The organism is Gordonia paraffinivorans NBRC 108238 (assembly GCF_000344155.1).
GTDB lineage: Bacteria > Actinomycetota > Actinomycetes > Mycobacteriales > Mycobacteriaceae > Gordonia > Gordonia paraffinivorans.
This window is the reverse complement of the sequence record NZ_BAOQ01000002.1, coordinates 57,315-170,006: the sequence shown is the minus strand read 5'-3', so window position 1 is coordinate 170,006 and position 112,692 is coordinate 57,315. Positions and strand designations below refer to the sequence as shown.

Here is a 112,692-nt window from a genome sequence, read left to right as displayed (position 1 = left end):
TGGTGCAGCTGCTCCTTGTACGCGGCGCCGTTGGCGGCGAACACCTCCGCACCCTCCGGGTCGAGGTCGGTGAAGGCCCGTACCAGGTTGTCGACGTAGATCCCGACGTTCACCGGACTCATCCATGCGTGCGGATTCGGCTTGCCCGCATACGCATCCGCAGTGATGTCGATGGGCTCGACACCCTCACTGGCGACGACGTGTTCGACGTCGAGGTCGTCGACGAACCGTCCGAACCACCCCTCGAGGTTCAGACCGTTGTCGACGACCAGCGACGCCGTCGCGGTGCGCCGGACATCGCCCGGGCTGGGCTCGTAGCCGTGGATCTCCGCACCGGGTCTGGTCAGCGACTCGACCCGGAGACGGTCGCCGGCGACGTTGGACGCGATGTCGGCGAGCACCGTGAACGTCGTCAGGACCACCTTCTCGTCGGGCAGTCGGCTCGACAGCGTGCAACCCGAGACCACGACCAGCGCAGCGAGCAGCGCTGCGATGGGCGCGCACCATCGCGTGGCATGTTTTTCGGGCATACCGACACCCTAGTTTCGGTAGTCCGAACTTTCCAGTGCGGCACGTAAGAACCCGGGCAGGCGCAGGTCCGGTGGTCGCAGGTGTGTTGCGGCGCCACGCGACGTTCGTTCCTGCGGTGCTGCTCCTTCCCGCTCGTTGGATCGAATTTCCGGGAAGGAGGCGGCCGCGCGGGAAACCGCAGCGCGCGAATCCGCCGAGCGGAAACCCGGCGCGCGCGACCCGTCAGATGACCCCGGATGCCCTCAGCTCGTCGATCTCCGCGGCCGACAAGCCGAGCAGGCCGCCGTAGACGGCGTCGTTGTCGCAGCCCGGCGCGGGCGGCCCGGCCCGGCGGATTCCGCCGGGGGTGTCGCTGAACTGGGGGACGACGCCCGGCCCGAGAACGGTGCGATGGGCGCGTTCGTCGTAGTGCTCGGCGATCATGCCCCGGGCCCGCAGGTGCGGGTCGGCGACCACCTCGCGGACCGTGTTGACGGGTCCGACGACGACACCGGCCTCGCTGAGGATCTCGGTGAGCTTGTCCGCGGAGTGCTGGGACGACCATTCGCCGATGAGCGCGTCGAGCTCGTCCTGGTTGCGGCCGCGCGCGGCGTGGTCGGCGAAGCGCTCGTCGGTGGCGAGCTCGGGCTGTCCCATCGCCTGGCACAGGCGGGCGAACACCGAGTCCTGGTTCGCCGCGATGATCACGTGGGTGCCGTCGGCGGTGGGGTAGAGGTTCGACGGTGCGATGCCGTCGAGTCGCGTGCCCGACGGCCCGCGGACGACGCCGCCCACGTCGTAGTCGGGGATTGTCGATTCCTGAACCGCCACACAGGATTCGATGAGCGAGGTGTCGACGACCTGCCCCTTGCCGGTCACTGTCCGCCGGTACAGCGCGGCGAGGGCGCCCTGGGCGGCGAACATGCCGGCGAGGGTGTCGCCGAGCGAGAGCGCCAGCCGCGGCGGGAGCTGGCCCGGGTAGCCGTTGAGGTGCCGCAGGCCGCTGGCGGCCTCGGCGACCGACGCGTATCCGGCGCGGGAGGCGTCGGGTCCGGTCTGTCCGTAGCCCGACACGCGCACGACGATGATCCCCGGGTTGCGCTCGGACAGCTCGTCGGGGCCGATGCCGAGACGCTCGAGGGTTCCGGGGCGGAAGTTCTCGACGATGATGTCGGCCCGCTCGGCGAGTTGCAGGAAGATCTCGCGGCCCCGGTCGCTGCGCAGGTCGAGGGTGATCGCCTTCTTGTTGCGCCCGTGGACCGTCCAGTAGAAGCGGTGACCGTCGACCTCGGCCTGGCCCCACGTGCGGATCGGATCCGGCTTGCCGGGCGGCTCGATCTTGATGACGTCGGCGCCCATGTCGCCGAGGAGGCGGGCAGCATGCGGCCCCGCGATGAGAGTGCCCAGCTCGAGCACGGTGACGCCGTCGAGCGGGCCCGTCGGGGCCGTCGACTCGGCGGACGCCGGCGCAACGGTGTTGTCGGTCATGGTCCAACAGTGTGGCCGGTCACAGCGCGCGCGCCAAGACGGCGGGCCGGAACCGGATGAAACGAATTGCCCCAGACGTTCCATTGGAGTGGGTTTCGGGCTATGGTGTGTGCCGTCGCACACACCACTGGGGAGGTCTGAATGGTAGATCACGCGCCGGGTACGGGGCTGCTGCCCGACATCCGATTGACCGACATGCTCGCGGGGGGTCGCGTCCCTGCGAAAGGACGTCGGTTCCATCCTGCGTGTGCTGCCGGAGATGCTGCCCAAGCCGCCGACCACGAAGATGTCGATCGGCAAGCGGTTCCAGCAGGCGGTCGACAAGTACCCCGACCGCGCCTTCCTGCGGTTCGAGGGCGAGTCGATCACCTACCGGGAGGCCAACGCCCGGGCGAATCGTCTCGCGGACTTCCTCATCCGCGAGGGCATCGGCAAGGGCGACGTGGTCGGGGTGCTGTCGAAGAACCATCCCGACGTCGTGATCGCCATGCTGGGCATCGTCAAGACCGGCGCGATCTGCGGCATGATCAACTTCCACCAGCGCGGCGCCGTCCTCGAGCACAGCCTCGGCCTGATCGGTGCCAAGATCATTCTCTACCAGGAGGATCTGGTGGAGGCCCTGGACTCGGTGCCCGACAGCGCCCGTCCGGCAAAGGAATTCACCTTCGAGGAGCTGCCGAGGCTGACCGCGACCTGCTCGCCGGTCAACCCGGCGACGACCGAGACCGTCGAGCTCGGGTCGACCGCGATCTACATCTTCACCTCCGGCACCACCGGATATCCCAAGGCCAGCAAGCTCAGTCACTATCGCTGGCTGGTGGCGATGAACGGCATCGGCGGTCTCGGCATCCGCCTGCGCAGTGACGACGTGATGTACACGGCGCTGCCCTTCTACCACAACAACGCGCTCACGATCTCGCTGTCGTCGGTGCTGGCGTCGGGAGCCTGCCTGGCCATCGGCAAGCACTTCTCTGCATCGCGGTTCTTCGACGAGCTCATCGAGAACGAGGCCACCGCCTTCAGCTACATCGGCGAGCTCTGCCGGTATCTCCTCGCGCAGCCGCCCAAGCCGACCGACCGCGCGCACAAGATCCGCCTGGCCGTCGGCAACGGTCTGCGCCCGGACATCTGGGACGACTTCACGCAGCGGTTCGGCATCGAACGCATCGTCGAGTTGTATGCGGCCAGTGAGGCCAACATCGGCTTCGTCAACGTCTTCGGGCTGTCGAAGACCGCGGGCTTCTCGCCGCTGCCGTACATGGTCGTCGAGTACGACGAGGAGACCGGCGAGCCGCTGCGCGGGCCTGACGGCCGAGTGCGCAAGGTCGGCAAGGGCGGCACCGGACTGCTTCTGGCGCAGATCAATTCGCGAGTGCCGTTCGACGGCTACACCGATCCCGCGGCCACCGAGAAGAAGATCGTCCGCGACGCGCGCAAGAAGGGCGACGCCTGGTTCAACAGCGGTGACGTGGTGCGCGACCAGGGCTTCTCCCACATCGGGTTCGTCGACCGCATCGGCGACACGTTCCGCTGGAAGGGCGAGAACGTCGCCACCACCGAGGTGGAGGCGGTCCTCGACGCGCACGACTCCGTCGAGGAGGCCGTCGTCTTTGGCGTCCCGATCCCCGGCGTCGACGGGAAGGCCGGCATGGCGGCGGTCAGCCTGAAGGACGGCGAGACCTTCGACCCCGCCGGTTTCGCGGCCCACGTTCGCGACGGCCTGCCCGCCTACGCGGTGCCGCTGTTCGTGCGGCTCGTCGACCACCTCGAGCACACGTCGACGTTCAAGAACATGCGCACCGACCTGCGCAAGCAGGCCTACACCGAGACCGGCGACGACCCGGTGTACGTGCTCTCGGGCGACACCTACGTCGAGTTCTACCCGGAGTTCGTCGAGGAGCTGTCCGGGGTCCGGCGATCGGCGTGAGCGGTGGCCCGACGTGGTGGCGGTGTCAGCCGCTCACCACGTCGTAGACCGCTTCGGCCGGCGCGGCCAGGAGGCGGTCGGCCATCTCCTGCTTGAGATCGGTCAGGCGAGCCTCCTTCTCGGCGGTGCGCTCCGGCTGCCGGGCCAGCGCGATGAACTCGTCGGTCACGAACCCCTCGCGGATCTCCAGCCGGACGTGCCGATCGCGGTACGACAGTTCGAAGACGTAGCGCTCGAGCGTCGCGCCGCGATCGTTGCGCTCCAGCGCAGGGTCGACGGTGAACCGGTTCTCGGTCACCGCGCGGGTGACCATCTCGAAGGTGTCCCGCACACCGGGGCCGGTGTGCGCAGTGGCCACGACGATCTCGCGACGCTCGACCGCGCCGGGTTCGCCCAGCAGGGGCAGAGCCCGTTCGAGCACCTTGAAGGCGTGCGCGACGCCGCCGGGGAAGCCGGGGCCGTGGTACCGGGTCACGTCATCGATGGTGTACGAGAACCGGGTTCCCTGATCGGTGACGGTGAGCGCGTTCATGCGATGGACTCCTTCGTGGTGCGTGCCGCCGGGGACCGGAGGCGTCGGCCAGCGGAGTCTACTTGCGGCGCACAGCGGACAGGCGTTCGCCCACGAAGTCGAGTGCGCTCTTCTGCCAGAGCAGGACGTGGTCGAGCATCGCGTGATCGCCGTCGGGCACGTTGACGAACTCCGCGTCGACGCCGCGGGCCCGGAGTTCGTCGATGCCCTTGCGGGTCCGCGTGGCGAAGGTGCGTTCGTCGGCGTCCCCGTGGATCGCGACGACGCGGGCGCCGGGGTGGATGTGCCGCCAGTCGGCGAACTGCCACCACGGGGCGAGCGCCAGCACCCCGATCACGCGACGGTCGGCGGCGAGCTGCGCGGCGACCCGGCCGCCCATCGAATGCCCGATCGTCACCACGGGCGCCCCGGGATGGCGGCTGCACAGCTCCTCGAGCGCGGCGCGGGCGGGCGCCATCGGGCTGGCGTCGTCCCCGTTCCAGCCGTACACCTCGTACCGCACCTGGTGGACGCGCACGGACCGGCCGTAGCGGGCCTGCAGCGACCAGGTGAACGGGTACATCCGCAGCGCCGACCCCTGGCGCGGGCTGAACGGCCGGCGGCTGTGGTCGGTGCCGCCTGGCAGCACCAGGACGATCAGCCCGGGAGAGGTGCGGCCGGGGGAGAGCAGTCCGGCGACCGGTCTATGCAGGGGCGGAATCGGCATGGTCGGGCAGGCCTCCGGCGGGTCGTGGACGATCGTTTCCACCCTAACGATCCGGGCGGCGTCGATGGAGCGCGCACGACGCCGTCCCCGCCGACGACGGGGATGTTCTCGGTCGGCGAGCGAATTCCGCGCGGAGTGGCAGAATCGGCCACATGGCACATCCGCGCGCCGGTCAACCGGCTCTGCCCGAAGACCTCATCGACGTCGACGCACTCGAGCGTGCCTACTACGAGAACGTCCCCGACCCGTCGAACCCGTTGCAGCAGGTGGTGTTCGGGACCTCGGGGCATCGTGGTTCCAGCCTCGACACCGCGTTCAACGAAGCCCACATCGTCGCGACGACCCAGGCGATCGTCGAGTATCGGCGGAACGCCGGGATCACCGGACCGCTGTTCATCGGGTTCGACACCCATGCGTTGTCGATCCCCGCGTGGCGGTCGGCGCTCGAGGTCCTCGCGGGCAACGAGGTCACGGTCCTCACCGCCGAGGACGACTCCTTCACCCCGACACCGGCGGTCAGTCGCGCGATCCTCACCTTCAACAAGGACAACCCGGGGGTGCAGTCCGACGGCATCGTCGTGACGCCGTCGCACAACCCGCCGCGCGACGGCGGGTTCAAGTACAACCCGCCGTCGGGCGGTCCGGCCGACACCTCGATCACCTCGGTGATCGCCGCACGGGCGAACGAACTGCTCGCGCAGGATCTGCAGGGGGTCAAGCGGATTCCGTTCGAGCAGGCTCGCGCGAGTGAGTACGTGAAGGATTATTCGTTCCTGCGCAACTACATCGACGGTCTCGGCGACGTCGTCGACCTGACGGCCATCCGCGACTCCGGGATCAGCATCGGCGCCGATCCGCTCGGCGGTGCGTCGGTCGGGTACTGGGCGGCCGTCGCCTCGCGTCACGGCCTCGAGCACCTGACGGTCGTCAACCCGGCCGTCGATCCCACGTTCTCTTTCATGACCCTCGACACCGACGGCAAGATCCGGATGGACTGCTCGTCGCCCGATGCGATGGCCTCGCTGATCTCGGCGCGCGACTCCTACGACGTGGCGACCGGCAACGACGCCGACTCCGATCGCCACGGCATCGTCACACCCGACGCCGGGCTGATGAACCCGAACCACTTCCTCGCCGTCGCCATCGACTACCTGTTCACCCACCGGCCGCAGTGGGCCGAGACCGCGGCGGTCGGAAAGACGCTCGTGTCGTCGTCGTTGATCGACCGCGTGGTCGCCGGCCTGGGCCGGCCGCTGCTCGAGGTGCCGGTCGGCTTCAAGTGGTTCGTCGACGGACTGCTGTCGGGGCGGGTGGCCTTCGGCGGCGAGGAGAGCGCCGGGGCGTCGTTCCTGATGTTCGACGGCAGCCCGTGGTCGACCGACAAGGACGGCATCATCATGGCGCTGCTGGCCGCGGAGATCCTCGCGGTGACCGGCAAGACCCCGTCGCAGCGATACGCCGAACTCGCCGACCGATACGGCGAGACGTCCTACGCGCGCATCGACGCGCCGGCCACGCGGGAGCAGAAGGCGGTGCTGTCGAAGCTCTCGCCCGAGCGGGTCGAGGCCACCGAGCTGGCCGGCGAGCCGATCACCGCGATCATGACGAACGCCCCCGGCAACGGGGCGCCGATCGGCGGGCTGAAGGTGACCACCGAGAACGCGTGGTTCGCCGCCCGGCCGTCGGGGACCGAGGACGTCTACAAGATCTACGCCGAGTCCTTCAAGGGCCCGGAGCACCTCGCGCAGGTGCAGCAGGAAGCCCAGCAGGTGGTCGACGCCGCTCTCGGCGGCTGAGCGTCGTGTCGCAACTGTGACCGTCGAGGCGCAGAACGGCGCGTGAAGGGGGCCTTCTCCTCAGCGATTTATCAGTGCGCCGCGGATATTGTCGACGTGTGAGTCAGAAGCGTAAGTCGGGAGCATCGGTGCCCCGAACCACCAAGTCGAAGTATCAGCCCAGTGCGCCGTCGAGCACGATGACCTACGTGCTGGGAGGTGTGGCGCTGCTGGTGGTGGCCGCCCTGGTCATCGGCGGCATCTGGTGGAGCAAGAGGGACAAGGGGGAGGCCGACCAGTCGGCGCTCGCGGCCAGCTCGACGATGATCGTCGGTCCGGAGAACGCGCCGCTGATCGACATCTTCGAGGACCCGATGTGCCCGGTCTGCAAGGTCTTCGAGCAGCAGTCGGGCGCGGCGATCACCGCCGCCGTGAAGGAGGGCAAGCTCCGCGTCCGCTACCACACCCTCAACTTCCTGAACTCGCAGTCGGGCCCGGGCGACTACAGCTCGCGTGCCGCCGGCGCGCTCACGTGCGTTGCGCAGGAGCGCAACACCGACCTGTTCCTGCGGTTCCACAGTGCTCTCTTCGCGGCGCAGCCGCCGGAGGGCAGCGGCAACATCACCAGCCCCGAGCTGGCGCGGATGGCGACCGAACAGGGCGCGACCCCGGCGACCGCCAAGTGCATCACCGACAACGAGAAGGTCGCCGAGGCGGAGGCCAACGCCGAGAAGTCGAGCGAGGAGCTGTCCAAGGCCAACAACGGCCGGGTCGGCACCCCGACGGTCCTCCACGACGGCAAGCCCGTGCAGAACCTCTCCGGCAACGCCTGGCTGGACGAGATCCTGGACGCCAAGAACTGAGATCCGTGGGGAACCGGGCCCACGAAAGGGCCCGGTTCCTGCGGATTTGGTTGCAGGAACCCCGGTGGTGTAACTTTCTCAGTGCCCTTGAGACAGGGCGGAACAAAAGAACACGGGGCTATGGCGCAGCTGGTAGCGCACCACACTGGCAGTGTGGGGGTCAGGGGTTCGAGTCCCCTTAGCTCCACTCGACGACGAAGCCCGTTCCGGATCACCGGAACGGGCTTCGTCGTTCTGTTCCCCGATGGTGCCAATGGATTCCTGATTCACCGCCGGACTTCGATTAGCAATAGCAAACCTAATTTCCATTTGCATAGGCTTGCCTTATTTAGTGTAAGCTCCCCTAACTGTCACGAATGTCCATTTGGGAAGTCGTGGTGGTGGAGAACTGCGCCCCACGTCTCCCGCCCTGTCAGTCCTGGAGAACAGATGAGCCCCCGTCCCCGTCCGTCCACCCCGGCGCATCTGACGCGCCGCGACATGCTGCGCTCGATGGGGGTCGCGGCGCTCGCTCTCGGTGCCCTGGGCGTCACCGCGTGCTCCAACCGCGAAGTGGTGTCCGACGCCGCCGACTCCAGCGCGACGGGTGGTCCGATCACGGTGGTCGACCAGTATCAGAACACCCTCACCTTCGACACCCCGGTCGGGCGCATCGCGTCGACGATCATCCCCGTCCCGTCGATGATCATCGGTTCGGATCAGTCGACCGCCCGGAACGTCGGTGTCAACCAGGTCGCGATCTCGATGGCGTCGAAGGGCATGCTGGGCACGATGTTCCCGGCGTTCCTCGACACCCCGGTGGTCGCCGGAAACGACTTCGTGCCGAACGTCGAACACATCCTGAGCCTGAACCCCGACGTCGTGATCCAGTGGGGCGACAAGGGGGACGACATCGTCGCGCCGCTGCGCAACGCCGGCCTCAAGGTGCTGCTGCTCAAGTACGGCACCCAGGAGGATCTCGAGGCCTGGATCTCGATCTTCGGCGAGCTGCTGGGCAAGAAGGAACAGGCCGACGCCGTTCTCGCGACCATGGCCGCCGACCGCAAGACGGTGGAGAAGGCCGCGGCCGCACACGCTTCCGAGGCCCCGCGGGTCCTGTACATGTACAACGCGCCGGAGATCAAGGTGGGCGCCGACAACAGCTACATGGACTTCTGGATCCGTCTGGGCGGCGGCAAGAACGTCGCATCGGGCGCGGGCAGCGGTTCGAGCTTCGCCGTCACTCGTGAGCAGGTGCTGAACTGGGATCCCGAGATCGTGATCCTCGGCAACTTCGAGCCGACGTCGCCCGAGGACATGTACGCCGATCCCCGGTGGTCGTCGTTGTCGGCGGTGAAGAACAAGCGCGTCTACAAGGCACCGCTCGGCGGCTTCTCCTGGGACCCGCCGTGCTACGAGTCCAATCTGATGTGGCTGTGGGTCAACTCGGTGTTCTTCCCCGATGTCCGCCACGACCTGCGCGGACGAATCCAGGAGACGTACAAGAAGCTGTACGCCTACGACGTGTCCGCCGCCGACATCGATCGCATCCTGCATGTTCCGGCCAACGGGGTCAGCGCGAATTATGACGCCTTCCGTGCGTGACGAGCCGGTCGTCGTCGCCGAGCCGGAGAATGCACACGCCTCCAAGCGCATCCTGGTGGCGCTGGTCCTGACCATCGGGATCGTGGCCGTCGGCCTGATCTCCCTCTCCGTCGGCCGGTACACCGTGCCGGTCAACGAGGTCGCCCGAATCCTCGTCAACGAGGTGATCGAGCTGCCCCGTACGTGGACCGAGGCCGAGTCGAATGTCGTCCTGGGAGTTCGGCTTCCGCGAATCCTGCTGGCGATGCTCGTCGGCGGCGGCCTGGCGCTCGGCGGTGCGGCGCTGCAGGCGGCGTTCCGCAACCCGCTGGTGAGCCCGCAGATCCTCGGGGTGTCGTCGGGTGCGTCCTTCGGCGGCGTGCTGGCGTTGCTGTTCGGTCTCGGCTCGGCATTCCTCGTCGGCGGGGCGTTCCTCTTCGGCCTCGTCGCACTCGGCGTGGTGCTGTTGATCGGACGCACCCGCGCGGGCGGTCCGATCCTGACGATCGTGCTCGGCGGCGTGGTGACCAGTGCCTTCTTCTCCGCGCTGGTCTCGTTCATCACCTATGTCGCCGACCCGTACACGACGCTGCCGTCGATCGTGTTCTGGCTCATGGGATCTCTCGCCACCGCGGACATGGGGAAGGTGCTGCTGGCCGCGATCCCGATCCTGTCCGGGGCGGCGGTGCTCATCGGTCTGCGCTGGCGGATCAACATCCTCTCGCTGGGCGACGAGGACGCGACCGCGCTCGGACTGAAGCCCGGACGGTTGCGGGTGGTGCTGCTGACGATGGTGGCGTTCATGACCGCAGGCGCCGTGGCGGTCTCGGGGGTCATCGGCTGGGTGGGCCTGGTCGTCCCCCACATCGCGAGATTGTGGGTCGGTCCGGACCACCGGATCTCCATGCCGACGACGTTCTTCCTCGGCGCCATCTACCTGACGCTCATCGACACGTTGTCGCGCACGGTCAGCGCCGGCGAGATCCCGCTCGGAATCCTGACCGCCATCATCGGCGCTCCGGTGTTCGTCATCCTCCTGAGTCGATCGCGCAGACAGGCTTTCATCGATGGTTGAGTACACAGGCCTCGAATTGAGGGACGCAGGCTTCCGCTATCCGCGATGCGACTGGGTCTTCCGTCGCGCGAACCTCCGCGTCGACGGCGGGATCACGTCGATCCTGGGTCCCAACGGGCAGGGCAAGACGACGCTGCTGCGGTGCATCGCGGGATTGACCCGACTGTCGGAGGGCACGGTCCATCACGACGCCGCGATCGGGTACGTCCCGCAGGCCAGCGCGTCGAACTTCGCCTACACGGTGTTCGACATGGTCCTCATGGGGCGGGCCAAGAAGGTCTCGGCGTTCTCCACTCCGGGCCGGACCGACATCGCGCGCACCCGCGAGACCCTCGAGCGCGTCGGCATCGCCGACCTGGCCTCGCGCAGCTTCGCCGAATTGTCCGGCGGGCAGCGGCAACTCGTGCTGATCGCCCGCGCGCTGGCCTCCGACTGCAACTTCCTGATCCTCGACGAGCCGGTCTCGGCCCTGGACCTGCGGAACCAGGCCCGGGTGCTGGAACTGCTGCGGAACCTCGCCGCCGACGGGATGGGAATCCTGCTCACCACGCATCACCCCGACCACGTCCTGCACCTGGGCGGACGCGCGGTGGTGATGCGCTCGGTCGACGACATCCGGGTCGGCGCCGTCGAGGAACTCGTCACCGACGCGATGCTCAGCGAGCTGTACGGCATCGACGTGGCCAGCGCCGAGGTCGACGACCGCGGCAACCGGCGCACCGTCCTCTTCACCCGGTATGACACGTTCGCGGACACAGCCCCCGCGGCCTCTCTACAGAAAGTGGTTTGATGACTCCCGATTCGACTGCGCCGCAGTCACTTCCACCGGTCCTGCATCTGACGATGGGATCGAACTTCGGCATGTCCGGTGGCACCGACGTCTCGGGCCGGGTCACGCCGGTCGACCTGTACACGCTCGACGAGCTCGACCTGGGCTCCGTTCGCGGACTGCTGATCAACGGCAATTGCGATCAGATCTTCCTCGAGCGCCGTCGTGAACTGCTCACCGACTTCGTCACCTCGGGCGGTCGCGTGGCGATCATGGGGCATCCGCTCACCGATTTCCTGCCCGGCCTCGGGCGGTGGCGCAAGCTGCAGTACTCCGGACCCAAGGATCTCGCGATTGTCGCAGGCGAACGGCATCCGGTGTGGGAGGGCGTGGATCCGGCCGACGTGAGTTTCCGTCGCGGAGTGTCCGGGTTCTACGCCCGCGGGTACAGCGACAAGTTGCCTGAGGGTGCCATCGTGGCCAACCGGATCGGCCGCCACGAGCTTCCGGTCGATTATGTGTACCCGCTCGGTGCCGGCTGGGTGCTCGTGCACGGCGGGCTCGACCTCGGCGTCTACCAGGAGGACCCGAACACCTCCGCGCGAATCTTCCCCCAGCTGCTCACGTGGCTCGCCCAGCAGGAGGCCTGAACATGACCACGACCACCGATCCCGTCATCGAACCCTTCGCTCGCACCGACCGCGCGCCGCGGTCGCGCAGGCGCCTCGCCTTCGTCCACGGCGGCTCGCACTTCCACCTGCAGACGGTCAACGACCCGGCGGTGATCGCCCACCAGCCGGAGTTCCTCTACCTCGGTGACCTCGCGGACGGCGATCTCGACGCGTTCGACACGGTGGTGCTCGCCGACCGCCTTCACCCCGAGCTCGTCCGGCGGCACGCCGAGCAGTTCCTCGCGGTCCCGCAGCGCGGCGGGACGCTCGTCGTGCTCGGTGAGAACGCTGCCCACACCTGGCTTCCGGGTGTCTCGTGGAGTCCGCGTCCCACCAATTTCTGGTGGTGGCTGGAGGGCGAGGACCCGTTGATCCGCACCCGCAACCCCGAGCACGAGGCGTGGGAGTACCTGTCCACCAAGTCCGTGATCTGGCATCACCACGGGCTGCTGCACACCGACGCCGACGTCGTGCCGCTCGTGGTCTCGGAAGAGCCCGACGAGACCGGCTCCCGCACCGACGTCGGGGCGATCCTGTACGAGGACACCGTCAGCACGCCCGGGCGGATCATCGTCACCACCCTGGATCCGACGTACCACCACGGCAACAACTTCATGCCGGGCTCGACGCGGTTCCTGTACTCGCTGCTGAGGTGGCTGGACAACACCGGCAGCTGACCGGGCCGAGACCTGCGCGCGCCGCGCTGGTCTCCCGAAGCCCAGCGCCACGACGAGAGCCGTGCCGGAGAGACGATCTCCGGCACGGCTCTCGTGGTGTGTGACGGGGATGCCGCCGGTTGTGATCTCGCGTCGGGTCGGGTGCGCACCGGCTCGTGGCCGCCGATGTCGCCGCAGGACTCGGACCTGCCGGAACGCCTGATCGGCGCGCCGCACCGGGCATCGACTCGCCATCGAGGATCATCATCGGCTGCACCCGGAAGGAGATGTCGCCGGCAGATTTCGCGGCCCCACGGGAACGGGGACTCACAGCATCGTCGGCGGGCACGTCGTCGTGTGGATCGTCTCGGCGCACCGCAGTCGGAACGGGGATACCTTCGTCCGCATGAGAACACCGGTGTTGCGGATCGCCGCAGGATTGTCGTTGACCCTGGCCGCCGTCGCGGGATGCTCGACCGGCGGTGAGCCGTCGGCGGAGTCGGCACGCGCCGATTCATCCTGGGTCGCCCGGAGTTCGGAGGCGATGGCCGCGCCCGGGCCGACGACGGAGGCGGACGCGACACCCGCCGGGGCCCCGGTGGGCACCGCGACCATGGAGGTGCAGGGGAGCGGCACGGCGGTCATCCGGTACCGCATCAACGGCGGCCCCGAAGAGGTCGAGAGCAACGCCGCCCTGCCGTGGAAGAAGGAGTACCCGGTCTATCCGAAGATCGAGTCGACCGTCAGTGCGGAGGGCCCCGGAGCCGACGGATGCACGATCACGCTGTCCGGATTGATGGTGAGCTTCAAGGCCGAGGCGAATCCCACCTGTGGCTACTCGCACTACGAGTGACTCGCCGACGTGAAATCGCTGCTCCCACCGACGATGCGTCGATCGTGACGTGTGGAGGGAGCAGCGATTGCGCGTCGGTGCGGGGTGAGGACTACGTGCGCTTGCGGCCCCACACCAGATAGGCCGTCGGCGCGATGCCGGCCGTCGTGCCGAGGGCCAGGCCCACACGCCAGGCCGCCTTGGGGCCGTTGATCTCCTCGGGGGCGCGGCTGGAGAGGTCCCGCAGCGCCCAGACGCGGAGGCCGCCGTCGATGGCGGCGACGCCGATGATGGCTGCCTTTGCGGGCGTGGACAGTTCGCTCCAGCTCTTCTTCGTTTTGCTCATGGGCTCAGATTAGCGAGCACTCGCGCCCGCGCAGGATCATCGGCTTGCCGCGAAATGTGCCGACCTGGATTGGTGTCGGCGCAGTCGGAACCGGGGCGTCCGGGGCCGTGTCTACGGGCCTCCCACCCAGGTGTCGCCACCGCACATGATCGCCTTGCCGGACGGGTCCTGCGCCACCCGGTCGACGGCGAGGTCGCACGGATCGCCGATGTTGTGGACGGATCCGTCGTTCTCTGCGTGCTGTGACCACCGGAAACCACCGCCTGCGCCCATGTAGACGCAGACCAGGCTCGTCCCGTTCGCGGCGGTGGCGAACGACCGGGCCTCGGACTCGTGGCAGGGGCCGCCTTCGACGGGGACGGACCCGGCCTGCTCCGGCGTCGGCGCGGGCGCCGCCGGAGGCGGAGGGGTCGATGGCGGCGCGGGTGGGGTGCTGGTCCTCGTCACCGTGACCGGTTCGGCCTCCGTCCGCGCGAAATCCGGGTAGGCGAGGCCGCGACATACGGAAACGCCCCTCCCGATCAGCGCGGATCGGGAGGGGCGGCCGGCGTGGAATCAGGAAGCGTCCTTGATCCGCTGATGCTGCTTGGCGAACATCTGGGACAGGTTGTTCTCGATCTGGGAGTCGACCGACAGCTTCTCGTCGCTGAAGCTGTTGTATCCGACGCCGAACGAGACGCCGCGTTCCTCTCCGTAGACGTAGGTGCCGATCTGGTAGACCTCCACCTCGTCTCCGGCTGCGTCGATCGAGAACTCGCCGAACATGTTGAACGCCTTGTAGTTGCTGTCGATCGGGAGATCGGCCTTCTCCAACTTGACCGCGACCGGGATGTCGCCGCCGTCGTCCTTGAGGGTCAGCGTGAACGAGGAGCAGGCGGCGAGGACGTCGTCGAAGGTGTCGTAGGTGTCGTCGGCGGGCTTGGTCACCTCGGCGCTGTAGGCGTCGAGGCCGAAGAAGATCTCGCCGGAGCTGGGCGTCTCGGTCAGCTCGCGCTGGGCGTAGTCGCCGCCGGACTGCGAGTCCACCAGGCGCGCGCACTTCTCGTTGTCGACGCTGATGTCGTCGTCATCGCCGGACTGGGCGGTGTCGAGCTCGAATTCGCCGGTGATGTCGGGGAATTCGGACTCCGGGAGCAGCATGTCGACGGCCGACGCGGTCGGCACGTCCGGCTCGTCGTCGCCTCCGCCGAGGGTGAAGGCCAGCACCACGGCCACGACGACGATGAGGATCAGGAGGACGCCACCGCCGCCGATGAACCACCACTTCTTGCCGCCGCCCGACGACGACGGCGGTTGCGGGGGCGGGCCGTATGGCTGCTGGCCATAGGGCTGCTGCCCGTACGGTTGCTGACCCGGCTGCGGCGGGTACTGCTGGCCGTAGGGCTGTTGGGCGTACGGCTGGCCGGGCTGGGCACCGAACCCCGGCCCGCCGGCACCCGGCTGTGGACCGGGCCACCCCGGCTGCTGTCCACCCTGCGGGCCCATCTGCGTGGGCTGGTTGGGGTCGTAGGGACTACCCACGGTTGGCTCCTTCTCTCGGCAGGTCACGCGATCGTCCGGCGACGGTCCTCGACTCGGGGAGAGTACCGCGGGCACAAGAGTCTCCGAGGCCGTCCGGACGATTTCCCGGCACCGCCGGCGCCGAGTCGTCGTAGCAGGTCACACCGCTTTCCGTGATTTTCGGACGAGTAATCGCGACGCCGTTTCCGCTCTGTGGGCGAATACCGTATTTCATGCGCTCGAATGAGGATGCAGGCGATATTCGACCCCGACGAAGAACCCCGACCGGCGTGGTCGCGCACGAGTCGAGAGCACGACGTCTGTGTGCGATCGGGTCGATCCCGTCGACGCCGGTGAGCGGGTTTCGGCCCGAGGATGTCGCGAACGTGCCTAAGCTGCACTCGGATCGTGCCGCGGGTAGACCGGCTCGGCGCCGCCGTACGCGAGCTCACGGGCCGGGGGAGGGAGAGACGATCTGATGGCGAGTACTCCGCGTCGACTACTGGCCGAGTTGTTCGGCACGTTCTGGCTGGTCTTCGGTGGTTGCGGCAGCGCGATTTTCGCGGCGAAGTACGTCGCGAACGCCAGCGAGGACAACGACACCCTGATCCAGCTCGGCATCGGTCTGCTCGGCGTCGCCCTGGCCTTCGGCCTGACGGTGGTGACGATGGCCTACGCGCTCGGTCACGTCTCCGGAGCCCACTTCAACCCGGCGATCACGTGGGCGCGGTGATCAGTGGGCGGCTGCCGGTCAAGGACCTCCCCGGCTACTGGATCGTGCAGGTCGTCGGCGGTCTTCTCGCCGGCACCGTGCTGTACGTGATCGCCAGCGGCAAGCCGGGCTTCGAGGCGACCGGCAACATGGCGGCCAACGGATACGGCGACCACTCGCCGAACAACTACACGATGGCGGCGGTGTTCATCGCCGAGGCGCTGCTGACCGCGTTCTTCCTCATCGTGGTCCTGGGCGCCACCGACGATCGGGCGCCCGCCGGCTTCGGCCCGCTCGCGATCGGTCTCACCCTGACCCTCATCCACCTGATCTCCATCCCGATCAGCAACACCTCGGTCAATCCGGCGCGGTCGACGGCGGTGGCCTTCTTCAACGGCAACGGCGCCCCGGGACAGTTGTGGCTCTTCTGGGTGGCCCCGCTGCTCGGCGGTCTGATCGGCGGCATCCTGTATCCGCTGCTGTTCGAGGACGGAAAGCTCGCGCTGGGTCGGTCGTCGGAGCCGAACGCGGCCTGACCGCCGGGCATCCGGACCGGCAGCGCCGACGCACTCGGGGCGGGCACCTCGACGGTGGCCGCCCCGAGTGGTCATCCGGTCAGACCGCGATCAGCGACGGTGCCTCGCGCACGTCGGCCGGCAGGTCTTCGTCGGGGCTGCCGAGACCGAGGTTCTCGCGCAGGGTGGAGCCCTCGTACTCCGTGCGGAAGAGGCCACGGCGCTGCAGCTCGGGGACCACGTAGTCGACGAAGTCGTTGAAGGTTCCCGGTGCCTGTGCGCTGGAGACGATGAACCCGTCGGCCTCGCCGCCGTTGAACGATTCCTCGATCTGGTCGGCGACGTCGGATGCGGTGCCGACGAACTGCGGCAGCAGGACGCCCTGCGCGTACAGCTTGCCGATGTCGCGCAGGGTCAGGTTGTCGCGCTGCGAGAGCCGTCGGGCGACGTCGAACAGGCCCTGCGTACCGCCGACCCGGACGTCCTCGACCGGCGCGTCGAGGTCGTAGACGGAGAAGTCGTGGTCGGTGTGCACCGAGAGGGTGATCAATCCCGAGATCGGATCGGCGAGTTCGTTGTGGAACGCCTGCTTCTCGCGGGCGATCGCCTCGGTCTCGCCGATGAACGGGATGAACGACGGGAACACCTTGATGTGATCGGGGTTCCGGCCGTGGTTCGACGCCCGCGATTTCACGTCGTCGTAGTAGGCGCGACGCCCTTCGGGGGTCGGGTCGATCTCGAAGATCGCCTCCGCCCACCGGGCCGCGAACTCCTTTCCGGTCTCCGATGATCCGGCCTGGATGAGCACCGGACGGTGCTGAGGAGAGCGCGGCTGGTTGAGCGGGCCGCGGGTTCGGTAGTGGTCGCCGTCGTGGTCGACGGTCCGGATTCTGGACGGATCGGCCCAGACCCCGGACTCCTTGTCGGCGATCACCGCGTCGGGGTCCCAGCTCGACCACAGCTTGACCGCGGTATGGACGAATTCCTCTGCGCGCGCATAGCGTTCCTCGTGCTCGACATGCGAGTCGAAGCCGAAGTTCTGCGCCTCGGCCTGCGACAGCGACGTGACGATGTTCCAGGCGATGCGCCCACGGGTGAGGTGGTCGAGGGAGCCGAAGATCCGCGCGATCTCGTACGGATGGAAGTAGGTGGCCGATTTCGTCACCGCGACACCGAGGTTGGTGGTCACCGCGGCGATGCTCGCGGCGACGAGAGCCGGATCGAGGGTCGCCGCGGCCTGGGTGCCGCGACGGAAGGGCTCGGACTGGTCGCCGCCGAAACGCACCGGTGCCGCCAACAGGTCGGCGAAGAACGCGAAGTCGAACTTGCCGCGTTCCAGGATTCGGCCGACGCGGTGGTAGTGCTCCGGCCCGAAATAGTCGGTCGCCGAGCCCGGATGTCGCCAGGCGGCGTGCGAATGGGTGACGGGGGAGGCGATCAGGAAGCCGCCCAGGTGAAGCTGACGAGACAGGGGAATCCTTCGGGTCGGAAGTTGCGCCGGACGTCGAGGGGGAGGCCCTCGTGGCGGTGATACCGGTGACCAGTGAAGGTTCTCGATGCCGTCGAGGCCAGGATTGCCGTCAATGTGAACGCAAGGCCGCAGTTCGACGATGCCGCCCTTGACATACAACCAATCAGTTGTATGTTGGAGGTGTGTCCGGAACCACTGGCATCACGTCAGACGAGGAGGACAGGACCGACGCCCTGTTCCATGCGCTGGCGGACCGCACTCGGCGCGACATCATGCGCCGAGTGCTGGCCGGTGAGCATTCCGTGTCGGCGCTGGCCGCGAAATACGACATGAGCTTCGCGGCAGTGCAGAAACACGTCGCCGTGCTGGAGAAGGCGGGCCTGCTGACCAAGCGTCGGCAGGGGCGCGAACAACTGGCGAGCGGCGATGTGTCCGCAGTGCGTTCGGTGGCGTCGATGCTCGCCGAACTCGAACAGGTGTGGCGAGGTCGTATCGCCCGCATCGATGACCTGCTGTCAGCCGAGCAGGCAGATTCCGAGGAAGACCGATCATGCCCGTAACCGATGTGAAAACCGATGTCGATGCCCGTACTCTCACCATCACCGCCCGATTCGCGGCCCCGGTGGAACGTGTCTGGCAGGTCTACGCCGATCCGCGCCAGCTCGAGAAGATCTGGGGCCCACCGGGTTTTCCGGCGACCTTCGTCGACCACGAACTCCGTCCCGGTGGTCGGGTCACCTACTACATGACCTCGCCCGAGGGGCAGAAGTTCCCCGGCATGTGGTTCGTGGACTCCGTCGACGAACCGAGGGAGTTCACCTTCCGCGACGTCTTCGCCGACGAGGACTTCAACCCGATCCCCGACATGCCCGAGTCGCGGAACGTGTACTCCTTCACCGCGGACGGCGACGGGACCGTCGCGACCTATCACGGCGTGTACGACTCGGCCGAAGCGCTGCAGAAGGTTCTCGAGATGGGGGTCGTCGAAGGGGCGAGCGCGGCGATCAACCAGATCGACGAACTGTTGGCGGCCGGCTGACGGCCTCAGATGTTCGAGTCCGTCGGCGGGAGGTCCGAGGGCAGTTCGGCAGCCGGCTCGCTGCCGAACCGCCCCGCCTCCAGGTCGAGTCCCTGGGTGTAGGCCGCCATCGAGATCGAACCGGCCGCGTACCCGTCGACGAGCAGGTCGAGGGGCGACTCGGCCGCCAGGCCGGCGATGTAGAGCAGCGGCAGGAAGTGGTCGGGGGTGGGCACCGCGAGGTCGAAATCGGGGTGGGCGTCGAGTCGCAGGACGGCGGTGGGGTCGTCCTGCAGGGTCTGCCGTGCCGCGTCGTCGAAGCGGTGGGCCCAGTCGTATCCTTCGTCGGCCCTGCCGAAGTCGACCGCGCGGAGGTTGTGCACGATGTTGCCGCTGCCGACGATCAGCACGCCCTGCTCACGTAGTGCGCTCAGCTTGCGGCCGAGCTCGAAGTGATGTTCGAAGTCCTTGAAGGCGTTGAGTGACAGCTGCAGAACGGGGATCGACGCGTCGGGGAAGGTGTGCACCAGAACCGACCAGGTGCCGTGGTCGATGCCCCAGCTGTCGATGTCGAGGCCGCACCACGTCGGCTTGACCACTTCGCAGACCAGGTCGGCGATCTCGGGGTCGCCGGGCGCGGGGTACCGGACGTCGAAGAGCTCCTGAGGGAACCCGTAGAAGTCGTGGATGGTGCGCGGGCGAGGCATCGCCGTGACCGCGGTGGCGTTGGTGTACCAGTGCGCGGAGATCACCAGGATGGCCCGCGGCCTGGGCACCGCACGGCCGAGCGCACGCCAGGCCTCGGTGTAGCGGTTGTGCTCCAAGGCGTTCATCGGGTTGCCGTGTCCGATGAACGCGACCGGCATCGTCACCTGCGAACTGGTCATCGAAGCCCTCCGATCACGCTGGATTCCTCGCCGACGACGCTACGCCGTGCCGATGTGCGTCCGACGGCGGATTCGCGATCGCGCGCCCACGGGACTGGAGGCCGCTCGGCACGGTGCCTAGGGTGGGGGCATGGTCGACCGCAGCCCAGACGATGACCTACGGGTCGGGAACCCGGAGCGCGAGCGTGCCGTCGCGCTGCTCAACGACGCCTTCAGCGCCGGCTACCTGGAGATACCCGAGTTCGAGGAACGGTCCGGACTCGTGTACACGGCGAAGACCCGCCGCGAGCTGCGCGCGGTCCTGCACGACCTTCCCAACGGCGCGCTGCTGTTCGGAGACCCGCCGGCGCACGTCGCGTCACCCCCTGCGCCCCCGCAGGAACCGTTGCAACTCGACGCGGAGTGGAAGGAGATCCGCCGCAAGGGCTCCTGGGACGTCCCTCCCGCGATCCACGCCACCGCGTCGGTGGGCACCATCGATCTCGACTTCTCCGGGGCGCGCTTCGCCGGACCGTCCACCGTCCTGCAACTGCAGGTGTCGGTGTCGACGGTGAAGCTGCGCCTCGGCCCGGACCAGGAGATCCGATACCGGGACCTGCACCTGTCCGGCTGGTCGAAGGTGAAAGACAAGGCAGGGCAACCCGATCGGCCGGGAGGGCCGGTCATCGAGGTCACCGGCTCGGCCTCCGGCACGAGTGCGGTGATCATCCGTCGTACCCGACGAGCCGCCGACAGGTGGACTTGAACCCACGCTGACTGCAAGGGTGTCGTCGACCACACCTCGGTTCGTAGCGTCGGGCCCGTGGCCGAGACGACTGTGAACGACGACGTGGCCGGTGCCCGGAGCGCCGTTGAATCTACTTCTGCGGATTCGGGATCCGCTCGCGCGAAGCCGACCAGACCTCGCCTGCACACCGTGTTGCGCGCGCTGTCGCCGGTCGCGGTGCTCGTGCTCTGGCAGGTCGGCAGCGCGCTCGGCATCATCCCGCAGGACCGCCTCCCGGCCCCGTCCCTGATCGCCGAGGCGGGCTGGGAGGTGTTCTCCAACGGGCATCTCCTCGACGCCGTCGCGGCGTCGGCGCAACGCGTGGCCATCGGACTGGCGATCGGTGTCGCGGTCGGCGTGGGCCTCGGGCTCCTCGTCGGGCTGAGCCGCTACGCCGACTCGATCGTCGATCCCAACATGCAGGCGATCCGCGCGCTGCCGCTGTTCGGACTCATCCCGCTGTTCATCCTGTGGTTCGGGATCGGGGAGATGCCCAAGGTGCTGCTCGTGGCGCTCGGCGCCCTGTTCCCGCTGTACCTCAACACGTCGGCGGCGATCCGCCAGATCGACCCGAAACTCGTGGAAACCGCTCGCGTATTGGGGTTTTCGAGGGTCATGACGATCCGGGAACTGATCATTCCGGGTGCGATGCCGCAGATCCTCGTCGGACTGCGCCAGGCGCTGGCGATCGCCTGGCTGAGCCTGATCGTGGCCGAGCAGATCGCGGCCACCTCGGGCCTGGGCTACCTGATCAACAACGCCCGCGACTTCCTGCGCACCGACATCATCTTCTTCGGCCTGATCGTCTACGCCGCACTCGGCTTGATCACCGACGCCATCGTACGAGCCCTCGAGCGCTATACGACTCGATATCAGAACCGTTGACCCGCATGCCCGTTCTCCCGAGCCGGGTTCGTCCGGGCGGTTTCCGCCCGAACGGTCTCCATCCGAACAGTTTTCGTCCGCAGAGTGTCCGACCGAGCAGGAAAGGTCCCGCCATGACCGCCATCGCGACCCGCGACCTCGAGATCACCGCAGGCCCGCCCGAGACCGGACGTGCCGTCGGTCGCCCCGCCGCCGAGGTGCAGAACGCGAGTCTGCGATACGGCGACAACACCGTCCTGCGCGACGTCACCCTGCGTGTCGGCGAGCGCGAGATCGTCGCGCTGATCGGCCGCAGCGGAAGCGGGAAGTCCACGTTGTTGCGGCTGCTCGCCGGCCTGGCCCAGACCGAGACCGGCACCGTCCGCACCGCCGGGTTCCCGGCGGTGTCCTTCCAGGAACCGCGGCTGTTCCCGTGGCGGACGGTGCTCCAGAACGTCGTCCACGGACTCGTCCGCGAGAAGGTCGGCCGGGCCGAGGCCGCCGAACGTGCGCGCCGCACCCTCGAGGAGGTCGGTCTCGCGGACAAGGTCGGGACATGGCCCGGCCGGCTGTCCGGTGGTCAGGCGCAACGCGTCTCACTCGCCCGAGCCCTCGTCGCGCGTCCCCGCCTGCTGCTGCTCGACGAGCCGTTCGGCGCCCTCGACGCGCTCACCCGCCGCACCATGCACGAACTGCTCATCAAGCTGTGGCGCGACAACGGGTTCGGCGCACTTCTGGTGACACACGACGTCGACGAGGCGCTGCGCCTCGCCGATCGCGTCGTCGTCCTCGCCGGCGGACGGATCGTCGAGGACATCGCCGTTCCCGAACCGCGCGCCGGACTCGACGACGCCGTTCCCGAGATCGCCCGTCTGCGAACGCAACTGCTGGCCGCGCTCGGCGTCGCCGACACCGCGAACTGACCCTGTCCACACGCTCGACCCACCGAAAGAGCCTCGATGACGCACACCGACGTGTCCGCACACCCGCACCGACTCCGCCCGCGCCGCAGACGTGTGATGGCGGCCGTGATGGCCGCTGCCGCACTCACATTCGGTCTGGCCGGCTGCGTTCAGCGAGATGACGCCACCGCCGAGATCGCGAACGAGACCGTCGAGGTCGGCTCGCTGTCGGGCCTCACCCTCCGCGTCGGAGATCAGAAGGGCGGCACCGAGGCGCTGCTGCGGACCTCCGGCGAGCTCGAGAAGCTGCCCTTCGAGGTCGAGTTCTCCACCTTCACCTCCGGGCCGCCGCAGATCGAGGCGGCCACCGCGGGAAAGATCGACTTCGCCGTCACCGGCAACACCCCGCCGATCTTCGGCGCGGCGTCGAACGCGAAGGTCAAGGTCGTCTCCGGGTACGCCAACGACGCCGAGGGCGACGCGATCCTGGTCCCGGGTTCCTCGACCCTCTCCTCGGTCGGCGATCTCGCGGGCAAGAAGGTGGCCGTCGCCAAGGGCAGCTCCGCCCACGGCCACCTGCTGCTCCAGCTCGACAGGGCCGGGTTGACCCTCGGCCCGGGCAAGGACGTCGAGCCGGTGTTCCTCCAGCCGGCCGATGCGCTGTCCGCCTTCACCTCCGGAAACGTCGACGCCTGGGCGATCTGGGACCCGTACACGGCGATCGTGCAGCTCGAGAACAAGCCCAGGACCCTGGTGACGGCCTCGGGGGTGTCCAACGGGTACGGCTTCGGCATCGCCTCCGACCAGGCCCTCGCGGACCCGCGCCGCAACACCGCGGTCCGCGAACTCGTGCTCGGTATCGCCCGCGCGGCGACGTGGGCCAGGGCCAACCCCGACGAGTGGGCGCAGAAGTACTCCGCGGAGGTCGGGATCGACCCCGAGGCGGGCAGACTCGCCCAGGGACGGAGCCTGCGTCCGGCCATCGCACTCGACGACTCGGTCGTCGCATCCCAGCAGCAACTCGCCGACGCCTTCAGCAAATCCGGTCAGCTCCAGGGAGATCTGACGTTCGCCGACTTCGTGGACAACCGCTACGACCCGGCCCTCGCGGAGTACTTCGAGCAACCTGCGTCGTGATCGCCGGCGCACGTGCCCCGATCCCGTCCACACCCACACCGACCAACCCGGCCACCGAAGGGAATCGACGACCATGAGCCACTTCCACTGGTTCCTGCCCACAGCGGGTGACAGCCGCGGGATCGTCGGGGCGTCACACGCCTCGGCCACCAAACGGCATCCGCCGGGTTATCGCGCTCCCGAGTTGCCCTACCTGATCGACGTCGCCCGCGCCGCCGACCGGCTCGGTTACGAGAGCGTGCTCACGCCGACCGGGACCTGGTGCGAGGACGCGTGGCTCACCACCGCAGCGGCGATCACCCACACGCGGCAGTTGACGTTCCTCGTCGCATTCCGGCCGGGGTTGATCTCACCCACCCTCGCCGCGCAGCAGGCCGCCACCCTGCAACGGTTCTCCGGCGGGCGCGTGGCGGTCAACATCGTGACCGGCGGCGACGAGGTGGAACAGCGCCGCTTCGGCGACTGGGAGGACCACGATCGCCGCTACGCGCGAACCGCCGAGTTCCTGGAGATCGTCGAACGCCTGTGGGACGGGGAGACCGTCGACTTCGACGGCGAGTTCTACCGGATCGCCGGCGCGTTCCTCGCCGATCCGCCCGAGACGCGTCCGCGGATCTTCTTCGGCGGCTCGTCGGACCCCGCGCTGACCGTCGCCGCGCAGCACGCCGAGGTCTACCTGACGTGGGGTGAGCCGCCGGCGGTGGCGGGCGCGAAGATCGCCGAGGTGGCCCGCCGCGCCGCCGCCGAGGGCCGAACCCTCGAGTACGGCGTGCGCCTGCACGTCATCGCGCGAGAAACGTCCGAGGAGGCGTGGCGGGTCGCCGACGCGCTGCTGGCCGACATCACCGACGACGAGATCGCGACCGCGTTCGCACTGCACTCGCGATCGGACTCCACCGGTCAGCGGCGGATGGCCGAACTGCACGGCGGACGGCGCGACGCACTGGAGATCCACCCCGGCCTGTGGGCCGGCGTCGGACTGATCCGCGGGGGAGCCGGTACCGCACTCGTGGGCAGCCATGCCGAGGTCGCCTCGCTCATCGGTGAATACGAGGCGCAGGGTTTCTCCCATTTCATCCTGTCCGGGTATCCGCACGTCGAGGAGGCGCACTGGTTCGCCGAGGGCGTGCTGCCCGTGCTGCGGGATCGGGTCGGCGCCCTGGCATAGCGCCGAACCCGGCCGGGGGAACCCGGTCGTGCCAGGATGTTGCCCATGCTCCTTGCCGAGGCGGGCGCGGCCGATGTGTCGATGATCGAGTCGCTCTTCTGGATCTCCGCCATCGCCGTCGTCTCCCCGCTGCTGTCGAGGTTGTCGCGCGGTTATGTGCCCGACGCCGTGCTGCTGCTGGCGTTCGGGGTCGTCGTCGGTCCGCATGCCCTCGGATGGGCCGGGCGCGACGGGCTGGACATGCTCAGCGAGCTCGGGCTCGGCATGCTGTTCCTGCTCGCGGGCTACGAACTGGACCCGAAGCTCTTGTCGGGCAGGACCGGTCGCGTCGCGCAGGCGTCCTGGCTGATCGGACTGCTCGTCGCGTGGGCGTCGGTGGCCGCGGCCTTCTCGATGGGGCTCGGTCAGGCGGGGTTCACGGCGCACATCGCCATCGCGATCGCCCTCACGTCGACCGCCCTCGGCACCCTCCTGCCGATCCTCAAGCAGGCGGGTCTCGACCGCAGCGTGCTCGGGCGTGCGGTGATGGCCCACGGCGCCGTCGGCGAGCTCGGTCCGGTGCTCGCGATGTCGTTGCTGCTGACCAGCCGCAGCATCGCCGGCGCGATCGTCGTGCTGGTGCTCTTCGGGGTCGCCGCGCTCCTGGTCGCCATCACCCCGGGCGCCGTCCTCTCCCGTGCGCCGTGGATCGGCACCGCGGTCACCCGGATGTCCGGCGGGACCGTGCAGTTGCCGGTCCGGGTGGTGATGCTGCTGCTCGTGTCCCTGATGACCGTCGCCGCCGTGTTCGACCTCGACGTCGTCCTCGGCTCGTTCGCGGCCGGGCTGATCCTGCGCCGGCTCATCGGCCCCGAGCACCCGGAGATCGGAAGGTCGCTCGAGGTCATCGGGTTCGGTGTCCTGATCCCGATCTTCTTCGTCACCTCCGGCATGAACATCGACGTCTCCGCGGTCGCCGCCATGCCGGGCACCTGGATGGTGCTCGTCCTGGCCATCGCGGTCGCGCGCGGACTTCCCGTGTGGTTCGGCGCGCGCTTCGTCGACGACGGCCACTTCCTGCGGCACCCGCGGGAACGGACTCGGCTCGCGCTGTTCGCGGCGACGGGCCTGCCGATCATCGTCGCGGTCACCGAGGTCGCCGTCGACTCCGGACTCATGGGTCAGTCGCTGGCCTCGACCCTGGTCGCCGCCGGTGCGACCACGGTCCTGCTGTTCCCGCTGATCGCGCGCCTCATCGGGACAGCCAGTCCGACAACCGGTCTGCCGACCAGGTCGTGACGATCCGGTCGGGATCGATGCCGTGCTCGACGACGCGCCGGGCGCCGAGCACCTTGAACTCCAGCTGTCCAGGGGCGTGTGCGTCGGAGTCGACGGCGAACAGGCACCCGGCGTCGAGAGCGATGCGGATCAGGTCGTCGGGCGGGTCGACGCGTTCGGGACGCGAGTTGATCTCCACGGCGGTGTCGTGCGCCGCGCACGCCTCGAAGACGGTGCGGGCGTCGAAGGTCGACGGCGGACGATGCCCGCGTCCGGACAGCACCCGCCGGCCGGTGCAGTGTCCGAGGACGTGCACCCGCGGGTCCGACGCCGCGGTGACGAGCCGCTCCGTCATGGGGGAGTGGGCCATCCGCAGGTTCGAGTGGACCGACGCGGTCACCACGTCGAGGCGGGAGATCATCTCGTCGGACTGATCGAGTGCCCCGTCGTCGAGGATGTCGATCTCTATGCCGCGCAAGAGCCGGAACTCGCCGGTGTGGTCGTCATTCCACGCGTCGATCACCTCGATCTGGGCGGCCAGCCGCTCGGCACTCAGCCCGTTGGCGACCGTGAGGCGCGGTGAATGGTCGGTGATGGCGAGCCACTCGTGCCCGAAGGCCACCGCGGCGTCGGCCATCTCCTCGACGGGCGCCCCGCCGTCGCTGAAGTCCGTGTGCGCGTGGAGATCGCCGATGATCGCCGCGACCATGTCGTCGGCGCCCCCGGGCGGATGGGGAGCGTCCTCGGCCTGCAGCCGCGAAATGTAGTCGGGCAGTTCGCCGGCGAGGGACTGGGAGATCACGGTCGCGGTGGTCTTCCCGATGCCCTTCACGGACGTGAGGGTTCCGGCGGCGGACCTGGCGCGTAGATCGTCCGGTCCCGTCTGCGCGGCCGCCCGGGCGGCCCGCCGGAATGCCTCCACCCGGTAGCTGCTCTCGCGGCGCTGCTCGAGCAGCCACGAGATGCGGGTGAGCGCCTCCACCGGGTCCACCGGGGGAGACAGGGGCGTCAGCGGCCTCACCGCGGGCTGCCGGGCGTCATCGGGCCGATGGGCGGCGGTGCCGGGCGCAGACGCCTGCCGCCCGGCGCAACGAGTGCGGCCGGGCGGCAGGAGAGATCTGTGGTGTCACGCGTCAGTGCGCGGCCTCGAAGGCATCGATGATGCTCTGGGGGATGCGGCCGCGATCGCTGAGCTCGTAGCCCTCGCGGATGGCCCACTCGCGGATCGCCTTGGTGGTCTCCTTGTTGCGGCCGCCCGACGAGGTCGTCGTGGTCGACGCGCGCTTGGTGGTGCGACCGACCTGGCGCGAGACCTCGAGGTACTTCTGCAGCGAATCGCGGAATTGCTGAGCGTGCTTGGCCGAGGTGTCGAACTCGTAATTCTTGCCGTCGAGTGACCAGCGAACGGTTTCGTACTGATCAAGAACCTTGCCATCGAGATCATCGATGACCTGAACGATTTCCTTCTTTGCCATGAAACGCTTTCCCCTCGATTTGTGTCATGCGACCAGCACGGGATGTGTAAGGCCTATCAAACCTTATCCGCCCCGTATTGATCTTTTTCTCGGTACACAGACTAGCCACGAATGTTGAGCAGCTGCTGAGAACCCCCGCCTAGACCATAAAGTACTCAAATGGATGAGGGAAGCGGAGACACGGCAATTCTCAGCGAGTGGGCTCTGTGCTGGTGCTCGTAGGAAGTGTCGGGCGTGTCCGATCGCGGGATGTGGCGTCGGTGGCCCGGGTTGTGGGCGTGATCGGCGTCGCCCCCCGGGTCGAGATATCGGTTTCCTCATCCGAGAGGGGGACGAGATCTTCGGGCGCCCGATCTGCGGAGTAGATGGGCCGATAACCGTCGGGCGTCACCGCGAAACCGGATTTGGAGCGCGATTCGAGGCAGAACAGGCCGACCCTCTCCACCAGGCAGGAGAATCGCGATACGGAAATCGTGTGCCCGTAGTCGACAATCGTGGATCGGTAGAGAACGGGATAGCGATTGGCGCAGGCGCCGCGTTGTGGTCCGTCCGAACTCAGGATCACGTAATCGGAGGCCCACTCACATGCGCCGGAGGTCGCGGTGGGCCGGTTGGCCCGCGAGGAGCGGCCCGCGCCGGCGTCGTCATTGATCCGGCACGCGAGCGCGCCCGTGCCGCTGGTCCCAGTCGAGCAATTGACCGACCGGTCCGGGGTGGAGAAATGGAAGCCCGACGACTCCTGTATCGGCGAATCCGGGGTCACCGCCCCCTGGTGAAAACGGGAATTGTCCACCCGCGGGGCCAGGGCGACGACCCGCCCGATGGTCCAATCCGGGAGATTCTCGGCGCGGTCCTCGCGCGTCGTGCTGCTCGTCGCGGTCGCCGACTCCACCTCGGTGATCGTCGACAACGGGTCGGTCGTCGGGATGACGATTCGCGAAGGCGCGGTGTCGGTGGGCAGGGAACAACCCGCCACGGTCACGAGGGTCGCGGCCGCCACGGTCGCGAACCCGCCGCCGAGAATCCGACCGAAATGGGCAGGCCGCCACGAGCCGGCGGGGAGGGGGAGGCGTACGGGTGGTCTCTGCCGATTTCCGTACCCTTGCATTGTGTCGACCCCCAAGATCGTTCTGTTCTACGTCTTCGTCCCGCTTCCCGATCCAGAAGCCATTCGATTGTGGCAGCAGTCGGTCTGCGAGTCACTAGGGCTGCGGGGCAGGATCATCGTGTCACGGCATGGGATCAATGCCACGGTCGGCGGCGACATCAGGGACGTCAAGCGCTACGTCCGGGCCACCAAGTCGTATCCGGGCTTTGCCGACGCCGACATCAAATGGTCCGACGGCACGGGTGACGATTTCCCCCGATTGAGCGTCCGGACGCGCCCCGAGATCGTCACCTTCGGCGTCCCGGACGAGATCGAGGTCGACGAGAACGGCGTGGTCGGCGGCGGGGTGCGTCTCGCGCCCGACGACGTGCACCGGCTCGTCGAGGAGCGCGGCGACGAGGTCGTCTTCTTCGACGGCCGCAACGAGATCGAGGCCCAGGTCGGACGCTTCGAGGGTGCCGTCGTCACCAAGGCGCGGACCACGCGCGACTTCGTCCCGCTGATCGAGAGCGGGGCCTACGACCATCTCAAGGACCGTCCGGTCGTCACCTACTGCACCGGCGGGGTGCGTTGCGAGGTGCTGACCGCGGTCATGCGCAAGCGGGGCTTCAACGAGGTCTACCAGCTCGACGGCGGCATCGTCCGCTACGGAGAGCGATTCCGGGACAAGGGCCTCTGGCGCGGATCGCTCTTCGTCTTCGACAACCGGATGAGCATGACGTTCTCCGACGAGGCCGAGGACATCGGTACCTGCGTCGAGTGCGGCGCGTCCACCAGCAATGTGGCCAACCACCCCGACCGGGAGGGTCGGGACCTCGCCGTGATCTGCCCGGCATGCCTGGGCTGAGCGGAGCCCGCCCGTCCCGGCCGCCGGTGCCGGTGATCGTGGTCGCCGGCTTCCTCGGATCGGGCAAGACGACCCTGCTCAACCATCTGCTCCGCACGGCCGGCGCATCCGGGACCCGGCTCGGCGTGCTCGTGAACGACTTCGGGGCGGTGAACATCGACGCCCTGCTGGTGTCCGCGCAGGCCGACGGCGCCGTCAGCCTCGGCAACGGGTGCATGTGCTGCACCGTCGACGCCGACGGCCTCGAGGACGCGCTGGTGTCGTTGGTGCGGCCGGGCGCGGGCATCGACGCGATCGTCATCGAGGCGAGCGGCATCGCCGAGCCGAAGGCGCTCATCCGAATGGTGGCCGCCGTCGCCGACCCCCGCCTGCGCTACGGCGGCCTGGTCTACGTCGTCGACGCCGCGAACATCGACGCCGTGCGCGCCGAACACCCCGAGATCGACTCGCACATCGCGATCGCCGACCTGATCCTCGTCAACAAGGCGGACCTGATCGCCGACGACGCGCGACGCCGCGTCGAAGCGCTTGTGGGGCAGCTCAACCCGACCGCCGCCGCGATCCCGACGACGCAGGCGCGGATCGACCCGGCGCTGCTGTTCGACGTCGGCGAGGCGGCACCCGACGAACCGCGCAGCGGGCAGCTCACGCTCGACGAGCTCCTGCTCGAGGAGGCCGCCGAGTCCCATCACGAGCATCTGCACGCCGGATACGAGTCGGTGTCCTTCCACAGCGGCGAGCCGCTTCACCCGCGTCGGCTGGCGCGCTTCCTGGAGCGCCCGCCCGCAGGGTGTTTCCGGATCAAGGGCATCGTCCATTTCGACGTGCCGCGGCACCGGCAGAAGTTCGTGGTCCACGGGGTGGGCGGATTCATCAGGGTCGAACGTGAGTCCTGGGACGGGGCGACTCCCGCCACCGAACTCGTCGCCATCGGGCGGGGGATGGATCGGGACGCCGTCCTCGCCGAACTCGAGGGCGTCGTCACGAGAACGGACGACCCGGCAGACCCCAACGGCATCCTGAGTGTGTTGCGGCACGTGTCCGAACCCCCGGATGTGTCGCAGCTCACGCGACACGCCGACCCTGATGTCACACTTGGCTAACGAAATCCCGTTCTGCCTGGTCGACCATTTCGCATTCTCTGCAACTCCTGTTTCACTGTGAAGTCTGTGACCAGTGTGACCAATGTGTCTAACGGGAGGAGTGAGGCGTACGGTCCCGGCCGGGTCGGCTGAGGCCATCGCCTTGAAACGCGGATGTTCCAGAACGTGATGAAGAAGCGCATGATGACGACCGCCCTCGTCGCGGCTGCGGTGGCGTCGACCGTGGTGGCGTCGAACCTGACCGTGGCGCCGGCGCAGGCCGAGCCTGCCCGCGGTACCGCGCTGGCCGGAAAGACGATCTTCCTCGACCCGGGTCACCAGGGGAGCTCCGCCGGGCACAACCTGAACGAGCAGGTCCCCGACGGCCGCGGCGGCAAGAAGGACTGCCAGACCACCGGCGCGACGGGCGTCAACGGGGCCAAGGAGCACACCATCAACTGGCAGATCAGCCAGCTGGTGAAGGCCGGCCTCGAGAGCCAGGGCGCACGCGTGGTGCTCAGCCGTCCCGATGACACCGGCTGGGGCGGGTGCGTCGACGAGCGTGCCGCAGCCGCGAGCCGTTCCGGGGCCTCCGTCGCGGTGAGCCTGCACGCCGACTCGACCAGTCGGGGCGCGGACGCCGGCAAGAAGGGCTTCCACATGATCGTGCCGTCGCTGCCGATCCCGGACCCGACCGTCAACCGCGTCCAATCGGAGCAGGGGCGCAAGGCGTCGGAGATCATGCGCGACGCGTTCCTCGCCGCCGGATTCCCGCCCGCCAACTACGCCGGGGTGAACAACGGCATCCAGACCCGTTCGGACATCGCCGCGGTCAACCTGACCAAGGTGCCGGCCGTCTTCATCGAGTTGGGCAACCTGTCCAATCCGTCCGAGGCGGCCGCCCTGTCCGGGCGCGAGGGTCAGGTGAAGTACGCGCTGGCGATCACCGACGGAATCCTGAAGTACGTCAACGGCAATGCGGTGACCGGTACCGGACCCGCGCCGGCGCAGCCGCAATACGACGACGCGAGCGGCCTGGCGTCGGTCATCCCGTTCGTCCAGCAGTTGCTCGCCAGCCAGGACTCCGAGGACGTGCTGCAGCTGTTGTCGACACAGGGCCAGGACGTGTCCGCCCAGGTCCTCAAGGCGATGCTGACGATCCTGTACGGGCTCTTCGACGGGAAGCTGCCGATCGGCTGAGCCGGACGGTCGCGGACGGCTAACCTCGGGCTCATGGGTCTTCGAGATCTCCTGGTGATGGACACGCCCGTTCCCTCGCTGCGCGGACGCAAGGTGTTGATCACCGGCGCCGCCAGCGGTATCGGCAAGGCGACCGCCGAGGCGGCCGCGGCGCAGGGGGCCGAGCTCGTGCTCACCGACCTGCACGCGGACCGGCTCGACGCCGTGGTGGACGAGATCACACGCGCCGGCGGCACGGTGCTCTACCACGTCGCCGGCGACGTCTCCGACTATGAGTGGGTGCGCAGCTTCGGCCGCCAGGTCGACGCCGAGGTGGGCGTGATGGACGTGGTGATGAACATCGCCGGGATCTCTGCCTGGGGCACCGTCGAGAACCTCGAGCACCGGCACTGGAAGTCGATGGTCGACGTCAACCTCATGGGGCCGATCCACATCATCGAATGCTTTGTGCCGCAGATGGTGCGGCGCGGTCAGGGCGGGCACATCGTCAACGTGTCGTCGGCTGCGGGCCTGCTCGCGCTCCCGTGGCATGCCGCCTACAGCGCGAGCAAGTTCGGCTTGCGCGGGGTCTCCGAGGTGCTGCGATTCGATCTGCGTCGTCACCGCATCGGGGTGTCGCTGGTGTGTCCCGGCGGAGTGGACACGCCGCTGGTCGACACCGTGCAGATCGTCGGCGTCAACCGCGAGGACCCGCGGGTCAAGTCCGCCATCGACGGCTTCCACAAGATCGCGGTGTCGCCGGAGAAGGCGGCCGCGGCGATCCTCAAGGGCGTGCGCAAGAACCGCTTCATGGTCTACACGTCCTTCGACATCCGCTTCGGGTACTGGTGGGCGCGGAAGTTCGCCCTGCCCTACGAGATCGTGATGCGGGTGGCCAACGACCGGTTCGATCGGCTCGCACGCGTGAGCGGTCCCGCACTCGAGGCGCGCGCCCGCGACGAGCATCCCGCGCAGTGAGTCGCGTCTTCCGGAAGACGCTGCGGGACAGCGGTCCGCCCGGCGGTCATCCGGACTTCTTCGCAGCCGAGGCCGCCGGACTGCGCTGGCTCGCCGCCGCCGGGGCGCCGGTGGTGAGGGTGCTGCGGGTGGGCGTCGACGCCATCGAACTCGAGTTGCTGGACTCCGCCCGGCCCGACCGCCGTGCGGCGCGCGAGTTCGGGGCGGCGCTCGCGCGCACGCACGACGCCGGGGCGCCGCGTTTCGGCTCGCCTCCCGACGGTCATCGCGGCCAGTTGTTCATCGGGCGCCGGACGCTCAGCTCCGTCGAATACGACACCTGGGGCGAGTTCTACGCGCGTGAGCGCGTCGAGCCCTACCTGCGCCCGGCGCTGGACGCCGGGTACCTGACCGCCGCCGACCACGATGCGGTGCGGCAGGCGTGCGAACTCATCGCCTCCGGCGTCTTCGACGACGACGAACCGCCGGCCCGCATCCACGGCGACCTGTGGAACGGCAACGTGCAGTGGACATCGGGTGGAGCAGTGATGATCGATCCGGCCGCGCACGGCGGGCACCGCGAGACCGATCTCGCGATGCTCGCCCTGTTCGGCTGTCCGCTGCTCGGCGACATCCTCGCCGGCTACGAGGACGTCCATCCGCTGGTGGAGGGCTGGCAGGACCGCATCGAGGTTCATCAGCTGCATCCGCTGGCGGTGCACGCCGCCGGACACGGCCCCAGCTACGGCACGGCGCTCGGGCGCGCGGCTCGCGCGGTGCTGGCGCTCGCCCGCGGTTGAGTCGCGCACTCTCCGGTGCCGGCCGGGACCGCGCTCCGTATGGGCGTGGGCGGCGCCGGTGCCCGCGTGCGGCGCGGGCAGGCGATAATCAGCCGGTGACCGGTGAACTGCTGCCCGAGAATGTCCTGATCGCCTCCGCGACGCACGCCGAGGCCCGGCACGTGCCGTCCGGTGCGCGGCTGCTGGTCACCGGGATCGGCAAGGTTCGGGCCACGATGACGCTGAGCCGCGAACTGGCCTCCGGGCCGCCGGTCCGGCAGGTGATCAACATCGGCACCGCGGGAGCGCTGCGCGACGAGGTCGTCGGCGACGGACGGGACCTGTTCGTGCCGTCGGCCGTGCTCGAACACGACATCAGCAGCGCCGAGCTCCGCGCGATGGGCTACGACATGACCGACCGCTGGGAGCTCCCGGACGGGGACGGCACGGTCCTCGCCTCGGGCGACACCTTTGTCGCCGACCCGGTGCGTCGTGCCGAACTGGCGCGGCACGCCCATCTCGTCGACATGGAGGGCTGCGCGGTGGCACACGTCAGCGCGAAGTTCGGGGTCACGTGCAGGCTGGTCAAGGCGGTCACCGACAACGCCGACGAGGGCGCGATGGAGTGGCCGGACCTCGTCGACGCAGCTGCCCGCCGCCTCGGCGAGTGGGTCGAGACCCACGTCTACGGCTGAGCCCGCAGACGACGATCGCCACCCCCGCCCGGGCTCGCGCTTCGAGGCGACCGAGCCCGGGCGGGAATGGCGACAGTGGTTCGGCGGCCCCTACGAGCGGGTGTCAGCGATGTCCGTGCTCGACTCGTAGGTCGGGAACGACGGGGCCGCCGGATCGGTGGCCGCGGTCGGCGCATCCGACGGGGTCAGCTCGGGGGCGGCGAGATCGGCGACCGTGGGTCGGGCGGCCGACGCGGCCCGCTGTGCGGTCGCGGCGCGGTCCCCGCCGGCGGGACGCTCACGGTCGGCGGGACGCTCGACGGTCGAGGGGCGCGCCGACGCGGTGGGACGATCCTTGCCGCCACCGGTGCGCGGCGGGCGCGGACGTCCCGACTCCGACGCCCCGCCGGCGGCCTTCGCAGAAGCCGAACGCGCGGTGGAGGTCCTCGGCGTCGCGGTCTTGGAAGACGAGGACCTGGAGGCCGAGGACCTGGGGGGCGGGGTGGAGCCGTCCCGGGCGCGACGCGTCGTCGGACGATCCGCGGTGTCCGAGGCGTTCTTGCCCGCCCGGTCTCGGGCAGAGCGGGAGCCGGTGCGTGCGGCCGACGACCTCTGCTTGCCCGGAGTCGTCCGTGTGGACGTGTCTCGGGTGAGGAACCAGCGTGCGAGAACCAGGGCCAGGGTGACCACGAAGACGGTCGCCATCCACGGGAAATCGGCGGCGACCGGGAGCAGGACCTTGATGATGAGGCTCTTCAGGCCCGACGACGCCTGCTCGGAGTTCAGTCCGTACAGGGTCACGATGCTGACGAAGAAGGCGATCAGCGGTGGTTGCGCGCCGGCGGTGAACAGCGCCCGACGGCGTACCGCCAGCGCGGCGAGCACACATCCGACCAGGTAGAAGAACTTGTAGATCCCGCCGAGCGAGTCGTTGCTGCCGGCGTCGATCGCCGCGCCGAGGGCCGTGATCCCGGTGGCCAGGAGGACAGCGCCCCACCACGGCACACCGCGGACCGCGGGCAGCACGGACTGCTCGTCCAGCGGCACCGCGGTCTGAAGACGTTGCGGGGAAGACACATGGTCACGGTACCGGTTCGTCACCGGAAAAGGCTCCACCGCCGCTGCGTGGCGTGGACGCGCCGACCGGCGTCGTCGCAGGTGCGCCCGCCGATCCGGCCGATCGGCAGGTGTCGTGGATCACGCGGGGGCGTTCCGGCTCACCCACCTCCCCGAGCGCGTCGAGCTCCGCGAGGCGGCGCGCGGTGACGCCGAGGCGACTCTCCACCGAGCCGATGGTCGAGTTGTAGGCGTCGACGGTGCGCTGCAGCGAGGTGCCCAGGGACCCGAGATGGGAGAGGACCGCGGCCAGGCGCTGGTGCAGTTCCACGCCGAGCCCGTGGATGACCGCGGCCTCGCGCGCCATCGCGTCGTGACGCCACCCGAGGGCGACGGTGCGCAGGAGCGCGATGAGGGTCGACGGCGTCGCGATGACCACGTTCCGCGCGAACCCGTACTCCAGGACATCGGGGTCGGTCCGCACCGCGGCCTCGAGCACCGCGTCGGCGGGCAGGAACAGGACCACCATCTCGGGGGTGTTGTCGAACGCCGACCAGTAGGCCTTCGCCGACAACCGCGCGATGTGCGCGCGAAGCGCCCGCGCGTGCTCGCCGAGGAGACGGTCACGCGTGGCCGTCTCGGTCGTCTCCGCCGACCGCAGGTAGGCGTCCAGCGGCACCTTGGCATCGACGACGATGTCGCGCCCGCCGGCGAGATGGACGACGAGATCGGGTCGGACGGTGCCGCCGGAGACCCTGTCCGCCCGCGACACCTGCGTGCTGAAGTCGCAGTGCTTGGTCATCCCCGCCAGCTCGACGACGCGTTCGAGCTGCACCTCGCCCCAGCGCCCGCGCGCGTGGGAACTGTGCAGCGCATTGGCCAGTTGCCGGGTCTGCTCGTTGAGGGCCGCCGAAGCGGCGTGGATGCCCCGCACCTGCTCCGTCAGCCCGGCGTAGGCGCCGATCCGGTTCGACTCGACCCGGCGCAACTCCTCCGCGAGCTGCGAGAGCGTGGAGCGAAGGGGCTCGACGATGTGCTGCACCTGGTTGCCGATGGCCGTCGACTGCCGGCGTGCCGCGTCCTCGGTGGCCCACGACAGTGTCGACGCCACCTCGTTGCGGCCCTCGCGCAACATCTCGACCTCGGCACGGGCTGCGGCCACCACCGCGGAACTGCGGGCGGCGTGCGCCCACCATCCGAGTGCCATGCCGAGCACGACGCCGAAGACGAGGGACAGGGCTGCTGCGATCATGCCCCCGATGGTGTCCGACGGCACCGACAACCACGGGCGGGCCGCACCGGAACCGGGATGCCGGGGTGGGCAGGGTGCGCGGCGGGCCGGGCGCCGTGCCCCGGCGGCCCGTGTCAGTCCTGCGGTTCGGGAGCCTCGGGTTCCTCGAACTCGAGCAGCCACTGCTTGGTGTCGAGGCCGTAGCGGAACCCGCCGAGCGATCCGTCGCTGCGCCTGACCCGATGGCACGGGACGAAGAGGGCGGCGGCATTGCGGGCGCACGCGGTCGCGGCCGCCCGGACGGCGGCGGGTTCGCCGGCGAGTCGGGCGAACTGCGTGTACGTCACCGGCTTCCCGGGAGCGACGGTCCGCAGGGCGTCCCACGCCCGGGTCAGAAAGGCGCCGCCGGAGTGCTGGACGACCGGGACTCGCGCGGGTGCGTCGAGGTCTCCGGCGTAGTACGCCGTCACGGCGTCGGTGAGGTCGCCGAGCTCGTCGGACTGCTCGAGGGTCGTCGGGCGCAGCGACCGGTGGACCAACGCGGCCAGGTAGGCGGGGTCATCGGTCCAGCCGGAGGCGAGGACGCGACCTGCCTGGTCGGCGATCAGCGTGAACGGTCCGTTCGGGGTGCCGACGGTCGCGAAGCGGCCGACGCCCGAGTCGGCGGCGGGGTCGGACGGTGTGGTCGCGGAGGTGACTGCGGATGGTGCGGACATGTCGCTCCTTGCGGTGAGGTCTGGGATTCGGAGGTCTTGGGATTCGGAGGTTCTGCCGGGTCTGGTTCTGCCGCAATCTGTCCCGGTGGCCTGCATCAGGTCGGCGGGGTCGTCTCGTGTCCGGCAACGGTGGCCCTGGCGTCGATGTCTGCCCGTCATACGTGTTCGCCTGCGGCGGCGAGCGCGTGGTGCCAGAGGTGCATCGAGGCGTAGGAACGCCACGGTGCCCATCGCGCTGTGTCGCGGAGGTCGAGCCCGAGGTCGGCCGCGGCCCGTGAGACGACTAGGTCGCCGTCGAGCAACACATCGGGATCGCCGGTCACCCGCATGACGACGAGGTCGGCGGTCCAGGGGCCGATGCCGGGCAACTCGAGCAGTTGCGCACGTAACTCAGACGCATCGACCCCCACATGCGGTTCCACCCGGTTCTCGGCAAGCGCCTCGGCGACGGCGACGACGGCCTCGACGCGTCGTCGAGGACCGCGCAGCACCTCGCGTCCGCGTGCGGCGATGGCCTCCGCGCTCGGGAAGGCGACGGGCGGCGGGGCTTCGGGCGGCGGGGTGACGGGCGAATGGGCGTGGGGCGAGGGCGCGTCGCCGGTGTCGGCGTCGTGCAGTGGTTCGCCGAGCTCTGCGACGAGGCGTTCGACGTGGTGCCGGGCCGCGGCGAGGCTGACCTGCTGACCCAGCATGGTGCGGATGATCGTCTCGCCGGGGTCGACGCTGCCCGGCACCCGCAGGCCGGTTGCCCTCCGGACAGGTTGCGCGAGAGCCGGATCGGCGCCGAGAACGTCTTCCGCCGCCCGGATGTCGGCATCGAGGTCCAACATGCGACGCACGCGGTTCACCGCGGTTCCGAGATCGCGCATGTCGAGGTGCGACAGCAGCACCGTCACGTGGTCGTCGCCCGGCTCGATCTCGGCGACGGCCGGGCCGTGGGGGAGCCGGACGACTCGCCGATACCGCCAGCCGAGTGGCGCCTGCGGATCGTCGACGAGGGTCTCGACGCCGGCCGCCGCGTGTGCGCCGAGGAACCACCGCATCCATTGCCAGCGATAGGGCGCCCGGAACGGCAGGCGCAGGCTCACGGCGCCGGGAACCGAAACCGGGGTCCGGCTGCGACCGCGGGGAAGCCGCCGCAACTGTGTCGGGGTGAGGCCGAAGACCTCGCGGACGGTGTCGTTGAACTGACGCACGCTGGCGAAGCCCGCGGCGAACGCGACGTCGGCCATCGGCATCGACGTGCACTGGATCAGGACGCGCGCATTCGTCGCGCGATGCGCACGGGCCAGCGCCAACGGGCCGGCCCCGAGCTGATCGGTGAGGACCCGGTTCAGGTGCCGCGGCGAGTACCGCAGCCGGGCGGCCAGGCCGGCAACCCCTTCGCGCTCGACGACGCCGTCGGCTATCAGCCGCATGGCGCGGGCCGCGACGTCGGCGTTGGCGTTCCACATGGGCGAGCCCGGCACGGAGTCGGGGGCACAGCGCCGGCACGCGCGGTAGCCCTGCTGCTGCGCCGCCGCGGCGGTGAGCACGAACGACACGTTGTGGGGCCTGGGCGTCTGGGCGGGGCAGGAGGGGCGGCAGTAGATGCCGGTGGTGCGAACCGCCACGAAGAACTGGCCGTCGAACCGGGCGTCGCGTGCCTGAAGCGCCCGGTAACAGCGGTCGAAGTCCAAGACGGCCGGTCCCGTGCTCGTGATGGTCACGGCTCCACTGTGTCATTCGGCGGGCTCCCGGTCTGGCGGAAATCGGACGTGACATCTGCGTCGAATGTTGTGACCTGGCTTACAGCGCTGTGGCACCATGTCGCCATGTCCACACGGTTCGATCGCCGGCGGGGGAGCCGGCACGACGAGCTGCCCCTCACCTCGATGCCCGACTGGGCCCTCGAGATGATGATGGGCCTCTACGGCCGCGAGACGATCAAGCGTGCGCTCAGGGAAGAGACCGAGCGGACAGTCGCGCCTGTTCCGTGGGATCGCGAACGGGTCGAGGAGCCTGTCGATCGGAGTCGGTCACACGACATCCCGGAGGTCGAGAGGCATGGCCGCGACGACGTTCCCGCGGCGTTCAACCAGGTCGACGCCGAACTCGAGGCCATCAATTCGCTCATCCGGTTCCTGGGTCGCAAGTTGCGTCGGCGGTAGCGCGCCGGACACGCGGGTGGCGTCCGGGTGAATGTGGACCTCGCCATCGCCGCGTCGAGCCGACGAAGTCACCGCGGTATGTGAGGATCGTCGGCGTGACTGACAGCACTGACGACCGGCGCGCGGACGACGCGAGCGGTTCCGAAGACTCCATCCCCGTGGGAGCCGACGCCGTGCTCGGCGGCGACGCGGTTCTCGGCGGCTCCGACGAGAAGGCCTTCCCGACCCGGGCCCAGGTGATGCTGGCCGGGCTGCGTTCCTGTGCGATCGTGTCGGCCGAGATCGTGCTCGTCGTGGCCGCGCTCTGGGTGCTCATGTGGCTGCTCGGAAAATTCTGGGTGGTCCTGCTCCCGGTGCTGTTCGCGATCATCGTGTGCACGATCCTGTGGCCGCCGGTGCGCTGGCTGCGCAACCACAACGTCCCGCCGGCCGCGGCGTCGTTGTTGATGATGCTCGTCGGCATCGGCGTGCTGGCCGGTGTGATCGCGCTGATCGTGCCGTCGGTCGTCGACCAGACGCCGGAACTGGCGTCGCGCGCGATCGAGGGCATCCGACGCCTCCAGGACTGGGTCCAGGGGCCGCCGCTGAACATCAACGACGAACAGCTCGACAACATCGTCAACACGATCACGCACAAGCTGCAGTCGAGTGCCACGACCATCGCGTCGGGCGTGTTCAGCGGGGTCGGCACCGCGACCTCGCTGCTGGTCACCCTGTTCACGACCTTCGTGCTGGTGTTCTTCTTCCTCAAGGACGGCCCCAAGTTCGTGCCGTGGCTCGACCGGTCGGTGGGCAAGCCCTCGGGCACCCACCTCGGCGAGGTGCTGCTGCGCATGTGGAACAGCCTCGGCGGCTTCATCCGGACGCAGGCGATCGTCAGCTTCGTCGACGCCGCGCTCATCGGCGTGGGCCTGTTCGTCCTGGGCGTCCCGCTCGCCGGGGTGCTGGTGGTGGTCACCTTCCTCGGCGGCTTCATCCCGATCGTCGGCGCCTTCGTGGCCGGCGCGCTCGCGGTGTTGATCGCGCTCGTCTCCAACGGCCTGACCACCGCGCTGATCCTGCTCGGCGTCATCCTGGCGGTGCAGCAGCTCGAGGGCAACGTCCTGCAGCCGTGGCTGCAGGCGAAGTCGATGGACCTGCACGCGGTCATCGTGCTGTTGTCGGTGACCCTCGGCGGCACGCTGTTCGGCATCACCGGCGCCTTCCTGGCGGTGCCCGCGGCCGCCTCGCTCGCCGTGGTGCTTCGCTACATCAACGAGCAGATCGCCGAACGCGCCGGAGAGACGCTGGCGCCCGAGGGGGCGCCGGTGAACACCGAACTCGGGGTGTCCGACGAGGCCGGGTCGAAAGGCTCGAAGAACCCATTCGACAGGTTCCGCTCCAAGGAGTGACGGCCGGCGCCGCCGCCTTGCCCGACGCAGCGTCGGGTGTCGTGGCCGGTGCCGATAGACTGGACCCCCGTGAGTCTCACCCTGGGAATCGTCGGTCTGCCCAACGTCGGTAAGTCGACCCTGTTCAACGCCCTGACCCGCAACGATGTGCTGGCGGCCAACTACCCGTTCGCCACCATCGAGCCCAACGTGGGCGTGGTCGAACTGCCGGACAAGCGGCTCAACCGCCTCGCCGAGATCTTCGGCAGCGAGCGCATCCTGCCGGCCACGGTGTCGTTCGTCGACATCGCGGGCATCGTGAAGGGCGCCTCCGAGGGTGAGGGCATGGGCAACCAGTTCCTCGCCAACATCCGCGAGGCCGACGCCATCTGTCAGGTGGTCCGCGTGTTCGCCGACGCCGACGTGGTGCACGTCGACGGTCGGGTGGACCCGCTCTCCGACATCGAGGTCATCGAGACCGAGCTGATCCTCGCCGACCTGCAGACCCTGGAGAAGGCGATCCCCCGCCTGGAGAAGGAGGCGCGCAAGAACCGCGACGTCGCCGAGACCCTCGAGGCCGCCAAGAAGGCGCAGGAGATCCTCAACGGCGGCAAGACGCTGTTCTCCCAGAAGGACTCGTTCGACCTGTCGTCGGTGCGCGAGCTGCACCTGATGACCGCCAAGCCGTTCCTCTACGTCTTCAACGCCGACGAGAGCGTCCTCACCGACGAGGACCGCAAGGCCGAACTCCGTGCCGCGGTCGCGCCTGCGGACTGCGTGTTCCTCGACGCCAAGGTCGAGAGCGAACTCCTCGAACTCGACGAGGAGGACGCGCAGGAGCTGCTCGACTCGATCGGCCAGGAGGAGCCGGGCCTGACCTCGCTCGCCCGCGCCGGCTTCCACACCCTCGGCCTGCAGACCTACCTGACCGCGGGTCCCAAGGAAGCGCGCGCCTGGACCATCCACCAGGGCGACACCGCTCCCAAGGCCGCCGGCGTCATCCACACCGACTTCGAGAAGGGCTTCATCAAGGCCGAGATCGTGTCGTTCGACGACCTCGACGAGGCCGGATCGATGGCCGCGGCCAAGGCCGCCGGCAAGGTCCGCATGGAGGGCAAGGACTACGTCATGCAGGACGGCGACGTCGTGGAGTTCCGCTTCAATGTGTGAGGCGATTGGCTGCCTATCGCGTTGACCAGCGGGGGTTCAGTCGTCCAAGAGTGGGTTGTATCTCATGCTCAGCCCTCGTTCGATCGCCGCGAGGCCTCCGGCGATGATGACGAGGAGGTTCTGCCAACCCGCGAGGCGGATCGCTGGGATCTCGAATACTGGGAGCCCGACGTACGACGTCAGCAGACCGACGAGGTTGATCAGCTGAGGAAGCTCGAGCAGAAGCACCCCCACGACGATGAGGGTGGCGACGATTCCGACTGCTCGACTGGTTGCGGGGTGCTGTCGGTCGAGGTTCGCTCGCCAAGCCTCGGCGGTGCCCGCAGCAGGGGTCAGCGGCTGGGTCTCCCGTGCCTTCGCCTCGCGGATGCGTACGTACTTCATCCCGAGCTTTGCGACAGCTGCCTCGATGTGCGCGCCGTCTTCGATGGCGAAGGAGGCCTTGCGTCGCGTTGTGTCGACGAGGCGACCGTCGCGGTACAGGGAGATGCGCTCATCGAGATCGAGGTACCCGGAGTCGACGACGTAGTGATGTCCGTTCCGGTGCACCTCGAATCTCCCCCGGATGAGGCCGGCTCCCCACCGGAGGGGCCTCAGCGTCGTTGATGATTGCGTGGTCACGATGCGACTCCTCGAAACATGTCGTCGATGGATGTCTGCAGCAGCGCGAGCGCCCGATCGGGCGAGGACTGGCCGAGGAGAACCTGCCCGCTGAGCCCTTCGGCCGTAGCAAGGAGTCCCTGAAGAGTGCCTTCGGTGTTGTTCGAGTCGAGGCGGATCCTGCTGGATTCCAGGAGGCGTTCGAGGAAGGCGAGAAGTTCGGCGTGCCCCTCGCGGATCCTCGTCGCCAGGATGTCCTCCGTGAGCGCCAGCGACTCGAACTGCGCCACCACCCGCAGTCGTCGCATCGCTGTGTCGTCGGTGGGAATCATCGCGCGCAGGACGGCGGTCAACACCTGTTCCGGCGCGGCGGCTTCCCCGACGGCCGTGGCCACCTCTGCGGCAACGGCGTGCTGTACCGAGTCGAAGGCCGCGAGCATCAGAGCAGTGCGGTCGGGGAAGTAGTGCTGAACCCGGCCGGGCGAGACCCCAGCAGCGGCAGCAACTCGTCGCACCGTCAACGCGCCGGCACCTTCCTCCGCCACCAGTACGCACGCTGCGGCAGCGATAGCGCCGCGCACTGTCTCGTGGTCCCGCCCCACACCTCGGCTCACTGGCACCTCCTAATCGATACGAGTGTATCGGATTGCGAGGCAGGTGTGCCAGATGTTCGTCCGTGCCGGAACTCGGTCGAGTTCCGGTTCAATGTCTGATCAGCTGCCGCCCTGCCCGGAGTGCTCGCAGGAGTTCACCTATGAGCAGGGTGCCCTGCTGGTGTGCCCGATGTGCGGTCACGAGTGGTCGGCGTCCGACGCGGCCGAGGCCGCTGCCGACGCGGTGGTCAAGGACTCGGTCGGCAACGTCCTCGCCGACGGTGACACCGTCACCATCGTCAAGACCGTCAAGGTCAAGGGCGGCGGTGGCGGCACCATCAAGATCGGCACGAAAGTCCGTGGCATCCGCCTGATCTCGGACGGCGTCGGTGATCACGACATCGACGCGGCGGTGCCCGGCTTCGGCAAGATGCAGCTCAAGTCGAGCGTCGTCAAGAAGGCAGTCCGAGTTCGGGCGAACCCGATCATCTGATGATCCCGTTGCGTTCCGGCCCGGTTGTCGGGCCACGACGCGACGGGATCTTCGTCGTATGGCGGACATTCGCGACAAGACCCGCGCTCTCCGCGTTGTCGGGGTGCCCAGCGGCGAACGGGTCTAGCGTGGAACCCATGGCCATCGCACTCGAGAACGTCGGCATAGCGGTCCGCGACATCGAGGAGGCGATCGCCTTCTTCACCGACCTCGGTCTCACCGTCGTGGGCAGACAGGAGGTGAGTGGTGAATGGGCCTCCACCGCAGTCGGTCTCGACGGCAACCATGCGAAGATCGCGATGCTCCAGACGCCGGACGGACATGCGCGGCTGGAGTTGTTCGAGTACATCCATCCCGACGCGATCGAGACGAATCCGACGCTGCCCAACGAGATCGGGATGCATCGCGTCGCCTTCTCCGTCGACGATCTCGACGCGGCACTCGAAATCGCCGCGCGGCACGGGTGTCATCCGTTGCGCGGGGTCGCCGAGTACGAGGACGTCTACAAGCTCACCTACCTCCGGGGTCCGAGTGGCATCATCGTGATGCTGGCGCAGGATCTGACGAAGTCGACGCCGGGTTCCCAGCCGTACTGACCACCGACGCGGCACTGGAAATCGCCGCGCTCAGGCGCATCAGGGCCGTTGAGTCCTGGTAGAACCGTACCGATGGACACCTCGACCCGCCTTCGACCTTGTCTCGGACCGGCTGAATTTCCCGACGCTGGTGGGGGTCTGGCGCAGCGCGGTCGACGCCACTCATGACTTTCTCGCCGAGGCTGACCGCGACGAGATCGAGGGCCGGATGGCGACGGTGTACCTCCCACAGGTCGAGCTGACCGTCGCCGACGCCGACGGCACGCCGGTCGGATTCGCAGGCGTGTCGGGGCCGCGACTGGAGATGCTGTTCGTCCGGGCCGACGTCCGCGGGGCCGGCGTCGGCACCACCCTGCTCGCGCACGCCGTGGACGCCGCGGGTATCCGCGCGGTGGACGTGAACGAGCAGAACGACCAGGCGGTGCGGTTCTATCTCCGACGCGGCTTCGAGGTGATCGGCCGCAGTGACCGCGACGAGGCCGGGCGCCCATACCCGCTTCTGCACCTGGCCCTGGTGGCCGAGCGGCCGAGTCCATAGCCGGAGGCCGCGCTCGGCGCGATCTCGGGTCATGGAATCGAGCCCGGGTCGGGGAGGTTTCGGCCGGCATCAGCCCGGGCACCTATCCGCGGTGAGCAACTCGTCGTCACGACGGGGCGATGCGGCGCAGTCCGCGGATCGCCTCGGTTCGAGCCTCAAGCCCCGGCACATCACCATGATCTCGATCGCCGGGGTCATCGGCGCGGGCCTGTTCGTCGGATCGGCGAACGCGATCGAGAAGGCCGGTCCGGCCGTCCTCATCTCCTACGCGATGGCGGGCACTCTCGTGGTGCTGGTCATGCGGATGTTGGGGGAGATGGCGACCGCCGACCCCGACACCGGCTCGTTCTCCGTCTACGCCGACCGCGCGCTCGGGCGGTGGGCCGGCTTCTCCGTCGGCTGGTTGTACTGGTGGTTCTGGGTGCTCGTCATCCCGGTGGAGGCGACGGCGGCGGCCGCGATCCTCACCGATCTGATCGGTGGGGCCCAATGGATCTGGGCATTGGCCGTGACGATCGCACTCACGGTCACCAACCTCGTCAGCGTCGGCAACTACGGCGAGTCCGAGTTCTGGTTCGCGCTCAATCATGGTCCTCGCCATCGTGGCGTTCATCATCGTCGGAATCCTCGCCATCTGCGGGCTGATCCCGGATTCGGGGTGAGCGGTCTGCACCATCTGTGGGAGCCGGATGGCTTCATGCCCAATGGTTTCGGCGCGGTCATCGCCGGCCTCCTGGTGACGATGTTCTCGTTCATGGGGACCGAGATCGTGACGATCGCGGCCGCCGAATCACCGGACCCGAAGCGCGGCATCACCAAGGCCGTGAACTCCGTCATCTGGCGGATCTCCTTGTTCTATCTGGGCTCGATCTTCGTGGTGGTCGCGCTCATGCCCTACGACCGGCTCGACGACGGCTCGTACCAGTCCGTGCTCGAGGCGATCGGCCTGCCGGGGTCGGCGCTCATCATGGACCTCGTCATCCTCACGGCCGTCGCGTCGTGCCTGAACTCCGCCCTGTACACGGCCTCCCGCATGCTCTACTCGCTCGGGAGCCGTCGCGACGCGCCGCAGGCGGTCAGGTCGCTCACCGGCAACGGGGTGCCGTGGGTGGCGGTGCTCGCGTCGATGATCGTCGGATTCCTCGCGGTCATCGGCAACTACGTGTTGCCCGACAAGATCTTCGGCTATCTCCTCGCCACCAGCGGCGCCGTCGCGCTGTTCGTGTACCTGAGCGTGTCCGCGAGCCAGCTCGTGCTCGGCCGTGCCCTGCGCGCGCGAGGCGAGCGGCCGCCCGTGCGCATGTGGCTGTTCCCGTACCTGACAGTCGTGGTGATGGCCTTCATCGTCGGCGTCCTGGTGCTGATGGCGTTCGACGACGAGCAACGTGAGGCCATCGGTCTGTCCGTGCTGTCGGCGGTGGTCATCGTGTCGATCGGGATCGTCGTGCACCGGCGTCGACGACAACCGGACGCGGCCGATCCACGCGAGCCGGTCCACCAGGGTTCGCCGGGCAGCTGAGCGGCCTTTGCCGGCCGCGGCGCCGATGCACGTGGTCCGGTCAGAGTGGCCGGTGCGTACCGAGCAGCAGGGCCGTCGGTTCGGCCCGGCTCGACGCGCCGAACTTGTGCAGGATCGATTTCACGTGGTCGCGGACGGTGTGTGCGGAGATCCCCAGCGAATCGGCGATCGCGGACGTACCGGTTCCGGTGACGAGATGACCGATGACCTCTCGTTCGCGGACCGAGATCCCGTGTGCCGCAGCGATGACCGGCGCAATCGCCGACGGCCGGGCGGCGTCGAGCGCCACGACGACGCGGTCCGGGCGTCCGTCGGGACCGCGGGTGACCGACGCCTAAGCGAACAGCCACTGCTCGCTCATCGTGGCCGCCCGCACCCCGACGCGACCGTGGCCGCCCTCCTGCGCCGACTGCAGGGCCCGTGCTGCCGCGGCGACGACCCACATCGGGACCGGCAGGCCGAAAGCGCTCGCCACGTGGGCTTCGTCGCCGAGCGACGACAGCCACGGAGCGACGTCGTCGCCGGTCGCCACGAGGTCCAGGCGCGTGTCGAAGACGAGGAGCCCGGGATGTGCCGGCAACCGACCGTCCGGTGCGCGGCGCAGACCGGCGCGCACGAGACGTCGTACCTGTCGTCCGAGCGGCTCGCTGAGTCCCGCCACGAGTTGTTCGTCGGCCGCCGTGAAGGGGCGTTCGTCGGCTTCGCGTCGTAGCGACACCAGCGCCCAGGGCGAGTTCTCGCAGGCCAGGACTGCGCGCAGCTCTCGCGGCCGGGCACGACGCGCCCTGGTGGAACGGGCGATCCGGCCCAGGGCCACGTAATCGCCGACCTCGACGCGAGCGACGTCCTGCCGCCACCTGCGGCGGTTCCCCGAGGTGCCGGCCTCCCAGAGTGTCGGCGAGCTGGGCAGGCCGGAATCCGGGTCCGCGGCGGTCCACACGGCACTGCTGTACGGAACGATTCCCGGCAGGCGGGTCGTCAGCAGGTCGAACACCTCGCGCACGGTGGAGGCGGACCCGGCGCGCCGCATCAACTCGTCCTTGCGCCGTCGTACGACCGCCGGCGATCTGTCCGGGCCCACGCCTCCACCGTCGCCCTCGAACCAGGTGCCGTCAACCGCCATCCCCTCATCTGGGGGATGGAAACGTGATCGGGGACCTGGAAAGAGTGGACGGGCCATCGCCCCATTCGCCGACGAGTCCTTCGCCGACGCCCCATTCGCCGACGAGCCGTTGAAGGAGACGACGTGATCCGCCGCCGCTTTCGCTCGATCATCGCCACCGGAGCCGCCGCCCTCGTCGGGGGGGCCATGGTGGCACCGGGCGCGCCGAGCGCGTCGGCGGCTCCGCCGAACGCGACCACCACCGTCCGCTGCGAGTCCGACAGCAGCGGCAAAGCCGCCACCGGGCGGCTGGTATCACGGAGAGTCGGCGTCGTACCTGTACGACCGCCGGTTCCGTGAGGGACCGATTCTCTCCAAGGAACAGCTGGGCCGATACACCCCTCAGGCCATCGCGTACTGGAAGGACTGGGACGACAGCGGCCGGGACGCGCTCCTCATCGCCACCTACGTCTCAGGCGGCGCCGACGACCGCGCGAAGATCATCGCCGTCGACGCGAACACCCCGCACCGGCTCCTCGGCTGGGTCATGGTCGACAAACGCTCGGCCGGCGAAATGCCGACGCACGCGGGCGGAATGGCGATCGGCGGCGGGCACCTCTTCCTGGGCGGGCCGCAGGAATCGGACTCGATCCGCCACTACGCACTCGCCGACGTCCGAAACGCCTTGCAGCAGAAGGGCTCGATCAGCCCGAAGGGCGCCGACCGCAAGGTGTACGGCCAGTCGTTCATGACGGTCGACGGCAACAAGCTGTACGCGGGCAGGTTCAACCTCGGGTCCCGGGACTGGATGTACCGATACACGATCAAGGACGACGGGAGGCTGGAGACCGACCCGAAGCCCGGCGGCAACGGCAAGATGCGGTACGAGGTCCCGAAGGGAACCCAGGGAGCCGCGAAGGCCGGGAACACGATGTTCTTCAGCACTTCGCTGGGTCGCAATGTGCGGAGCAACTTCTATGCGACCGACGCAGGGGAGACGAACCTCGACAAGGCGAGGCCACGCTGCTTCCGCGGTCCCAGCATGTCCCAGGGCATCGCGATCGACGCCGCGCGAAACCGCTTGTTCCTCAACTACGAGTCGGGCTCCCACAAGTTCGACGATCGGGCAGGAGACCCGGCGCGCAACATCATCCGCGGCGCCCACATCGCCAAGCTCGAGGATGTGACCTCCGTTCCCGGCGGCACGCTGAAACTGGGCGCCCTGCAGGCGAAGAAGCTGACCGACACCGACAAGGAGGACGAGATCGTCGTGAGCGTCGAGGGCGCCCCGATCTGCGTCAAGGGCAGCGACGACAAGTGCCTGAAGCATCTGAAGCTCACGCAGGGCAAGCAGCGCGCGATCGACGCCACCGTCCAGTTCACGGGCAACGCGCTGGTCAACGTCACCGAGCGCGACAACCCGCCGGGCAACCCCCACGACAACCTCGGGACCGAGAAGCTGACCCCGGGAGCGAAGAAGGGAATCCTCGAGTTCGCCGAGGGCAGGGCGGTCTATCGACTGAGTTACGAGGTGAGCTGAATCGCCGTAGCGCTGCGGTTATTCGGCAGAATCCGCGTCGTCGGCCACGCCGATGTCCTCGTTCCAGACCTGGGGATGGGTGGTGATGTAGTCCGACATCATCTCGACGCAGCGCTGGTCGTCGAGCACGATCACCTCGATCCCGTTCTCGTGCAGCCAGTCCTCGCCGCCGTAGAAGGTGCGGTTCTCGCCGATCACCACGGTCCCGATGCCGAACTGCCTGATCAGCCCCGAGCAGTACCAGCACGGTGAGAGCGTGGTGACCATGATCGTCGACGAGTAGTCGCGCTGGCGGCCGGCCGCCCGGAAGGCGTCGGTCTCCCCGTGGGCGGACGGATCGTCGTCCTGGATCCGGCGGTTGTGCCCGGCTCCGAGGAGCGTGCCGTCCGCGGCGAACAGGGCGGCGCCGATCGGGATGCCGCCCTCATCGAGTCCGATGCGTGCCTGCTCGTAGGCGACGTCGAGCAGCGTGCGGAGGTCGAGGCCGGTGCGGGGGTGCAGCTTCGGGGTCATGTGACGAGGGTGCCCCGGGATCGTCCCGACGACAACCGCCGGGCCGGGAGGCGGCCCGGCTGCGCGCGCCGATGTCCCTACGAGGCGATGGTGCCGGGGGTGTGCGTGGCGTCGACCATCCGGGTGTCGGGGCGATGGCGAGCGTTCATGATCAGCAGCGCCGCGAACGGGATCAGCGCGAGCAGGCTCGCGGCGAGACCGACGACGAGAGGCCCGCGGGCGGCCAGTTGTGACTCCAGGGCGACACCGGCGAGGAAGCTGCCCGCGGTGATCCCGACGTTGACGAACGCGATCGGCAGTGCCGCGGCGAGCAGTGGCGCCTCGCTGCCGTGATGCATCGACAGCGAGACCAGGACGGGAAAGGCCGCCATGCCGGTGAACCCGAGCAGCCCGAGCAACGCCACCGCGGCCCAGGAGTGACCGCAGAACGCGAGCAGCGAGCCGGTGACGACCGCGGTGGCGACCATGGCGATCGCGGCGGTGCGGTGCGGGCGCGCGTTGCCGAGCCGGCCGCCGGTGATCTGGCCGACGGTGGCACCGACACCGAAGACGCCCAACGCGACCGGCACGAGCGACGCGTCGAGCCCGGCGACTCCGGTCAGCATCGGCGAGGCGAAGGCGAACACCGACAGCGTCCCGCCCGCGACCGCGACGCAGGTCGCCAGCACCAGCCACAGCCGCAGTGAGCGCACACCCGAGACCTCCTGTCGCAGCGACAGTCTCGGGCGTTCGTGGCGGTCGCGCGGGACCGTCGTGACCACGACCGCCGCGGCGACCACGGCGAGGGCCGCGAGCGCCCAGAACGCGGTGCGCCAACCGAACATCTGGCCGGCGAACGACCCGAGGGGGACGCCGACGACGTTGGCCATCATCCCGCCGCCCTGCACGATCGCTATCGCGCCGGCCCGGCGCGCGGGTCCGGCCAGATCGGCCGCGACGAGGCCGCCGACCGTCCAGAACCCACTCGTCGCCACCGAGGCGACGCACCTTGCCGCGATCAGCACCCAGAAGTCGTCGGTGAGCACTGACACCAGCATGCCGCCGGAGAACACCACCAACGACGACGCCAGTGTCACCTTGCGCTGGACGCGTGCGGTCAGCAGCGCCATCAACGGTGCGCCGCCGATCATCCCGAACGCGAACACCGTGACCGTCAACCCGGCGCGGGCCTCGGAGATCCCGAAGTCGGCGGCCAGGTCGGGGAGCAGCCCGGCGATGATGAACTCGCTGGTCGACATCAGGAACGTGCAACACGCCATGATGTACACGGCCGCCGGAACCCGCTCCGCTGCACGTTGATCGCTGGTCACCCGACGAACAGTAAGGTCTGCGAACGATCGCGGCAGGGTGGCGGGCGAATGTCACAGTTGATCGCGCGACGCTGTCTCCCACGCGCTCAGGGGATCCGAGGGGCGGATGGGAAACGGCGTCGCGGCGACTCTCCGAGACCGTCAGTGGCCGGCCGGAGTACCCGGCTGGGGCATCGGGGCCGGGGGCATGGGCGCCGGGGGATTCGGCTGCTGCTGCCCCGGGGTGCCGTCGTCGTGCAGGGCCCGCGCGTACCAGGCGCCGAGCCCGAGCAGGAGCAGGCCGGTCACCATGAACACGATCACGCGGGAGATGCCGTCGAGCGTGGCGAGGTCGAAGAGGAACAGCTTGGCCATCGCCGCGGCCACCAGCACCAGCCCTCCGGTGACGGCTGCGGTCCGCCGGCCGCCACGGCGTCGGCGCGCGTGGGCGAGCAACCCGCCGGCCATGACGACCCAGCAGGTGGTGGCGGCGACGTGACCGCCGAGGAATCCGTCCGCGCCGGCCAGCAGCACGCCGGAGGTCACGCAGATCGCGGTGGCCGTGTACACGGCGACGACGCCGAGCACGGTGTAGGCGAGGCCGACGACGTCGCGGTCGGTCAGGCGAATCCAGTTGTCGGCGAGGATGATCGCGCCCGCCACCGCCAGCAGTGCGGCGAACACGACCGCGAGCGACGCGTGGGTCTCCATGCGTGCGGCGTCGGCCAGCACGTAGGGCGCCAGATCGGAGAGGAGCATCCCGAAGCCGATCGTCCAGACGATGGTGCCGCCCACCAGCAGGACGACCGACGTCGACGACCAGGCGCGGGCGACAAGGGCCGTGACGAGGGCCAGGCCGAGGATCGCCGACACCGCGACGCGGCCGTCGAAGGAAATGAGGAGCGCGACGAACGTGATGACCAGTGCGGTCGCCGACCAGATCTGGGCGACCACGTCGGGCAGCGGCTCGAACCGCGCGGACCTGACCAGCGAGCAGACGACGGTCGTGCCGATCACGAGGACTGCGGTGGCCGTCTGCAGCGACACCGCGCCCGCGGTGTCCATCACCGCGCCGGCGAACAGGACCGGGAACGTCGTCGCGGCCGCGAGTCCGGCAGTGACCTCGCGGAACCGGGTCGTCGGCATGGCGACCAGCGCACCGGCCAGACCGAGGACGACGACGATCAGCGTCGCGGCGGAGAACTCGAGGCCGAGGCCGGCCAGGTCGCCGCTCGGGCCGCTCAGGGCAGACGCGCCCACCAAGGTCAGCGGGATCGTCGGGGCGGCGAGTCGCAGCGCGTGCAGCCAGATCCAGTCGTGGCCCACCTGGACCCACGACGACGCGATCGCGAGCATCACCATGAACGCGATGAGCGTCATGTCGAGGCCGCCGGTCAGCACCGGTGCCAGCGCGATGAGGGGAACGACCACGAGAATCCCGAGATGTTCACTGTCCCACCGGTATGCGAGGACAAGTCCGGCCGCGGCGATCACGCCTGCGGTGGTCAGTCCCGCGACGACCGGCAGCCACTCGTAGATCTTGGTCGCGGCCAGGACGTCCAGGTAGCCGGCGGCGAGCCCGGTCGCGGCCAGGGCGATCGCCCCGATGCGGCCATCTCGCTTGCGCTGCAGCCAGATCCCCGCGCCGACGAGCGCTGCGGAGAGGGCCGCGCCACCGGCCACCCGGAATTCGGGACGCAGGATGCCCGCCTGCGCGGCCAGAACCAGCAGCAGGACGACGCCGACAAGGGTCACGCCGACGCCGGCGACCGCGAGGACCTTGCCGATGAGGCCGCGCTCGACGGCGTCGGAGATGCGGTCGGAAACCGGGGGAGCGGGCGGGCGTCCGGGTTGCGGGGTGAACGGGTGCTGCGGGATGAACGGAGGCTGTGGGCTGAACGGTGCCTGCGGGGTGAACGGACGCTGCGGCTGCGGCGCGTAGGCCGGATGCGGCGGCTGCTGTCGGCCGATGGCGGCCCAGTCGGGCGTCCACGGGCCCTTGGGCGACGGAGACGACGGTTGCGGCGACGCCGGTCGCTGCGGTGGGGATGGCTGCGGAACCGCGGGAATCGGAGGCCTTTGATCAGGGCGGGCGGCGGTCGTCGGCGGGATGAGCGGGGGCGTCGGCTGGTGCCCGGGCGCCGGCGCGACGCCCGGGGTCTCGGCCCGCTGGGCGATCGGTGGCGACGCGGCGTCCCCGGGCTCGACGGTCAGCGAGGGGGCCGGCGTCGCGCCGGGTTCCGCGACCGGGGTCTCGGAGCGTTCGACCAGGCGCTTGAGCTCGTCGAAGTCGGCGGACACGGAGGACATCTGCTGGGCGATGGCGTCGAACTCGGCGGAGATCCGGGCAAGCGTCGCGGCGCCCGGTGCACCGCCGTACATGCTGCTGGGTGTGGTCATGTACCGACCATGGTCCCCGGGGCGCGCCGGGGTCATGAGTAGTCCTACCCAGAGCGGGTGGGGACTTCCCGGCCGTGCCGCTGTCGGGGGTGGTCGCGGTCATGGTTTCAGGGGTCGCCCCATGCGGGTACGCCCTGGTCATGACTGATGCACACAATCCCATCGATCGCGGACGTGCCGATGTGGAGAAGCGCTGGCAGGACCCGGCTGCGTATCGCTCCGCGGTGCTCTACGTGCTGGCGGTCGTCGTCGTGGCCGCCGTCGTGTGCGCGATCTTCCTCGCGACCGCGCGTGACAGCATGGTCGTCGGTTCGCTGGTTCCGGCGGCCTTCTTCCTCGGTGGCGTCGGCGCGCTGGTCAACGGGTACCGGGTCTACCGCCGCGGCGGTACCTGGCCGACGTGGCAGGGTGCGGGGATCTTCCTGCTCGCCCTCATGCTGGTGTCCCTGGCGTTCCCGGCGATGGCGGCTTGACCGCCGATCCCACCATGGCGGCTTGACCGCCGATCCCACCATGGCGGCTCGCCCGGTGCCGCATGTGTTCGCGCACGCGGAACTCGACGGCTGAGCGCCCACCCCGGCTGAGGCATGATGTCTGCCATGTCGACTCCGTCGCGCACGGGCGCGCTGGCCGGCAGCACCTTGCTGCTGCTCACCGCCCTCTACTTCGCGCAGGGTCTGCCCTACGGATTCTTCAGCCAGGCCGTCCCGGTCATCCTCCGCGAGGAGGGCTACTCGCTCACCCAGATCAGCGTGTACGGACTCCTGTTCGCTCCGTGGGGACTGAAGTTCCTGTGGGCGCCGTACGTCGACCGGTACGCCACGCGACGACGCTGGCTACTGGCGACGCAGCTCACCTCGGCTGCCGTCGCGCTCGTTCTCGCATGTCTGGACCTGTCCGGAACCCTCGTCTGGATGCTCATCGGCATCGCGGTGATCAACCTGGCGTCCGCGACGCAGGACATCGCGACCGACGGCCTCGCCGTCGCGACGCTCGGACCGCGGCAACGCGGTCCCGGCAACGGAATCCAGGTCGGCGCCTACCGGATCGGCATGATCGTCGGTGGCGGCGGGTTGCTCTGGCTCTTCTCGATCGCGGGGTGGCGCACGCTCTTCGTGGCCATGTCGGTCATGTTGTTCGCGGTGACCGTGCCCGTCTGGTTCCTCGTCGGACGCTCGCGACTCGGCCGAGACGCCGACGCCGTCGCCCGCGAACGCCGTCCGTCACCGGCGCTGTTGGTCACCGGATGGCTCCAGCGGCTCCGGCGCCCCGGGGTCATCGTGTTCATCGTGGTCGTCGGGGCGTACAAGTTCGGGAACTCGATGGGCTCGGCGCTCGTCGGGCCGTTCATGTCCGACATCGGGCTCTCGCTCGGACAGATCGCCCTCATCGAGGGGGCGCTGTCCTCGGCGGGGGCGCTGGCCGGTGCGGCGCTCGGCGGCTGGCTGGCGTTCCGGTTCGGGCGGCGCTCGGCGCTTCTCTTCGGCGGCGTCACCCAGACCCTGAGCCTGGCCTTCTACCTCGTCGCCGCGCTCGGCGCCGGCGGCTTCTGGATCGTGGTGACCGCGAGTCTCGCCGAACACGTCCTCGGCGGCGCCGCGACGGTGGCCGTGTTCACGCTCATGATGGACGCCTGCGAAAAGGGGCACGAGGGAAGCGATTACACGCTCTACGCATGCGCGGTGGTCGGCGTCCAGGGGGCGGCCGGATTCTCCGCGGGCATCATCGGCGACCTGTTCGGGTTCCCGACCCTCTTCGGCACGTCGTTGATCCTGTCGGGGATCGGCGTCGTGATGATGATCGCGGCGCTCGACCGGGGCATGGGGCCGGCGCCGGTGCGGGCCCTGGCTCGGACGGGGTCGCGGCCGGCGGGGTGAGGCCTCATGCAGAAGCGCGGCGCGAGGGAAGCAGCGTCTCCACCACCTCGTCGACGACCCGGTCCAGGTCGTCGCCCAGGTTGCCGGCCAGGTACTGCTGGGCCAGTTCGGCCATCGCGCCGGTGAACATCGCCGCCCGGACCTTGGCGGGCAGGGGATCGGGCTCTCGGGGATCCGACTCGGCGAACGCGAGTTGGAACAACATGTCCTGCGTGGCGGCCCGTCGCTCGACGAGGACCGGGTTGCTGCGGCCCTCGGTGAAGAGGATGCGGCCGCGTCGTGGGTCCTGCGACGCGTGCCCGAGGACCGCCCGGATACCGGCACGCGTGCGTGCCCGCACCGACGGCCCGGCGGCCGCCATCGCGTCCGCGACCACCTCGGCGAGCTCGGCGGCCGTGGCGTCGTAGACAGCGCCGAGGAGTTCGTCGGTGTCGGTGAAGCTCTCGTAGAAGTAGCGCGTGTTGAAGCCGCAGTGACGGCAGACGGACCGCACCGAGAGCTCCGCCTCGGGGCCGGTTCCGCCGAAGATGTCGAAGGCCGCGGAGATCAGGCTCGCACGGCGCTCGGCGCGGCGATCCGCGAGCGGGACGCCGGCCCATCGGGTCGGACTCGACATCGTTCCACCATAGACGGCGGGAGGCCGTCGCCGGCAAGGTCTGGTCACGGGTGTGCCCAAAGGGTTAATCTGGGTACAGCCGTGACCACAATGTGTCGCCGATAGGTTCGGGACGTGCTCGGACGGGGATCGGCGCACACGGAGAGGACGACCCATGAACGCGCCCGCGACGGCAGATCTGCCGCAGGTGAGAATCCCGTCGGTCAAGCTCCCCTCGCCCGGGCGGGTGCCGCTCGCGCTGCCGCACGAGGTCGTCGGTTCGTGGCTGAACGGGAAGTTCGACGAGAACGTCCGCGCGAAGTTCTTCCGGGGCATGGACTTCGAGAATCCGACGGGCGACCCCGGATGGTTCGGGCCCGACAGCGCCACCTGGTACGTCCACTCGCACACCCCGGCGCTGATCTTCGGCCTGCAGGCCGCGTCATACATCGAACGACTCGACCCGTCCATCTACTGGATGGGCATGCATCATTCGCGCCTGGTCCGGCGCAAGGAGGACGGGACGCCCACGACGTCCATCGACCCCGACGGCGCGACGACCCGACTCGGGCACTCGCTGGCCTTCTTCATGGGCACGGCATACGGATCGACCGAGACCGCCGAACGACTCGCCCGAACGGTCCGGGCGATGCACCACACCATCAAGGGGGTGCGGCCCGACGGCGCGGTCTACGACGCCGACGACCCGGAGTGGCTGCGGTGGAACTACGCGACGGTCGTCTGGGGCATCGCGACGGCCCACGAGATCTACCATCCGCGTCCCCTGCGCGGCGCCGAGATCGACCGGTACTACGGCGAATTCGTGCGAGTCGGGCATGCGCTCGGAGGAACGGATCTGCCGGCGACCAAGGCGGAGACCCTCGAATGCCTCCGGTCGTACCTCCCGCGCCTCGCGTTGACACACGGCAACGCGATGGCGACGGGGGTGAATCTGCGCAACCGCGCGCAGGCGGCGGTGGATTGGGCGATCCGCGACATCCAGCCCCGCTGGGCGCAGCAGCTCATCTCCTACCGGCCGCCGAACCCGGTGGAGCGTCGGGCCCGACGCGCTCTGGTCTGGAGCATCATCAACACCGCCCACCTGACGATGGGGGAGGTTCCGGAGTTCCGGGCCGCGAAGCGCCGCGTCGCCGGCGGCACCGATGTGCCGCACACCCTTCCGCGATACGAGCTCGGGACCGACCCCGAGATGAGTCGCGACGAGGTCGAGGCGGCCTTCTCCCACTGAGCGTCCACGGCGGGGCATCCTGATCGTCCCGTGGGAGATCTGTCCGAAATGCCCCTGACCACAACAAGATTCGATGGCGTGAATCCGACGTGAGGCCCCGTGAAGCGGAAACGGGGAATTCACCTCGGGTCATCGCGGCGTAACAAACCATCAATACGTTTACCTCCCATACGCGACTTCGCCGGGTTCGTGGCATCGCGTATCCGATCGGGGGGTCGTTCGGTGCGAAGGTGCACCGGTCTCTCTGGGCCCGACCGAGCCGATTCCGAGACGTATTGAGAAAGGCCACCGGATGCCGTTCAGTTCCTTGCCGTCCGCCGTCACCCCCACACGCCGTCGGCGGTACGGCATCATGATCCCCGCAGCACTGTCCGCAGTGGCCCTCGCGCTGAGCGCGTGCGGCAGTTCCGCGAGCGACGAATCGGCCTCGGGCGGGACCTCGTGCGTCAAGACCGACGGGGACACCATCAAGGTCGGTTCGCTGAACTCGCTGTCGGGCACGATGGCGATCTCCGAGGTCACGGTGCGTGACTCGATCAAACTCGCGGTCGAGCAGATCAACGACAACGGCGGCGTCCTCGGCAAGCAGATCCAGCTGATCGGCGAGGACGGCGCGTCGGAGCCGACGGTGTTCGCGGAGAAGGCCGAGAAGCTCATCTCCAGCGACTGCGTCGCCGCGGTGTTCGGCGGCTGGACGTCGTCGAGCCGCAAGGCGATGCTGCCGGTCTTCGAGGACAACAACGCCCTGCTCTACTACCCGGTGCAGTACGAGGGTCTCGAGTCCTCGCCCAACATCTTCTACACGGGCGCCACCACCAACCAGCAGATCGTCCCGGCCCTGGAGTACCTGAAGGAGAAGGGCGTCAAGTCCCTCTACCTGGTCGGCAGCGATTATGTCTTCCCGCAGACCGCCAACCGCATCATCAGGGCCTACGCGGACGCCAACGGCATCGAGATCAAGGGCGAAGACTACACCCCGCTCGGCTCGACGGACTTCTCGACCATCGTCAACAAGGTCCGCGCCGCCGACGCCGACGCCGTGTTCAACACCCTCAACGGCGACTCCAACGTCGCCTTCTTCCGCGAGTACAAGAACGTCGGCCTGACCCCGCAGCAGATGCCGGTCGTGTCGGTGTCGATCGCGGAGGAGGAGGTCGGCGGCATCGGGGTGGAGAACATCGCCGGCCAGCTGGTCGCGTGGAACTACTACCAGACCGTCGACAACCCGCAGAACAAGTCCTTCGTCCAGGACTACAAGGACGCCTACGGCGCCAACAAGCCCACCTCGGACCCGATGGAGGCGGCCTACACGTCGGTGTACCTGTGGAAGAACACCGTGGAGAAGGCCAAGTCGTTCGACGTCGAAGAGGTCAAGAAGGCTTCCGGCGGAGTCACTTTCGACGCTCCTGAGGGCACGGTCACCCTCGACGGCGACAACCATCACATCACGAAGACCGCACGCATCGGCGAGATCCGTCCCGACGGCCTGATCTACACGGTGTGGGATTCGGGCCAGCCGATCGAGCCGGACCCGTACCTCGAGAACTACCCGTGGGCGAAGGGCCTGGGCAACTGATCATCCGGTGACCCGTCTCGCGCTCGCGCGGGGCGGGTCACCTGCGTGTCCCGGTGCCGGCGCCCGGCGACGCACACCCACAGCGAACGGATGGTGACGTGGAAACCGTTATCGGACAGCTCTTCACGGGATTGAGTCTCGGCTCGATCCTGTTGCTCGCAGCGCTCGGCCTGTCGTTGACCTTCGGTCAGATGGGCGTGATCAACATGGCCCACGGCGCATTCATCATGGCCGGCTCCTACACCGCGTACTCGGTGCAGGAGTACCTGGTCTCGAATGCCGATGTGTCCCTCCTCGTCTCGCTGGTCATCGGGTTCCTCGTCGGCGGCCTGATGGGGGTGATCCTCGAGGTCGCCCTGATCAAACGGATGTACGACCGTCCGCTCGACACCCTGCTGGTGACGTTCGGCGTCGGCCTCATCCTGCAGCAGCTCGCGCGTGACATCTTCGGTGCGCCCGCCGTCGACGTCACCGCCCCGTCGTGGCTGTCGGGCGGCGTCGACGTCCTCGGCGCGGTGGTGCCCAAGACCCGGCTGTTCATCATGCTGCTGGCCGTCATCGCGGTCGTGGCGATCTCGGTGGTCATGAGGTACACCCCGATGGGCCGCCGCATCCGCGCCGTCGTGCAGCACCGCGACCTTGCCGAGACGAGCGGAATCGACAGCCGGGCAACCGACATCACGACCTTCTTCATCGGGTCCGGCCTCGCCGGCGTCGCCGGCGTGGCGTTGACCCTCATCGGCTCGACCAGCTCCAACACCGGCATGACCTACCTGATCGACGCGTTCCTGGTCGTCGTCATCGGCGGTCTCGGTCAGATCAAGGGTGCGGTCATCGCCGCGATCGCCCTCGGCATCCTCAATTCCTTCATCGAATACAGCACGACCGCTTCGGTGGCGAAGGTCGCCGTCTTCGTGATCATCGTGATCTTCCTGCAGATCCGCCCCCAGGGCCTGTTCACGGTCCAGACGAGGAGTCTCGTGTGAAGGACCATCTCTCCGACCACTGGAAGGTGTACGCCGGCTTCGCCGTCGCGGCGGCACTCCTGTTCGGCGTCGCGCCCGCGATGCTCTCGGACTTCCGCCTCAACCTGCTCGGCAAGTTCCTCTGCTTCGGCATCGTCGCCGTCGGCATCGGCCTGGCGTGGGGCCGAGGCGGCATGCTCACCCTCGGGCAGGGCGTCTACTTCGGTCTCGGCGCCTACATCATGGCGATGCACCTGAAGATCTCCGACGCCGAACTCCGCGGCGACGACGTCCCCGACTTCATGCAGATCGCCGGCATCCGCGAACTGCCGGGCTACTGGAGGCCGTTCGCCTCGCCGGTGGTGACGATCCTCGGAATCCTGTTCGTGCCCACCCTGATCGCGGTCCTGCTCGGCTTCGGCGTGTTCAAGCGCAAGGTCAAGGGCGCCTACTTCGCGATCCTGTCGCAGGCGCTGGCCGCCGCCTTCGCGATCCTGCTGATCGGTCAGCAGACCACCGGCGGCAGCAACGGGCTCAACCGTTTCCGCAGCTTCTTCGGGCTCGCGCTCAACGACCCGGTGAACCGGCACCTGCTGTTCTACATCGCCGCCGCGACGCTGCTGATCGTGGTCGCCCTCACCCGGCAGTTGATGTACAGCCGTTACGGCGAACTCCTGGTCGCCGTCCGCGACCAGGAGGAGCGGGTCCGCTTCCTCGGCTACGACCCGGCCAACGTGAAGGTCGTCGCCTACGCGGTCGCAGCCCTCTTCGCGAGCATCGCCGGCGCGCTGTTCGTGCCGATCGTGGGCATCATCTCGCCCGCCGACGTCGGCATCGTCCCGTCGATCGCGTTCCTGATCGGCGTCGCGATCGGCGGTCGCACCACGCTGCTCGGTCCGGTGCTGGGCGCGATCGCGGTCGCATGGGCGCAGACGAGCCTGTCGGAGAACTTCCCGTCCGGATGGACCTATGCGCAGGGCATCCTGTTCATCGTCGTGGTCGGCTTCTTCCCGGCCGGCCTTGCCGGACTCGGGGCGCTGTTCAGGTGGCGCCGCCGGAAACCGTCCGATCCGGCACCCACGGGTGACATCGACGAGGTGTCCACGACCAAGGTAGGAGCGTCCTCGTGAGCGGAACCGAGACGACCGGCGTCGTCGAACCCGTCGCCGGCGGAAATGCCGGAATGGACAGCGACTACCTGCAGGTGCGTGATCTCACCATCGAGTTCGACGGGTTCAAGGCCGTGTCCGGGGTGGACCTGACGCTGATGCAGGGCGACCTGCGGTTCCTGATCGGCCCGAACGGCGCCGGCAAGACCACCATCATCGACGCGATCACCGGTCTGGTGAAGGCGACCGGCTCGATCCAGAAGTCCGGTGTCGAGCTCATCGGCAAGAAGGTCCACCAGATCGCCCGACTCGGCGTGGGCCGGACCTTCCAGACCGCCAGCGTCTTCGAAGAGCTCAGCGTCCTGCAGAACCTCGACATCGCCGCCGGCGCCGGGCGATCGGTGTGGACCATGCTCCGTCGACGGCCGTCGCAGATCCCGGACTCCATCGCCGAGGCGCTCGAGACGATCGGCCTGCAGGACCTGCGGGACGCCCCGGCCGGCGTCCTCGCGCACGGACAGAAGCAGTGGCTGGAGATCGGCATGCTGCTCGTGCAGAACGCCTCGGTGCTGCTGCTCGACGAGCCGGTCGCCGGCATGAGCCACGAGGAGCGGGAGGAGACCGGGAACCTGCTGCGCCGCATCGGCGGTGAGCGGACCGTGGTCGTCGTCGAACACGACATGGACTTCATGCGGGCGTTCGCGACGTCGGTGACCGTGCTCGCCCGCGGCCAGGTGATCGCCGAGGGCACGGTCGCTCAGGTGCAGGCCAACCCGAAGGTCCAGGAGGTCTACCTCGGAACCGCCGCCGGCGGCGAGGAACTCGAGGAGATCGCCGCCGAGACCGAGGACGCCGCGGGCGTCGAATCGGCGTCGATCGAGAAGAAGGGCTGACGGCGATGCTGAAACTGTCGGGGGTCTGCGCCGGGTACGGCCGGACCGAGGTCATCCACGGCGTGGACATCGAGGTCCCGGCCGACGGCGTCGTCGCGGTCATGGGCCACAACGGCGCCGGCAAGACCACGCTGCTCCGTGCGGTGGTCGGGCTCGTCAAGACCACCAGGGGCGCGGTCACCTTCGACGGCGTCGACATCACCAGGGCACGGCCGAGCGCGCGGGTGAAACAGGGCATCGCCTATGTCCCACAGGGCCAACAGAGCTTTCCGCACCTCACGACCGCGGAGAACCTGCAGGTCGTCGCGGACGGCCGGAAGCGCGGCAAGGAACTGATCGAGGAGATGCTGGAGATGTTCCCGGCGCTGAAGGAGCTGCTGGGACGACGCGCCGGCCTGCTGTCGGGCGGCCAGCGCCAGCAGCTCGCCATCGCGCGGGCGCTCATCACCGAACCGCGCATGCTGATCCTCGACGAACCCACCGAGGGCATCCAGCCCTCGGTGGTCGCCGAGATCGAGCAGACCATCACCGCGCTCACCCGGCGCGGAGGCCTCGGCGTGCTGCTCGTGGAGCAGCACATCGGCTTCGCCCTCCAAGCGGCGCAACAGTATTACGTGCTCGAGAGCGGCCGTGTCACCTCGTCGGGTGCCGGTGGTGCCGGCGCCGAGGCCGCCGTCCGGGAGACGATGACGATCTAGGCGCGCCGCCGGCCTCACACGCCCTTCACGTTCATCAGCTGACGCAACACCGCCTCGACCTCGACGAGCTCGGCGGCGTCGGCCATGATCTGGTCGATCGGCTTGTAGGCCGCCGGGATCTCGTCGATCCACTCCTCGCCGTGCCGGTACTCGATGCCGGTCATCGCCTCGGCGAGATCGTCGAGCGTGAACCTCTTGCGCGCGGCGGACCGCGAGAAGGCACGGCCCGCACCATGCGGTGCGGAGAACAGCCCCGACTCGTTGCCCTTGCCGCGCACGACGTAGGACGCCGTGCCCATCGATCCCGGGATGAGACCGTGGGTGCCGACGCTCGCGTCGATCGCGCCCTTGCGGGTCAGCCACACCTTCGCGCCGGCGATCTCGACCTTCTCGGTGTAGTTGTGGTGGCAGTTGATGCGGCGCTCCTCGAGCCTCTTTCGAGGCCGGAACGAGTTGTCGGCCAACCACTCGCCGAACACGGTGACGAACCGGTCCATCATCTCGGCGCGGTTCTCGTAGGCGAAGGCCTGCGCCCAGCGCAACTCGCGGATATAGGCGCCGAACTCGTCCGTGCCCGAGGCCAGGTACGCGAGATCGGGATGAGCCAGGGGGATGTGCCACCGGCGGCACAGCTTCTGCGCGATCCGGATGTGCTTCTGCGCGATCTTGTTTCCCACACCGCGGCTGCCGGAGTGGAGGAACAGCCAGACGCTGCCCGTGCCGTCGCCGGATACCTGCTCGCACAACTCGATGAAGTGGTTGCCGCCCCCGAGCGAACCCAGCTGCTCTCGCCACTTCGGCGAATGCGACAGGTCGACGCCCTCGGCCGACGCCATCTCCTCGAGCGAGTCGATGCGGGCCCGCGTGTGCGAGTACCGCAGCGTCGTGTTGTAGTTGCCCGGTGACAACGGGATCGTCGCCTCGACCCGGTGCCGCAGATCGGCGAGGTCGAAGCCGGCGATGTCCTCGGCGGCGACAGACGTCTGCACGCCGATCATCCCGCAACCGATGTCGACGCCGACCGCGGCCGGGATCACGGCGTCGACGGTCGGGATGACCGTGCCGACCGCCGATCCCTTGCCGGCGTGGGCGTCGGGCATCAGCGCGACGTGCGGGTGGATGAACGGCAGCGACGAGATCTCCTGTGCCTGAGCCCTTGTCGTGTCGTCGAGGATCGACGCGAAGTTGAGTACCCTCGGTGCGATCATCTCGGGCATGGTGTTCCCCCTCGGATGACGGATCTGATCGGTGCCGGTTCGTGGCCCGCACCGGCCGGTCAGTTCATCGCACCGCCGGCGGCGGCGTCAATCGTTTTATGCGCAGCGGCATCTCGGCTGTTCATCGATCGAGGTGCACGGCGACCTCCTCGCCCAGCGAGTACGGCGGATGCAACGGGAGCCGGTCCCCGCTCCAGAAGCGTCCCGGGTCGAACCAGTTGGCATCCTTGGTGGTGTCGAGAATCCCCATGTCGCGGTAGGTGATACCGACGACCTCGGCGCAGTAGGCGGTCTCCAGGCCGGTCCGCTCGGCGGCGGGATCGCCATCCCGCCGGGACCGCCGCCGGCCGACCTTGCGTTCGAGGTAGGGGATTCCGCGGACGAGGTCGGCCGAGTTCGGGACGCGTCCGCGGAACCACCGGCCGGCGAGGCGGGCGGTGGTGGGGAAGGGCGTGCCGTCCAGCCGGGCGATCACCTGCAGGAGTCTGTCCTCGTGGGGACGGGTGACCTCCGGGGTGAGCTGGCGGAGCCAGCACGCCTGCTCGTAGCGCACCATCCACTGTTCGACGGCCTCGCGCGCGTCGTGCAGCTGGACCCCGCGGTGCCGCGAGCCGGTCCACACGTCGGCCAGTGTGTCGCCGAGCTCGGCGTGCCAGAGCAGGGGCGGCAGGTCGTCGATGCAGACAGCCATGGCGACGTGGTTCACCGGCGCATTGGTCAGGGTGCGGATGGCGCGGTCGGGTCCGGAGTGTCCGCGGAACAGCCAGATGTCCCCGGTTCTCGTCGCGTCGAGCGCGGACGTCAGAGAGACCCCGCCCGGGCGCCCGGAGAAATCGGTGGGCGGGCGTCGGTGGCTGCGGGGCATGTCCGAAGACTAGAGCCCGGGACGGGCGTCGGCCACCGGGCCGCCGACGGGCCTAAGCTGCCCGCATGGGGAGTGTGTGGAAGTGGTTCGGTCTGGCGGGTGCGGTGGGCGTCGCGACCGGCGGCGTGCTGGTGGCGAGGGATCAGCGCCGGCGGAGGGCGTACACCGCCGACGACGTCCGCGAGCGTCTGCATCGGCGGCTGGAGGAGGCCGAGAGGTCGGAGTCGAGCGGCGCTTCGGGCTGACGCCCGACCTCGTGGTGGCGCGTCACGCGGAATCTGAGGAGACTGGAGGCGGCGCCGGCCGCACGGTCGGCCGCACAGCTCGCCAGATGGGAACGCCATGTCCGACAACAGTGGATTCGGGGGCGGAGCCTTCAACTTCGGCCCCGAGGACTTCGACCGATTCGCGCGTGAGGCCGGAGACGGACTCCGCGAGGTGTTCGGCAAGCTCTTCGAGGGCCAGCCGGGCGCCGGGGCCTTCTCGATGTTCTTCGACGACGCGGCGCGGGGCCGCACCAGGACCCAGCCGCGCCCGGAGACCACCGGCGAGGCGGGTGCCGGCGTGTGGGCGGTCTTCTACGTCGACGACGACGGCGGTGCACGCGTGGAGCAGGTCTTCGCGACCGAGCTCGACGCCCTGCGCGCCAACAAGAACAACACCGACCCGCGGCGCAAGGTCCGGTTCCTGCCCTACGGGATCGCGGTCAGCGCACTCGACGAGTCCTCCGACGGCGATCCCGGCGCCGAGGAGAAGGGTGCCGAGGAGAAGAGCGACTGAGTCCGGCCACACGGCCGGACACGACAGAGGCCGGTGAGTCCGTCGACGGACTCACCGGCCTCGTGTGCATCTGGCTCACGGCACGCGGGGCGCCGGAAAGATCAGAGGTAGGCGCCGCAGGTCGGCCAGGCGCCCGGGCCCTGGGTGGCCAGCACGTTCTCGGCGACGCGGATCTGCTCCTCGCGCGAGGCGTTGGCCGGGTTGCCCGAGCCGCCGTTGGCCTCCCAGGTGCTCTGGGAGAACTGCAGGCCGCCGTAGTAGCCGTTGCCGGTGTCGATGGCCCAGTTGCCACCGCTCTCGCACTGGGCGACGGCGTCCCAGTTGCCCGAGTCGGCCGAGGCGTTGGACGCCAGCATGGTCAGCGGGGCGGCGGTCAGGGCGCCGACGACTGCGGCACGGGTGACGAGCTTGGTCATGTGGGTCTTGGTCATACGCATGGTCTTTGTTCCTCCTTCACCACCCGGGGTCGGAAAGGTGGTTGATCTGGACCGTGGCCGACCATACGGGTTGGTAACGGTCAGGTCACGTCGACGCCGTGACCTGCGGAGTTACGATCACGCCGTGATAACGGCGTTAGCTTTGCGGTGAATGCCCAGCGCATGGCGCAATTCCGGGACAACCGGCGTCGCGGCATGTTCGAGCGCGTTCGATGACCAAGGTCACACGCAGGCAGTGCGGTGGATCACGCTCTCCGGGTTGCGATAGGCGCTAGGCGCGCCGACGCACGGCGAGGCGCCCGCCGCGGGACGGGGCGTAGGCGACCCCGCGGGAGAAGAAGCGCTCCGGGCGGGCGTCGGTAGGGAGCACCTCGAACTCGCTCAGCACGGTCCGCAGCACCACGTCCATCTCCATCGTCGCGAACGCGGCCCCGATGCAGCGCCGGGTGCCGCCGCCGAAGGGGAGCCACGCCGGCGACGGGGTGGTGCCGAGGAACCGGCCCGGGTCGAAGCGGTCCGGGTCGGCGAATTCGCGGCTGTCGTCATGGAGCAGCGCGATCGAGACCATGACGTTGTATCCGCGCGGAATCCGCCACGGGCCGAGCTCGAGGTGTTCGGCGACCACGTGGCGCGCGGCGAAGTCGATCACCGGCCGGCTGCGCTGCGTCTCCAGGATGGTCGCGTGCCGGTACTCGCTGCCGCCCTCGTCGACCTCGGCGACCAGGCGGGCGAGGATGTCGGGGTGGCGACGGATGCGCTCGAACGCCCACGCGAGGGTTGTCCCCGTCGTCTCGTGCCCGGCGGCGAGCATGGTCACCAGCTCGTCGGCGATCTCGGCGTCGCTCATCGGGGTTCCGTCGTCGTAGCGACTGCGCAGCATCAGTGCGAGGATGTCGTCGCGCTCCTCGAGCACGGGATCGTTGCGAGACCTGGTGATCAGGTCGGCGAGGTACTCCATGCACTCGGCGTGCAGGCGTGCGTATCGCCGGTTGGGGTCGACCCTGCCCAGCACGCGGGGGAGTTCGGGGACGGTCGCCGCGCGTGAGCCGGCGACGACGGTGGGCGGGATCAGGCGGTGCAGGTGGTCGAGGTCCTTGCCGACGGCGCCGAACACGGCGCGCAGGATCACGTTGAGCGTGATCCGCATCATCGGCTCCATGGAGGCGAACTCGGTCTCCGTCGGCCAGGTGGAGGTCTCGGCCCGGACCTCTTCCTCCACGATCTGCTCGTAGGTCTTCATCCGTTTCCCGTGCAGCGGCGGGGTCAGCAGCTTGCGGCGCGCCCGGTGCTCGCGTCCCTCGAGCGAGAAGATCGAACCGGCCCCGAGGATGCGGCCCAGGTTCGGCTGGACGTTGATGACCTTGTCGCCGGCGGTGAACAGCTCGCGCGCCAGCGTGGCGTCGGAGATGACCACGGACGGTCCGAAGACCGGCAGGTCGACGGTGAACGCCGAGCCGAAGCGGTCGTGGAGGCGTCCGAAGAACAGGCGGCGGGAGGTCACCGCGGCCAGTCCCTGCACCGGCGACGGCAGGCGCGTCGCGGGTGGCAGGGCCGTCTCGTCGTCCAGGACCGGTGCACTCATCGCGTCGTCGCCTCCCATGTCGTGGTACGCGTGCGTACCACGACGGTACTCATGCGTACCGCGCGAGCACAAGGGGCATATCCTCACTGCTGTGGAACTGTGGTCGAGCGACGCGTCGTCGACGAGGGGACGTCTCCTCGCCGCGATGCTGCGGTGCGTGACCGAGTCGGGATACCGGGAGACCACGATCGCCGACATCGTGCGCGTGGCACAGATGTCGCGCCGTACCTTCTATCAGGAATTCGCCGACAAGCAGGACTGCTTCTTCGCGCTGCTGCGCGAGACCAACAGGTTCATGATCTCCGAGATCGCGGCGAGCGTGGACGGCGAGGCGTCACCGGAAGAGCAGGTGCGCCAGGCGGTGACGGCCTACGTCGCGACCAGCGAGCGGTATCCGGGGCTGATGCTCTCGTGGATCCGCGAGCTGCCCGCGCTCGGCGGTGCCGCGGCGAGGGTCAAGAACGAGGCCATGCAGGACTGGATCGACCTGTTCGTCGGACTGACCTCGACGCCGACGCTCGCCGCCGCCGGGGTGAAGCCGATGAGCCCGCAGCGTGCGGTGTTCCTGTGGGGCGGGGTCCGCGAACTGACGGCGAGCGCGGTCGAGTCCGGATCGCCGCTCACCGAGATCATCGAACCCGCCACCGCGGCCTGCCTGGCGCTGATGGGGCCGGGAGCCGACTGAGTCGTGGGTCGTGGACGCGTCACCGGCGTGCCGGCGGCCCCCGTCACGGTCGATCGACGGGACCCGAGTGCGAGGGGCCTGCGGTCAGCGCCAGGCGCCCCGCAGGTATTGCGGCGGGTACGGAGCCTCGTCGCGGCTCAGGCCCAACTCGTGCGCGGCGCGCTGCGGCCACGACGGCTCGCGCAGCGCGACCCTCCCGAAGAAGACGGCGGTCACGTCGTCGTCCCCGGCGATCTTCTCGGCCTGATCCGGTTCGGTGATGAGGCCGACGGCCGCGGTCGGCATCCCGGACTCGCGGTGGACGGCGCGTGCCAGGTCGACCTGGTACCCCGGGCCGACCGGGACCTCGGCGATCACGTTGCCGCCGGAGGAGACGTCGATCAGATCCACACCGCGGGCACCGAGTATCTCCGACAAGCGGGCCGTGTCGTCGACGCCCCAGCCGCCGTCGCGCCATTCGGTGGCGGACAAGCGGACGAACAGCGGCTTCGACTCGGGCCATGCCGCACGGACCGCCTCGGCGACCTCGATGACCAGACGGGTGCGGCCGGCGAAATCGCCGCCGTATTCGTCGGTTCGGGTGTTGGAGAACGGCGACAGGAACTCGTGCAGCAGGTATCCGTGTGCCGCATGGATCTCCACGACGTCGAAACCCGCGGCGTCGGCGCGGCGGGCTGCCTGCGCGAACGCCTCGACGACCTCGGCGATCTGATCGGTCGTGAGGGCGGCCGGGGCGGCCAGCCCCTCGAAGGGCACCTCGGAGGGCCCGACGGTGACCCAGCCGCCGTCCTCGGGCCCGATGGTGCCGGAGCGGTCCGCGAACGGGGAGTGGGTCGACGCCTTGCGGCCGGCATGGGCCAGCTGGGTGCCGATGACCGCGCCCTGTGAATGCGCGAAGTCGACGACGCGCGACCAGGCGCGGGCCTGGTCGTCGTTCCACAGCCCGGCGTCATGGGGAGTGATGCGGCCCTCCGGGACGACGGCGACGGCCTCGGTGAGCAACAGTCCGAAGCCGCCCGTCGCACGCGCCCCGAGGTGCACGAGGTGCCAGTCGGTGGGGATGCCGTCACCGGCGAAGCAGCTGTACTGGCACATCGGTGCCAGCCAGACCCGGTTGGGGACGGTGACGTCGCGGAGCGTGATCGGTTCGAAGAGAGCGGTGTTGGTCACGAACACCGTCAACACGGGGTGAGGCGGCGCTGTTCCCGGGCGGTAGGTTGTGATCCATGACGCATCCCGTCTCGAATCCGCAGGATGGCGGATGGCGCCGGTTCGCCCTGTGGCCGTCGGCGGCCGTGTTCGTTCTGGTGTGGGCCGCGGTGGCGGTGGCCGGGCCGGAGACGGTCGCCGGTCACGTCGGGCCCGACGGCGAGGTCACCCGCTGGGATTCCAAGCGGGAGCTGCTGACGGTGTTCGGCCTGACGGCGGCGGGGATCGTGATCGCCTTCGGCGGCATGGGATGGCTGCTCGCCCGGATCCCGGCGAGCGCCGTGAACCTGCCGAACCGCCGGCGCAAGGAGTACTGGACACGACCGGAGAACCGCGACCGGCTCAACCGCATGCTGTCGGAGGACATGGGCCTGATCGGCGCGGCGACCCTTCTGTTGATGGCCTGGCTCCTCGTCGTCCTCACCCGCGCCGGCGACCACCGAACCGACACCTGGGCGCTGCTCGTCCCGGTACTGGTCTTTCTGGCGGCTGTGATCGCCTACACCATCCACCTCGCCGTCGGCTCGCGCTACGCGATCCCGGGGGAGTGACCCGCCGAAGAAAGGAACCCATCGATGACCGAGACCGCCACAGGCACGCAGTCGGTGACCGTGGAGGTGCAGGCCCCGCTCGGGGTCATCACCCTGAGCAACCCTCGCCGCCGGAATCCGCTGTCCACCACCACGATGCAGGCGATCACCGCCGGCCTCCGCGGCTTCGACGCCGATCCCGCGGTGCGTGTCGTGGTGATCCGGGCGCTCGGACCCGCGTTCTCCGCGGGGCACGACCTGGGCGAACTCGTCGACCGGACCCTCGACGACGAGCGCGCCGTCTTCGAGACCTGCACCGAGTTGATGCGCACGGTCCACGAGATCCGCCAGCCGGTCATCGCCGAGGTCGCCGGGATGGCCTTCGCCGCCGGGTGCCAGCTCGTCGCGACGTGCGACCTCGCGGTCGCCGGACGCAGCGCGACGTTCTCGACACCGGGGGTGCGGATCGGACTGTTCTGCTCGACGCCGATGGTCGCGCTGAGCCGTGCCGTGGGTCGCAAGCGGGCGATGCACATGCTGCTGACCGGCGACCCGATCGACGCCGAGACCGCCTTCGACTGGGGGTTGCTCAGCGGGGTCGTCGACGACGACGAGCTCGAGAGCACCGTACGCGAGCTGGCGCGCAAGATCGCCGGGTCGAGCGCGCGGACCGTGTCGATCGGCAAGCAGGCCTTCTACACCCAGATCGAGCTCGACGAGGCGTCGGCGTACGCGGAGATGTCGGAGACGATGGCGGCCAACGCGATGACCTGTGATGCGCAGGAGGGGATCTCGGCGTTCCTCGCCAAGCGCGAACCGGTGTGGACCGACAGCTGAGGAACGCAACGACCTGAGCGGCGGCCTCGGGCGCACCCGGGGTGGCGGTCGCGGCGTGTGTGCGGCCGCATCTGCGTGGACCGACATGCCAGACGCCACCGTCGGTCACCCCGGGCGGGACGACCGACGGTGGCGTCGGGACGGGCTCAGGCTCCGGCGGCCTCCGTGGCGGCCTCCGCGGTCGCCTTCGCAAAGCGTGCGAGATGTGCGTCGGCGGTGCCGAATTCGTACTCGATCGCGGTCAGGCGCTTGAAGTAGTGGCCGATCGCCAGTTCCTCGGTCATGCCCATGCCGCCGTGCAGCTGCACGGCGTTCTGGCCGAGGAAACGTGCGGCCTTGCTGATCGTGGCCTTGGCAGCCGAGACCGCGGCGGCACGCTCGGCCGGGGACTTGTCGAGGGAGAGGATCGCCAGGTACTGAGCGGCGACCGACTGCTCGAGCTGCAGGTGCATGTCCACCATGCGGTGCTGCAGGACCTGGAAGCTGCCGATCGGCACGCCGAACTGCTCGCGCTGCTTGGAGTACTCGACGGTGTCGGTGAACACCTTGCGCATCAGGCCCACGGCCTCGGACACGACCGCGGCGGTGGCGGTGTCCCAGGCCTTCTCGAGGATGTCGATGGCGTCCTCGGCGATGAGGGCGTCGGCCGGCAGGCGCACGTCGCCGAAGGTGATGTCGGCGGCCTGACGGTCGTCGATGGTGCGCAGGCGGTGCATCTCGAGGCCGGCCGGAGCGCCGTCGGAGAGGTCGATGAGGAACAGCGACACCCCGGCGCGGTCGTTCGCGACACCGGACGTGCGGGCGGTGACGAGCAGATAGTCGGCCAGCGGCGCGGTGGTGACCACGATCTTCGCGCCGTCGAGAACCCAGACGTCGCCGTCGCGGGTGGCGGTGGTCTCGATGCGCGAGAGCACTCCGCCCGAGCCGTCCTCGAGTGCGGCGAGCGCGCTGAGCGCCTCGCCCTCGGCGATCCGGGTGGCGGCCGCGCGTGCCGCGTCGTTGCCGGTGGCACCGAGCAGGCCGGCTCCGAGGACGACGGTGTCGACGAAGGGCTCGATGACCAGCGCGTGCCCGAGGGCCTCGGTGACGACCATCAATTCCTCTGCGCCACCGCCGAATCCGCCGACCTCCTCGGGCAGGCAGGCGCCGACGACGCCGAGGTCCTCGACGAAGGCCTTCCAGATCGCGGGTTGCCAGCCCTCGCCGACCTTCGCGGCCTCGCGGCTGGTCTGCAGGTCGTAGCGCGCCTCGAGGAACTTGGCGAGGCCGTCGGCGAGCAGCTGCTGTTCGGGGGTGAGTGTGAAGTCCATCAGTTTTCTCCTGTGACCCGCTTAGAGACCCAGAGCCGCTTTGGCCAGGATGTTGCGTTGGATTTCGTTGCTGCCCGCGTAGATCGAACCGGCGCGGTCGTTGAAGTAGTGCAGCGGGGCGACGGCCTGCCAGTCCGCGCCGCTGACGTAGCCGTCGGTGGGCGGCGTGTACTGGAAGATCGGACCGCCCGGGCGGGTGGCGTGCGGCTGGAAGACGCGGCCGTGCGGTCCGGCCGCCTCCAGGGCCAGGGTGGTGATCTCCTGGCTGAGCTCGGTGCCGAGGATCTTCAGCATCGACGCGATCGAGCCGGGGTCCTTGCCGGCGCTCATCGCGGCCAGGGCGCGGTATTCGAGGACCTCGAGGATCTTGGCGCGGACCTGGATGTCGTTGAGCTTGTGGGCGAATGCCGGATCCTCCGACAGCGGGCGGCCGTCCGGGCCGGTGACCGTGGCGGCGTCGCGCCCGAGGTTCTCGGCCATGACCTGCAGGGCCGGTGCGGCCGCGCCGCCGCCGCGCTCGAACACCAGGAGGTACTTCGCGACGGTCCAGCCGTCGTCGATCTTGCCGAGGACGTTCTTCTTGGGGACGCGGACGCCGTCGAAGAACACCTGTGCCTGGACCTGCTCGCCCGAGGCGAAGACCAGCGGCTGGACCTCGATGCCCGGCGAGGTCATGTCGATCAGCAGGAAGGTGATCCCCTTCTGCTTCTTGTCCTGGCGCGAGGTGCGGACGAGGCAGAAGATCCAGTTGGCCTCCGCCGCGTGGGTGGTCCAGATCTTGGAACCGGTGACGACGAGGTCGTCGCCGTCGTCGACCGCGGCCATCGACAGCGATGCGAGGTCGGAACCGGCCTCCGGCTCGGAGTAGCCCTGGCAGAAGAACACGCTGCCGTCGAGGATGCCGGGGAGGAAGAAGTCCTTTTGTTCCTGGGTGCCGAAGGCCATGATCGCGTGCGAGACCATGCGGATGCCCATCGGCGACAGCGCGGGTGCGCCGGCCAGGATCGACTCACGGCTGAAGATGTAGTGCTGGGTCAGGGTCCAGTCGCAACCGCCGTACTCGACCGGCCACGCCGGCGCGGCCCAGCCGCGCTCGTGGAGGATGGCCTGCCACTTCATGGAGGCCTCGTGATCGGCGTAGACCGACGTCCGCAGGGTGCCCGCGGCGCGCAGGTCGGGAGTCAGTTTCTCGTCGAGGAACGCCCGTACCTCGTCGCGGAACGCGATGTCCTCGGGGGACCAGTTCATGTCCATGAGCGGTGCGCAACCTATCTGTAAACGGTCGTGGTCAGATTTGGGTCGGCTAGCAATCTACCGAATGTTCGCTCCGGAGCGTAGCCCGGATCACCATTCTGCCCCGGGTGTGACGAGCGGCGGGTCGTCCGCGGGATCTGCTCGTCGGAGTCCGCCGTCGCCGGCGTCTTCGGGGCAGGGGACGACACCAGGGTGTCGGCCCAGCGTGTCGGGCGTCGTGTCAACTGAATCCCGTTGCGACGCGCGGGAAGAGCGTCAGCGGCCCTTCCACTCCGGCTTGCGCTTCATCACGAAGGCCATGATGCCCTCGAGGGTGTCGCCGCTGACGATCAGCGAGTCGAGCACGTTGGTGCTCGCGCGGACGGCCTCGATGGTGTCGGTGATGCCGTCGGACTGCTCCATCGTCGCGATCGACGCCCGCACCGCGGTGGGCGAGGCGGACAGGATCTCCTCGGCGACCTCGCGCGCGAGGTCCATCACCTTGCCGGCCGGGGCGACTCGGCTGACCAGGCCCGCGGCGGCGGCCTCGGAGGCCGAGATGCGGCGGCCGGTCAGGATCAGGTCGCGGGCCAGCGCCGGCGGGATCATGCGCGGCAGCCGCACGAGACCGCCTGCGGCGGCGGCCAATCCGACCTTCACCTCGGGCAGGCCGAACGAGGCGTTCTCGTCGGCGACGATGATGTGGCAGGCCATGGCGATCTCGCAGCCGCCGCCGAGCGCAAAGCCGTTGACCGCGGCGATGACCGGCTTGGGCAGGTGCTCACGCGCGGTGAGACCGGCGAAACCGTTCTTCGGCACCGACAGCGCGGCCGGGCTGGTGGTCGCGGCGAGGTCGTTGCCGGCGGAGAAGGCCTTGTCGCCCGCACCGGTCAGGATCGCAACCCACAGGTCGTCGTCGGCGAAATAGGCGTCGAAGATCGAGTCGAGCTCGGCGTTCGCGGCCGGGTTGAGCGCGTTGCGCGCGTCGGGCCGGTTGATGATCACCTCGAGCAGGTGGCCGTCGCGGCGGATCTCGACGTGCTCGTAGCTGTCCTTGAACGCCGGGGCGACGGCCGGGTACTTCGCGCGCATCGCCTCCTCGCTGAGCTTGACGCGGTTGCCCTTGTCGAACGAGCGCACGAAGATCTTCGTGCCCACCGGGTCGTCGGAGTTCAGCAGCAGGTCGAAGAACTCGTCGTCGTCGGAGTCCAGGTTCGCCAGGAACCGCGCGCCGAGACCGTTCGGGGCGGAGTCGTCGACGAGGCGGCCGACCACGACGCCGGTCCGCTTGCCGCTCTTGGACGGGACCACCGTGTAGGACTCGAGGATCGCCGGACCGTCGGCGTCGCCGATCGTGGGGACCGTCGGCACCGCGTCGAGGGCGGCCTGCACCGGCTCGCTGGTGTCGGGGCGCCACGGGGCGGGGGTCGTCGAGTAGACGCCGGCCGCATGCTTGCTGAGCACACCGCCGTTGGCGATGACCAGGCCGAACTCGCCCGGCGACCTACGGGCGCGATCGACCACCTCGGCGATCGCGTGCAGCGAGTAGTTGTTGCCGGGGCCGCCGAAGAACGGCAGGCCGCCGGTCAGGGTCAGGCCGCGCGGGTCGTCGGGGGCGATGCCCAGGGCGTCGAGGATGTTGAAGACGGCGATCGGGAAGCAGCTGTAGATGTCCATGAACGCCACGTCGTCGAGGCCGATGCCGGCGACCTCGAGGGCGTGACGGACCGCGGCCGGGGCGGCGGGCGCGGAGCCGAGGTCGGGGCGCGCGAGCGCGGTGCGCTCGACGGTCTTGGCGTGGCCGTGCAGGAACACCCACTTCGACGGGTCGATGCCGGCGGCCTGCGCGGCGCGGACCGACATCACCAGAACGGCCGCGGCCTGGTTCACCTGGTCGCGGGCGACGATGTAGCGGGTGAACGGGTCGGCGATGAGACGGTTCTCGGGGGTGACCGTCACCAGCTCCTCGGCGGTGCGCTCGGTGGGGGCGGCCGAGTGCGGGTTGGCGGCGGCGACCTTGGTGAACGGGGCGAACAGCTCGCCCATCGCCTTGGCGTAGTCGGCGCGCGACAGGCCGGTGTTGTGGCGGCGCGCGTTCTCCAGCAGTGCGTACTGCGGGATCACCGTGGTGAGGCCGTGCCGCATCTCGGCGACGGTGACGATGCCCTTCAGGTCGTAGCCGCGGTCATCGAGCTGGCCGCCGACCTCCTCGGCGAAGCTCGGGCGCTCGCCGTCGGGCTTGGACCGCAGGTGACGCACGGTCGAGATGGCCTCGGCACCGGTGATGATGGCGGCCGCCGACCGGCCGGCCGCGATGTCATCGGCCAGCTCGGACAGCACCGTCTGCGGGGTCTGGCCGCCGGTGCCCGGCTGGATGGCGCGGCGGGGGTCGATCCCGACGCGCTTGCCGATGGCGCGCGGCATGTTGTCGGGGCGGCCGAGGGGAGCGGCGGACAGGGGGGTCGAGATCTCGAACGACCGGATTGCGGCGATGGTGTCGACCGCGGAGGGCAGGTCGGCGCCGTCGGCGTCGGCGAGGGCTGCGGTGACGGCGCGGGCCGCGAGGTCGGCCTCGCCGAGCGCTTCGTAGCCCGGATCGGTCAGGCGCTCGGACGCCTGACCCACGCCGACGATGACGGGGGTGTTCGGATCGAGATCAGCGATCGAGAGAGACATGCCCCATAGATTGACACAAACGTGTACCGACATCTCATTGCGGTCCGGTCTCGGCACGCGATGGCGGTCCCCGCACGGAGTCTGACGTGAATCCGCGCAGTTTGCGAACGTTGCGTTCAGTGCGGTTTCAATCGTGGCCCTCGCCGGTGGGTGCCGACGACACTGTCGGCCGACAAGTTCGTAGGAAAGGACCATTGATGACCGCAACCGTGCCCGCAGGCACCACCTCCGCCGGTACCACCGACGAGCGGCTCGACGAGATCTTCGCCCCGATCTTCGCGCGTATCGCCGAGGGCGCGGTGGCGCGCGAGGAGGACCGCCGTCTCGCATACGACGAGGTGTCGTGGCTGCGCGAGGCGAGGTTCGGCGCGCTGCGCGTCCCCGTGGAGTACGGCGGCTACGGTGCGACCGTCCGCCAGCTGTTCCGTCTGCTCATCGACCTGGCCACCGCCGAGTCGAACCTGCCGCAGGCCCTGCGCGTGCACTGGTCGTTCGTCGAGGACCAGATCTCCGCCCTGCCCGCCCCCGAGGCGCAGGACTGGCTCCGCAAGATCGCCGAGGGCACGCTGGTGGGCAACGCGATCACCGAGCCGGACGTCGGCGCGATCGACCGCTACCAGACCCGCGTCACCGCCGAGGGCGACGGCTATCGCCTCGACGGCACCAAGTACTACAGCACCGGCAGCCTGTACTCCGACCACATCCTCGTCGCCGCAGACAAGGACGGCGAGCGCGTGTCGGTGCTCGTCGACGCCACAGCCGAGGGGGTCACCCAGCACGACGACTGGGACGGCTTCGGACAGCGCCTGACCGCCAGCGGCACCACCGAGTTCAACGGCGTCAAGGTCACCGAGGACCGCATCCTCGGCCCCGGCTACGGGACCGCCGGACGCACCTACGCCACCTCGTACCTGCAGCTCGTGCAGCTGTCGGTGCTCGCGGGCATCGCCCAGCGCGCCACCGAGGACGTCTCCGAGTGGGTCCGGGAGCGCAAGCGCACGTTCACCCACTCGGCCGCCGACCTGCCGCGGCACGATCCGCTGGTGCAGCAGGTCATCGGCCGGCTCACCTCGGCCGCCTACACGGCGCGGACCCTCGTCCTCGACATCGCCGATCAGCTCGACCGCCTCGCCGAGACCGGCTGGCAGGACGAGCAACTGCTCGACAAGGTCGAGTTCGACGTCGCGCGCGCCCAGGCGACGCTGATCCCGCTCGTCCTCGACGCCACCACGCAGCTGTTCGAGGTCGGCGGGGCGTCGATCACCTCCGAGCACCTGCGCCTCGACCGCCACTGGCGCAACGCCCGGGTGATCTCGGCGCACAACCCGCTCATCTTCAAGCTGCAGGCACTCGGCGACCACGTGCTCAACGGCACCGACCTGCCCTACGCCTGGAGCGCCGGCCAGAAGTAGGGGAGCGGCCGCCTGCAGGCGGTACGGCTAGGCTCGCCCCATGCAGCGCATGGCGGCGGCCGACGCCGCGTCGTACTGGATGTCCGAGCGCATCCCGAACGACCAGTTCCTCCTGTACTGCTTTGCGGCGCCGTCGATTCCGACGGAAGAGACCGCGCGGCGACTGGTCGCCCGTGCCGGCGGCGTCGAGGACCTCTGCCTTCGCGTCCACGACGTCCCGGCGGGCGCCGATCGCCCGTACTGGGTGAGGGCTGCACCCACCGAGGACCAGGTCCGCGTCGACACCACGACGCGGACCTGGTCGTCGTTGCTGGAGACGGTCGCCGGACTCGTCGGCGACCCGCTCGTGCCGACCGACGCCGCATGGCGACTCCACCTCTTCGGATCGGTGACCGGGGTGCCGACGGCCGGTGCCGACGAGGTGAAGACCGTTGTGGTGCTGCAGATCTCACACGCGCTGGGCGACGGGCGCCGGGTGTCGCAGGCGGCGCGCGACCTGTTCGACGCCCCGCCGGCGCAGCGTGACGGCCGGCGGGATGACCCGGTGCCGGGCCCGATCCGCGACGCGGCGACCGTCGCGCTCGGCCTCGCGCGGCTGCCCGTCGAGTTCCTCGACACGATGCGCCGCGGATTCGAGGCGGCCCGCCTCGCCGGACGGGCGACTCCGGGACCCGGATACCCGCTCACCCGCCTGAACACCGACCCCGGGCCGAAACGGGCGTTACGGGTCCTGGTGCTCGACCGGCATCGTCTCACCGCCGCCGGACACCCGGTGACCACCGCGGTGCTGACGGCGATCTCGCGTGCGCTGCCCGAGTACCTCGGCGAACACGCCGACCGGCTCGGCGTCGAACTCACCGTAGGGAGAACGGGAGAACCCGACGCGCGCAACCACTTCCGGAGCGTCGGCATCGACCTGCACCTCGACGTCGACGACCTCGACGAACGCGCGCGTCTCATCCGCGAGGAGATCGTCGCGGCCCGGGACGCAGACACCGATCCCGCGCGTGTGGCCCAGCGCCGCGCGACGCAGGCCACCCCGGCGATCCTGGCCCGGTGGGGCGTACGGGGATTCGACCTGCAGGCCAGACCCGCGACGGTCACCGGCGTCACCGTGGTGTCGTCGGTTCACCGGGGCGCCGCCGACCTCGAGCTCGACGGCGGGAAGGTGCTGTTCACCACCGGGTTCCCCGCGCTCTCACCCGTACAGGGACTCACGCACGGGGTTCACGGCCTCGGTGACCGCGTCGCGGTGTCGGTGACCACGAGTCCCAAGGTGATGCCCGACGTGGACCGCTACGTGGCGCTGCTGGACGGGGCACTCGGGCGGGGACGCGAGTAACCGTTGGCGTCGGCCGGGGCCGGGTTCGGGGTGCCGTTGCCGCCGGAGTTCTTGGAGCCCCGGGTCAGCCGCTTCGGGAGCTTGTCCGCGAGTCCGCCGAGCGGCGCCACGGACTGGTTGAGCACGTCCACGGTCTCGGCGAGCTCGTGCACGGTGTCCTGGATGGTGAGCAGATTGGGTGCGAGTTCGCTGATCGTCTCGGCGAGCTCGGCGATGCGGTCGAGGGGACCGCCCGGGGCGATCGCGCGCTCGATGGCGCCGCCCTCACCCAGGAGCTGATCGAGGATCCCCTCTTCCTCGGCCAGGCGGTCGAGGAAGCCGCCGGGCTGGGTGGCCCGTTCCAGGACGCCGTCGGGTGCGGTGAGCTTGTCGACGATGCCGCCCTCGGAGGTGAGGCGTTCGAGGATGCCCTCGTTCTCGGTGAACTGGTCGACGACGCCGCCCGGGCGGGTGAGGCGGTCGAGCGGGCCGTCCTCGGCGGTCAGACGCATGAGGATGCCGCGTTCGTCGGCCATCTGGTCGAGGAGGCCGCCCTTTGCGGTGAGCTTCTCCAAGGGGCCGTCGGGCGCGGTGAGCCGGTCGATGACGCCGCCCGGCGTCAGGAGGCGGTCGAGTGGACCGCCGGTGGCGAGAATCCGCCCGAACGGGCGGTCGGGACCGAGCAGGTCCGACAACTGGCCCAGCAGCGCCAGCGGCGTGCGTGCCGTGCCGACGCTGTCGTCGTCGAGGCCCATGGCCTGGGCGATCTCGTGCTGGACGCTGCCCGCGGTGGCGCGCGCGATGGTGACCGCGGATTCCGCCGCGGCCAGTACGACCCCCGTGACTGCGAATCCGACCCGGAACGGCATCTCCACGAGCGCACGTGTCGGGTCGGTCCCGCGGGAAGCTCCTCGTTCGGGAACTGACTCCATGAACCCGACACTAGGCCACCGCGACTCGATTCGGCACCAGGCTCGGTGATTCGCGCGGGACTGCGTCGCGATCAGGCCGGGTGGGCCCGGGCCGCGGTCAGCCCTTGGCGGCCTTCGCGGCGGCCTTGGCGGCCTTCTTGAAGTCGCGGACCTTCTGCAGGGAATCGGGGTCGACGACGTCGGCGACCGACCGGAACCCCTCCTTGCCGTAGTCGCCCGCGGCCTTCTCCCACCCGTCGGGGGCCACGCCGAGCTGCTTGGCGACGAGCGCGATGAAGATCTTCGCCTTCTGCTCGCCGAAGCCGGGCAGTGCGCGCAGCCGCTTCATCAGGTCGGCCCCGCTGGTCGCCTCGGTCCAGATGCGGGAGGCGTCGCCGCCGTACTCCGCGGCCACCACCTTGGCGAGGTCCTGGATGCGGCCGGCCATCGACCGTCCGTAGCGGTGGATCGCCGGGGGAGTCGAGCACAGGTCGGCGAACGCCTCCGGATCGGCGTGGGCGATCTCGACCGGGTCCATCGTGCCGAAGCGGTCCTTGATCTTGGCCGGGCCGGCAAAGGCGCGCTCCATCGGGAACTGCTGATCGAGCAGCATCCCGACGAGGAGCGCGAACGAGTCGGTCGAGAGGAGCTCGTCGGCCGCGGGGTCCTGGGCGATCTGGATCTTCGGCATGGGTCCGATTCTGGCAGACGCGGCCGATGCGCCGCTCTAGACTGCCCCCATGGTCAGCGGGGAGAACATGTCGGGGCGGAAGGTCTCACGCACGATGTCGCGGGTGGTGATCGGGGTCGTCACCGGCCTGGTCGCGACGCTGCTCGGCTTGGTGGGGCAAGGGGTCGCGGGGCAGGGGAGCGCCACGGCGATCCCCGCGAACACCGAGGCGAACTATGTGACCACTCTGAACTGCACCTCGGCCAACCCGTGGCCCGCCGGTCCGGTGAAGGTGCGCGTCGACGTGTTCAACAACATCCGCTTCCCGGCCGACGGCCTACCCGGCCCGGTCATCGCCCTCATCGGCTCGGATCGGGCGAAACCGGTTGCGCTGGAGTACACCTACGACGTCACGGTGCGCTGGAAGAACCTGCGGACGGGCCGGACCGGCAAGGTCTTCGTCCCCGGCCGCGGATTCACCGTCAAGTGGCAGGTCGACATCCATCCCGGTCACGGCCCGGTCGCGTTCACCATCCACCAGAAGCTCGGCGCCCTCGCGTTCAACCCGATGGTCAACCCGCAGTACTCGTCGTGCAGCGGCCGGGCCACCGCCTGAGCGCAGACCATCGTCGACCGACGCGTTTGCTCGACGGGCGGTCAGCTGTGGCGTGACCGCTCGGCGAGCCCGCCGATCAGCAGGTACTGAGCGGTGAAATAGCTCGCCAGGACCCAGGCCTCGCCCGCGATCCGCAGTCGGCGGTCGGTTACCAGGTGCCGGCGGTTGATGATCGCCAGGTCCGACAGCAGGAACGCGAGCCCGCCGATGCGCAGCCGCGGCTGGGGGTCGGGCATGGCGCTCGCCATCGCCGACATCGTCGCCAGGGTGTTGCCGTAGGTCCCGAGAACCGGGAGCAGCGCCGGACGGTGACGTGCGAGGACCGCCGCCGACTCGGCGAGCAGCCCGACGCGGGGAAGCAGTTGCCTCGCCGACGGCCGGGCGCCCGCCCGCCACATCGTGGCGATGTAGCAGAGTTGGGCGCCGGCGAACAGGCTCGCCCCGCGTTGCAGCCACCGGTCCCTGGCCGCCGGTTCGGTCTCGAACTCCTCGAGGAACATCGCCACGTCACCGGCCATCGAGAAGGCGAGTGCCCCGGCCAGGCCCGCGTTGTCGGCGCCACCGCGCCCGCGTGCCCCGGCTGCCGTCTCGGCCGCCAGGAGCAGCATCGGCAGCGGCTTGGTCAGGCCCGCGGCCTTCCGGTGCCCGAGGGCGCCGGAGACCGTGGCTGCGGCCACCGTCGCCGCGAAGGCGAGATCGCGGGTGCGCCGGCTCGGCAGTCGGAGGCCCATGACGCCTACTTGAGGACCTTGGCGATGAAACCGCGGATGTCGTCGTCCGACAGCTTCTTCGACTGTGCCGCGTCGAGCACCAGGTAGGTGCGCGGAGTGGCCTTGCGGTCGGCGCGGGCCTCGTTCAGGTACTTGAGCGTGAGCGGCACGACCACCGAGGTGTCCTGCAGCGACTGGGTCATCATGACGGGGGCCGCGAAGCCGCGGGAGGGCAGTTCGGTCGCCTTCATGAGCAGATTGGTCAGCTCGGTGTTCGACGACACCGGCTTGGCGAAGAGCGAGCCGATCTTGAGTCCGTCGACCTCCTTGCGGAACGAGGTGATGCACTCGTTGGCGGCCTTGGCCATCCAGCGCTTGCCGGTGTCGGTCAGCAGCGCATCGACGTCGAGGTTCGGGCGGGCGTTGCGGATCGCGCTCAGCGTGTACAGCGCGTCGGCGGCGATACCCGAGGGCATGGTCGCCGTCGACGGGCCGACGTTGGCGAGCAGCGCGCCGAACTCGGCGGGGATCGACGTCGCGGCCGCCCCCTTGAAATCGAGGGCGTTGCGCTGCAGTTGCGGACCGAGTTTGGCCAGGGTGATGGCGGCGGCGGCACCCTGTCCCTCGCCGACGACGGCCCACGAGGTGGACAGCTTGTCGGAGACGTCGCGTGCCGCGCTGACCGCGTCGACGATGTTGCGCGCGGTCGCCTCGAGGTCGTAGTACTGCGGCGTGCCCGGGGTGCCGACCCCGGCGTAGTCGGTGCTGACCACGGCGTATCCCCGCGACAGCCACGTGCTCAGCTCGGTGGTGTCCTCCTTGGTGGGGCGTTCCGACGGGGCGCACTTGTCGGCGATGCCCCGCGACCCGTGGGCCCAGGCGACGATGGGCCAGCCGCCCGCGGGAGCCTGGCCGCGCGGCACCATCACGAGGGCCGAGGACAGGTGGGCCTTCCCGTCGGCGCCGGTGCTCCAATAGGTGTAGTCGTTGCCGCTCGCCGCGCCGGCGACCATCCGGGCGCGCGGCAGATCACGGTTGGCGAACACCGCTCCCGGCGTCTGACCGGGTCCCCTGGCGTCGACGGTGCCCGCGTTCTCGTCGGCCGGCGCGCCTGCCCCGGCGTCTCCGGACTCCGGTGCCGGGGTGGTCGTCGACGGCGAGGTCGTCAGTGGTTCGGCGACCGCCTCCGAGGTCAGGCCGAAGCCGGTCAGGCCCATCGTGAGGGCGGCGGCGAGGGCGACGGTGCGGGCGATGGGGGTGGTCCGTCGGGAGCCGTGCGTGATCATGTCTCGTTCAGTTCGTTCCGTGAGATGGGGTGGTGTCGTGGACGGGCGGGGAGGCGGTCACACCTCGACGATGCCGACCGCGGGCAGGAACCAGCAGTTCTGGGCGCCGTTCTGGGCGCTGCCGAAGACGGCCGACAGGACGGTGCCCTCTCCGGTCTTGACCGGGGCGAGGCGCACGCCGTTGAGCAGCGGGAGTGCGGCGGCGACGGGAGCCTGGTCGCTGACCGGCTTCAGATCGGCGAAGCCGCCCTGCAGGGTGCTCGTGTTGAACCAGGCGACCTGCATCTGACCGCCGGCGCCCGACTTGGCCGAGGCGGGGACGAAGGCGTAGGCGGTCTCGCCCTTCTCGACGAGGTTCAGCTTCTTCGGGACGTTCGCGATGGGGATCAGGTCGAGCAGCGGCTTGAGCTCGGCCGCCGGGTCGTTCGCCATCGGCCACGGGCCCGCGACGGCACCCGCCCCCGCGGTGACCAGGCCGAGCGGGTTGTCCGGGGTCGGTTCGGTGCAGAACGGCGCGACCGACGGCGTCAGCGCCTGGATGCCGAGCTTCTTCAGGATCGACATCGGATCGGTGTCGGCGACCTTCTGCGGGGACGCCGCGTTGTAGGGGAGCGCACCCGCGCGGCCGACGACGTCCTCCACGGACAGCTGGCCGGAGCTGCTCAGGATCGCCTGCGCGGCCTGCAGGGCCATCTGGTCCACGCCGGCCGCCTTCAGCATGCGGATACCGGCGGCGAGCTCGGTGTCGAACGGGATCGCGTACTGGCTGAGCATGTTCGGCTCCAGCAGCGGGAGCGACGGTGCTGCCGCAGCAGGAGAGGCGGTCGAGGTGACCGCGGCGGCGGCCACGGCGACCCCGGCGAGCCCCACACCGCAGCGTCGGAGTCCGCGTCGTCCGAAGAGCGGACGTGTGAACCGAGACCTGATGGACATGGCACTCCTTCGAACAGGCCGACACCCCGCCATCGTGTGGCGGGTGTGACAGGTGAGACTTGAGTTAAACAAGAGCATGGTCGAGCTCGACCGAGCAAGCCGCGAGTCCGACTCGTGACATCCGCGCGACCGGTGAGATACCGAACCGGGGCCGACCTGCGGATACGTGTCCGCGCGGGATGTGGTGCACATCACGCGGTCCTTTGGGGTCGGCGGGTCGGCGGGTCTCGCCGACCTGTGAAACGACGAAAACCCCGGCCGCAGCCGGGGTTTTCGTCCTCGAGAGTGTCTGGCGTCAGATGATCGCGAGACCGATCACCGGGACGATCGTGCAGGACACGACCTTGCCCTTGGTCTTGGTGGTCACGTTGCCGTGGATCGCCGAGATCACGCGTCCCTTGCCGGTCCGGGCGATGCCGGTGAAGGTGCCCGGCCCGTCCTGGGCGTTGATCCGCTCGTTCTTCTTGAGTGTCAGTTCGCCGGAACGGCCGGTGTCGACGTTGAGCCAGCTCACCACGAGGGGCTGCGCCTTGTTGTCGACGGCCGGGCCGGTGCCGAGTGCGGTGTAGACGTAGCCGCCCTCGCCGCGCTGCGGGCCGGGCCAGGGGGCCTCCTGTGGGCCGGCGGTCACGAGCGCGCGACCCAGCGAACCGCCGCCGGGGATGCACCCGAGGCCGAAGGTCGGGTAGAGGAACTCCTGGATCTTCGGGGCGTTGGGGCCCGTCGGGATCTCCGGATCGCCCTTCTTCTGCTCCGCGGCCAGCTGCTTGGCGGCCTGCCGGCGGCCGGGCTCGCCCAGGAAGTCGGCGACCGAACGCCAGATCTTGCTGACCTCGGCGGGCATCCCCGGGGTGTTGGCGAACTTCTCGGCCTGATTCAGCAGCTGCGCGTTGACCTTGCCGTCCGGACCGGGGGTGGCCACCGATCCGATGATCGCCGGGGCGAAGGCGCCCAGCGAATCCAGCACACGCTGGTCGACCTTGGGTGCGGGCTCGGCCTGGGCCACCGCGGGGAATGCGAGGCCGGCGGCGGCGACGATGGCCGAAGCGCTGACCAGCATGCGGCGGGTCCGGTGCGGGCGGGAGGCGGTGGAACGCAACCTCGACGGCCGTGTGAATCGCACTGGGTGTGTCCTATCGGTCGTGGCGCCGGCCGGCTCGGGCCTCGGGCGCCTCGTGGTCGTATGGATCGTTCTCGTGGCTGTCCGGAGGGTGGACAGTTCATCGCGATCTTCCCACCCCGGACGTCCGGTCATTCTAAGCCCCCCGGTTCCTCTCGTGTCCAGGCAGTCAACGGCGATGCGACTGTGATGTGTGTGGTTATTGATGCAATTGTTACTGAAGTGACTCGCCGGACCGTCGAATCGTGTCGCATTTCGACACCTGGTTGGATATGGGGGACACCCATTCGCCGCCAGTCGACGAGGAGACCTGACGTGGAACAGCAGCAGGGCACCGACGTGCCCGGTCGTCGGTGCGGCGGCCGGCGGGGCAACGTCCTCGGAAGGGCTGCGCGCAGGACGCTGGCACTGGCCGCGGGAGTGCTGATGGTCGCCGGTGCGGCGGTCGCGTGCGCCGACGAGTCGACGACGGGCGGAGAGGTCACCCTTCTGACCCACGACTCGTTCGAACTGCCCGAGTCCGTGATCGACGGATTCCGCCGGGAGACCGGTCTCACCCTCAAGATCGTCAAGTCCGGCGACGCCGGTCAGCTGGCGTCGACGGTCTCGCTGACCCCGGGCGCGCCGAAGGGCGACGTCGTCTTCGGCATCGACAACACCTTCGCCTCCCGCCCCATCGAGGCCGGGGCCCTGGAGGCCTATGCACCCCCCGCGGCCGCGAACGGCGCCGCGGAGTATGCGGTGCCCGGCGCGACCGACCTGCTGACCGCGGTCGACCGCGGAGACGTGTGCCTCAACATCGACGACGCCTGGTACGAATCGCGCGGGATCACCCCGCCGCAGAGCTTCCGCGATCTCGCCCGGCCCGAGTACGCCGCGCAGACCGTGCTGACCGACCCCGCCACGTCGTCTCCGGGCACCGCGTTCCTGCTCACCACGGTGGGCGCGCTCGGCGACGGCTGGCAGGACTACTGGAAGCGGGTGGTCGACGGCGGCGCGGAGATCGTCTCCGGCTGGGAGGTCGCCTACAACCAGGTCTTCAGCGCGGGCGAGGGCAAGGGCGACCGTCCGATCGTGCTGTCCTACGCATCGTCGCCGGCGGCCACCCCGAACACCAGCGCGCTTCTCGACAGCTGCTTCCCGCAGGTCGAGTACGTCGGAATCCTCAAGGGCACGCGCAACTCCAGCGGCGCGCGCCAGCTCGTCGACTACATGCTGAGCCCCGAGGTCCAGGCCGCGTTGCCGGAGTCGATGTACGTCTACCCGGTGCAGCGCGACGTTCCGCTGCCCGAGGGCTGGCCGGCGCGCGCCGAGGTCCCGGAGTGGATCTCCTCGCTGCCGCCCGCCACGATCGCGGACAACCGCGAGAAGTGGCTCGACCAGTGGCGTGCCGTCGTCGGCAGGTGATGCCCCGGTGACCCGGGCGACGAACACGGGCCCGGGCGCGACGGCCCGGGGGGACAACTGGGGTCCGGCGCGGCGCGGCGGGACCCTGGCGGGGCGGATCGCCGTCCGACTCGTCCCGGCGCTGTTCATCACGATCCTGTTCGCGTGGCCGCTGATCGCACTGATCCGTCGCGCCTACCGCATCGCGTCGGAGTCGGGGGCGCGGCTCGAGGACCTCCTCGCCCGCACCGACGCGTGGTCCCTGCTCGGGATCACCGTAGGGCAGGCCGCGGCCTCCATGGTTCTCGCGCTCCTCGCGGCCGCGCCCATCGCCTGGCTCTACGCCCACATCGGCGGACGGGTCGCGGTGATCCTCGCGGTCGTGGTGACCGTCCCGTTCGTCCTGCCGACGGTGGTCGTCGGCGTCGCCTTCCGCTCCCTGCTGACCGGTCCGCTGTCCTTCCTGCACATCGAGTCGGGGCTCGGCGCGGTGCTCGCCGCCCACGTGTTCCTCAACGTCGCCGTCGTGGTCCGGGTCGTCGGCGCGGCGTGGCGCAACCTCGACCCGAGGCTTCTGGAGGCGGCGCGCACCCTCGGCGCGGGACGCGTGAAGGCGACGATGACCGTCGTCGTGCCCCGGCTGCTGCCCGCGATCGCCGGCGCCGCGACCCTGATCTTCCTGTTCTGCTCCACCAGCTTCGGCGTCGTCCTCATCCTCGGCGCCGGGGAGCTGCGCACCCTGGAGACCGAGATCTACACCCAGGCCATCGGTTACTTCCGGCTCCCCGAGGCGGTGGTCCTGTCGATGCTGCAGATCGTGGTGGTGTTCGCCGCACTCCTGCTCACCCGCGTCTTCTCCGACCCCGCGGGGGCGGGTTCGGCCGGCGGTGGCGGCCGTCGGGGCGCTGCGGCGGTCGTGGCCGGGTGGCCGGCGCGCCTCGCGATGGCAGCGGCGGCGACGTGGACCGTGGTCCTGCTCGTCGGGCCGGTCGCCGTCCTGATCGTGCGATCCCTGCGTCCGTCGGCCGGCGGCGACTGGACGTTCGCCGGCTACCGCGCGTTGGCCGAGCCGGTCAACGGCGTGACACCGCTGGAGAGTCTGCGGTACTCGCTGGTCTCCGCGGGCTCGGCGACGCTGATCGCCCTCGTCGTCGGGACCCTCGCTGCGGTGTCGCTGTTCCGGGCGCGGGGCGTCCTGGGTGCCATCGCCTCGACGATCTCGCTGATCCCACTCGGGATCAGCGCCGTGACACTGGGATTCGGCTACCTGATCGTGCTGGCCTCGATGCCGTACGCGATCGCCGCGTCCCCGGCGGTGATCCCGTGCGTGCAGGCGCTGATCGCGATCCCGCTCGTCATCCGGATCATGGTCCCGGCACTCGAGTCGGTGCCCGTCCGGTTGCGGCAGGCGGCCGCCACGCTGGGGGCGCCGCCGCTACGCGTGTTCACCACCGTCGACCTGCCGATCGTGGGCCGATCACTCGGCGCCGCAGCGGGTTTCGCATTCGTCATGGCACTCGGCGAGTTCGGTGCGACGAGCTTCCTCGCCCGGGCCGACACCACGACGCTGCCGGTGCTGATCGGGTCGGCGCTCAACCGGCCCGGCGCCGAGAACCTCGCGACGGCGATGGCCGCCTCGGTGGTCCTCGTGGCCGCGACGACCCTCGCCGTCCTCCTCGTCGAGGCGTTGCGCCCGCGAACGGAGGTGCCGCTGCTGTGACCGGACCGGACCGGAACCCGGGCGTCGGTGGCCCCCACGGCCAGGGTGTGCTCGAGATCGACGACCTCACCATCGCCTACGGCGACCACACCGTGATCGACGGCCTCTCGTGGCGGACCGGGGGAGCGGGGGCGCTGATCACCGCGGTGCTCGGCCCGTCGGGATGCGGCAAGTCGACGCTGATCCGCGCGGTCGCGGGCCTCGAGCGCCCGGCCGCCGGCACGGTGCGCTTCGACGGCGAGGACCTCGCCGGGATCGAGGTGCACCGCCGCGACTTCGGCGTCGTCTTCCAGGACGGGCAGCTCTTCGGCGGCCGCAGCGTCGCGGCCAACATCGCCTACGGCCTCAAGATGCGTCGCTGGCCCCGGCGGCGCATCGCCGACCGCGTGTCGGAGCTCCTCGACGTCGTCGGCCTGCCCGGCTACGAGAAACGTTCGGTCGACACGCTCTCCGGCGGACAGGCGCAGCGCGTCGCGCTCGCCCGGGCACTTGCCCCGCATCCGCGGCTGCTGCTGCTCGACGAGCCGCTCGCAGCACTCGACCGTCGCCTGAGAGACGAACTGGCGGTGGAGATCTCGGAGATCGTGCGGGCGGCCGGGGTGCCGACGGTCGTCGTCACCCACGACCATGCGGAGGCGGCGACCATGGCCGACGTCATCGCCGTCATGCGCGACGGGGCGATGGTGCAGGTCGCGCAGCCGTCGACCCTGTGGACGCGGCCCGTCGACGAGTGGACCGCGCGTTTCCTCGGCGCGACGACCGTCGTCGACGCGACCCTGCACGACGGCGTCGCCGAGACGGTGCTCGGCGACCTGCGCCTCGACCTCCCCGACGGGTCCCGCCGCCTGGGGTTGCGTCCGGAGTCGGTGGAGGTGGCCCGGACCCCCGACGCCGTCGACGTCCGCTCGCTCGCCACCGTGGTCCTCGTCGCCGAGCTGCCCTCCGGGCCGCGGGTGCGGATCGAGACGGTCGTCGGCGAGATCGACGCCATCGCAACCGAATCCGTCTCCATCGGGGATCGGGTGCGGCTGCGCCTCGTGCCCGATCGGGTTGCGGTCATCGGATGACGGCACGCCGATGACCGGGACCACGCGAGGCGACCTGCTCCTCCCGCCGGGTCTGATGGTCATCGGGGCGACGTCGATGTACCTCGGCGCGGCGGTGGCCGTCGGATTGTTCGACGACCTCGCGCCCGCCGCGGTCGCCTGGCTCCGGATCGCCGGTGCCGCGGTGGTCCTGCTGTTGTGGATTCGGCCCCCGCGCGCCGCGTGGCGTCCCGGCCGCCTCCGGCTGGCCGCGTGCTTCGGCCTGATCACGGCCGGGATGAACATCAGCTTCTACGAGGCGCTCGCGCGGTTGCCGATGGGCACGACGGTGGCGCTGGAGTTCCTGGGCCCGATCGCGGTGGCCGCGCTCGGGTCCCGGCGACCGCGTGACGTCGCGGCGCTGCTGCTCGCCGCCGTGGGCGTGGTCCTCATCGCCGACGTCCGGTGGCAGGGGACCGGCGCCGGGGTGCTGTTCGCGCTGGGGGCCGCCGCCTGCTGGGCCGGCTACATCGTCCTGGGCAAGCGAGTCGCCGCCCGGGACGCCGGCATCGAGGACCTCGCGACCGGGTTCGCCGTCGCGGCGCTCGTCACGTCGCCGCTGGCCTGGTGGGTCGTGCGGGCCGCGGCCGACGGCGTCGCGCCGATGGCGCTCGTCGGACAGGGCCTCGTGCTGGGGGTCGCGTCGACGGCGGTGCCGTATCTGCTCGATCAGGTGGTGTTGCGTCGTGTGGGGCAGGCCAGGTTCGCGATCCTGCTCGCCCTGCTGCCGGTCACGGCCGCGGTCATCGGACTGGTGGTGCTGGCGCAGGTGCCGCGCCCCCTCGAGGCCGTGGGGATCGCGGCGGTCGCGCTCGCGGTGGCGTTGAGGACCGTCGACGACGACATCCCGCCGGGCTGAGAGGCTCTTCCGCGAACACCCCGGGTCAGGCGGCGCGGGCCTTCTTCAGTGCCTTGTCCAGCTCTTTCTTCGACATCTCCGAGGTGTCGAGCTTGCGCATCCGGTGGATCACCACGGGGCAGCGCACACAGCGCTTGGAGCTCTTGCAGCACTTCTTCTTCGGCTTCAGCGAGCACACCTTGGCCGGGTCGACCTTGCCCATGGATCAGAGGTTAGCAGAACCTAACTACAGCGTTTTTCGGCGCTGTGATCGCGGTCTCAGGCCTCTAACCGATAGTCTGTGACGTTGAATCCCTAGGTGTTCTGCGCTCGACGCCGGTCAACGACGACCGTCGGGGAAGCAGACATGCCCGCGAACCGGGCGCCCGGCCGCGATGGCGGTCCCCAACTTACGAAAGAGAATCTGTGAGCACTGCCCCCTCCTTCCGGAACGTCGCGATCGTCGCGCACGTCGACCACGGAAAGACCACCCTCGTCGACGCGATGCTGCGCCAGTCCGGCGTCTTCGGCGAGCGTGCCGAGGTCGTCGACCGCGTGATGGACTCCGGTGACCTCGAACGTGAGAAGGGCATCACCATTCTCGCCAAGAACACCGCGGTGCACCGCCGCCAGCCCGACGGCACCGAGATCGTCATCAACGTCATCGACACCCCCGGCCACGCCGACTTCGGCGGCGAGGTCGAGCGCGGCCTGTCCATGGTCGACGGCGTGGTCCTCCTCGTCGACGCCTCCGAGGGGCCGCTGCCGCAGACCCGCTTCGTGCTGCGCAAGGCCCTCGCCGCCTCCCTGCCGGTGATCGTCGTCGTCAACAAGACCGACCGCCCCGACGCCCGCATCCAGGAGGTCGTCGACGAGACGCAGGACCTGCTGCTGGACCTGGCCTCGGACCTCGACGACGAGGCCGCCCGTGCGGCCGAGCTGGTTCTGGAGCTCCCGGTGCTCTACGCCTCGGGTCGCGCCGGCGTCTGCTCCACCGAGCAGCCCGAGAACGGCCAGATCCCCGACGCGGAGAACCTCGACGCCTTCTTCGACGTCCTGCTCGAGCACGTCCCCGCGCCCAAGGGCGACAAGGACGCACCCCTGCAGGCACACGTCACCAACCTCGACGCCTCGGCGTTCCTGGGCCGCCTGGCGCTCGTCCGCATCCACAACGGCACCCTGCGGAAGGGCCAGCAGGTGTCCTGGTGCCGCGAGGTCGACGGCGAGGCCGTCGTCGAGCGCGCCAAGGTCACCGAGCTGCTGCGCACCGTCGGCGTCGACCGTGAGCCCGCCGAGGAGGCCGTGGCCGGCGACATCGTCGCGGTCGCCGGTATGCCCGACATCATGATCGGCGACACCCTCGCCGACGTGGAGAACCCGCAGCCGCTGCCGCGGATCACCGTCGACGAGCCGGCGATCTCGGTCACGATCGGCACCAACTCGTCGCCGCTGGCCGGCCGCGTCTCCGGGCACAAGCTGACCGCCCGCATGGTCAAGTCCCGTCTGGACTCCGAGCTGATCGGCAACGTGTCGCTGCGCGTGCTCGACATCGGCCGCCCGGACGCCTGGGAGGTCCAGGGCCGCGGCGAGCTGGCGCTGGCCATCCTCGTGGAGCAGATGCGCCGCGAGGGCTTCGAGCTGACCGTGGGCAAGCCGCAGGTCGTCACCAAGAAGGTCGACGGCAAGCTCAAGGAGCCCTTCGAGCACCTGACCGTCGACGTGCCCGAGGAGTACCTCGGCGCGGTCACGCAACTGCTGGCCGCCCGCAAGGGCCGGATGGAGAAGATGTCCAACCACGGCACCGGCTGGGTGCGGATGGAGTTCATCGTTCCCTCGCGCGGCCTGATCGGATTCCGCACCGACTTCCTGACCGAGACCCGCGGCACCGGCATCGCCAACGCCGTCTTCTCCGGTTACGACGACTGGGCCGGCGAGATCCGCGCCCGCCACAGCGGCTCGCTGGTGAGCGACCGCGCCGGCACCGTCACCCCGTACGCGATGATCCAGCTCGCCGACCGCGGCACCTTCTTCGTCAATCCGGGCGACGACACCTACGAGGGCCACGTCGTGGGCATCAATCCGCGTGCGGAGGACCTCGACATCAACGTCACCCGCGAGAAGAAGCTGACCAACATGCGCAGCTCCACCGGCGACGAGCTCGAGCGGCTGGCCAAGCCGATGGAACTCGATCTCGAGGGCGCGATGGAGTTCTGTGCCGCCGACGAGTGTGTCGAGGTCACCCCGGAGGTCATCCGGGTGCGTAAGGTTCACCTCGACTCCTCGACGCGCGCTCGTGAGCGCTCGCGGGCCAAGTCCCGGGACGCCGCGGTCAGCTGACCGCCACACCGGCCTTCCTGCCGTCCACTGCGGGGAGGCCGGGGCGACCGACCGACCGAGAAGCTCTTCCATGGGGGTATCCGAGTGAATCGCGCGAGACCACAGCGGGGTCGCGACGCCTCGAATCGGACCCGACGCCGTGTGCTCGGGTTGCTCTCGTGCGGCGCCGCGCTGCTCGTCGCCCTGACGGCGTGCGCGGCGGATCCGCCGCCGCCGGTGCGCGACACCGGGCCGCCGCCCACCCCGAGCGAGTACCCGGTGGAGAAGACGATCTTCATCGCCACCGACTCGGTGGGGGCGGGGTTCAACCCGCATATCGCCTCCGACCTCAACCCGGTGACCACCGCGGTGGCGGCGATGACGCTGCCGAGCGCATTCGCGCCCGTGCAGACGCCCGCCGGGACCGTCTGGGAGCTGCAGAAGCACTTCGTGACCTCGGCCGAGGTCAGCTCGACCGAGCCGTTCACCGTCACCTACCGCATCCACACCGACGCGCAGTGGTCGGACGGGCTGCCGGTGACCGGCGACGACTTCAGCTACCTGTGGCAGCAGATGTCGCGACAGCCCAACGTCGTCGCGCCCGCCGGCTATCGGCTCATCGACTCGGTGCAGTCGCGTGAGGGCGGCAAGGTCGTCGAGGTGAAGTTCGAGCGGCCCTACCCGGCGTGGCGTGAGCTGTTCACCAACCTGCTGCCGAGTCACGTCTTCAAGGGCGCCCCGGCCGGTTTCCAGACCGGTATGGACACGGGCAAGCCGGTGTCGGCCGGCCCGTACGCCATCGTCGGGATCGACAAGACCCGCGACGAGGTGCGGCTGGCCCGCAACGACCGCTACTGGGTCAGGCCGCCGCGTCTGGACCAGGTCGTGCTCCGCCGGGCCGGCAACAACGCCCAGATGCTCGACTCGGTGCGCTCGGGCGACTCGGCGATCGTCGCGCTCGGCGCGTCCCCGGCGACCCAGGCCGAACTCGCCGCCCTGCCCGGTCTCGAGACCCAGCGCAGCCTCACGTCGCGTTCGCTCGGCGTCACAGTCAACGCCCGTACCGACGCGATGCGGTCCCTGCCGTTGCGTCGCGCGGTCCTCGGGATGATCGACCCGCAGCTGACCCGGTTCGCCGGTGCGGGCGACTGGATCGTCGAACCGTACGCGAACACGGTGTTCGCTCCCTCGGATCCCGGCTACAAGCCCGTGACGAGGCCGCGCCCGAACCCGGAGCAGATCGACGCGATGCTGGCCGAGGCCGGATACCGGCGCGCCGCGCCGGAGTCACCGACCCCGGTGCCGTCGGAAGCATCCGGGTCCGGGTCATCCGAGTCCGGCTCGCCGGCGTCGTCCGAGCAGTCCGGGTCGGCGTCCCCCGGGCAATCGGGTTCGTCGTCGACGCCGGCCCCCGCGCCGGGCGAGGCGCAGGTGCCCGAGCTGCCGGAGGGCATCGCGCCCCTGCAGAAGGACGGCCGGGACCTGATCGTGCGGGTGGGCGCGGTCGCGGGCGACCCGCGTGCCACCTCGGCGGCGGCGAGCATCGTCGACCAGCTGCGCAACGCGGGAGTGCGGTCGCAGGTCGTCACCCTGCCCAACAGCGAGCTCTACGGCTCGGCCCTCACCAAGGGCCGGGTGGACCTCGTCGTCGGCTGGACCGGCCTCGGTGTGCCGCCCGCGGCGTCGCTGGCCTCGCAGGTGGACTGCGATCAGCCGAAGGCGAGTACCGAACCGTCGCCGATCACCCCGCCGACCCCGACCAGTCTCGCGCCGAGCGGCGGAGATGCCGGCGACAGCTATGCCAGCAACATCTCGGGCCTGTGCGACCCGAGGTTGATCGATCTCGCGCGGACCGCGCTGAGCGAGGAGGACCCGATCGAGACCCTCGACGAGGCGGAGCCGCTGCTCGCCGCGCAGGCGATCTACATGCCGCTGTACCAGGACTCGATGGTCGTCGGCGTCACGCCGCTCGTGCGCGACGTCCCGCTGACCGGCCCGATCCAGGAGTCGATCTTCGGCACCGCCGTCGACTGGGAACTGTCGTGACCGACTCCGCCCCCGCCGCGACCGCGGCGCGTCGGCTGCTGCTCGTGCACGCCCATCCCGACGACGAGACGATCCAGACCGGCGGCACCATCGCCCGCTACCTCGCCGAAGGCGCCGACGTCCGCGTCGTCACCTTCACCCTCGGCGAGGAGGGGGAGGTTATCGGCGACGAGTACGCGCAACTCGTCGCCGACGGCGGCGCCGACCAGCTCGGCGGATACCGCATCGCGGAGCTGACCCGTGCGCTCGCCGCGCTCAGCCCCGAGGGCGGCCCCGTGCTGCGGCCGCGCTTCCTCGGCGGCGCGGGCCGGTGGCGGGACTCCGGCATGGCCGGATCGCCCTCGGCGGAGAACCCGCGCGCCCTGGTGCAGGCCCCGTTCGACGAGGTCGTCACGACACTGCTCGACATCCTGCTCGACTTCGGTCCGCAGGTGATCGTCAGCTACGACGAGTCGGGCACCTACGGACACCCCGACCACAAGCTCGTGCACTCGGTCACCGCCGAGGCGGTCGCACGTGCCCGCGGGCTCGGCCGGGGTCCGGCGAAGCTGTACGAGTCGGTGACCGAACACGGCACGTTGGAGTCCGGGCTCGCCGCGGCGTCGGAGGTGCCCGAGGGCTGGCGGATGCCGCACCCCGGCGAGCTGCCGAGTTATCCCGACGACGCGATCACCACCGAGATCGACGTGCGCGGGTACTACGCGAACAAGGTCGCGGCCCTGCGGGCCCACGCCACCCAGGTGACCGTCGCGCCGTCGGGCACCGAATACGCGTTGAGCAACAACATCCTGCAGCCGATCGCCGACCACGAGCACTTCATCCTCACCGACTACGATCCGCGGGAGACTCTCGGCGGGGCCCGGGAGACGGATCTGTTCACCGGGATCGAGTGAGGACGGCCGAGACGATGGCAGCCAAGAAGGGCCGGAGTCGGAAGAAGAACCGGGGTCGCGCGACGCCCGCCTCAATGGCCCCGGCGAACCGGGCCGCCGCCGCGTCGACAACCGCGGCCACCCGGGACCGCGATGCGCGGCCCTCGGTGTCGGAGCGGCTGCCGGCCCTCGACCCGGAACTGCGCAATCGCCTCCTGCTCGCCCTGCTGACGCTCGACGGCCTCGTCGTCGGCCTGCTCGGCGTGGCCTTCACCTACCAGCGGTTCGGCGGCGTCGCGATACCCGTGGCCGCGCTCCTCGCCGGCCTCGCGAACGCGGCGCTGCTGTGGCTGGCCGCGGGCCACACGTCGTCCGGATGGCGGTGGGCTCCGCTGGGCGCGTGGGGTCTCGTCGTCCTCGTGGCCGGCGCCGTGCCGGGGCCGGGCGGCAACGTCGTGCTGTCGACATCGCCGAACTACCTGGTCCAGACACTGCTGCTCCTGGTGCTCGGCGTCGCGCCGGCCGTCGTGCTCAGCCGCACCGGCCGGTTGCCCGACCCCGAGGCCTGAGTTCACGACAGTGAATCGCCTGCGGCACAAGAGACGCGCGACACAAGGCGGTCCGGGTCGGACGTTAGAGTGTGAGCATGGTTCTGCGCGCGTGGGCCGACGACATCACGGCCCCGACCGAGCGCGTCGCGGCCGCCCTGCGGCAACTCCGTGACGACCCGACAGCCCTCGGCCCGGATGCCCTCGACACCGAGGGCTGGGTCGCGCTGCTCGGGGCCTCGGGCAGCGGGCTCGAAGAGCTCTGCGAGCTCGCCGATGCGGTCCGTCGTCGCGTCACCGATCCGGAGGCGCTGACCTTCGTCGTCAACCGCAACCTGGACACCGCGGTCGCGGCGCGGCTGGGTTCGGCCGACACCCGCGGCGCCGATCCGTCGCTCACCGACCTGGTGGCCGAGGCCGTCGAGCTCGGGGCCACCGAGATCTGCATGCAGGGGCCGTTGCCCGCCGACCGTCCGGCGGAGGACTACGTGCGACTCGTCGCGGAGATCACCGGCGCGGCCGAGGGCCTGCACCTGCACGCCTACCGCGCCGCGGAGATCGCCGACGGCGCCCGCCGCTCGGGGGTCGGCGTCGCCGAGCACCTGCAGCGGCTGCGCGACGCCGGTCTCGGCTCGGTTCCGGGCACCGCGGCGCAGATCCTCGACGACGCCGTGCGGGCGTATCTGTCGCCGACGGGTACGGCGATGCCGGTGAGCGAGTGGGTCGAGGTCATCGAGACCGCCCATCGGACCGGCCTGTTCTCCACGGCCACCATCGTCTACGGCCACGTGGAGTCCCCGGAGCAGCAGGTCGCCCACCTGCGCACGCTCCTCGGCATCCAGGCCCGCACCGGTGGCTTCAGCGAGCTGATCCTGATGCCGATGGTCGACACGAACACCCCGCCGCACCTTCGCGATGCCGCGACCGCCACCGCCTCGCAGCGGGAGACCCGCGCGCTGCACGCGGTGGCCCGCCTCATGTCGGCCGGACTCATCGACCATCTGCAGGTCGCGTGGACCAAGCTCGACGCCGAGACCGTCGAGAAGGTGCTCCGCGGCGGCGTCGACGACATCGGGGGAGTGCTGCTCGACGGTCGCCTGATGCCCGAGGCCGGGCCCGAGGCGGGGCGCGTGCTCGATGTCGAGACCATCGCCGACACCGCCCACCGGATCGGTCGCGTCCCGCGCCAGCGCACCACCCGCTACGGCGCTCCCGACCCCGCCCGTCTCCTCCCGATCCCGCAGGTGCATCCGTGACGGTGACCTCGCAGGGAGCAGCCCGGGACCGCGCGTCGGCGGTCGAGGTCGACGTGGCGATCGTCGGCGCCGGTTTCGCCGGCCTGGGCATGGCCACGCAGCTGGCCCGGCGCGGCCGCGAGTCCTTCGTCGTCCTCGAGCGCGCCGACGCAGTGGGCGGCACGTGGCGCGACAACGTCTACCCCGGCATCGCCTGCGACATCCCCGCGCACCTGTACTCGTTCTCCTTCCGGCCACCGGCCGACTGGGCGTCGCGGTACCCGAGCGGAGCCGAGATCCGCGACTACCTCGAGCAGACCGTCGCCGACGAGGGCTTCGCGGATCGCATCTGGCTGAGAACCGAACTGCGGCAAGCGCATTGGGACGACGCCGAGGCCCGCTGGGTGATCGCCGCGGGTGGCGCCGACGGTTCCGAGCGCACCGTCCTCGCCCGCAACCTCGTGCTGGCGGTGGGCCGGCTGTCCGAGCCGAAGATCCCCCGGATCGACGGACTCGACGGATTCCCCGGGCAGGTCGTACACACCGCGGCCTGGCACGACGCCGTGGCGGTCGACGGCGCGCGGATCGGTGTCGTCGGCACCGGCGCGTCGGCGGTGCAGGTCATCCCGCACCTCGCCGAGACGGCCGAAGAACTCGTCGTCTTCTGCCGGACGCCACCGTATGTGGTGCCCAGGGAGGACCGTCGGTACACCGAGCAGGAGCGGGCGGCGCTGCGCGATCCCGAGGTCGCGGCCGAGGTCCGGGATCGCCTCCTCACCGAGGCCGACGCCGCCTTCCGCCAGCGTCTCGGCCTGCACCCGGACATCGACGAGATCCGGGCACGCGCGCGCGACCACCTGCTGGCCCAGGTCGCCGACCCGGTGCTGCGCGAACAGCTCACCCCCGACTACGAGATCGGTTGCAAGCGAATCCTTCTCAGCGACGACTTCTATCCGGCGCTGCAGCGTCCCAACGTGGTCTTCGAGCCGAGCGCGCTGGAGTCGGTGATCGAGTCCAAGGCCACCGCCCGCAGCGGCCGCACCTACGACCTCGACGTGCTCGTCATGGCGACGGGATTCGAGGCGGCGCGCCCGCCGGCGGCCGTGCGGGTCGCCGGGCGGGGCGGACGCCGACTGTCCGAGCACTGGTCGTCGGGGATGACCTCCTACGCCTCGACCGTGGTGAGCGGCTTTCCCAACATGTTCGTCCTCGACGGGCCGAACGCCGCGCTCGGCCACAACTCCGCCATCTACATGATCGAGACGCAGCTCGACTACGTGCTCGGCGCGCTCGACTACACCGCCGAGCGCGGTGTCCGGGTGCTCGAGGTCTCGGCCGAGGCCGAGGAAGCCTACACCCGCGAGATCGACGAGCGCAGTGCCTCCACCGTGTGGTTGACCGGTTGCGACAGTTGGTATGTCGATCCGGAGAGCCGTCGTCTCACCCTGCTGTGGCCGGGGACCGCGGCGTCGTTCCGAGAGCGCAACGGCACCTTCGATCCCGCGCCCTTCCTGACCGAACCCGACAAGGTCCGCCGATGACCGACCTGAGCATCCCGACCGTGAGAAACGCCTCGCCGCACGAGGATCCGCGACCGGACCCGAGTGCCGTCGCCGCCGCACTCGCGGCGGCCGAGAACCGGGAGCCCATCGACGTCGACCAGGCCGTCGCGCTGCTGCATTGTGCGGGCGACGATCTCACCCGGCTGCAGTCGGTCGCCGGCGCGATCCGCGACGAAGGGCTCGCCGCGATCGGCCGGCCGCGCCAGGTGACGTATTCGCGCAAGGTGTTCATCCCGCTGACGCGCCTGTGCCGGGACCGGTGCCACTACTGCACCTTCGTCACCGTGCCGGGCAAGCTCGCGCGCGCCGGAGAGGGGCTCTACCTCGAACTCGACGAGGTCGTGGATCTCGCACGGCGTGGAGCCGAACTCGGCTGCAAGGAGGCGTTGTTCACCCTCGGCGACCGCCCCGAGGACCGCTGGCCGCAGGCCCGGGAATGGCTGACCGAGCGCGGATACTCCTCGACGCTGGACTACGTGCGCGCCGCCGCGGTGGCCGTCCTGAACGAGACCGGCCTGCTGCCGCACCTGAATCCCGGCGTGATGAGCCTCGAGGAGCTGCGGCGGCTGCGGCCGGTGGCCCCGTCGATGGGCATGATGCTCGAGACCACCTCGCGTCGGCTGTTCACCGAGAAGGGGCAGCCGCACTACGGCAGCCCGGACAAGGACCCGCTGGTGAGGATGCAGGTCCTGCGCGACGCGGGAGCGGCCCGGGTGCCGTTCACCACCGGGATTCTCGTCGGCATCGGGGAATCCATGCGGGAGCGCGCCGAGTCGTTCTTCGCGATCGCCGACGCGCACGCCGGATCCGGACACATCCAAGAGGTCATCGTCCAGAACTTCCGGGCCAAGCCCGACACCGCGATGCGCTCCACGCCGGACGCGGAGATGACCGAGTTCCTCGCCGCGGTCGCCGTCGCGCGTATCGTCCTCGGACCCCACATGCGGGTGCAGGCGCCGCCGAACCTGGTGTCGCCGGCCGAATGCGCCGCGCTGATCGCCTCGGGCATCGACGACTGGGGCGGGGTCTCGCCGCTGACCCCGGACCACGTCAACCCGGAGCGTCCGTGGCCCAACCTCGACGCCCTCGCCGCACGCACCGCGGAGTCGGATTTCGTCCTGACCGAACGGATCACGGCACAGCCGTCGTACGTGCTCGCCGCGTCGGAGTGGATCGACCCGGCGCTCGCCGACCACGTGGGCGCGCTCTCGGACCCCGAGACCGGTCTCGCCCTCGACACCCGGCCGGTCCCGCTGCCGTGGCCCGCGGTCGCCTGAGGCTCCACGGGGTCGCGGGCTGACCGCACGAACACCGGCGACCGCGAATCTGCGGCTGCGCGCGATCCTGATGCGCCGCGATCGAGCTCGGCTCGACGGCGGCTCGACCGGCTCGGCGGCGGCTCAACCGGCTCGGCGGCGCCTCAACCGAGCAGCGGCGCGAGCGCCTCGTACCCGCCGATCACGTCGGTCGCGCGGTGGAGTCCGAGATCCTGCAGCGCCGCCGCGGCCAGGCTCGACGTGTAGCCCTGCTGGCAGAGGATGATCCACCGGACGTCATGGTCGGCGGCCTCGGGGATGCGGGCGTCGGAGGACGGGTCGCAGCGCCATTCCAGGACGTTGCGCTCGATGATCAACGCCTGCCCGATCTCACCCTCCTGCGCGCGCTGGGCGGCGGGCCTGATGTCGACGAGGACCGCCCCGTTCGCGAGTTCGCCGGGGACATCTGCCGCCTCGAGCCGGTCGAGGCGTGCGCGGGCCTCGGCGAGTACGTCGTCGATGGTGCGGGGAGCGGGTCTGTTGCTCATCAGGGTTCGGCGCTCGCTCGGGTCCGGGCTCATTCGGGTTCGTCGGTGAGCGCGGTGCGGGTCCGCCGCAGGTGGCTGCCCTCGGCCACCTCGTAGTACGACATCGCCGTCAGCGGCGGCGAGTAGGCGTGCACGCTCAGCGTCGGGCCGGTCACGGTGATCGAGGGGTTCTGCACGACGTCGTGCACCCAGCCGAGCGGGAAGGCGGCTTGGTCGCCGGCGTCGAGAACCCGGACGTCGAGCTTCTCGCCGGTCCAGTGGTATTCCCGCAACGATCCGGACAGCACGGTCAGTGCGCCGAGCGAACCGGCGTGGTCGTGCAGTTCCGTGGCCTCGCCGGGCGTCCAGCTGATCAGCCAGACATCGACGTCGTCGTCGGCGTGGATCCGCGTCGACCAGCGCTGGACCGGGTCCCACTCCGCGGGGAGCAGATGGTCGTGCCGCCCGTCGAGGACGTCGGCGACGCCCTGGTCGGTGATCCGCAGCAGGTCGGCCGGGCGAAGCCGGGTGGGCAGATGGGTCCGTGACCGCGGGGTCTCGGCGACGAACCGCCGCCGGGTCGTCGGGTTCGGCTGTGAACGAAGTGTGGCCGCGCTCGGGCGCGAGAGGGTGGAGGTCATGGCGAATCCTCGGGGGAGTGGATGTGGGTCGGGAGATCTGCGCATCAGCGACAACACATACACATCGCCCGCGAGGCCGGCTCGAGCCCGCGCACGACCCACAGGCCGGTACGGGGACGGTCCACGGCGACCGGCTTCGACACGACGATCATGGGCGCCATGATGCCTGTTCGTCCGGCGCAGGTCGAGAGTTGTCGGCACGCTGAGCGAAACCCCCGATCCGTGGTGCGCCGGTCCGCGGAAGACCCCCTGGCACCGTGTTCCGCCCCCGCGGGAGCCGTGTGATCCCGGCCACTGAAGCGCCCGCATGTGGCCGGGAGGCGGGGGCCGATTTCGCGGCGGGTGCACGCTCGGCGGATACTGTGGGTTGCGGTCCGATCAGCCCCGGGCCGAACCGGCGCCGACGCCGGAGAGTGTTCGACGCCGGAGCGCTCAACCCGTCGCGCCGGCAACGATCTTCCTAGCGAAGGAGTGAGTGGTGACCTACATCATCGCGGAGCCTTGCGTCGACGTCATGGACAAGGCTTGCGTGGAGGAATGCCCCGTCGACTGCATCTACGAGGGTGGGCGCATGCTCTACATCCAGCCGGATGAGTGCGTGGACTGCGGTGCGTGCGAGCCGGTGTGCCCGGTCGAGGCCATCTTCTACGAGGACGACGTCCCGGATGAGTGGGAGCCCTACGTCAGCGCCAACGCGGACTTCTTCGACGACCTCGGTTCGCCGGGCGGCGCGAGCAAGGTCGGCAAGACCGACGCCGATCCGGCGTTCATCAAGGGTCTGCCGCCCATGAACGAAGACGACTGACAGTACGAAGACGACGGACAGCACGAGACGACTGACAGTACGAGACGACTGACGGTGGGAGAGCCGACGCCGCCGGAACACCCGGCCGCGTCGGCATCGACCGGACGGATAGGACTGGCCTGACGTGAGCACACCCGCCTCCCGTGCAGCGGCACCGCTTCGGGTGTCGGCGACCCGCGTGAGCGGTCGGCTGCCCGACTTCCCGTGGGACACCCTCGCCGGCGCGAAGGCCACGGCCGCGGCCCATCCGGACGGCATCGTCGACCTCTCGGTCGGCACACCCGTCGACCCGGTGCCGCAGCTGATCCGCGACGCACTCGCCGACGCGTCGGGGTTCCCGGGATATCCGACCACGATCGGCACCACCGAACTGCGCGAGGCCGCCGCCGAGTCGCTGACCCGGCGCCACGGCGTCACCAACCTCGACGCGTCGGGCATCCTGCCGGTCATCGGCACCAAGGAGGCGATCGCCGGCCTGGCCTCGACCTTCGGCCTCGGTCCGGGCGACGACGTCGTCATTCCCGAGGTCGCCTACCCGACCTACGAGGTGAGCGCCCTGCTGGCCGGTGCCCGGCCGGTCCGGGCGGATTCGACGGTCGCCCTCGGTCCGATGACGCCGGCGCTCATGTTCGTGAACTCGCCGTCGAACCCCACCGGCAAGGTGCTGCCCGTCGACCACCTGCGCAAGGTCGTCGCGTGGGCGCGCGAGCGGGGGACCGTCGTGGTCTCCGACGAGTGCTACCTGGGGCTGAACTGGGAGGGCGAGCCGGTCTCGATCCTCGACCCGCGGGTGTGCGACGGCGACCACACCGGACTCATCGCGGTGCACTCGCTGTCGAAGATCTCCAACCTCGCCTCGTACCGGGCGGGCTTCTTGGCCGGCGACACCGAGCTGATCGCCGAACTGCTCGCGGTGCGCAAGCACGCCGGTCTGATGCTGCCGTTCCCGATCCAGGGCGCGATGACCGCCGCCCTCCGCGACGACGCGCACGTCGACGAACAGCGCGAGCGGTACGCGGCCCGGCGCGCGACGTTGCTCGCCGCGGTCGAGGCCGCCGGCTTCCGCGTCGACCACTCCGAGGCCGGCCTGTACCTGTGGGCGACCCGCGACGAACCGTGCCGGGACACCGTCGCCTGGCTGGCAGAGCGCGGAATCCTCTGCGCGCCCGGCGATTTCTACGGCCCGGCGGGGGAGAGGCACGTCCGCATGGCGCTCACCGCGACCGATGAGCGCATCGCCGCGGCCGCCGCGCGACTCACCGCCTGAACACTAACCCTCCACCCGCGAAGAAACCCACGACCCCGGGGGTCGTGGGTTTCTTCGCGTCAGGCGAGGTCGACGACCTCAGTCGTTCTTGTGCAGCGCCTCGTTGAGCGCGATGCCGTCGCCCTTCCACGGCACGACCTCGACCGCGCCGGTGAGGCTGTTGCGGCGGAACAGCAGGTTCGACTGACCCGCGAGCTCGCGCGCCTTGACCTGGGTGCCGTCCGGGCCGGTGACCTTGGTGCCGGCGGTCACGTAGAGGCCGGCCTCGATCACGCAGTCGTCGCCGAGCGGAATGCCGCAGCCGGAGTTCGCACCGAGCAGGCAGCGCTTGCCGAGCGAGATGATCTCCTTGCCGCCACCGGACAGGGTGCCCATCGTCGACGCGCCGCCGCCGATGTCGGAGCCGTCGCCGACCACGACGCCGGCCGAGATGCGACCCTCGACCATCGACGAGCCGAGGGTGCCGGCGTTGAAGTTCACGAAGCCCTCGTGCATGACGGTGGTGCCGGAGGCGAGGTGCGCGCCGAGCCGGATGCGGTCGGCGTCGCCGATGCGGACGCCGCCGGGGACCACGTAGTCGACCATGCGCGGGAACTTGTCGATCGAGTACACGGTGACCGGGCCGCGTGCGCGCAGCTTGGCGCGCACGGTCTCGAAGTCCTCGATCTGGCAGGGGCCGTGGTTGGTCCACACGACGTTCGTCAGCAACCCGAAGATGCCCTCGAGGTTGGCGCCGTGCGGCTTGATCAGCCGGTGGGAGAGCAGGTGCAGCCGGAGGTAGACGTCATAGGCGTCGACCGGGGCGGCCGACAGGTCGGCGATGCCGGTGTGGACGGCCACCGTCTTCACGCCGCGGGCCTCGTCGGTGCCGACGAGTTCGCGCAGCTCGGCCGGGGTGTTCTCGGCGTCGAGGACGACGGTCTCGGCGGTCTCGACGCCGTCGAGCTCGGGCTTGGGGAACCAGACGTCGAGCACGACCCCGGGGTTCGCGCCCCCGTCGGTCACGGTTGCGATGCCTGTTGCGTGTGCGCCAGTAGTTGTCACGAGACGTCAGTCTAGGTGATCGACCGGCTGCCGCCCGCCCGGCCTCCACTCGCCCGCGGACGGTCGACGCCGCGCCGGGACGGGTCATCCGAACGGCACAAAGACCTGGTGGCACGGGGTGCCGACTCGTAACGTCGCTGCCATGACCGGTCCTGTCCCACCGCCCTCGGCGCCACCCGGACCGACCCCGCCCCGGCCCGTCCGGCGGCGCCGGTGGCCCTGGGTGCTCGGCGGCGCGGGGGTCGTGGTCGCCGTCGGCCTGGCGGCCGCCGCGGTGCTCTTCCAGCCCTGGCTGGTCTTCGTCGACACCGAGATCGACGACGAGATCCCCGTCGCGGCCACACCGACGACGCCGGGGGACCACACGCCGGATGGCGGCCAGGCGCCGCCGGCGGGCCCGGTGGTCCTCGCGCAGGGGCGCCTCATCGGTCACGAGCACTCCACCTCGGGCGCGGTGTCGGTCATCGAGAAGCCCGACGGGTCGAGGATTCTCGCGATCGAGGACCTCGACACCACCACCGGCCCCGACGTCCATGTCTGGCTGTCGCAGGCCGAGGTGGTGGAGGGCTTGTCCGGATGGCGCACCGCGGCCGGGCCGCCTCACGTCGACCTCGGGATGATCAAGGGCAACAAGGGCGACCAGGTCTACGAGATCCCCGCCTGGGTCGACCTCGACGCCTACCCGTCGGTGTTCCTGTGGTGCGTGCGGTTCAGCGTGTCCTTCGGCGCGGCCGAGCTGACCCCGACCTCCGGGGCCTCCGGGTGAGACGCCGGGGGATACCGTTGACCACGTGAGCACACTCGACCTCGCCGCCGATCCCGTCGAACTGACCGCCGCCCTCGTCGACATCGAGAGCGAATCGCGCAACGAGTCCGCGATCGCCGACGCGGTCGAGGCCGCCCTGCGGGAGCAGACGACGGGATTCGAGGTCCTGCGCCACGGCAACCGCGTGCTCGCCCGGACGAACCTCGGTCGTGCCCAGCGGGTCATCCTCGCCGGTCACCTCGACACCGTTCCGGTGGCCGGCAACCTGCCCTCGCGCCGCGAGAACCACCCCACCGAGGGCGACATCCTCCACGGCTGCGGCACCGTCGACATGAAGTCCGGTGACGCGGTCTTCCTCCATCTCGCGGCGACCATCGCCGAACCCGCACACGACCTGACCCTGATCTTCTACGACTGCGAGGAGATCGCCGCCGAGTTCAACGGCCTCAACGACGTCGAGCGGGAGTTGCCGGAGTGGCTCGCCGGCGACGTCGCGATCCTGGGCGAGCCGACCGGCGGGCTCATCGAGGCCGGATGCCAGGGGACCCTGCGGGTGCGGCTGTCGACCTCCGGCACCCGTGCTCATTCGGCGCGTTCGTGGATGGGCGACAACGCGATCCACAAGCTCGGCGGGGTGCTCACCACCCTCGCCGCCTACGAGCCGCGCCGCGTCGACATCGACGGCTGCGAGTACCGCGAGGGGCTCTCGGCGGTCGCGGTCGCCGGCGGCGTGGCAGGCAACGTCATCCCCGACGCCGCGCACGTCGACGTCAACTTCCGCTTCGCACCCGATCGCTCGGTGGAGCAGGCCCTCGACCACGTGCGGGAGGTCTTCGCGGCCGACCTCGCCGACGGCACGGTCACGCTCGAGGTGACCGACGCCGCGGCCGGGGCCCTGCCCGGACTCGACCGTCCCGCGGCGGCCGCGCTCGTCGAGGCGGCGCAGGGGCGCTTCCGCGCGAAGTACGGCTGGACCGACGTCTCGCGGTTCTCCGCGCTCGGCATCCCGGCGGTCAATCTCGGCCCGGGCGACCCGAACCTCGCCCATCGCCGCGACGAGCGCGTTCCGGTGGCGCAGATCCGCGAGGTCACCGAGCTGCTGCGCGCCTACCTGTCCTGAGCTGCGGTCGGCGCCCCGGGCGCGAGACCGTGACGCGGGCTCGTCGTTGACCGGGCTCTTCGTCACGCGCTGCTAGCGTCGATCGCATGTCGAATCCGGAACCTCCCACGAACGATCCCGAGGCCGACGACGCCTTGTACATCGGGCCGATCCGCGTCCGTCCGCAGCAACGTCTGGGCAAGACCACCGACCGTCGCCTCCTCGAGTGGGTGGACCCGCGCGACGCCGAGCGTCGTGCCGAGCGCACGATGCGCGACTCGTGGCGGGTCCTGCGCATCCAGTCGGAGTTCGTCGCCGGCTTCGACGCGATGAGCGAGGTGGCCGAGGCGGTCACGGTCTTCGGATCGGCCCGGATGAAGCCGGACTCCCCGGAGTACGCGCTCGGCGTGGAGGTCGGTCGCGCGCTCGGCGAGGCGGGCTACGCCGTCATCACCGGCGGCGGTCCCGGCGCGATGCAGGCGGCCAACCAGGGCGCGCACCAGGCGGGCGCCCAGTCGATCGGCCTCAACATCGAGCTGCCCTTCGAGCAGACGCTGAACCCGTGGGTCGACCTCGGCATGAACTTCCGCTACTTCTTCGTCCGCAAGACGATGTTCGTCAAGTACGCGGTCGGCTTCGTCTGCCTGCCCGGCGGCCTGGGAACGCTCGACGAGCTGTTCGAGGCGCTGACCCTGGTCCAGACCAAGAAGGTCGTGCGCTTCCCGATCGTGCTTGTGGGCACCGAGTTCTGGGCAGGCCTGCTCGACTGGATGCGCGACGTGCTGGTCGCCCGCGGCATGATCGCCGCCGAGGATCTCGATCTGCTGACCGTCGTCGACGAGCCGGAGGACGTGGTCGCCGCGATCCACGCGACCGCGGTGGCGCGGCCCTCGGACCGGCCGTCGGCCGCAGATGGCACGATGACGCGGTGAGTGCCGTCTGCGTCTACTGTTCGTCGGGCACCGTCGAACAGCGTTTCATCGATCTCGCCGCGGAGGTGGGTACCGCTCTGGCGGAGGCCGGCCACACGATCGTCTCCGGCGGCGGCAACATCTCCATGATGGGTGCGCTGGTCACCGCGGCGCGAGCGGCCGGCGGCCACACCGTCGGGATCATCCCGCGGTCCCTCATGGACCGCGAGGTCGCCGACCTCGGGTCCGACGAACTCGTCGTCACCGAGACCATGCGCGAGCGCAAGCGGCTCATGGACGAGCGCGCCGACGGTTTCATCACGCTCCCGGGGGGTATCGGAACCCTCGAGGAGCTGTTCGAGACCTGGACCGGCGGCTACCTCGGGATGCACGACAAGCCCGTGGTGCTGCTCGATCCTTTCGATTTCTACGCGCCGCTGCTGACCTGGCTGCGAGAGTTGTCGACAACCGGTTTCGTCTCCCAGCGCTCGTTGGATCGGCTGCTCGTCACGTCGTCGGTCGACGAGGCGCTGGAGTTGGCGACTCGGGGGTAGAAGTTTTCTTACCGGCCGGTAAGGTATCGCGCGTGAGTGCGCGGGGCACTCAATGACGCCCAGCGGAGAGCGGAGGCCACATGTCCCCAGACATCCAGCGCAAGGACGTCCAGACGGACACGTCTGCAGACTCGAGCGCGAGCTCGTCGACCCCGGAGGACGCCGGGAACACGAAGACCACCAAGGACGCGGTGAAGACCGTAGGGGTGCGCGACCTGCTGCGCGGCGTGGTGAAGATGGCGCCGCAGGCGGCCGGGATGCTCAAGCACGCGCCGGGACTGATCCGGCGTCCCCCGGAGGCGAAGAAGACCATCGGCTCGGTCTTCCAGAAGCTCGCCCACGCCCATCCGGACCGGCCGTTCGTCCGGTTCGAGGGTCGCACCACCACCTACGGCGAGGCCAACCGACGGGTGAACCGTTACGCCGCAGTCCTTTCCGAGGCGGGGGTGGGCAAGGGTGACGTCGTCGCGATCCTGAGCAAGAACAACGCGACCGATCTCCTGCTGATGCTCGCGACGGTCAAACTCGGCGCGGTCGCGGGGATGCTGAACTACAACCAGCGCGGCGAGGTGCTCGAACACTCGATGAAGCTGCTCGACGCCACCGTGCTCGTCTACGACCCGGAGTGCGGCGAGGCGCTCGAGTCGGTGTCGGAATCGATTCTGCCCGAACACGTCTACGACTTCGCCGCGTTCGACGAGGCCGCCGAGGGCAAGCCGGACACCGACCCGGAGATCACCGCGCAGCTGCCGGCGTCGACCAAGGCCTTCTACATCTTCACGTCCGGCACGACCGGCAAGCCCAAGGCCAGCGTGATGAGCCACAACCGGTGGCTCGCCAGCTACTCGGGCATCGGCGGGCTGGCGGTGCGGCTGCGTCCCAGCGACACCATGTACGTGCCGCTGCCGCTGTACCACAACAACGCGCTGTCGGTCTCGCTCGCGTCGGTGCTGGCCTCCGGCGCCTGCATCGCGATCGGCAGGTCGTTCTCGGCGTCGAAGTTCTGGGACGACGTGATCCTCAACCGCGCCACCGCGTTCTGCTACATCGGCGAGCTGGGCCGCTACCTGCTGGCCCAGCCGCCCAAGCCCACCGATCGCCGGCACTCGGTCCACACCGTGGTCGGCAACGGCATGCGGCCGGAGATCTGGGACGAGTTCCGCGAGCGCTTCGGCATCGACCGCGTGGTCGAGTTCTACGGCGCCAGCGAGCTCAACCTCGCCTTCGTCAACGCGTTCACCGTCGACAAGACGGCCGGTTTCTGTCCGCTGCCGTACAAGATCGTCGAGTACGACGAGGAGGGCAATCCCAAGCGCGGCGCCGACGGCCGCCTGACGGAGGTCGGCAAGGGCGGCACGGGCCTGCTCCTCGCCGAGATCTCCGACCGGGTGCCCGTCGACGGGTACACCGACGAGGCCGAGACCGAGAAGAAGATCGTCCGCGACGCCTTCAAGAAGGGCGACGCCTACTTCAACTCCGGCGACCTCGTGCGCGACCAGGGCTGGATGCACATCTCCTTCGTCGACCGCCTCGGCGACACCTTCCGGTGGAAGGGCGAGAACGTGGCGACCACGGAGGTCGAGGGCGCGGTCGACGCGTTCGACGGCATCGCGCAGTCGGTGGCCTACGGCGTGGAGGTGCCCGGCACCGACGGTCGTGCCGGGATGGTCGCGGTGAAGCTGCGCGAGGGCACCGACCTCGACACGAAGGCGCTGGCCCAGCACCTCTACAAGGCGCTGCCGAGCTACGCGGTGCCGCTCTTCGTCCGCGTCGTCGACGACTTCGAGCAGACCTCCACTTTCAAGAACCGTAAGGTCGAACTCCGCAAGGAAGGTTATGCGGACGCGGACCCGGAGACGGTCTACGTCCTCGCCGGACGGGAGAAGGGCTACGTGGAGTACTACGACGACTACCCCGCGGACGTGGCGGCCGCCAAGGTCCCCAAGGGATGACGGTCTCGCCGACCCTCTGCGGCCGGCCGGTCGCCACCGATCGGGCCCTGATCATGGCGATCGTGAACCGGACACCCGACTCGTTCTACGACCGCGGCGCCAGCTTCGACGACGAGGCGGCGCAGCGGCGCGTGCACCAGGTCGTCGCCGAGGGCACCGACATCATCGACGTGGGCGGGGTCAAGGCGGGGCCGGGTGAGGAGGTCGACGCGCAGACTGAGGTACAGCGCGTCGTGCCGATGATCGCCTGGATCCGCGAGCAGTACCCGGACGTGCTGATCAGCATCGACACCTGGCGCAGCGAGGTCGCCGACCGCGCCTGCGCGGCGGGTGCCGACATCGTCAACGACACCTGGGCCGGATACGACCCCGACATCGTCGAGGTGGCCGCGGCACGGGGTGCGGGGATCGTCTGCTCGCATACCGGAGGCGCGCGCGTGCGCACCCGTCCGCATCGGGTCGGCTACGGCGACGCCGTGGACGATGTGGTCGACGACGTGGTGGCAGAGGTGACCGCGGCGGCCGAGCGCGCCCTCGCGGCGGGCGTGCGTCGGGATTCGATCGTTATCGATCCGACGCACGATTTCGGCAAGAATACGCACCACGGGCTGGCTCTGTTACGCCGTGTGAAAGATCTTGTTAACACCGGCTGGCCGGTGCTCATGGCGCTGAGCAACAAGGACTTCGTGGGGGAGACTCTGGGTACAGACCTAGAGCACCGGTTGGAGGGAACTCTCGCCGCGACGAGTCTGGCCGCCGAACACGGTGCCCGGATCTTTCGCGTTCACGAGGTCGCCGCCACCCGGCGCGTGGTCGACATGGTCGCTGCCATCGCGGGAAGTAGACCACCCGCCCGAACAGTCAGGGGACTCGCATGACCAAGCAGCAGAAGCGACGTACACCCACCGTCATCAGTCGGGACAAGGCCGCCGTGTGGCCGACGCCCGCGGAGGCATCCGGCTCCAAGCAGCTCTGGTCGGCAACCCACACCTGGGAGAAGCCCGACTGGACGATCGACGAGCTCGTCGCCGCGAAGGACGGACGCACCGTTTCAGTGGTGCTCCCCGCGCTCAACGAGGAGGAGACGGTCGCCGACGTCATCGCCTCGATCATGCCGCTGTACGGCACGCTGGTCGACGAACTGATCGTCCTCGACTCCGGGTCCACCGACGCCACCGCCGAGCGCGCCCGCGCCGCCGGGGCGCGGGTGATCAGCCGTGAGGAGGCCGTGCCCGAGCTCGAGCCCGTCAAGGGCAAGGGCGAGGTGCTGTGGCGGTCGATCGCCGCGACCACCGGCGACATCATCGCCTTCGTCGACTCCGACCTCATCGACCCGGATCCGATGTTCGTGCCCAAGATGCTGGGTCCGCTGCTCATCAACCCGGAGATCCACCTGGTCAAGGGTTACTACCGCCGTCCGCTGCTGACCGGCGGCGCCCAGGACGCCAACGGGGGCGGCCGCGTCACCGAGCTGGTCGCCCGGCCGCTGCTGGCGTCGCAGAAGCCCGAGCTCACCGCGGTGCTGCAGCCGCTCGGCGGTGAGTACGCCGGCACCCGGGAGATGTTGTCGGCGGTTCCGTTCGCGCCCGGCTACGGCGTCGAGATCGGTCTGCTCATCGACACCTACGACCGCTACGGCCTGAACGGCATCGGCCAGGTCAACCTGGGCGTGCGCACGCACCGCAACCGGCCGCTGGTGGAACTCGGCGTGATGAGCCGCCAGATCGTCGGCACCTTGATGCGCCGGTGCGGCATCGAGGACTCCGGCGTCGGGCTCACCCAGTTCACCGCCGAACCCGACGGCACGTTCACGCCGCACACCACCGAGGTCTATCTCGAGGACCGGCCGCCGATGAACACGCTGCGGGCGATGGGTGCCAAGGAGATGGCCTCCTAGCCGCCCCGAGCGACCCCCGAGCTCCCGGCGACACCGCGACACGCAGACCGCGCGTCGTCCGGGTGTCGCCGGAGTCGTGTCCGGCCCGTCTGCCGATCCCGGCGGCTCCGTCCGGCGCGTCGGGTCTGTCAGGATGGAACGCATGCAGACGCTGCTGCTGTACCTGCTCATCATGGCGCTCGTCGCCGCGGTGATCTATGCCCTCGTGTGGTTCGTCTTCGGCCGCGGGGAGGAGCTGCCCCCCATCGAGCCGGACACCACCCTCACGAGGCTGCCCTCTTCGGGGATCAGCGGGGACGACGTCCGCGCGCTGCGATTCCAGCAGACCCTGCGGGGCTACAAGCAGTCCGAGGTCGACTGGGCACTGGCCCGACTCGCGCGCGAGGTCGACGATCTGCGCACCGTGATCGCAGATCTGCGAGAACGCGAACAGGTGTCCCGGTCGGCCGTCGGCGGCGCCGGCGACCCCGGCCCGGCCCTCGACGGGCCGTCGGCTCCCATCGCCGTCGAAACCGCCCGCGAGCAGCGGGTTCACGACGCCGCCCAGGTGGATTCGGCGGCGTGGGAAGAGGGTCCGGACACCTCCGGCGAGAGGTGATGCGGGACTGTCGGTCCGACGCTCGTGTCGCGCACTCACATTCCATTGAGACGCGGACACGTATCATGTTCAGAGCAGGACATTGTGAAGGGAGCTTGAGAATGGCGGCAATGAAGCCACGTACTGGGGACGGCCCCCTCGAAGCGGCCAAGGAAGGGCGTGGAATCGTTGTCCGGATTCCGATCGAGGGTGGTGGGCGTCTGGTCGTCGAACTGACCGCCGACGAGGCCGCCGCGCTGGGCGAGGAACTCCGCGGGGTCACTAGCTGACCGGAGAGCTCTCCGACGTCGTCGAGCTGCTTCGATGTCCGGTCTGCGCCGGATCATTCGGAACGCCGGAATCCGGGGCTGGGCCGGCGCGTGGTGATTCCGTCACCCGCCCGGCCCGTCTGGTGTCGCTTCGTTGTGACAACGGACACACCTTCGACGTTGCCCGTCAGGGTTACGTGTCGCTGCTCGACGGGCGTTCGGCATCACTGCGCGCAGACACCGCGGCGATGGTCGCGGCTCGTGCGCGCGTCCACGACACCGGTTTCTTCACCTGTGTCGTCGACGCCGTGGCCGACCGCACGCGCCGATTCGGTACGGACGTACCGCGGCCCGTCGTGCTCGACGCGGGAGCCGGTGGCGGTCACTACCTGCGCGCGGCGGTCGGCGCGCTGGGAGATGACGCCCGCGGCATCGGTATCGACCTGTCCAAGTACTGTGCCCGGGCGATCGCGCGCGGCACACCGCCGCACGCCGCGATCGTCGCCGACATCTGGCGGGGCCTGCCCATGGCGGACGAGGGCGTCACGGTGGCGCTCTCGGTCTTCGCCCCCCGAAACGGCGCCGAGTTCGCCCGCGTGCTGCGTCCGGACGGGGCGCTGATCGTCGTGTCGCCCGATGCCGACCACCTCGCCGAGGTCGTCGGTCCGATGAAGATGCTGCGGGTCGACTCCGCCAAGTCCGAACGTCTGCATGCCGCGCTCGACGAGCATTTCGAGGTGATCGAGTCGGCGCCGGTGCGCGCCGCGGTCGACGTCGACGCCGCGACCGTCGGCGACCTGGTGGCGATGGGGCCCTCGGCCTTTCACTCACAGGAGACCGACATCCGCTCGCGCGCAGCAGATCTCGTCGGAACCGGGACCATCCCGGTCACGATTTCGGTGCTCGTGACGACCTGCCGCCCGAAGGTGCTCGGACGGCGGGCGGTCGCTCAGCGCAGCGCCGACTGATACACCGCCAGCGTCTGTTCGGCGATCGACGACCAGGAGAACTCGGCCTCGGCCCGGTCGCGTCCGGCCCGGCCCATGACGGCGGCCGCGGCGGGATCGCCGACGACCGCGTTGACGGCCTCGGCCAGGTCGTGTTCGAAGGCCTTCGGGTCGACCGGATCGTAGGGGACGAGGCGCCCGGTGACGTGATCGCGGACGACTTCGGGTATGCCGCCCACCTCGGAGGCCACCACCGCGGTTCCGCAGGCCATGGCCTCGAGGTTGACGATGCCGAGCGGTTCGTACACCGATGGGCAGACGAACACCGTTGCGGCGCTCAAGATCTCACGAATGCGCGGTAGGGGGAGCATCTCGCGGACCCA

Annotated in this window: 112 protein-coding genes, 1 tRNA gene and 2 pseudogenes (2 of these 115 running past the window's edge); 72 read left to right on the top strand and 43 right to left on the bottom strand. The window is 69.7% G+C overall.

All coding sequences use genetic code 11. From position 1 onward, the window contains the following. On the bottom strand, positions 1-530 hold the 5' portion of the coding sequence (locus GP2_RS01740) for a metal ABC transporter substrate-binding protein (protein WP_006898731.1). It extends 394 nt beyond the left edge of the window; only the first 530 of its 924 coding nucleotides appear in the window; its start codon is at positions 528-530; its stop codon lies off the left edge, out of view. 223 nt (positions 531-753) lie between these two features. Then, complete coding sequence (locus tag GP2_RS01735; RefSeq protein WP_006898730.1) at positions 754-1,998, bottom strand: CaiB/BaiF CoA transferase family protein; 1,245 nt, start codon at positions 1,996-1,998, stop codon at positions 754-756. 141 nt (positions 1,999-2,139) lie between these two features. Here GP2_RS01735 and GP2_RS01730 point away from each other — a divergent pair. Continuing rightward, a pseudogene (locus GP2_RS01730) lies at positions 2,140-3,925 on the top strand (long-chain-acyl-CoA synthetase). Positions 3,926-3,950: 25 nt separating this feature from the next. On the opposite strand, the gene GP2_RS01725 reads toward GP2_RS01730, so the two are convergent. Together GP2_RS01725 and GP2_RS01720 are read right to left on the bottom strand one after the other, a co-directional pair. Then, on the bottom strand, positions 3,951-4,457 hold the full coding sequence (locus tag GP2_RS01725) for a hypothetical protein (protein WP_006898728.1): 507 nt from the start codon (positions 4,455-4,457) through the stop codon (positions 3,951-3,953). 58 nt (positions 4,458-4,515) lie between these two features. Further along, entirely contained in the window at positions 4,516-5,163 is a 648-nt protein-coding gene (locus GP2_RS01720; RefSeq protein ID WP_040526210.1) for a dienelactone hydrolase family protein, read from the bottom strand. Between the two features lie 152 nt (positions 5,164-5,315). Between GP2_RS01720 and pgm the strand changes: the two genes are divergently transcribed. The 9 genes from pgm (at position 5,316) to GP2_RS01675 (ending at position 13,388) form a co-directional block, all read left to right on the top strand. Further along, positions 5,316-6,959 (top strand): phosphoglucomutase (alpha-D-glucose-1,6-bisphosphate-dependent), encoded by a 1,644-nt coding sequence (pgm, locus tag GP2_RS01715; RefSeq protein ID WP_006898726.1) that lies wholly within the window; start codon positions 5,316-5,318, stop codon positions 6,957-6,959. Between the two features lie 98 nt (positions 6,960-7,057). Further along, positions 7,058-7,801, top strand: coding sequence for a DsbA family protein (locus tag GP2_RS01710; protein WP_006898725.1), 744 nt, complete (start codon positions 7,058-7,060; stop codon positions 7,799-7,801). A 114-nt stretch (positions 7,802-7,915) separates the two neighbouring features. Beyond that, positions 7,916-7,988: transfer RNA gene (locus GP2_RS01705), tRNA-Ala, on the top strand. A gap of 242 nt (positions 7,989-8,230) precedes the next feature. After that, positions 8,231-9,385, top strand: a complete 1,155-nt coding sequence (locus GP2_RS01700) for an ABC transporter substrate-binding protein (RefSeq protein WP_051997138.1) — start codon at positions 8,231-8,233, stop codon at positions 9,383-9,385. Continuing rightward, on the top strand, positions 9,366-10,439 hold the full coding sequence (locus GP2_RS01695) for a FecCD family ABC transporter permease (RefSeq protein ID WP_040526184.1): 1,074 nt from the start codon (positions 9,366-9,368) through the stop codon (positions 10,437-10,439). Before GP2_RS01700 ends, GP2_RS01695 begins: the two co-directional genes overlap by 20 nt. Next, positions 10,432-11,229: an ABC transporter ATP-binding protein gene (locus GP2_RS01690; RefSeq protein ID WP_006898722.1), complete on the top strand. Its 798-nt coding sequence runs from the start codon at positions 10,432-10,434 to the stop codon at positions 11,227-11,229. The genes GP2_RS01695 and GP2_RS01690 overlap by 8 nt, the downstream gene beginning before the upstream one ends. After that, positions 11,229-11,858, top strand: a complete 630-nt coding sequence (locus tag GP2_RS01685; protein ID WP_006898721.1) for a hypothetical protein — start codon at positions 11,229-11,231, stop codon at positions 11,856-11,858. The genes GP2_RS01690 and GP2_RS01685 overlap by 1 nt, the downstream gene beginning before the upstream one ends. Positions 11,859-11,860: 2 nt before the next feature. Then, entirely contained in the window at positions 11,861-12,556 is a 696-nt protein-coding gene (locus GP2_RS01680; protein ID WP_006898720.1) for a hypothetical protein, read from the top strand. A 385-nt stretch (positions 12,557-12,941) separates the two neighbouring features. Continuing rightward, positions 12,942-13,388, top strand: coding sequence for a hypothetical protein (locus tag GP2_RS01675; RefSeq protein WP_006898719.1), 447 nt, complete (start codon positions 12,942-12,944; stop codon positions 13,386-13,388). A gap of 91 nt (positions 13,389-13,479) precedes the next feature. On the opposite strand, the gene GP2_RS01670 is transcribed toward GP2_RS01675, so the two are convergent. The 3 genes from GP2_RS01670 to GP2_RS01660 all read right to left on the bottom strand — a co-directional run bounded on the left by GP2_RS01670 (position 13,480) and on the right by GP2_RS01660 (position 15,234). Beyond that, a complete protein-coding gene (locus tag GP2_RS01670; RefSeq protein ID WP_006898718.1) occupies positions 13,480-13,713 on the bottom strand; it encodes a hypothetical protein in 234 nt (77 codons plus the stop codon). 111 nt (positions 13,714-13,824) lie between these two features. Then, the gene (locus GP2_RS01665) at positions 13,825-14,160 is read right to left on the bottom strand and encodes a hypothetical protein (RefSeq protein ID WP_006898717.1); all 336 of its coding nucleotides are present in this window, start codon (positions 14,158-14,160) and stop codon (positions 13,825-13,827) included. 108 nt (positions 14,161-14,268) lie between these two features. Next, a complete protein-coding gene (locus tag GP2_RS01660; protein ID WP_006898716.1) occupies positions 14,269-15,234 on the bottom strand; it encodes a hypothetical protein in 966 nt (321 codons plus the stop codon). Positions 15,235-15,691: 457 nt separating this feature from the next. Here GP2_RS01660 and aqpZ point away from each other — a divergent pair. Beyond that, positions 15,692-16,461: pseudogene (gene aqpZ, locus GP2_RS01655) on the top strand (aquaporin Z). A gap of 79 nt (positions 16,462-16,540) precedes the next feature. On the opposite strand, the gene GP2_RS01650 reads toward aqpZ, so the two are convergent. Then, positions 16,541-17,911, bottom strand: coding sequence for an LLM class flavin-dependent oxidoreductase (locus tag GP2_RS01650; RefSeq protein ID WP_040526208.1), 1,371 nt, complete (start codon positions 17,909-17,911; stop codon positions 16,541-16,543). Positions 17,912-18,111: 200 nt separating this feature from the next. Here GP2_RS01650 and GP2_RS01645 point away from each other — a divergent pair, with 200 nt between their 5' ends. Together GP2_RS01645 and GP2_RS01640 are read left to right on the top strand one after the other, a co-directional pair. Then, positions 18,112-18,471, top strand: a complete 360-nt coding sequence (locus tag GP2_RS01645; RefSeq protein ID WP_040526207.1) for an ArsR/SmtB family transcription factor — start codon at positions 18,112-18,114, stop codon at positions 18,469-18,471. Beyond that, positions 18,462-18,950 carry an SRPBCC family protein gene (locus GP2_RS01640; protein WP_006898711.1) on the top strand — a complete coding sequence of 163 codons (489 nt, stop codon included), beginning with the start codon at positions 18,462-18,464 and terminating at the stop codon, positions 18,948-18,950. Before GP2_RS01645 ends, GP2_RS01640 begins: the two co-directional genes overlap by 10 nt. Before the next feature lie 5 nt (positions 18,951-18,955). Here GP2_RS01640 and ygiD read toward each other — a convergent pair whose 3' ends face one another. Then, on the bottom strand, positions 18,956-19,795 hold the full coding sequence (ygiD, locus tag GP2_RS01635; protein WP_502505169.1) for a 4,5-DOPA-extradiol-dioxygenase: 840 nt from the start codon (positions 19,793-19,795) through the stop codon (positions 18,956-18,958). A gap of 151 nt (positions 19,796-19,946) precedes the next feature. Between ygiD and GP2_RS01630 the strand changes: the two genes are divergently transcribed. From GP2_RS01630 to GP2_RS01605, 6 genes are all read left to right on the top strand, one after another. Further along, a complete protein-coding gene (locus tag GP2_RS01630) occupies positions 19,947-20,561 on the top strand; it encodes a DUF1707 SHOCT-like domain-containing protein (RefSeq protein WP_006898709.1) in 615 nt (204 codons plus the stop codon). Between the two features lie 84 nt (positions 20,562-20,645). Continuing rightward, positions 20,646-21,467: an ABC transporter permease gene (locus tag GP2_RS01625; RefSeq protein ID WP_371830984.1), complete on the top strand. Its 822-nt coding sequence runs from the start codon at positions 20,646-20,648 to the stop codon at positions 21,465-21,467. 113 nt (positions 21,468-21,580) lie between these two features. Beyond that, on the top strand, positions 21,581-22,369 hold the full coding sequence (locus GP2_RS01620; protein ID WP_006898707.1) for an ABC transporter ATP-binding protein: 789 nt from the start codon (positions 21,581-21,583) through the stop codon (positions 22,367-22,369). 96 nt (positions 22,370-22,465) lie between these two features. Next, positions 22,466-23,485: an ABC transporter substrate-binding protein gene (locus tag GP2_RS01615; RefSeq protein WP_040526206.1), complete on the top strand. Its 1,020-nt coding sequence runs from the start codon at positions 22,466-22,468 to the stop codon at positions 23,483-23,485. A 73-nt stretch (positions 23,486-23,558) separates the two neighbouring features. Beyond that, positions 23,559-24,653 (top strand): LLM class flavin-dependent oxidoreductase, encoded by a 1,095-nt coding sequence (locus GP2_RS01610; RefSeq protein WP_006898704.1) that lies wholly within the window; start codon positions 23,559-23,561, stop codon positions 24,651-24,653. A gap of 45 nt (positions 24,654-24,698) precedes the next feature. Continuing rightward, entirely contained in the window at positions 24,699-25,931 is a 1,233-nt protein-coding gene (locus GP2_RS01605; protein ID WP_006898703.1) for a cation:proton antiporter, read from the top strand. Here the strand turns inward: GP2_RS01605 and GP2_RS01600 are convergent. The 3 genes from GP2_RS01600 to GP2_RS01590 all read right to left on the bottom strand — a co-directional run bounded on the left by GP2_RS01600 (position 25,885) and on the right by GP2_RS01590 (position 28,385). Further along, entirely contained in the window at positions 25,885-26,931 is a 1,047-nt protein-coding gene (locus GP2_RS01600; protein ID WP_174320681.1) for a PHP domain-containing protein, read from the bottom strand. The two genes, GP2_RS01605 and GP2_RS01600, sit on opposite strands and share 47 nt — an antisense overlap. Before the next feature lie 112 nt (positions 26,932-27,043). After that, a complete protein-coding gene (locus tag GP2_RS01595; protein WP_006898701.1) occupies positions 27,044-27,385 on the bottom strand; it encodes a histone-like nucleoid-structuring protein Lsr2 in 342 nt (113 codons plus the stop codon). Between the two features lie 190 nt (positions 27,386-27,575). Further along, the gene (locus GP2_RS01590; RefSeq protein ID WP_006898700.1) at positions 27,576-28,385 is read right to left on the bottom strand and encodes a hypothetical protein; all 810 of its coding nucleotides are present in this window, start codon (positions 28,383-28,385) and stop codon (positions 27,576-27,578) included. A gap of 109 nt (positions 28,386-28,494) precedes the next feature. Here GP2_RS01590 and trhO point away from each other — a divergent pair, with 109 nt between their 5' ends. From trhO to GP2_RS01560, 6 genes are all read left to right on the top strand, one after another. Further along, positions 28,495-29,340: an oxygen-dependent tRNA uridine(34) hydroxylase TrhO gene (trhO, locus tag GP2_RS01585; RefSeq protein ID WP_006898699.1), complete on the top strand. Its 846-nt coding sequence runs from the start codon at positions 28,495-28,497 to the stop codon at positions 29,338-29,340. Next, a complete protein-coding gene (locus GP2_RS01580; RefSeq protein WP_006898698.1) occupies positions 29,328-30,443 on the top strand; it encodes a CobW family GTP-binding protein in 1,116 nt (371 codons plus the stop codon). The genes trhO and GP2_RS01580 overlap by 13 nt, the downstream gene beginning before the upstream one ends. A gap of 153 nt (positions 30,444-30,596) precedes the next feature. Continuing rightward, positions 30,597-31,622, top strand: a complete 1,026-nt coding sequence (locus GP2_RS01575; protein ID WP_006898697.1) for an N-acetylmuramoyl-L-alanine amidase — start codon at positions 30,597-30,599, stop codon at positions 31,620-31,622. A gap of 33 nt (positions 31,623-31,655) precedes the next feature. Further along, positions 31,656-32,579 carry an SDR family oxidoreductase gene (locus GP2_RS01570; RefSeq protein WP_040526179.1) on the top strand — a complete coding sequence of 308 codons (924 nt, stop codon included), beginning with the start codon at positions 31,656-31,658 and terminating at the stop codon, positions 32,577-32,579. Further along, positions 32,576-33,358: a fructosamine kinase family protein gene (locus tag GP2_RS01565; RefSeq protein WP_006898695.1), complete on the top strand. Its 783-nt coding sequence runs from the start codon at positions 32,576-32,578 to the stop codon at positions 33,356-33,358. Before GP2_RS01570 ends, GP2_RS01565 begins: the two co-directional genes overlap by 4 nt. 110 nt (positions 33,359-33,468) lie before the next feature. Continuing rightward, a complete protein-coding gene (locus tag GP2_RS01560) occupies positions 33,469-34,032 on the top strand; it encodes a nucleosidase (protein WP_085950489.1) in 564 nt (187 codons plus the stop codon). A gap of 90 nt (positions 34,033-34,122) precedes the next feature. Here GP2_RS01560 and GP2_RS22380 read toward each other — a convergent pair whose 3' ends face one another. From GP2_RS22380 to GP2_RS01540, 4 genes are all read right to left on the bottom strand, one after another. After that, the gene (locus GP2_RS22380) at positions 34,123-35,088 is read right to left on the bottom strand and encodes a DUF6542 domain-containing protein (RefSeq protein ID WP_051997137.1); all 966 of its coding nucleotides are present in this window, start codon (positions 35,086-35,088) and stop codon (positions 34,123-34,125) included. Positions 35,089-35,092: 4 nt separating this feature from the next. Beyond that, complete coding sequence (locus GP2_RS01550; RefSeq protein WP_006898692.1) at positions 35,093-36,319, bottom strand: DNA recombination protein RmuC; 1,227 nt, start codon at positions 36,317-36,319, stop codon at positions 35,093-35,095. 113 nt (positions 36,320-36,432) lie between these two features. Further along, complete coding sequence (locus GP2_RS01545) at positions 36,433-37,014, bottom strand: methylated-DNA--[protein]-cysteine S-methyltransferase (protein WP_006898691.1); 582 nt, start codon at positions 37,012-37,014, stop codon at positions 36,433-36,435. Between the two features lie 155 nt (positions 37,015-37,169). Next, positions 37,170-38,723, bottom strand: a complete 1,554-nt coding sequence (locus GP2_RS01540) for a DNA-3-methyladenine glycosylase 2 family protein (protein WP_006898690.1) — start codon at positions 38,721-38,723, stop codon at positions 37,170-37,172. Positions 38,724-38,828: 105 nt separating this feature from the next. On the opposite strand from GP2_RS01540, the gene GP2_RS01535 reads away from it, so the two are divergent. From GP2_RS01535 to ychF, 3 genes are all read left to right on the top strand, one after another. Further along, positions 38,829-39,164, top strand: coding sequence for a hypothetical protein (locus tag GP2_RS01535; RefSeq protein WP_006898689.1), 336 nt, complete (start codon positions 38,829-38,831; stop codon positions 39,162-39,164). Between the two features lie 95 nt (positions 39,165-39,259). After that, the gene (locus GP2_RS01530; RefSeq protein ID WP_006898688.1) at positions 39,260-40,555 is read left to right on the top strand and encodes an AI-2E family transporter; all 1,296 of its coding nucleotides are present in this window, start codon (positions 39,260-39,262) and stop codon (positions 40,553-40,555) included. Between the two features lie 69 nt (positions 40,556-40,624). Further along, positions 40,625-41,704: a redox-regulated ATPase YchF gene (gene ychF, locus GP2_RS01525; protein WP_006898687.1), complete on the top strand. Its 1,080-nt coding sequence runs from the start codon at positions 40,625-40,627 to the stop codon at positions 41,702-41,704. A 36-nt stretch (positions 41,705-41,740) separates the two neighbouring features. Here ychF and GP2_RS01520 read toward each other — a convergent pair whose 3' ends face one another. Together GP2_RS01520 and GP2_RS01515 are read right to left on the bottom strand one after the other, a co-directional pair. Continuing rightward, positions 41,741-42,325, bottom strand: a complete 585-nt coding sequence (locus GP2_RS01520; RefSeq protein ID WP_016697626.1) for a hypothetical protein — start codon at positions 42,323-42,325, stop codon at positions 41,741-41,743. After that, positions 42,322-42,906 (bottom strand): TetR/AcrR family transcriptional regulator, encoded by a 585-nt coding sequence (locus GP2_RS01515; RefSeq protein WP_016697625.1) that lies wholly within the window; start codon positions 42,904-42,906, stop codon positions 42,322-42,324. The genes GP2_RS01520 and GP2_RS01515 overlap by 4 nt, the downstream gene beginning before the upstream one ends. 103 nt (positions 42,907-43,009) lie before the next feature. Here GP2_RS01515 and GP2_RS01510 point away from each other — a divergent pair, with 103 nt between their 5' ends. From GP2_RS01510 to GP2_RS01495, 4 genes are all read left to right on the top strand, one after another. After that, positions 43,010-43,390, top strand: coding sequence for a zinc ribbon domain-containing protein YjdM (locus GP2_RS01510; protein ID WP_006898684.1), 381 nt, complete (start codon positions 43,010-43,012; stop codon positions 43,388-43,390). A gap of 137 nt (positions 43,391-43,527) precedes the next feature. Beyond that, the gene (locus GP2_RS01505) at positions 43,528-43,986 is read left to right on the top strand and encodes a VOC family protein (protein WP_006898683.1); all 459 of its coding nucleotides are present in this window, start codon (positions 43,528-43,530) and stop codon (positions 43,984-43,986) included. Between the two features lie 130 nt (positions 43,987-44,116). Then, positions 44,117-44,524 carry an acetyltransferase gene (locus GP2_RS01500; RefSeq protein WP_006898682.1) on the top strand — a complete coding sequence of 136 codons (408 nt, stop codon included), beginning with the start codon at positions 44,117-44,119 and terminating at the stop codon, positions 44,522-44,524. Between the two features lie 91 nt (positions 44,525-44,615). Beyond that, the gene (locus GP2_RS01495; RefSeq protein WP_255218580.1) at positions 44,616-46,043 is read left to right on the top strand and encodes an amino acid permease; all 1,428 of its coding nucleotides are present in this window, start codon (positions 44,616-44,618) and stop codon (positions 46,041-46,043) included. Positions 46,044-46,083: 40 nt separating this feature from the next. On the opposite strand, the gene GP2_RS01490 is transcribed toward GP2_RS01495, so the two are convergent. Beyond that, complete coding sequence (locus tag GP2_RS01490; protein ID WP_006898680.1) at positions 46,084-46,332, bottom strand: response regulator transcription factor; 249 nt, start codon at positions 46,330-46,332, stop codon at positions 46,084-46,086. Between the two features lie 45 nt (positions 46,333-46,377). Beyond that, complete coding sequence (locus tag GP2_RS01485) at positions 46,378-47,166, bottom strand: hypothetical protein (RefSeq protein ID WP_006898679.1); 789 nt, start codon at positions 47,164-47,166, stop codon at positions 46,378-46,380. 553 nt (positions 47,167-47,719) lie between these two features. Between GP2_RS01485 and GP2_RS01480 the strand changes: the two genes are divergently transcribed. Next, positions 47,720-48,685 carry a hypothetical protein gene (locus GP2_RS01480; protein ID WP_157211623.1) on the top strand — a complete coding sequence of 322 codons (966 nt, stop codon included), beginning with the start codon at positions 47,720-47,722 and terminating at the stop codon, positions 48,683-48,685. An 18-nt stretch (positions 48,686-48,703) separates the two neighbouring features. Here the strand turns inward: GP2_RS01480 and GP2_RS01475 are convergent, their stop codons facing one another. The 3 genes from GP2_RS01475 to GP2_RS01465 form a co-directional block, all read right to left on the bottom strand. Further along, a complete protein-coding gene (locus GP2_RS01475; RefSeq protein ID WP_006898676.1) occupies positions 48,704-49,198 on the bottom strand; it encodes a nucleoside deaminase in 495 nt (164 codons plus the stop codon). Between the two features lie 77 nt (positions 49,199-49,275). Further along, positions 49,276-50,508, bottom strand: a complete 1,233-nt coding sequence (locus tag GP2_RS01470) for an MFS transporter (RefSeq protein WP_006898675.1) — start codon at positions 50,506-50,508, stop codon at positions 49,276-49,278. 141 nt (positions 50,509-50,649) lie between these two features. After that, a complete protein-coding gene (locus GP2_RS01465) occupies positions 50,650-52,887 on the bottom strand; it encodes a DUF2339 domain-containing protein (RefSeq protein ID WP_157211622.1) in 2,238 nt (745 codons plus the stop codon). Between the two features lie 140 nt (positions 52,888-53,027). Here GP2_RS01465 and GP2_RS01460 point away from each other — a divergent pair, with 140 nt between their 5' ends. Continuing rightward, positions 53,028-53,360 carry a hypothetical protein gene (locus tag GP2_RS01460; protein WP_040526177.1) on the top strand — a complete coding sequence of 111 codons (333 nt, stop codon included), beginning with the start codon at positions 53,028-53,030 and terminating at the stop codon, positions 53,358-53,360. A 126-nt stretch (positions 53,361-53,486) separates the two neighbouring features. Continuing rightward, a complete protein-coding gene (locus GP2_RS01455; protein WP_006898672.1) occupies positions 53,487-54,764 on the top strand; it encodes an MFS transporter in 1,278 nt (425 codons plus the stop codon). Between the two features lie 4 nt (positions 54,765-54,768). Here the strand turns inward: GP2_RS01455 and GP2_RS01450 are convergent, their stop codons facing one another. Continuing rightward, positions 54,769-55,380, bottom strand: a complete 612-nt coding sequence (locus GP2_RS01450; RefSeq protein ID WP_006898671.1) for a TetR/AcrR family transcriptional regulator — start codon at positions 55,378-55,380, stop codon at positions 54,769-54,771. Between the two features lie 154 nt (positions 55,381-55,534). Between GP2_RS01450 and GP2_RS01445 the strand changes: the two genes are divergently transcribed. From GP2_RS01445 to urtE, 6 genes are all read left to right on the top strand, one after another. Further along, the gene (locus GP2_RS01445; RefSeq protein WP_006898670.1) at positions 55,535-56,608 is read left to right on the top strand and encodes an oxygenase MpaB family protein; all 1,074 of its coding nucleotides are present in this window, start codon (positions 55,535-55,537) and stop codon (positions 56,606-56,608) included. 292 nt (positions 56,609-56,900) lie between these two features. Further along, positions 56,901-58,184 (top strand): urea ABC transporter substrate-binding protein, encoded by a 1,284-nt coding sequence (urtA, locus tag GP2_RS01440; protein WP_006898669.1) that lies wholly within the window; start codon positions 56,901-56,903, stop codon positions 58,182-58,184. A gap of 98 nt (positions 58,185-58,282) precedes the next feature. Continuing rightward, positions 58,283-59,170, top strand: coding sequence for an urea ABC transporter permease subunit UrtB (gene urtB / locus GP2_RS01435; RefSeq protein ID WP_006898668.1), 888 nt, complete (start codon positions 58,283-58,285; stop codon positions 59,168-59,170). After that, positions 59,167-60,279 carry an urea ABC transporter permease subunit UrtC gene (gene urtC, locus GP2_RS01430; RefSeq protein ID WP_006898667.1) on the top strand — a complete coding sequence of 371 codons (1,113 nt, stop codon included), beginning with the start codon at positions 59,167-59,169 and terminating at the stop codon, positions 60,277-60,279. Before urtB ends, urtC begins: the two co-directional genes overlap by 4 nt. Beyond that, positions 60,276-61,151 (top strand): urea ABC transporter ATP-binding protein UrtD, encoded by an 876-nt coding sequence (gene urtD / locus GP2_RS01425; protein ID WP_006898666.1) that lies wholly within the window; start codon positions 60,276-60,278, stop codon positions 61,149-61,151. The genes urtC and urtD overlap by 4 nt, the downstream gene beginning before the upstream one ends. Before the next feature lie 5 nt (positions 61,152-61,156). Beyond that, entirely contained in the window at positions 61,157-61,849 is a 693-nt protein-coding gene (gene urtE, locus GP2_RS01420) for an urea ABC transporter ATP-binding subunit UrtE (protein ID WP_006898665.1), read from the top strand. Positions 61,850-61,863: 14 nt separating this feature from the next. Here the strand turns inward: urtE and GP2_RS01415 are convergent, their stop codons facing one another. After that, positions 61,864-63,066, bottom strand: a complete 1,203-nt coding sequence (locus GP2_RS01415; protein WP_006898664.1) for an RtcB family protein — start codon at positions 63,064-63,066, stop codon at positions 61,864-61,866. Between the two features lie 121 nt (positions 63,067-63,187). After that, complete coding sequence (locus GP2_RS01410) at positions 63,188-63,931, bottom strand: hypothetical protein (protein ID WP_006898663.1); 744 nt, start codon at positions 63,929-63,931, stop codon at positions 63,188-63,190. Positions 63,932-63,996: 65 nt separating this feature from the next. Here GP2_RS01410 and GP2_RS01405 point away from each other — a divergent pair, with 65 nt between their 5' ends. Together GP2_RS01405 and GP2_RS01400 are read left to right on the top strand one after the other, a co-directional pair. Then, complete coding sequence (locus tag GP2_RS01405) at positions 63,997-64,176, top strand: hypothetical protein (RefSeq protein ID WP_006898662.1); 180 nt, start codon at positions 63,997-63,999, stop codon at positions 64,174-64,176. A 97-nt stretch (positions 64,177-64,273) separates the two neighbouring features. Beyond that, positions 64,274-64,711 (top strand): Rv0313 family protein, encoded by a 438-nt coding sequence (locus GP2_RS01400; protein ID WP_006898661.1) that lies wholly within the window; start codon positions 64,274-64,276, stop codon positions 64,709-64,711. A gap of 101 nt (positions 64,712-64,812) precedes the next feature. Here GP2_RS01400 and GP2_RS01395 read toward each other — a convergent pair whose 3' ends face one another. Together GP2_RS01395 and GP2_RS01390 are read right to left on the bottom strand one after the other, a co-directional pair. After that, complete coding sequence (locus GP2_RS01395) at positions 64,813-65,148, bottom strand: transglycosylase family protein (RefSeq protein ID WP_006898660.1); 336 nt, start codon at positions 65,146-65,148, stop codon at positions 64,813-64,815. 271 nt (positions 65,149-65,419) lie between these two features. Continuing rightward, the gene (locus GP2_RS01390; RefSeq protein ID WP_006898659.1) at positions 65,420-66,730 is read right to left on the bottom strand and encodes a cytochrome P450; all 1,311 of its coding nucleotides are present in this window, start codon (positions 66,728-66,730) and stop codon (positions 65,420-65,422) included. 91 nt (positions 66,731-66,821) lie between these two features. On the opposite strand from GP2_RS01390, the gene GP2_RS01385 reads away from it, so the two are divergent. Then, positions 66,822-67,415, top strand: a complete 594-nt coding sequence (locus GP2_RS01385) for a TetR/AcrR family transcriptional regulator (protein ID WP_244941089.1) — start codon at positions 66,822-66,824, stop codon at positions 67,413-67,415. A gap of 84 nt (positions 67,416-67,499) precedes the next feature. Here the strand turns inward: GP2_RS01385 and GP2_RS01380 are convergent, their stop codons facing one another. Beyond that, positions 67,500-68,585 (bottom strand): NADH:flavin oxidoreductase/NADH oxidase, encoded by a 1,086-nt coding sequence (locus GP2_RS01380; RefSeq protein ID WP_040526200.1) that lies wholly within the window; start codon positions 68,583-68,585, stop codon positions 67,500-67,502. Positions 68,586-68,641: 56 nt separating this feature from the next. Between GP2_RS01380 and GP2_RS01375 the strand changes: the two genes are divergently transcribed. Beyond that, positions 68,642-69,175 carry a hypothetical protein gene (locus tag GP2_RS01375; protein ID WP_006898656.1) on the top strand — a complete coding sequence of 178 codons (534 nt, stop codon included), beginning with the start codon at positions 68,642-68,644 and terminating at the stop codon, positions 69,173-69,175. A gap of 24 nt (positions 69,176-69,199) precedes the next feature. Then, entirely contained in the window at positions 69,200-69,991 is a 792-nt protein-coding gene (locus GP2_RS01370; RefSeq protein WP_006898655.1) for an enoyl-CoA hydratase, read from the top strand. A gap of 146 nt (positions 69,992-70,137) precedes the next feature. Here the strand turns inward: GP2_RS01370 and GP2_RS01365 are convergent, their stop codons facing one another. The 3 genes from GP2_RS01365 to GP2_RS01355 all read right to left on the bottom strand — a co-directional run bounded on the left by GP2_RS01365 (position 70,138) and on the right by GP2_RS01355 (position 75,210). Continuing rightward, the gene (locus GP2_RS01365) at positions 70,138-71,301 is read right to left on the bottom strand and encodes an acyl-CoA dehydrogenase family protein (RefSeq protein WP_006898654.1); all 1,164 of its coding nucleotides are present in this window, start codon (positions 71,299-71,301) and stop codon (positions 70,138-70,140) included. A 21-nt stretch (positions 71,302-71,322) separates the two neighbouring features. Further along, positions 71,323-72,555: an acyl-CoA dehydrogenase family protein gene (locus tag GP2_RS01360; RefSeq protein WP_006898653.1), complete on the bottom strand. Its 1,233-nt coding sequence runs from the start codon at positions 72,553-72,555 to the stop codon at positions 71,323-71,325. Positions 72,556-72,810: 255 nt separating this feature from the next. After that, positions 72,811-75,210, bottom strand: a complete 2,400-nt coding sequence (locus GP2_RS01355) for an acetyl-CoA acetyltransferase (protein WP_040526175.1) — start codon at positions 75,208-75,210, stop codon at positions 72,811-72,813. Positions 75,211-75,407: 197 nt separating this feature from the next. Between GP2_RS01355 and GP2_RS01350 the strand changes: the two genes are divergently transcribed. Continuing rightward, positions 75,408-76,622, top strand: a complete 1,215-nt coding sequence (locus GP2_RS01350) for an acyl-CoA dehydrogenase family protein (protein WP_006898651.1) — start codon at positions 75,408-75,410, stop codon at positions 76,620-76,622. 40 nt (positions 76,623-76,662) lie between these two features. Then, the gene (locus GP2_RS01345) at positions 76,663-77,964 is read left to right on the top strand and encodes a WS/DGAT domain-containing protein (RefSeq protein WP_006898650.1); all 1,302 of its coding nucleotides are present in this window, start codon (positions 76,663-76,665) and stop codon (positions 77,962-77,964) included. Here the strand turns inward: GP2_RS01345 and GP2_RS01340 are convergent. Further along, complete coding sequence (locus GP2_RS01340; protein ID WP_040526174.1) at positions 77,919-78,875, bottom strand: hypothetical protein; 957 nt, start codon at positions 78,873-78,875, stop codon at positions 77,919-77,921. The two genes, GP2_RS01345 and GP2_RS01340, sit on opposite strands and share 46 nt — an antisense overlap. Positions 78,876-78,972: 97 nt before the next feature. Further along, positions 78,973-79,545, bottom strand: coding sequence for an HhH-GPD-type base excision DNA repair protein (locus GP2_RS01335; RefSeq protein WP_006898648.1), 573 nt, complete (start codon positions 79,543-79,545; stop codon positions 78,973-78,975). A 49-nt stretch (positions 79,546-79,594) separates the two neighbouring features. Here GP2_RS01335 and GP2_RS01330 point away from each other — a divergent pair, with 49 nt between their 5' ends. After that, entirely contained in the window at positions 79,595-80,140 is a 546-nt protein-coding gene (locus tag GP2_RS01330) for a hypothetical protein (protein WP_373278915.1), read from the top strand. A 41-nt stretch (positions 80,141-80,181) separates the two neighbouring features. Here GP2_RS01330 and GP2_RS01325 read toward each other — a convergent pair whose 3' ends face one another. The 4 genes from GP2_RS01325 to GP2_RS01310 form a co-directional block, all read right to left on the bottom strand. Further along, on the bottom strand, positions 80,182-80,871 hold the full coding sequence (locus GP2_RS01325; protein ID WP_006898645.1) for a lysoplasmalogenase: 690 nt from the start codon (positions 80,869-80,871) through the stop codon (positions 80,182-80,184). 5 nt (positions 80,872-80,876) lie between these two features. Then, positions 80,877-82,136 carry an alpha/beta hydrolase family protein gene (locus GP2_RS01320; protein WP_006898644.1) on the bottom strand — a complete coding sequence of 420 codons (1,260 nt, stop codon included), beginning with the start codon at positions 82,134-82,136 and terminating at the stop codon, positions 80,877-80,879. Between the two features lie 57 nt (positions 82,137-82,193). Then, positions 82,194-83,069, bottom strand: coding sequence for a hypothetical protein (locus GP2_RS01315; RefSeq protein WP_006898643.1), 876 nt, complete (start codon positions 83,067-83,069; stop codon positions 82,194-82,196). Positions 83,070-83,364: 295 nt separating this feature from the next. Beyond that, a complete protein-coding gene (locus GP2_RS01310; RefSeq protein ID WP_006898642.1) occupies positions 83,365-84,192 on the bottom strand; it encodes an Rv1157c family protein in 828 nt (275 codons plus the stop codon). Between the two features lie 312 nt (positions 84,193-84,504). Here GP2_RS01310 and GP2_RS01305 point away from each other — a divergent pair, with 312 nt between their 5' ends. The 4 genes from GP2_RS01305 to GP2_RS01290 are packed head-to-tail and all read left to right on the top strand — an operon-like array spanning position 84,505 to position 89,239. Continuing rightward, positions 84,505-85,596, top strand: a complete 1,092-nt coding sequence (locus tag GP2_RS01305) for a thiamine ABC transporter substrate-binding protein (protein WP_006898641.1) — start codon at positions 84,505-84,507, stop codon at positions 85,594-85,596. Between the two features lie 7 nt (positions 85,597-85,603). Continuing rightward, on the top strand, positions 85,604-87,295 hold the full coding sequence (locus GP2_RS01300; protein WP_006898640.1) for an ABC transporter permease: 1,692 nt from the start codon (positions 85,604-85,606) through the stop codon (positions 87,293-87,295). After that, on the top strand, positions 87,292-88,362 hold the full coding sequence (locus tag GP2_RS01295) for an ABC transporter ATP-binding protein (RefSeq protein ID WP_006898639.1): 1,071 nt from the start codon (positions 87,292-87,294) through the stop codon (positions 88,360-88,362). Before GP2_RS01300 ends, GP2_RS01295 begins: the two co-directional genes overlap by 4 nt. A 10-nt stretch (positions 88,363-88,372) precedes the next feature. Beyond that, positions 88,373-89,239: an EamA family transporter gene (locus GP2_RS01290; protein WP_006898638.1), complete on the top strand. Its 867-nt coding sequence runs from the start codon at positions 88,373-88,375 to the stop codon at positions 89,237-89,239. Between the two features lie 25 nt (positions 89,240-89,264). On the opposite strand, the gene GP2_RS21795 is transcribed toward GP2_RS01290, so the two are convergent. Then, entirely contained in the window at positions 89,265-89,441 is a 177-nt protein-coding gene (locus GP2_RS21795; protein WP_006898637.1) for a hypothetical protein, read from the bottom strand. Between the two features lie 203 nt (positions 89,442-89,644). Between GP2_RS21795 and typA the strand changes: the two genes are divergently transcribed. From typA to cofG, 7 genes are all read left to right on the top strand, one after another. Beyond that, on the top strand, positions 89,645-91,555 hold the full coding sequence (gene typA, locus GP2_RS01285; protein WP_006898636.1) for a translational GTPase TypA: 1,911 nt from the start codon (positions 89,645-89,647) through the stop codon (positions 91,553-91,555). Positions 91,556-91,696: 141 nt separating this feature from the next. Further along, complete coding sequence (locus GP2_RS01280) at positions 91,697-93,580, top strand: ABC transporter family substrate-binding protein (protein WP_006898635.1); 1,884 nt, start codon at positions 91,697-91,699, stop codon at positions 93,578-93,580. After that, complete coding sequence (gene mshB / locus GP2_RS01275; RefSeq protein ID WP_006898634.1) at positions 93,577-94,473, top strand: N-acetyl-1-D-myo-inositol-2-amino-2-deoxy-alpha-D-glucopyranoside deacetylase; 897 nt, start codon at positions 93,577-93,579, stop codon at positions 94,471-94,473. The genes GP2_RS01280 and mshB overlap by 4 nt, the downstream gene beginning before the upstream one ends. A 14-nt stretch (positions 94,474-94,487) precedes the next feature. Further along, positions 94,488-95,021 (top strand): hypothetical protein, encoded by a 534-nt coding sequence (locus tag GP2_RS01270; protein ID WP_006898633.1) that lies wholly within the window; start codon positions 94,488-94,490, stop codon positions 95,019-95,021. A gap of 77 nt (positions 95,022-95,098) precedes the next feature. Continuing rightward, positions 95,099-96,256, top strand: a complete 1,158-nt coding sequence (locus GP2_RS01265) for a hypothetical protein (protein WP_006898632.1) — start codon at positions 95,099-95,101, stop codon at positions 96,254-96,256. After that, positions 96,253-97,776, top strand: coding sequence for a flavin-containing monooxygenase (locus tag GP2_RS01260; protein ID WP_006898631.1), 1,524 nt, complete (start codon positions 96,253-96,255; stop codon positions 97,774-97,776). The genes GP2_RS01265 and GP2_RS01260 overlap by 4 nt, the downstream gene beginning before the upstream one ends. After that, on the top strand, positions 97,773-99,074 hold the full coding sequence (gene cofG / locus GP2_RS01255; RefSeq protein WP_006898630.1) for a 7,8-didemethyl-8-hydroxy-5-deazariboflavin synthase CofG: 1,302 nt from the start codon (positions 97,773-97,775) through the stop codon (positions 99,072-99,074). Before GP2_RS01260 ends, cofG begins: the two co-directional genes overlap by 4 nt. 143 nt (positions 99,075-99,217) lie before the next feature. Here cofG and GP2_RS01250 read toward each other — a convergent pair whose 3' ends face one another. Both GP2_RS01250 and GP2_RS01245 read right to left on the bottom strand, forming a co-directional pair. Next, the gene (locus tag GP2_RS01250; RefSeq protein ID WP_040526190.1) at positions 99,218-99,601 is read right to left on the bottom strand and encodes a rhodanese-like domain-containing protein; all 384 of its coding nucleotides are present in this window, start codon (positions 99,599-99,601) and stop codon (positions 99,218-99,220) included. Between the two features lie 29 nt (positions 99,602-99,630). Further along, entirely contained in the window at positions 99,631-100,221 is a 591-nt protein-coding gene (locus GP2_RS01245; RefSeq protein WP_040526172.1) for a cysteine dioxygenase, read from the bottom strand. Between the two features lie 475 nt (positions 100,222-100,696). Here GP2_RS01245 and fdxA point away from each other — a divergent pair, with 475 nt between their 5' ends. Further along, positions 100,697-101,026 carry a ferredoxin gene (gene fdxA / locus GP2_RS01240; protein ID WP_006898627.1) on the top strand — a complete coding sequence of 110 codons (330 nt, stop codon included), beginning with the start codon at positions 100,697-100,699 and terminating at the stop codon, positions 101,024-101,026. 124 nt (positions 101,027-101,150) lie between these two features. Then, positions 101,151-102,293 carry a succinyldiaminopimelate transaminase gene (gene dapC, locus GP2_RS01235; protein WP_006898626.1) on the top strand — a complete coding sequence of 381 codons (1,143 nt, stop codon included), beginning with the start codon at positions 101,151-101,153 and terminating at the stop codon, positions 102,291-102,293. A 78-nt stretch (positions 102,294-102,371) separates the two neighbouring features. Here the strand turns inward: dapC and dapD are convergent, their stop codons facing one another. Then, complete coding sequence (dapD, locus tag GP2_RS01230) at positions 102,372-103,337, bottom strand: 2,3,4,5-tetrahydropyridine-2,6-dicarboxylate N-succinyltransferase (RefSeq protein ID WP_083900168.1); 966 nt, start codon at positions 103,335-103,337, stop codon at positions 102,372-102,374. A gap of 223 nt (positions 103,338-103,560) precedes the next feature. On the opposite strand from dapD, the gene GP2_RS01225 reads away from it, so the two are divergent. The 10 genes from GP2_RS01225 to GP2_RS01185 all read left to right on the top strand — a co-directional run bounded on the left by GP2_RS01225 (position 103,561) and on the right by GP2_RS01185 (position 112,330). Then, entirely contained in the window at positions 103,561-104,103 is a 543-nt protein-coding gene (locus GP2_RS01225) for a DM13 domain-containing protein (protein WP_006898624.1), read from the top strand. 25 nt (positions 104,104-104,128) lie between these two features. Beyond that, a complete protein-coding gene (gene dapE / locus GP2_RS01220) occupies positions 104,129-105,223 on the top strand; it encodes a succinyl-diaminopimelate desuccinylase (protein ID WP_006898623.1) in 1,095 nt (364 codons plus the stop codon). An 86-nt stretch (positions 105,224-105,309) separates the two neighbouring features. After that, the gene (locus tag GP2_RS01215) at positions 105,310-106,134 is read left to right on the top strand and encodes an LOG family protein (protein WP_006898622.1); all 825 of its coding nucleotides are present in this window, start codon (positions 105,310-105,312) and stop codon (positions 106,132-106,134) included. Next, the gene (locus tag GP2_RS01210; protein WP_006898621.1) at positions 106,131-106,667 is read left to right on the top strand and encodes an LOG family protein; all 537 of its coding nucleotides are present in this window, start codon (positions 106,131-106,133) and stop codon (positions 106,665-106,667) included. Before GP2_RS01215 ends, GP2_RS01210 begins: the two co-directional genes overlap by 4 nt. 80 nt (positions 106,668-106,747) lie before the next feature. Next, positions 106,748-108,619: a long-chain-acyl-CoA synthetase gene (locus tag GP2_RS01205; protein WP_006898620.1), complete on the top strand. Its 1,872-nt coding sequence runs from the start codon at positions 106,748-106,750 to the stop codon at positions 108,617-108,619. Continuing rightward, a complete protein-coding gene (gene folP, locus GP2_RS01200; protein ID WP_006898619.1) occupies positions 108,616-109,497 on the top strand; it encodes a dihydropteroate synthase in 882 nt (293 codons plus the stop codon). Before GP2_RS01205 ends, folP begins: the two co-directional genes overlap by 4 nt. Further along, the gene (locus GP2_RS01195) at positions 109,494-110,516 is read left to right on the top strand and encodes a glucosyl-3-phosphoglycerate synthase (RefSeq protein ID WP_006898618.1); all 1,023 of its coding nucleotides are present in this window, start codon (positions 109,494-109,496) and stop codon (positions 110,514-110,516) included. Before folP ends, GP2_RS01195 begins: the two co-directional genes overlap by 4 nt. Before the next feature lie 142 nt (positions 110,517-110,658). Further along, complete coding sequence (locus tag GP2_RS01190; RefSeq protein ID WP_006898617.1) at positions 110,659-111,114, top strand: DivIVA domain-containing protein; 456 nt, start codon at positions 110,659-110,661, stop codon at positions 111,112-111,114. 101 nt (positions 111,115-111,215) lie between these two features. Next, on the top strand, positions 111,216-111,383 hold the full coding sequence (locus GP2_RS21070) for a DUF3117 domain-containing protein (RefSeq protein WP_006898616.1): 168 nt from the start codon (positions 111,216-111,218) through the stop codon (positions 111,381-111,383). Between the two features lie 122 nt (positions 111,384-111,505). Beyond that, positions 111,506-112,330, top strand: coding sequence for a putative RNA methyltransferase (locus tag GP2_RS01185; protein ID WP_006898615.1), 825 nt, complete (start codon positions 111,506-111,508; stop codon positions 112,328-112,330). Here the strand turns inward: GP2_RS01185 and glgA are convergent. Further along, positions 112,312-112,692 carry the 3' end of a glycogen synthase gene (gene glgA / locus GP2_RS01180; protein ID WP_217997240.1) on the bottom strand. The gene runs 786 nt beyond the window's last position, so only the last 381 of its 1,167 coding nucleotides appear in the window; the start codon falls outside the window, past its right edge; it ends in the stop codon at positions 112,312-112,314. The genes GP2_RS01185 and glgA overlap by 19 nt on opposite strands.

Coding starts and splice junctions, on each gene's coding strand:
- GP2_RS01190 (WP_006898617.1), top strand. CDS start 110,659: ATGCAGACGCTGCTGCTGTACCTGCTCATCATGGCGCTCGTCGCCGCG.
- GP2_RS01735 (WP_006898730.1), bottom strand. CDS start 1,998: ATGACCGACAACACCGTTGCGCCGGCGTCCGCCGAGTCGACGGCCCCG.
- GP2_RS01330 (WP_373278915.1), top strand. CDS start 79,595: ATGGTCAGCGGGGAGAACATGTCGGGGCGGAAGGTCTCACGCACGATG.
- GP2_RS01480 (WP_157211623.1), top strand. CDS start 47,720: ATGCCGACGCACGCGGGCGGAATGGCGATCGGCGGCGGGCACCTCTTC.
- GP2_RS01350 (WP_006898651.1), top strand. CDS start 75,408: ATGACCGCAACCGTGCCCGCAGGCACCACCTCCGCCGGTACCACCGAC.
- GP2_RS01265 (WP_006898632.1), top strand. CDS start 95,099: ATGGTTCTGCGCGCGTGGGCCGACGACATCACGGCCCCGACCGAGCGC.
- GP2_RS01245 (WP_040526172.1), bottom strand. CDS start 100,221: ATGACCTCCACCCTCTCGCGCCCGAGCGCGGCCACACTTCGTTCACAG.
- GP2_RS21070 (WP_006898616.1), top strand. CDS start 111,216: ATGGCGGCAATGAAGCCACGTACTGGGGACGGCCCCCTCGAAGCGGCC.
- GP2_RS01485 (WP_006898679.1), bottom strand. CDS start 47,166: ATGGCGGTTGACGGCACCTGGTTCGAGGGCGACGGTGGAGGCGTGGGC.
- folP (WP_006898619.1), top strand. CDS start 108,616: ATGACGGTCTCGCCGACCCTCTGCGGCCGGCCGGTCGCCACCGATCGG.
- GP2_RS01400 (WP_006898661.1), top strand. CDS start 64,274: ATGTCCGACAACAGTGGATTCGGGGGCGGAGCCTTCAACTTCGGCCCC.
- GP2_RS01345 (WP_006898650.1), top strand. CDS start 76,663: ATGCAGCGCATGGCGGCGGCCGACGCCGCGTCGTACTGGATGTCCGAG.
- GP2_RS01250 (WP_040526190.1), bottom strand. CDS start 99,601: ATGAGCAACAGACCCGCTCCCCGCACCATCGACGACGTACTCGCCGAG.
- GP2_RS01640 (WP_006898711.1), top strand. CDS start 18,462: ATGCCCGTAACCGATGTGAAAACCGATGTCGATGCCCGTACTCTCACC.
- GP2_RS01215 (WP_006898622.1), top strand. CDS start 105,310: ATGTCGAATCCGGAACCTCCCACGAACGATCCCGAGGCCGACGACGCC.
- GP2_RS01615 (WP_040526206.1), top strand. CDS start 22,466: ATGGCGGCCGTGATGGCCGCTGCCGCACTCACATTCGGTCTGGCCGGC.
- GP2_RS01620 (WP_006898707.1), top strand. CDS start 21,581: ATGACCGCCATCGCGACCCGCGACCTCGAGATCACCGCAGGCCCGCCC.
- GP2_RS01670 (WP_006898718.1), bottom strand. CDS start 13,713: ATGAGCAAAACGAAGAAGAGCTGGAGCGAACTGTCCACGCCCGCAAAG.
- GP2_RS01410 (WP_006898663.1), bottom strand. CDS start 63,931: ATGCCCCGCAGCCACCGACGCCCGCCCACCGATTTCTCCGGGCGCCCG.
- GP2_RS01270 (WP_006898633.1), top strand. CDS start 94,488: ATGGCAGCCAAGAAGGGCCGGAGTCGGAAGAAGAACCGGGGTCGCGCG.
- GP2_RS01545 (WP_006898691.1), bottom strand. CDS start 37,014: ATGTCCGCACCATCCGCAGTCACCTCCGCGACCACACCGTCCGACCCC.
- GP2_RS01685 (WP_006898721.1), top strand. CDS start 11,229: ATGACTCCCGATTCGACTGCGCCGCAGTCACTTCCACCGGTCCTGCAT.
- GP2_RS01575 (WP_006898697.1), top strand. CDS start 30,597: ATGTTCCAGAACGTGATGAAGAAGCGCATGATGACGACCGCCCTCGTC.
- GP2_RS01570 (WP_040526179.1), top strand. CDS start 31,656: ATGGGTCTTCGAGATCTCCTGGTGATGGACACGCCCGTTCCCTCGCTG.
- GP2_RS01720 (WP_040526210.1), bottom strand. CDS start 5,163: ATGCCGATTCCGCCCCTGCATAGACCGGTCGCCGGACTGCTCTCCCCC.
- GP2_RS01360 (WP_006898653.1), bottom strand. CDS start 72,555: ATGGACATGAACTGGTCCCCCGAGGACATCGCGTTCCGCGACGAGGTA.
- GP2_RS01550 (WP_006898692.1), bottom strand. CDS start 36,319: ATGATCGCAGCAGCCCTGTCCCTCGTCTTCGGCGTCGTGCTCGGCATG.
- GP2_RS01445 (WP_006898670.1), top strand. CDS start 55,535: ATGAACGCGCCCGCGACGGCAGATCTGCCGCAGGTGAGAATCCCGTCG.
- GP2_RS01355 (WP_040526175.1), bottom strand. CDS start 75,210: ATGTCTCTCTCGATCGCTGATCTCGATCCGAACACCCCCGTCATCGTC.
- GP2_RS01595 (WP_006898701.1), bottom strand. CDS start 27,385: ATGGCAAAGAAGGAAATCGTTCAGGTCATCGATGATCTCGATGGCAAG.
- GP2_RS01690 (WP_006898722.1), top strand. CDS start 10,432: ATGGTTGAGTACACAGGCCTCGAATTGAGGGACGCAGGCTTCCGCTAT.
- GP2_RS01390 (WP_006898659.1), bottom strand. CDS start 66,730: ATGAGTGCACCGGTCCTGGACGACGAGACGGCCCTGCCACCCGCGACG.
- GP2_RS01680 (WP_006898720.1), top strand. CDS start 11,861: ATGACCACGACCACCGATCCCGTCATCGAACCCTTCGCTCGCACCGAC.
- GP2_RS01340 (WP_040526174.1), bottom strand. CDS start 78,875: ATGGAGTCAGTTCCCGAACGAGGAGCTTCCCGCGGGACCGACCCGACA.
- cofG (WP_006898630.1), top strand. CDS start 97,773: ATGACCGACCTGAGCATCCCGACCGTGAGAAACGCCTCGCCGCACGAG.
- GP2_RS01320 (WP_006898644.1), bottom strand. CDS start 82,136: ATGATCACGCACGGCTCCCGACGGACCACCCCCATCGCCCGCACCGTC.
- GP2_RS01695 (WP_040526184.1), top strand. CDS start 9,366: ATGACGCCTTCCGTGCGTGACGAGCCGGTCGTCGTCGCCGAGCCGGAG.
- GP2_RS01325 (WP_006898645.1), bottom strand. CDS start 80,871: ATGGGCCTCCGACTGCCGAGCCGGCGCACCCGCGATCTCGCCTTCGCG.
- urtE (WP_006898665.1), top strand. CDS start 61,157: ATGCTGAAACTGTCGGGGGTCTGCGCCGGGTACGGCCGGACCGAGGTC.
- GP2_RS01365 (WP_006898654.1), bottom strand. CDS start 71,301: ATGGACTTCACACTCACCCCCGAACAGCAGCTGCTCGCCGACGGCCTC.
- GP2_RS01415 (WP_006898664.1), bottom strand. CDS start 63,066: ATGCCCGAGATGATCGCACCGAGGGTACTCAACTTCGCGTCGATCCTC.
- GP2_RS01335 (WP_006898648.1), bottom strand. CDS start 79,545: ATGCCGAAGATCCAGATCGCCCAGGACCCCGCGGCCGACGAGCTCCTC.
- GP2_RS01475 (WP_006898676.1), bottom strand. CDS start 49,198: ATGACCCCGAAGCTGCACCCCCGCACCGGCCTCGACCTCCGCACGCTG.
- GP2_RS01460 (WP_040526177.1), top strand. CDS start 53,028: ATGACTGATGCACACAATCCCATCGATCGCGGACGTGCCGATGTGGAG.
- urtA (WP_006898669.1), top strand. CDS start 56,901: ATGCCGTTCAGTTCCTTGCCGTCCGCCGTCACCCCCACACGCCGTCGG.
- GP2_RS01465 (WP_157211622.1), bottom strand. CDS start 52,887: ATGACCACACCCAGCAGCATGTACGGCGGTGCACCGGGCGCCGCGACG.
- GP2_RS01700 (WP_051997138.1), top strand. CDS start 8,231: ATGAGCCCCCGTCCCCGTCCGTCCACCCCGGCGCATCTGACGCGCCGC.
- GP2_RS01605 (WP_006898703.1), top strand. CDS start 24,699: ATGCTCCTTGCCGAGGCGGGCGCGGCCGATGTGTCGATGATCGAGTCG.
- GP2_RS01290 (WP_006898638.1), top strand. CDS start 88,373: ATGACCGGGACCACGCGAGGCGACCTGCTCCTCCCGCCGGGTCTGATG.
- GP2_RS01395 (WP_006898660.1), bottom strand. CDS start 65,148: ATGCGTATGACCAAGACCCACATGACCAAGCTCGTCACCCGTGCCGCA.
- GP2_RS01205 (WP_006898620.1), top strand. CDS start 106,748: ATGTCCCCAGACATCCAGCGCAAGGACGTCCAGACGGACACGTCTGCA.
- GP2_RS01535 (WP_006898689.1), top strand. CDS start 38,829: ATGTCCACACGGTTCGATCGCCGGCGGGGGAGCCGGCACGACGAGCTG.
- GP2_RS01675 (WP_006898719.1), top strand. CDS start 12,942: ATGAGAACACCGGTGTTGCGGATCGCCGCAGGATTGTCGTTGACCCTG.
- GP2_RS01580 (WP_006898698.1), top strand. CDS start 29,328: ATGCCTGGGCTGAGCGGAGCCCGCCCGTCCCGGCCGCCGGTGCCGGTG.
- GP2_RS21795 (WP_006898637.1), bottom strand. CDS start 89,441: ATGGGCAAGGTCGACCCGGCCAAGGTGTGCTCGCTGAAGCCGAAGAAG.
- ygiD (WP_502505169.1), bottom strand. CDS start 19,795: ATGCCGGTCGCGTTCATCGGACACGGCAACCCGATGAACGCCTTGGAG.
- GP2_RS01370 (WP_006898655.1), top strand. CDS start 69,200: ATGACCGAGACCGCCACAGGCACGCAGTCGGTGACCGTGGAGGTGCAG.
- pgm (WP_006898726.1), top strand. CDS start 5,316: ATGGCACATCCGCGCGCCGGTCAACCGGCTCTGCCCGAAGACCTCATC.
- GP2_RS01315 (WP_006898643.1), bottom strand. CDS start 83,069: ATGTCCATCAGGTCTCGGTTCACACGTCCGCTCTTCGGACGACGCGGA.
- GP2_RS01455 (WP_006898672.1), top strand. CDS start 53,487: ATGTCGACTCCGTCGCGCACGGGCGCGCTGGCCGGCAGCACCTTGCTG.
- GP2_RS01610 (WP_006898704.1), top strand. CDS start 23,559: ATGAGCCACTTCCACTGGTTCCTGCCCACAGCGGGTGACAGCCGCGGG.
- GP2_RS01450 (WP_006898671.1), bottom strand. CDS start 55,380: ATGTCGAGTCCGACCCGATGGGCCGGCGTCCCGCTCGCGGATCGCCGC.
- GP2_RS01510 (WP_006898684.1), top strand. CDS start 43,010: ATGTCTGATCAGCTGCCGCCCTGCCCGGAGTGCTCGCAGGAGTTCACC.
- GP2_RS01195 (WP_006898618.1), top strand. CDS start 109,494: ATGACCAAGCAGCAGAAGCGACGTACACCCACCGTCATCAGTCGGGAC.
- GP2_RS01405 (WP_006898662.1), top strand. CDS start 63,997: ATGGGGAGTGTGTGGAAGTGGTTCGGTCTGGCGGGTGCGGTGGGCGTC.
- GP2_RS01505 (WP_006898683.1), top strand. CDS start 43,528: ATGGCCATCGCACTCGAGAACGTCGGCATAGCGGTCCGCGACATCGAG.
- GP2_RS01630 (WP_006898709.1), top strand. CDS start 19,947: ATGGTCGACCGCAGCCCAGACGATGACCTACGGGTCGGGAACCCGGAG.
- GP2_RS01725 (WP_006898728.1), bottom strand. CDS start 4,457: ATGAACGCGCTCACCGTCACCGATCAGGGAACCCGGTTCTCGTACACC.
- GP2_RS01375 (WP_006898656.1), top strand. CDS start 68,642: ATGACGCATCCCGTCTCGAATCCGCAGGATGGCGGATGGCGCCGGTTC.